General features: G+C 57.5%; 106 protein-coding genes, 1 tRNA gene and 2 pseudogenes (1 of these 109 cut by a window edge). 58 read left to right on the forward strand and 51 right to left on the reverse strand.

What is annotated here, in order from left to right:
- The 8 genes from K3758_RS05200 to K3758_RS05235 all read left to right on the forward strand — a co-directional run.
- A protein-coding gene (locus tag K3758_RS05200; RefSeq protein ID WP_093926270.1) for a tripartite tricarboxylate transporter substrate binding protein crosses the window boundary here: on the forward strand, positions 1-191 show its 3' portion. It extends 817 nt beyond the left edge of the window; 191 of the gene's 1008 nt are visible here — the last part of the coding sequence; its start codon lies beyond the left edge, outside the window; its stop codon occupies positions 189-191.
- Between the two features lie 69 nt (positions 192-260).
- Complete coding sequence (locus tag K3758_RS05205; RefSeq protein ID WP_259948257.1) at positions 261-1031, forward strand: hypothetical protein; 771 nt, start codon at positions 261-263, stop codon at positions 1029-1031.
- Entirely contained in the window at positions 1031-2536 is a 1506-nt protein-coding gene (locus K3758_RS05210; protein ID WP_259948258.1) for a tripartite tricarboxylate transporter permease, read from the forward strand. Before K3758_RS05205 ends, K3758_RS05210 begins: the two co-directional genes overlap by 1 nt.
- A complete protein-coding gene (locus K3758_RS05215; RefSeq protein WP_259948259.1) occupies positions 2536-2826 on the forward strand; it encodes a putative quinol monooxygenase in 291 nt (96 codons plus the stop codon). Before K3758_RS05210 ends, K3758_RS05215 begins: the two co-directional genes overlap by 1 nt.
- The gene (locus tag K3758_RS05220; protein ID WP_259948262.1) at positions 2823-3617 is read left to right on the forward strand and encodes an N-acyl homoserine lactonase family protein; all 795 of its coding nucleotides are present in this window, start codon (positions 2823-2825) and stop codon (positions 3615-3617) included. Before K3758_RS05215 ends, K3758_RS05220 begins: the two co-directional genes overlap by 4 nt.
- Positions 3618-3655: 38 nt before the next feature.
- Positions 3656-4594 (forward strand): aldo/keto reductase, encoded by a 939-nt coding sequence (locus tag K3758_RS05225; protein WP_259948265.1) that lies wholly within the window; start codon positions 3656-3658, stop codon positions 4592-4594.
- A 113-nt stretch (positions 4595-4707) separates the two neighbouring features.
- Complete coding sequence (locus K3758_RS05230) at positions 4708-5385, forward strand: TrkA family potassium uptake protein (RefSeq protein WP_259948267.1); 678 nt, start codon at positions 4708-4710, stop codon at positions 5383-5385.
- 50 nt (positions 5386-5435) lie between these two features.
- Positions 5436-6731: a TrkH family potassium uptake protein gene (locus K3758_RS05235; protein ID WP_259948269.1), complete on the forward strand. Its 1296-nt coding sequence runs from the start codon at positions 5436-5438 to the stop codon at positions 6729-6731.
- A gap of 175 nt (positions 6732-6906) precedes the next feature.
- On the opposite strand, the pseudogene K3758_RS05240 reads toward K3758_RS05235, so the two are convergent.
- From K3758_RS05240 to K3758_RS05250, 3 genes and pseudogenes are all read right to left on the reverse strand, one after another.
- Positions 6907-7024 (reverse strand): annotated as a pseudogene (locus K3758_RS05240) (ATP-binding protein); the annotation flags it as partial.
- Between the two features lie 428 nt (positions 7025-7452).
- Entirely contained in the window at positions 7453-8322 is an 870-nt protein-coding gene (locus K3758_RS05245) for a CoA ester lyase (RefSeq protein ID WP_259948272.1), read from the reverse strand.
- A 1-nt stretch (position 8323) separates the two neighbouring features.
- The gene (locus K3758_RS05250; RefSeq protein ID WP_259948274.1) at positions 8324-9583 is read right to left on the reverse strand and encodes a CaiB/BaiF CoA-transferase family protein; all 1260 of its coding nucleotides are present in this window, start codon (positions 9581-9583) and stop codon (positions 8324-8326) included.
- A gap of 43 nt (positions 9584-9626) precedes the next feature.
- Here K3758_RS05250 and K3758_RS05255 point away from each other — a divergent pair, with 43 nt between their 5' ends.
- The 6 genes from K3758_RS05255 (at position 9627) to K3758_RS05280 (ending at position 15919) form a co-directional block, all read left to right on the forward strand.
- Positions 9627-10574 (forward strand): LysR substrate-binding domain-containing protein, encoded by a 948-nt coding sequence (locus K3758_RS05255; protein ID WP_259948277.1) that lies wholly within the window; start codon positions 9627-9629, stop codon positions 10572-10574.
- Between the two features lie 98 nt (positions 10575-10672).
- Entirely contained in the window at positions 10673-11650 is a 978-nt protein-coding gene (locus K3758_RS05260; protein ID WP_259948278.1) for a TRAP transporter substrate-binding protein, read from the forward strand.
- A gap of 68 nt (positions 11651-11718) precedes the next feature.
- A complete protein-coding gene (locus K3758_RS05265) occupies positions 11719-12252 on the forward strand; it encodes a TRAP transporter small permease (protein ID WP_259948279.1) in 534 nt (177 codons plus the stop codon).
- Positions 12249-13532 carry a TRAP transporter large permease gene (locus K3758_RS05270; protein WP_259948280.1) on the forward strand — a complete coding sequence of 428 codons (1284 nt, stop codon included), beginning with the start codon at positions 12249-12251 and terminating at the stop codon, positions 13530-13532. Before K3758_RS05265 ends, K3758_RS05270 begins: the two co-directional genes overlap by 4 nt.
- Before the next feature lie 67 nt (positions 13533-13599).
- Entirely contained in the window at positions 13600-14568 is a 969-nt protein-coding gene (locus K3758_RS05275; RefSeq protein ID WP_259948281.1) for a D-2-hydroxyacid dehydrogenase, read from the forward strand.
- Between the two features lies 1 nt (position 14569).
- The gene (locus K3758_RS05280) at positions 14570-15919 is read left to right on the forward strand and encodes a glycerate kinase (RefSeq protein ID WP_259948283.1); all 1350 of its coding nucleotides are present in this window, start codon (positions 14570-14572) and stop codon (positions 15917-15919) included.
- A 108-nt stretch (positions 15920-16027) separates the two neighbouring features.
- On the opposite strand, the gene K3758_RS05285 is transcribed toward K3758_RS05280, so the two are convergent.
- Positions 16028-16813 carry an N-acyl homoserine lactonase family protein gene (locus K3758_RS05285; RefSeq protein ID WP_259948285.1) on the reverse strand — a complete coding sequence of 262 codons (786 nt, stop codon included), beginning with the start codon at positions 16811-16813 and terminating at the stop codon, positions 16028-16030.
- An 81-nt stretch (positions 16814-16894) separates the two neighbouring features.
- Here K3758_RS05285 and K3758_RS05290 point away from each other — a divergent pair, with 81 nt between their 5' ends.
- From K3758_RS05290 to K3758_RS05305, 4 genes are all read left to right on the forward strand, one after another.
- Positions 16895-17797: an NAD(P)-dependent oxidoreductase gene (locus K3758_RS05290; protein WP_259948297.1), complete on the forward strand. Its 903-nt coding sequence runs from the start codon at positions 16895-16897 to the stop codon at positions 17795-17797.
- A 110-nt stretch (positions 17798-17907) separates the two neighbouring features.
- Positions 17908-18945 carry a TRAP transporter substrate-binding protein DctP gene (dctP, locus tag K3758_RS05295; protein WP_259948299.1) on the forward strand — a complete coding sequence of 346 codons (1038 nt, stop codon included), beginning with the start codon at positions 17908-17910 and terminating at the stop codon, positions 18943-18945.
- Between the two features lie 67 nt (positions 18946-19012).
- Complete coding sequence (locus K3758_RS05300) at positions 19013-19492, forward strand: TRAP transporter small permease (RefSeq protein ID WP_259948302.1); 480 nt, start codon at positions 19013-19015, stop codon at positions 19490-19492.
- Positions 19492-20799, forward strand: coding sequence for a TRAP transporter large permease (locus K3758_RS05305; protein ID WP_259948304.1), 1308 nt, complete (start codon positions 19492-19494; stop codon positions 20797-20799). Before K3758_RS05300 ends, K3758_RS05305 begins: the two co-directional genes overlap by 1 nt.
- A gap of 5 nt (positions 20800-20804) precedes the next feature.
- Here the strand turns inward: K3758_RS05305 and K3758_RS05310 are convergent, their stop codons facing one another.
- Positions 20805-21464: a GntR family transcriptional regulator gene (locus K3758_RS05310; protein WP_259948306.1), complete on the reverse strand. Its 660-nt coding sequence runs from the start codon at positions 21462-21464 to the stop codon at positions 20805-20807.
- 128 nt (positions 21465-21592) lie between these two features.
- On the opposite strand from K3758_RS05310, the gene K3758_RS05315 reads away from it, so the two are divergent.
- The 3 genes from K3758_RS05315 (at position 21593) to K3758_RS05325 (ending at position 25034) form a co-directional block, all read left to right on the forward strand.
- Positions 21593-22000 carry a carboxymuconolactone decarboxylase family protein gene (locus K3758_RS05315; RefSeq protein ID WP_259948309.1) on the forward strand — a complete coding sequence of 136 codons (408 nt, stop codon included), beginning with the start codon at positions 21593-21595 and terminating at the stop codon, positions 21998-22000.
- Position 22001: 1 nt separating this feature from the next.
- Complete coding sequence (locus tag K3758_RS05320; protein ID WP_259948312.1) at positions 22002-23243, forward strand: alpha/beta fold hydrolase; 1242 nt, start codon at positions 22002-22004, stop codon at positions 23241-23243.
- A gap of 321 nt (positions 23244-23564) precedes the next feature.
- On the forward strand, positions 23565-25034 hold the full coding sequence (locus K3758_RS05325) for an NAD-dependent succinate-semialdehyde dehydrogenase (RefSeq protein ID WP_259948315.1): 1470 nt from the start codon (positions 23565-23567) through the stop codon (positions 25032-25034).
- A gap of 128 nt (positions 25035-25162) precedes the next feature.
- Here K3758_RS05325 and rhaI read toward each other — a convergent pair whose 3' ends face one another.
- Together rhaI and K3758_RS05335 are read right to left on the reverse strand one after the other, a co-directional pair.
- Positions 25163-26437 (reverse strand): L-rhamnose catabolism isomerase, encoded by a 1275-nt coding sequence (gene rhaI / locus K3758_RS05330; protein WP_259948326.1) that lies wholly within the window; start codon positions 26435-26437, stop codon positions 25163-25165.
- 87 nt (positions 26438-26524) lie between these two features.
- Positions 26525-28621, reverse strand: coding sequence for a bifunctional rhamnulose-1-phosphate aldolase/short-chain dehydrogenase (locus tag K3758_RS05335; protein WP_259948329.1), 2097 nt, complete (start codon positions 28619-28621; stop codon positions 26525-26527).
- Between the two features lie 193 nt (positions 28622-28814).
- Between K3758_RS05335 and K3758_RS05340 the strand changes: the two genes are divergently transcribed.
- The 8 genes from K3758_RS05340 (at position 28815) to K3758_RS05375 (ending at position 37078) form a co-directional block, all read left to right on the forward strand.
- Positions 28815-29615 (forward strand): DeoR/GlpR family DNA-binding transcription regulator, encoded by an 801-nt coding sequence (locus K3758_RS05340; protein ID WP_259948330.1) that lies wholly within the window; start codon positions 28815-28817, stop codon positions 29613-29615.
- A gap of 51 nt (positions 29616-29666) precedes the next feature.
- Entirely contained in the window at positions 29667-30659 is a 993-nt protein-coding gene (gene rhaS, locus K3758_RS05345; RefSeq protein WP_259948333.1) for a rhamnose ABC transporter substrate-binding protein, read from the forward strand.
- Positions 30660-30750: 91 nt separating this feature from the next.
- A complete protein-coding gene (locus K3758_RS05350) occupies positions 30751-32277 on the forward strand; it encodes a sugar ABC transporter ATP-binding protein (RefSeq protein ID WP_259949976.1) in 1527 nt (508 codons plus the stop codon).
- Positions 32274-33251 (forward strand): ABC transporter permease, encoded by a 978-nt coding sequence (locus tag K3758_RS05355; protein ID WP_259948336.1) that lies wholly within the window; start codon positions 32274-32276, stop codon positions 33249-33251. The genes K3758_RS05350 and K3758_RS05355 overlap by 4 nt, the downstream gene beginning before the upstream one ends.
- The gene (locus K3758_RS05360; RefSeq protein ID WP_259948339.1) at positions 33248-34252 is read left to right on the forward strand and encodes an ABC transporter permease; all 1005 of its coding nucleotides are present in this window, start codon (positions 33248-33250) and stop codon (positions 34250-34252) included. Before K3758_RS05355 ends, K3758_RS05360 begins: the two co-directional genes overlap by 4 nt.
- Positions 34252-34566 carry an L-rhamnose mutarotase gene (locus K3758_RS05365; protein ID WP_259949980.1) on the forward strand — a complete coding sequence of 105 codons (315 nt, stop codon included), beginning with the start codon at positions 34252-34254 and terminating at the stop codon, positions 34564-34566. The genes K3758_RS05360 and K3758_RS05365 overlap by 1 nt, the downstream gene beginning before the upstream one ends.
- Complete coding sequence (locus K3758_RS05370; protein ID WP_259948342.1) at positions 34563-35942, forward strand: FGGY-family carbohydrate kinase; 1380 nt, start codon at positions 34563-34565, stop codon at positions 35940-35942. Before K3758_RS05365 ends, K3758_RS05370 begins: the two co-directional genes overlap by 4 nt.
- Positions 35933-37078, forward strand: a complete 1146-nt coding sequence (locus tag K3758_RS05375) for an alpha-hydroxy acid oxidase (protein ID WP_259948356.1) — start codon at positions 35933-35935, stop codon at positions 37076-37078. Before K3758_RS05370 ends, K3758_RS05375 begins: the two co-directional genes overlap by 10 nt.
- Positions 37079-37504: 426 nt before the next feature.
- Here K3758_RS05375 and K3758_RS05380 read toward each other — a convergent pair whose 3' ends face one another.
- Positions 37505-37678: a hypothetical protein gene (locus tag K3758_RS05380; RefSeq protein ID WP_259950147.1), complete on the reverse strand. Its 174-nt coding sequence runs from the start codon at positions 37676-37678 to the stop codon at positions 37505-37507.
- Between the two features lie 398 nt (positions 37679-38076).
- Between K3758_RS05380 and K3758_RS05385 the strand changes: the two genes are divergently transcribed.
- The gene (locus K3758_RS05385) at positions 38077-38487 is read left to right on the forward strand and encodes a helix-turn-helix transcriptional regulator (protein WP_259948359.1); all 411 of its coding nucleotides are present in this window, start codon (positions 38077-38079) and stop codon (positions 38485-38487) included.
- A 20-nt stretch (positions 38488-38507) separates the two neighbouring features.
- Positions 38508-39542 carry a site-specific integrase gene (locus K3758_RS05390; protein WP_259948362.1) on the forward strand — a complete coding sequence of 345 codons (1035 nt, stop codon included), beginning with the start codon at positions 38508-38510 and terminating at the stop codon, positions 39540-39542.
- A gap of 175 nt (positions 39543-39717) precedes the next feature.
- Here the strand turns inward: K3758_RS05390 and K3758_RS05395 are convergent, their stop codons facing one another.
- The gene (locus K3758_RS05395; RefSeq protein ID WP_259948365.1) at positions 39718-41133 is read right to left on the reverse strand and encodes an AAA family ATPase; all 1416 of its coding nucleotides are present in this window, start codon (positions 41131-41133) and stop codon (positions 39718-39720) included.
- A gap of 58 nt (positions 41134-41191) precedes the next feature.
- Complete coding sequence (locus K3758_RS05400; RefSeq protein ID WP_259948368.1) at positions 41192-41734, reverse strand: hypothetical protein; 543 nt, start codon at positions 41732-41734, stop codon at positions 41192-41194.
- A 292-nt stretch (positions 41735-42026) separates the two neighbouring features.
- Here K3758_RS05400 and K3758_RS05405 point away from each other — a divergent pair, with 292 nt between their 5' ends.
- The 6 genes from K3758_RS05405 (at position 42027) to K3758_RS05430 (ending at position 43929) form a co-directional block, all read left to right on the forward strand.
- On the forward strand, positions 42027-42260 hold the full coding sequence (locus tag K3758_RS05405) for a peptidoglycan-binding protein (protein ID WP_259948370.1): 234 nt from the start codon (positions 42027-42029) through the stop codon (positions 42258-42260).
- A 377-nt stretch (positions 42261-42637) separates the two neighbouring features.
- Entirely contained in the window at positions 42638-42805 is a 168-nt protein-coding gene (locus K3758_RS05410; protein WP_259948371.1) for a hypothetical protein, read from the forward strand.
- 153 nt (positions 42806-42958) lie between these two features.
- Positions 42959-43156 (forward strand): hypothetical protein, encoded by a 198-nt coding sequence (locus K3758_RS05415; protein ID WP_259948374.1) that lies wholly within the window; start codon positions 42959-42961, stop codon positions 43154-43156.
- Positions 43153-43356, forward strand: coding sequence for a hypothetical protein (locus tag K3758_RS05420; protein WP_259948376.1), 204 nt, complete (start codon positions 43153-43155; stop codon positions 43354-43356). Before K3758_RS05415 ends, K3758_RS05420 begins: the two co-directional genes overlap by 4 nt.
- Positions 43353-43670 carry a hypothetical protein gene (locus tag K3758_RS05425; RefSeq protein WP_259948378.1) on the forward strand — a complete coding sequence of 106 codons (318 nt, stop codon included), beginning with the start codon at positions 43353-43355 and terminating at the stop codon, positions 43668-43670. The genes K3758_RS05420 and K3758_RS05425 overlap by 4 nt, the downstream gene beginning before the upstream one ends.
- Before the next feature lie 37 nt (positions 43671-43707).
- Positions 43708-43929, forward strand: a complete 222-nt coding sequence (locus K3758_RS05430; RefSeq protein WP_259948389.1) for a hypothetical protein — start codon at positions 43708-43710, stop codon at positions 43927-43929.
- Here the strand turns inward: K3758_RS05430 and K3758_RS05435 are convergent.
- Both K3758_RS05435 and K3758_RS05440 read right to left on the reverse strand, forming a co-directional pair.
- Entirely contained in the window at positions 43923-45173 is a 1251-nt protein-coding gene (locus K3758_RS05435; RefSeq protein ID WP_259948391.1) for an AAA family ATPase, read from the reverse strand. The genes K3758_RS05430 and K3758_RS05435 overlap by 7 nt on opposite strands.
- Positions 45170-45295: a hypothetical protein gene (locus K3758_RS05440; RefSeq protein WP_259948393.1), complete on the reverse strand. Its 126-nt coding sequence runs from the start codon at positions 45293-45295 to the stop codon at positions 45170-45172. The genes K3758_RS05435 and K3758_RS05440 overlap by 4 nt, the downstream gene beginning before the upstream one ends.
- 933 nt (positions 45296-46228) lie before the next feature.
- Between K3758_RS05440 and K3758_RS05445 the strand changes: the two genes are divergently transcribed.
- Positions 46229-47815, forward strand: a complete 1587-nt coding sequence (locus tag K3758_RS05445) for a gamma-glutamyltransferase family protein (RefSeq protein WP_259948395.1) — start codon at positions 46229-46231, stop codon at positions 47813-47815.
- A gap of 71 nt (positions 47816-47886) precedes the next feature.
- Here K3758_RS05445 and K3758_RS05450 read toward each other — a convergent pair whose 3' ends face one another.
- Positions 47887-48276: a DoxX family protein gene (locus tag K3758_RS05450; RefSeq protein ID WP_259948397.1), complete on the reverse strand. Its 390-nt coding sequence runs from the start codon at positions 48274-48276 to the stop codon at positions 47887-47889.
- A 275-nt stretch (positions 48277-48551) separates the two neighbouring features.
- Here K3758_RS05450 and K3758_RS05455 point away from each other — a divergent pair.
- Positions 48552-48626 (forward strand) — tRNA-Asn (locus tag K3758_RS05455).
- A 342-nt stretch (positions 48627-48968) separates the two neighbouring features.
- Here K3758_RS05455 and K3758_RS05460 read toward each other — a convergent pair.
- From K3758_RS05460 to K3758_RS05470, 3 genes are all read right to left on the reverse strand, one after another.
- Positions 48969-49487: a hypothetical protein gene (locus tag K3758_RS05460; protein ID WP_259948400.1), complete on the reverse strand. Its 519-nt coding sequence runs from the start codon at positions 49485-49487 to the stop codon at positions 48969-48971.
- 247 nt (positions 49488-49734) lie between these two features.
- A complete protein-coding gene (locus K3758_RS05465) occupies positions 49735-49947 on the reverse strand; it encodes a hypothetical protein (RefSeq protein ID WP_259948402.1) in 213 nt (70 codons plus the stop codon).
- A gap of 346 nt (positions 49948-50293) precedes the next feature.
- Entirely contained in the window at positions 50294-51406 is a 1113-nt protein-coding gene (locus tag K3758_RS05470; RefSeq protein ID WP_259948404.1) for a hypothetical protein, read from the reverse strand.
- Positions 51407-51768: 362 nt separating this feature from the next.
- Between K3758_RS05470 and K3758_RS05475 the strand changes: the two genes are divergently transcribed.
- Positions 51769-53409, forward strand: coding sequence for a hypothetical protein (locus tag K3758_RS05475; protein WP_259948405.1), 1641 nt, complete (start codon positions 51769-51771; stop codon positions 53407-53409).
- Between the two features lie 168 nt (positions 53410-53577).
- On the opposite strand, the gene K3758_RS05480 is transcribed toward K3758_RS05475, so the two are convergent.
- From K3758_RS05480 to K3758_RS05500, 5 genes are all read right to left on the reverse strand, one after another.
- A complete protein-coding gene (locus tag K3758_RS05480; protein WP_259948408.1) occupies positions 53578-54828 on the reverse strand; it encodes a hypothetical protein in 1251 nt (416 codons plus the stop codon).
- Positions 54829-54982: 154 nt separating this feature from the next.
- Positions 54983-55204, reverse strand: a complete 222-nt coding sequence (locus K3758_RS05485) for a hypothetical protein (protein WP_259948412.1) — start codon at positions 55202-55204, stop codon at positions 54983-54985.
- 133 nt (positions 55205-55337) lie between these two features.
- Complete coding sequence (locus tag K3758_RS05490) at positions 55338-55553, reverse strand: AlpA family transcriptional regulator (RefSeq protein WP_259948414.1); 216 nt, start codon at positions 55551-55553, stop codon at positions 55338-55340.
- A 178-nt stretch (positions 55554-55731) separates the two neighbouring features.
- On the reverse strand, positions 55732-56532 hold the full coding sequence (locus K3758_RS05495; protein ID WP_259948416.1) for a hypothetical protein: 801 nt from the start codon (positions 56530-56532) through the stop codon (positions 55732-55734).
- 107 nt (positions 56533-56639) lie between these two features.
- On the reverse strand, positions 56640-57827 hold the full coding sequence (locus K3758_RS05500) for a site-specific integrase (protein ID WP_259948418.1): 1188 nt from the start codon (positions 57825-57827) through the stop codon (positions 56640-56642).
- A gap of 386 nt (positions 57828-58213) precedes the next feature.
- Between K3758_RS05500 and K3758_RS05505 the strand changes: the two genes are divergently transcribed.
- Entirely contained in the window at positions 58214-60448 is a 2235-nt protein-coding gene (locus K3758_RS05505; RefSeq protein ID WP_259948421.1) for a hypothetical protein, read from the forward strand.
- 796 nt (positions 60449-61244) lie between these two features.
- Here the strand turns inward: K3758_RS05505 and K3758_RS05510 are convergent.
- From K3758_RS05510 to K3758_RS05545, 8 genes are all read right to left on the reverse strand, one after another.
- Entirely contained in the window at positions 61245-61628 is a 384-nt protein-coding gene (locus K3758_RS05510) for a hypothetical protein (RefSeq protein WP_259948423.1), read from the reverse strand.
- 427 nt (positions 61629-62055) lie between these two features.
- Positions 62056-63384, reverse strand: coding sequence for a hypothetical protein (locus K3758_RS05515; protein WP_259948426.1), 1329 nt, complete (start codon positions 63382-63384; stop codon positions 62056-62058).
- Between the two features lie 38 nt (positions 63385-63422).
- Positions 63423-65519 carry a site-specific integrase gene (locus K3758_RS05520; protein ID WP_259948440.1) on the reverse strand — a complete coding sequence of 699 codons (2097 nt, stop codon included), beginning with the start codon at positions 65517-65519 and terminating at the stop codon, positions 63423-63425.
- A 1608-nt stretch (positions 65520-67127) separates the two neighbouring features.
- The gene (locus tag K3758_RS05525) at positions 67128-69161 is read right to left on the reverse strand and encodes a 3'-5' exonuclease (protein ID WP_259948443.1); all 2034 of its coding nucleotides are present in this window, start codon (positions 69159-69161) and stop codon (positions 67128-67130) included.
- Complete coding sequence (locus tag K3758_RS05530) at positions 69116-69433, reverse strand: DUF4357 domain-containing protein (RefSeq protein ID WP_259948445.1); 318 nt, start codon at positions 69431-69433, stop codon at positions 69116-69118. Before K3758_RS05530 ends, K3758_RS05525 begins: the two co-directional genes overlap by 46 nt.
- On the reverse strand, positions 69426-72314 hold the full coding sequence (locus K3758_RS05535) for a site-specific DNA-methyltransferase (RefSeq protein ID WP_259948447.1): 2889 nt from the start codon (positions 72312-72314) through the stop codon (positions 69426-69428). Before K3758_RS05535 ends, K3758_RS05530 begins: the two co-directional genes overlap by 8 nt.
- A complete protein-coding gene (locus tag K3758_RS05540; RefSeq protein ID WP_259948450.1) occupies positions 72311-73240 on the reverse strand; it encodes a DUF4268 domain-containing protein in 930 nt (309 codons plus the stop codon). The genes K3758_RS05535 and K3758_RS05540 overlap by 4 nt, the downstream gene beginning before the upstream one ends.
- Positions 73237-76245, reverse strand: coding sequence for a BPTD_3080 family restriction endonuclease (locus tag K3758_RS05545; protein WP_259948458.1), 3009 nt, complete (start codon positions 76243-76245; stop codon positions 73237-73239). Before K3758_RS05545 ends, K3758_RS05540 begins: the two co-directional genes overlap by 4 nt.
- A gap of 483 nt (positions 76246-76728) precedes the next feature.
- Here K3758_RS05545 and K3758_RS05550 point away from each other — a divergent pair, with 483 nt between their 5' ends.
- From K3758_RS05550 to K3758_RS05565, 4 genes are all read left to right on the forward strand, one after another.
- Positions 76729-77688 (forward strand): DGQHR domain-containing protein, encoded by a 960-nt coding sequence (locus tag K3758_RS05550; protein ID WP_259948464.1) that lies wholly within the window; start codon positions 76729-76731, stop codon positions 77686-77688.
- A 35-nt stretch (positions 77689-77723) separates the two neighbouring features.
- The gene (locus tag K3758_RS05555; RefSeq protein WP_259948465.1) at positions 77724-78635 is read left to right on the forward strand and encodes a hypothetical protein; all 912 of its coding nucleotides are present in this window, start codon (positions 77724-77726) and stop codon (positions 78633-78635) included.
- Between the two features lie 274 nt (positions 78636-78909).
- Positions 78910-81690 carry an AAA family ATPase gene (locus K3758_RS05560; RefSeq protein ID WP_259948468.1) on the forward strand — a complete coding sequence of 927 codons (2781 nt, stop codon included), beginning with the start codon at positions 78910-78912 and terminating at the stop codon, positions 81688-81690.
- 11 nt (positions 81691-81701) lie between these two features.
- Complete coding sequence (locus tag K3758_RS05565) at positions 81702-82997, forward strand: McrC family protein (RefSeq protein ID WP_259948471.1); 1296 nt, start codon at positions 81702-81704, stop codon at positions 82995-82997.
- A 593-nt stretch (positions 82998-83590) separates the two neighbouring features.
- On the opposite strand, the gene K3758_RS05570 is transcribed toward K3758_RS05565, so the two are convergent.
- From K3758_RS05570 to K3758_RS05590, 5 genes and pseudogenes are all read right to left on the reverse strand, one after another.
- The gene (locus K3758_RS05570) at positions 83591-85102 is read right to left on the reverse strand and encodes an aldehyde dehydrogenase (NADP(+)) (RefSeq protein WP_259948472.1); all 1512 of its coding nucleotides are present in this window, start codon (positions 85100-85102) and stop codon (positions 83591-83593) included.
- Entirely contained in the window at positions 85099-86106 is a 1008-nt protein-coding gene (locus tag K3758_RS05575) for a 4-hydroxythreonine-4-phosphate dehydrogenase PdxA (protein ID WP_259948473.1), read from the reverse strand. The genes K3758_RS05570 and K3758_RS05575 overlap by 4 nt, the downstream gene beginning before the upstream one ends.
- 2 nt (positions 86107-86108) lie before the next feature.
- Positions 86109-86840 carry a GntR family transcriptional regulator gene (locus tag K3758_RS05580; protein ID WP_259948474.1) on the reverse strand — a complete coding sequence of 244 codons (732 nt, stop codon included), beginning with the start codon at positions 86838-86840 and terminating at the stop codon, positions 86109-86111.
- A 1-nt stretch (position 86841) separates the two neighbouring features.
- Complete coding sequence (locus tag K3758_RS05585; RefSeq protein ID WP_259948476.1) at positions 86842-87753, reverse strand: dihydrodipicolinate synthase family protein; 912 nt, start codon at positions 87751-87753, stop codon at positions 86842-86844.
- A pseudogene (locus K3758_RS05590) lies at positions 87750-88924 on the reverse strand (L-rhamnonate dehydratase). The gene K3758_RS05585 and the pseudogene K3758_RS05590 overlap by 4 nt, the downstream one beginning before the upstream one ends.
- A 245-nt stretch (positions 88925-89169) precedes the next feature.
- Here K3758_RS05590 and K3758_RS05595 point away from each other — a divergent pair.
- From K3758_RS05595 to K3758_RS05630, 8 genes are all read left to right on the forward strand, one after another.
- Positions 89170-90150 (forward strand): TRAP transporter substrate-binding protein, encoded by a 981-nt coding sequence (locus K3758_RS05595; protein ID WP_259948478.1) that lies wholly within the window; start codon positions 89170-89172, stop codon positions 90148-90150.
- A gap of 88 nt (positions 90151-90238) precedes the next feature.
- The gene (locus K3758_RS05600) at positions 90239-90754 is read left to right on the forward strand and encodes a TRAP transporter small permease (protein WP_259948479.1); all 516 of its coding nucleotides are present in this window, start codon (positions 90239-90241) and stop codon (positions 90752-90754) included.
- A gap of 13 nt (positions 90755-90767) precedes the next feature.
- Complete coding sequence (locus K3758_RS05605; protein WP_259948489.1) at positions 90768-91271, forward strand: TRAP transporter large permease subunit; 504 nt, start codon at positions 90768-90770, stop codon at positions 91269-91271.
- Positions 91268-92047, forward strand: a complete 780-nt coding sequence (locus tag K3758_RS05610; RefSeq protein WP_259948490.1) for a TRAP transporter large permease — start codon at positions 91268-91270, stop codon at positions 92045-92047. Before K3758_RS05605 ends, K3758_RS05610 begins: the two co-directional genes overlap by 4 nt.
- 406 nt (positions 92048-92453) lie before the next feature.
- The gene (locus K3758_RS05615) at positions 92454-93515 is read left to right on the forward strand and encodes an extracellular solute-binding protein (protein ID WP_259948493.1); all 1062 of its coding nucleotides are present in this window, start codon (positions 92454-92456) and stop codon (positions 93513-93515) included.
- 61 nt (positions 93516-93576) lie between these two features.
- A complete protein-coding gene (locus K3758_RS05620; RefSeq protein WP_259948496.1) occupies positions 93577-94662 on the forward strand; it encodes an ABC transporter ATP-binding protein in 1086 nt (361 codons plus the stop codon).
- On the forward strand, positions 94662-95519 hold the full coding sequence (locus K3758_RS05625) for an ABC transporter permease (protein ID WP_259948497.1): 858 nt from the start codon (positions 94662-94664) through the stop codon (positions 95517-95519). Before K3758_RS05620 ends, K3758_RS05625 begins: the two co-directional genes overlap by 1 nt.
- A 4-nt stretch (positions 95520-95523) precedes the next feature.
- Positions 95524-96375, forward strand: coding sequence for an ABC transporter permease (locus tag K3758_RS05630; protein ID WP_259948498.1), 852 nt, complete (start codon positions 95524-95526; stop codon positions 96373-96375).
- A gap of 37 nt (positions 96376-96412) precedes the next feature.
- Here K3758_RS05630 and K3758_RS05635 read toward each other — a convergent pair whose 3' ends face one another.
- The 5 genes from K3758_RS05635 to K3758_RS05655 all read right to left on the reverse strand — a co-directional run bounded on the left by K3758_RS05635 (position 96413) and on the right by K3758_RS05655 (position 102304).
- Positions 96413-96979: a poly-gamma-glutamate hydrolase family protein gene (locus K3758_RS05635; RefSeq protein ID WP_259948501.1), complete on the reverse strand. Its 567-nt coding sequence runs from the start codon at positions 96977-96979 to the stop codon at positions 96413-96415.
- 42 nt (positions 96980-97021) lie between these two features.
- Positions 97022-97957 carry a class II glutamine amidotransferase gene (locus tag K3758_RS05640; RefSeq protein ID WP_259948504.1) on the reverse strand — a complete coding sequence of 312 codons (936 nt, stop codon included), beginning with the start codon at positions 97955-97957 and terminating at the stop codon, positions 97022-97024.
- A gap of 240 nt (positions 97958-98197) precedes the next feature.
- Positions 98198-98485 carry an SH3 domain-containing protein gene (locus K3758_RS05645; protein WP_259948507.1) on the reverse strand — a complete coding sequence of 96 codons (288 nt, stop codon included), beginning with the start codon at positions 98483-98485 and terminating at the stop codon, positions 98198-98200.
- 61 nt (positions 98486-98546) lie between these two features.
- Positions 98547-100946, reverse strand: coding sequence for a PAS domain S-box protein (locus K3758_RS05650; protein ID WP_259948523.1), 2400 nt, complete (start codon positions 100944-100946; stop codon positions 98547-98549).
- A gap of 209 nt (positions 100947-101155) precedes the next feature.
- Positions 101156-102304, reverse strand: a complete 1149-nt coding sequence (locus K3758_RS05655; RefSeq protein WP_259948525.1) for an alpha-D-ribose 1-methylphosphonate 5-triphosphate diphosphatase — start codon at positions 102302-102304, stop codon at positions 101156-101158.
- 47 nt (positions 102305-102351) lie between these two features.
- On the opposite strand from K3758_RS05655, the gene K3758_RS05660 reads away from it, so the two are divergent.
- Positions 102352-103029: a DUF1045 domain-containing protein gene (locus tag K3758_RS05660; protein ID WP_259948527.1), complete on the forward strand. Its 678-nt coding sequence runs from the start codon at positions 102352-102354 to the stop codon at positions 103027-103029.
- Here K3758_RS05660 and phnN read toward each other — a convergent pair.
- The 7 genes from phnN to phnG form a co-directional block, all read right to left on the reverse strand.
- Entirely contained in the window at positions 103005-103553 is a 549-nt protein-coding gene (gene phnN, locus K3758_RS05665; RefSeq protein ID WP_259948529.1) for a phosphonate metabolism protein/1,5-bisphosphokinase (PRPP-forming) PhnN, read from the reverse strand. The genes K3758_RS05660 and phnN overlap by 25 nt on opposite strands.
- A complete protein-coding gene (gene phnL, locus K3758_RS05670) occupies positions 103550-104233 on the reverse strand; it encodes a phosphonate C-P lyase system protein PhnL (RefSeq protein ID WP_259948532.1) in 684 nt (227 codons plus the stop codon). Before phnL ends, phnN begins: the two co-directional genes overlap by 4 nt.
- A 71-nt stretch (positions 104234-104304) precedes the next feature.
- Positions 104305-105075 (reverse strand): phosphonate C-P lyase system protein PhnK, encoded by a 771-nt coding sequence (phnK, locus tag K3758_RS05675; RefSeq protein WP_259948534.1) that lies wholly within the window; start codon positions 105073-105075, stop codon positions 104305-104307.
- Positions 105072-105941 (reverse strand): alpha-D-ribose 1-methylphosphonate 5-phosphate C-P-lyase PhnJ, encoded by an 870-nt coding sequence (locus K3758_RS05680; protein ID WP_259949982.1) that lies wholly within the window; start codon positions 105939-105941, stop codon positions 105072-105074. The genes phnK and K3758_RS05680 overlap by 4 nt, the downstream gene beginning before the upstream one ends.
- A gap of 47 nt (positions 105942-105988) precedes the next feature.
- Entirely contained in the window at positions 105989-107092 is a 1104-nt protein-coding gene (locus K3758_RS05685; protein WP_259948535.1) for a carbon-phosphorus lyase complex subunit PhnI, read from the reverse strand.
- Positions 107092-107652, reverse strand: coding sequence for a phosphonate C-P lyase system protein PhnH (gene phnH, locus K3758_RS05690; protein ID WP_259948537.1), 561 nt, complete (start codon positions 107650-107652; stop codon positions 107092-107094). Before phnH ends, K3758_RS05685 begins: the two co-directional genes overlap by 1 nt.
- A complete protein-coding gene (gene phnG / locus K3758_RS05695) occupies positions 107652-108110 on the reverse strand; it encodes a phosphonate C-P lyase system protein PhnG (RefSeq protein WP_259948540.1) in 459 nt (152 codons plus the stop codon). The genes phnH and phnG overlap by 1 nt, the downstream gene beginning before the upstream one ends.
- 101 nt (positions 108111-108211) lie before the next feature.
- Here phnG and phnF point away from each other — a divergent pair, with 101 nt between their 5' ends.
- The gene (gene phnF / locus K3758_RS05700) at positions 108212-108925 is read left to right on the forward strand and encodes a phosphonate metabolism transcriptional regulator PhnF (protein ID WP_259948543.1); all 714 of its coding nucleotides are present in this window, start codon (positions 108212-108214) and stop codon (positions 108923-108925) included.
- Here the strand turns inward: phnF and K3758_RS05705 are convergent.
- From K3758_RS05705 to phnC, 5 genes are all read right to left on the reverse strand, one after another.
- On the reverse strand, positions 108922-109536 hold the full coding sequence (locus K3758_RS05705; protein ID WP_259948544.1) for a chloramphenicol acetyltransferase: 615 nt from the start codon (positions 109534-109536) through the stop codon (positions 108922-108924). The genes phnF and K3758_RS05705 overlap by 4 nt on opposite strands.
- Positions 109536-110771 carry a phosphonate ABC transporter, permease protein PhnE gene (gene phnE / locus K3758_RS05710; protein ID WP_259949984.1) on the reverse strand — a complete coding sequence of 412 codons (1236 nt, stop codon included), beginning with the start codon at positions 110769-110771 and terminating at the stop codon, positions 109536-109538. The genes K3758_RS05705 and phnE (K3758_RS05710) overlap by 1 nt, the downstream gene beginning before the upstream one ends.
- Before the next feature lie 65 nt (positions 110772-110836).
- Entirely contained in the window at positions 110837-111715 is an 879-nt protein-coding gene (gene phnE / locus K3758_RS05715; RefSeq protein ID WP_259948546.1) for a phosphonate ABC transporter, permease protein PhnE, read from the reverse strand.
- A 73-nt stretch (positions 111716-111788) separates the two neighbouring features.
- Positions 111789-112697 (reverse strand): phosphonate ABC transporter substrate-binding protein, encoded by a 909-nt coding sequence (phnD, locus tag K3758_RS05720; protein ID WP_259948547.1) that lies wholly within the window; start codon positions 112695-112697, stop codon positions 111789-111791.
- 45 nt (positions 112698-112742) lie between these two features.
- Entirely contained in the window at positions 112743-113537 is a 795-nt protein-coding gene (phnC, locus tag K3758_RS05725) for a phosphonate ABC transporter ATP-binding protein (protein ID WP_120350549.1), read from the reverse strand.
- A 434-nt stretch (positions 113538-113971) separates the two neighbouring features.
- On the opposite strand from phnC, the gene K3758_RS05730 reads away from it, so the two are divergent.
- Genes K3758_RS05730 through K3758_RS05740 form a run of 3 tightly spaced genes read left to right on the forward strand, consistent with a single transcriptional unit; the run spans position 113972 to position 115313 of the window.
- Positions 113972-114226 carry a hypothetical protein gene (locus K3758_RS05730; RefSeq protein ID WP_067935896.1) on the forward strand — a complete coding sequence of 85 codons (255 nt, stop codon included), beginning with the start codon at positions 113972-113974 and terminating at the stop codon, positions 114224-114226.
- Positions 114223-114984 (forward strand): ChaN family lipoprotein, encoded by a 762-nt coding sequence (locus tag K3758_RS05735; RefSeq protein ID WP_259948557.1) that lies wholly within the window; start codon positions 114223-114225, stop codon positions 114982-114984. The genes K3758_RS05730 and K3758_RS05735 overlap by 4 nt, the downstream gene beginning before the upstream one ends.
- Before the next feature lie 11 nt (positions 114985-114995).
- Positions 114996-115313 (forward strand): antibiotic biosynthesis monooxygenase, encoded by a 318-nt coding sequence (locus K3758_RS05740; RefSeq protein WP_259948560.1) that lies wholly within the window; start codon positions 114996-114998, stop codon positions 115311-115313.
- The last annotated feature ends 30 nt before the right edge of the window (positions 115314-115343 follow it).

Consider the following 115343-nt stretch of genomic DNA (forward strand, 5'->3'; position numbering starts at 1 on the left):
CATTCGATAAGGCGATGGCGTCAGATACAGTGGCTGAGTGGGCAGCGGCGAACTACTACGATATCGGTGGCCAGTCCGGCGATGAAGCGCAGGCAATTTTCTCTAAGCTGGAAAGTACCTTTGCCTATACGCTGAAAGAACTCGGTTCGACCACTGTCGACCCGGAAAGCCTTGGCATTGAAAAGCCTTAACAATCACTGAAAACAAGATGGATCGGGGCGCGCATCTGCGCCCCGTTTCGCCGATTGAGGGGGAGCAAGATGGGTATCGAAAAGCTGCAGGCAGAACTGGACAAAGATCTAGAGATGCTGCGTGCACGCGATTTCTGGGGCGCTCTTGCGCTGATCTGCTGTGCGGTTTTCTTTCTCTGGCGCACAAGTTTCATTCCCTTTCTGGGAGAGAACCGCGCCGGGGTGAGCGGGGCAGAGTGGTATAACTCCGCTGCCATCGTTCCTTTTGGCATCTGGTTTGCAATGCTCCTACTGGGATTGGTGTTGCTACGCATCGCGATCAAGGCGGGGGGTGCAAAACGGGCATTTTCCGCCGTGGGCCTTGGCTGGGACCGCCAAGAGGCCATCCGCATCGGTTCAATCGCGGTGATCATGGGCATGTTCATTTTTGCTCTCGTTCCGCGTGTGGATTTCATCCTTGCCAGTGGTCTTGTGATTACTGCGCTGATTTACGGATTTCACGCGGGTCGGGTCGAGCGGATGCTGCAGTCGGCAGTTTCCGTGATTTTGCCCGGGATTTACGCACTCTTCATGCACTTTCCGCAGGCAGAGTGGAACAAACCTCATGATGACGATTGGCTGGTGATGGCCGCATGGGTGCTGCTGACCCTCTGGATGTTTGCACATGATCGCAGCCGTATCGCGCGGGCGACACCTTGGGTTGCGGTGCTGACCCCGCTGATACTTGTGACCGCCATGGCCTTTGGATTTCGGCAAAACGTGCCAAACCGGGGCGGGCTGCTGTTTTCACAGATTGAGTATCACTACTACGTCACCCTTCGGCCGCTTTGGAGAGACTGATGGAATTTTTCCTGTCGCAACTGCAAGGGTTCGGAGGGGCTTTTTCTGCCCTCGTCACGGATCCAATTACCTATCCCTATATTATCATCTCGGTTTTCTTGGGCATTGTCTTTGGCGCATTGCCGGGACTGACGGCGACCTTGGCAGTTACGATCCTCACAGGCTTTTTCGGGAATAAGATTCCGCTCGATTATGCGCTGATTGCCCTGTTGGGCGCCTATGTCGGCGCAATCTACGGCGGGTCTTACCCTTCGATCCTGCTTAATATTCCTGGCACGGCAGCCAGCGCGGCCACGGCGATGGATGGCCATCCACTTGCTAAACAGGGGCGCGGGGCCGAGGCCCTGGGCCTGACCACCACGGGAAGCTTCGTCGGCACGCTCATCGGGACGGCTGCTCTATTGGTCTTTGTTTGGGCGCTTTTGCTGATCTCTCAATCCATCGCCAGTCCTGAAAAGGCCTTGCTTGCGCTCTTCGGGATCTTGCTGTCCGGGACGCTCATGTCCGAAGACCTTGTCGTTAAGGGCTGGATCGCGGGGCTTGCGGGTTTGGCGATGGCGATGGTTGGGCTTGACCCGCTGTTGAGCGAGCCGCGCTACACCTTTGGCTGGTCGTATCTGATGTCTGGCTTTCAGGTCGTACCGGTGCTTATGGGGGCCTTCGCAATCCCTCAAATCATCGAGGGCCTCCGCCAAGTTGATCCGGGCAAAGTCATCGCGCTTAAGGGGCGTATCTTGCCCAACCTTGCAGCCGTGCGGCGGCATATGCCCACGATTGCACGTTCCGGCGTAATTGGCACCGGGGTGGGCGCTTTGCCTGGCGTGGGCGAGGATGTGGCCGGTTGGGTCAGCTACGGCGTTGGCAAGTCGGCCAGTCATGATGGCAAGAACTTTGGTAAAGGATCAATCGAAGGGCTGCTGTCGTCTGAGACGGCGAACAACGCCTGCATCGGGGGGGCGCTGATCCCCTTGCTGGTCTTGGGTATTCCAGGTTCGCCTCCTGCAGCGGCGCTGATGGGTGCGTTCAAGCTCAACAATATCATTCCTGGTCCGACGATTGACCCTTCGATCATCCTCCGGGTCTGCGCGATCATGGTGCTGGCGTCGCTTACCATGTTCATCATGGGCTTGTTCACAGCGCGCGTATTCATCCAAATCCTGCGCCTGCCGCAGACCGTCTTCCTGCCTGTCGTACTTATCTTGACCACCATTGGTAGTTTCAGCGTGGGAGGCGGGATCAATGATCTCTATCTCATGCTCGGGGTAGGCGCGCTGGCCTACTTTATGAACCTGATGCGATATCCGATTGCGCCGCTGGTCATCGGCGTCATCCTGGGCGGGCTATTTGATGAAACCTTCCGCCGCTCTTTGCTCTTGAGCGATGGCGACCTGTCTGGCTTTTTCACGCGCCCAACCGCGGCGGTTCTGCTGGCGCTGAACGTGGCGCTGATTGCCGGGCAGATGCCCGTGGTCCGCCGGGCATTCGCAAAACTGAGGAAAAGATAATGTTTGCTATCTGCGTCACCTTTCGCATCAAAACCGATCAGATGGAGGCATTCATGCCCCTGATGCTCGAAAATGCTGCGGAATCCAAAAACCTTGAAGCAGGTTGCCATCGTTTTGATGTGCTTACAGATGCCGATAAGCCTGGGCAGGTGTTTCTCTATGAACTCTATACAGACAGCGCAGCTTTTGATGCCCATTGCGACAGTGCCCATTTCAAAGCGTTTAGTGCAGCCACGGCTGATATGGTGGCAGGTAAAGATATCACAAGCTGGAGCACTGTAGCATCATGAGCGAATGGGAGGTCCACGCGGTCAAATACGCAGATCGCAACGCGCGTGTAAGAGGCGATAGTTTCGTTTTTGATGACCGCCACGATGTGGCTCACCCGATGGACTATTTCATCTGGGTCTTGCGCCAAGGAGCGCGGGTGATCCTTGTAGATACGGGCTATGACGCGGCTGAGGCTGACGCGCGTGGCCGGCCGATCCGGCTTGATCCGCGCAGCGCCTTGGCCCCCTTGGGCATCGCTCCTGAAGCGGTCGAGACCGTTATCGTCACCCATCTTCATTATGACCACGCTGGCGGGCTGCATCTTTTCCCCAACGCGAAATTGCATATTCAAGCGGCTGAGATGGCCTACGCGACGGGGCCGTGTATGTGTCATGACACGCTACGGATGCCCTTTTCGGCAGGTCATATTTGCGAGACGGTGAAGCGGCTCTATTCCGGCAAGGTGATTTTCCATGACGGTGATGCCGAGGTCGCGGAGGGAGTAACGGTCCACCGCATCGGCGGGCATAGCCGAGGGCTGCAAGCGGTACGGGTGCTCACATCGGCGGGCTGGCTCGTACTCGCCTCTGATGCAGCACATTTTTATGAGAACTTCCAAAGCCGCAAGCCCTTTCCCATCGTGGTCGATATGCAGGACATGCTGGAAGGGTTCACAACGATTGAGCGGCTCGCCAGTCAGCCCGAGCTGATCGTTCCGGGACATGACCCATTGGTTATGTCGTCCTTCCCGCGTGACAAGGCTGATCACATTGTGCGGCTGGATCGCGGGCCGAACCTGCCGACGGTTTGACTAAGGAAGCCTAGCCTCCTGCCAACGAAAGTATGCTAATGAGCCGCATTCAAACCAAGAATGGAACCCCTATCTCACGCTTGGGATTTGGCGCCATGCAATTTGGTCGCACGGCGGATGCCCGCAGCGCGCAAGAGATGTTCGAGGCCTGCGTCGCGGCGGGGATCAATCACTTTGATACGGCTTATAGCTACAACGGTGGCGCGTCTGAGCATATGTTGGGGCAGATCTTAGGGGCGAGGGGGGATAATCTGATCATCGGGACCAAAGCACCGAATGACCGGCCCGCCACTGCGGACAACCTGCGCGCCGCCTTAGACGAAAGCCGCAAACGGTTGGGGATTGACGCGGTAGACATCTACTACTTGCACCGCTTCGACGCAGAGACGCCTTTTGAAGAGACATTTGGCACCCTGGCCGAGATGCAGTCGCAAGGCGCGATCCGCTACATCGGCGTGTCAAATTTTGCGGCTTGGCAGATCATGAAGGCGCAAGCGGTGTGTACGGTTATCGACACCCAGATTGATGCCTGCCAGCCGATGTATAACCTTGTGAAGCGGCAGGTAGAGGTAGAGATTCTCCCGGCCTGTGCGGACCAAAATATTTCTGTCTGTCCTTTCTCGCCCTTGGGGGGCGGCTTGCTTACTGGGAAATACACCAGCGGCGCCGAGGGTCGTTTGCAGGAGGACAAGGTCTATGCCACCCGCTATGGGCAGCCATGGATGCATGAGACCGCCCGTGATCTGGCAGCGCTTTCGCAGTGTATGGGGATTGCGCCAACAACGCTCGCCGTGGCTTGGGTGGCTCGGAATTCGGCGGTAACCTCAACACTCATTTCGGGCCGGAATGTGGAACAGCTGCAACCGTCGCTCAATGCGATGACTCTTGACCTGTCAGAGGGCATTTACGAGGAGATTGCGCAGCTTAGCCCCAAACCAACGCCCGCGACAGACCGGTCTGAGGAAACCTTACCGTGATCAGACGGTAAAGCTGAAGCGCCTTCACCGCGCGCGTAAATGTGAAATCTCGAAACGACCCTTTGATTGACATCATTCTGCGTTGCGGCAATGGTCCGGGACGGTCAGTTCGGATGGACAGCAACGTGACAAAAATCAAGAAGCGCACCTTCGGTGTCGTTGGTTTAGGCAATTTCGGAAGCTCTGTTGCGAAGGAATTGCAACGTTTCGGCAACCACGTCATTGGCATCGATATATCTGAAGCGCGTGTCGCTAACCTCGCAGATACGCTGTCTCAAGCCATGATTGTGGACGCCCGTGACGATGCAGCATTGCGTGATGCCGGGTTTGCTGACTGTGATACAGCCGTGGTGGCCATGGGGTCGGACTTAGAGGCCAGCATCCTATCGGCGATGAATCTCAAACTTGTGGGCGTTCAGGTCGTTTGGGCCAAGGCAACCACCAGAACCCACCACAGGATCCTGAAGAAGCTGGGCGTGGACAGAATCGTGCACCCCGAGGTCGAAATCGGCCAGCATATCGCGCAGATCCTGCACAATCCGCTTTTGCGGGACTATGTCAGCCTCGGCAACGGTTACCACGTGGTTAACTTTCGCATCCCCGAGAGCTTAGAGGGCAGGCGGCTAACCGAGTTGCCACATGGGAAAACCTATAATCTGCGCTGTATCGGTGTCATGCGGGGGAGCGAGTTCATCGGGCAGGATGGGGACGAATGCCAGTTGCAGCGCGATGATCTGCTCTTGTTGTTGGGCCAGCGCAAAGACCTGCACAGCTTTGCGGCCAGCCTCTGATAATGCACCTGTCGTTTCGGTCCCTTCTACGGCGGAAAAAGACCCTGCGAATGCCGCCGCCCGCGCTTTTGTCGTTCTACTATTTGGCCTTTATCGTTCTGGGGGCCATCCTGCTGTGGCTGCCGATTTCGCATCACGGTGACATCGGCCTGGGCGAGGCGCTTTTCACCTCGACCTCTGCGGTGACGGTCACCGGGCTGGTGCTTGCCGATACCGGGGCGGCCTTTACGGGATTTGGTCAAGCGGTCATCGCGGGTCTGATTCAGCTTGGTGGCCTTGGCCTGATGACGTTTGCGGTGCTGTTACTGGGCGCGCTTGGTATCCCTATTGGCATGCCGCAGCGGTTGATCCTGCGCGAGGATCTGAACCAAACATCACTGTCGAACCTGTCTTATATTGCCCGTATGATCCTAATTATCGCGGTTGCTTGCGAGGCGGTGGGGGCCGCGCTCTTGGCCCTGGTCTTTGTGCCTGAATTCGGCTGGGCCGGGCTGTGGGAGGCGATCTTTCACTCGATTTCAGCCTTTAACAATGCCGGGTTTGCCCTGCATCCCGACAGCCTGTCGAAATGGGTGGGGAACCCGATCATCAATCTGGTGATCCCTGCGCTTTTCATCCTTGGCGGGCTCGGGTTTATCGTTGTGGGCGATGTGTACCGCACGCGGGATTGGCGCAAACTGACCCTACATTCCAAGCTGATGCTGGTTGGCACGGCGCTGCTGATCACTTGGGGCAGTGTCATGTTTGGGCTGCTGGAATGGGGCAACCCTGAAACGCTCGGCCCCTTGAGTGTCATTGAGAAACTATGGGCAAGTTGGTTTCAAGGCACCACGCCGCGGACCGCCGGTTTCAACACTATCAACACCGGCGAGATGCATGACAGCACCTCTTTGCTGACAATGACGCTGATGCTGGTGGGGGGCGGCAGCACTTCGACGGCGGGCGGGATCAAGGTGACCACGCTCTTTGTCCTGCTGCTTGCCACGATCGCATTCTTTCGGCGTCAGACGACATTGCACGCCTTTGGTCGGTCCTTGGGGCTGGATGAGGTGATGAAAGTCTTGGCTCTCACCACGATCTCCATGCTGCTGGTCCTGACGGGGGTTTTCATCATGACAATCAACCACGACGGCCAGTTCACCGATATTGCCTTTGAGGTTACATCCGCTTTCGGAACGGTCGGCCTGTCGCGCGGTATTACGGCGGAGTTAGATGGCATCGGGCGCTTTATCCTCATGTTGATCATGTTCGTCGGGCGGGTCGGGCCCTTGGCAATCGGTTTTTTCCTCGCCACACGCAGCGTTCCTAAGGTGAAATATCCCTCAGGGCAGATTTATTTGGGGTGAGGGAAGGAAATTTGTCGGCCCGCCCCAGGCGACGCTTGGACCTTGCGGGACGATGCCGACGTTCGGTTCTGACCCGGTCTCGATCGATGCTCCAATGTGCTAGCGTGACTGTAGTTCTTACGTGTCGGCTCTGCCGAACATAGGTCGTTTGGTATCCATGCCTTAGTCCAACCCCTGCTGGTGGTCAGAGCTGATCTGCGTTCGTAGCGTTGTGAGATCAGTTCGAACAACAGCTCCGGACTGGTTCTACCCAGTGGCACAAAACTCAGTTCGTCGATGACCAGTAGTTTGACATTTTCGACCTCGGAACCGAGTTTTTCAGTTGGCCGTATTTCCAAGCCGAGATCGGAACTTGGACGTGGTTTTGCGACCTCTCCAGGCCTTGGCAGAAAGGCGCAGTCGAGAACACAAACCGCCGCCTTCGAAGGTGATTGCCCTGCAGGCGAGACCTCCAACAATGCACAGACCACGATATTGAGGTGATTTGGATCACCTCAATAACATGCCGCGCAAGTGCTTTGGATGGAAGACACCGGCCAAGGTCTTCCGCGAAAAGATTTTCTAGGAATGCGATGACACTCCTACCTTGATCCCAACAGGAGCCGCAGTTCAAGTATCGCTCACACTAGGGCAATCTGCCTATCTGCGTGAGCTCGACGGCAATCTGATCGAAGCCGATGTTTGCGAGTAAACGTCTGATAACCGAGCGAAGTGCGTCAGGCTAGATCTCTGGCGCAAGCTGGCCACATCGGACTAGAAGTTTGCGCGCCCGCGCGACGATCGGTGCGTCGACCATTCTGCCCGCCAGCGTGAATGGGCGCCCCTTATTGTCGCGATCTCCTTGCACGACGGCGCGAGCCTCAGCGATCTGGGCATCGGAAGGCCTGAAGATCGCGTCGATCGCCCCAAGTTGCTTCGGGTGAATGGCCACGACAGCGTCAAAACCCATACGCTTTCCGGCCTCAAGCTGGCGCTTATAGCTTTCCATGTCGGTAATCTCGGCGATTGAGCCGGGCGAACCGATGGCCATCAACCCGCCGCTGCGAGCGGCCGTGATCAGGGATTGGGCATGGGCGGTCATGACTTCAGGGGTCGACACAGCGCCCAATTCCAACGCCAGGTCCTCTGGGCCCAGCATCAGGGCAGCGTGGCGGTCCGGGCGGGTCTGAGCAATGCGCGGCATACTGAGCAGTCCCAGGCTAGACTCGATCTGCGATACGATTACCTGCGGCCCGCTTGGTGAAAGCGCGTCCAGGATTTCAGCCACGATGCGCACGTCGGATTCGCGTTCGACCTTGGGGACCATAATGGCGTCAGCCCCGGCTGCGACAGCGGCCTCGAGATCCGGGAAGAGAAGCATCCAAGGTTTGTTGATCCGCACCCAGATATGCCCGATGCCAGCTCGCAGCCGGGCGATGTCAGCAGCTAACCCTAACCGGGCGCGCTCCTTTTCCTGCGGCGGGATCGCATCTTCCAGATCAACAATCACGGCTGGAACCCTCTTGGCAGAGGCGCTGTCTAGCAGTTTGGTGTTGCCCGCCGGGACGAATAAAGCCGACGTCATAGGGCTTAGCCGCAGGGCTGCACGCATGTCACACCTCCTCCTCAAGGTCTGTCGGAAGGGCGAGGATACCATCTTGCACCAGCCCCGCGATTTCGTCGGCGCTACACCCGAAGTCTTTCAGAAGATCAGGGCCGTCTGCCCCGAGACTGGGCCCGATATGGGTGATCGCGCCGGGGGTACGGGACATGCGCGGCGATACGGCATGCATCGGGAAGTCTGTTGATCCGGGATCCGGGACCTCCTCGATCACTCCACGGCTGGTGATATAGGAATGTCCGTCAAGGTCTTTATAGGTAGCCACAATTCCGATCGTGACTTCAGCGGTCGAAAACAGGTCCATGATGTCGCTCCGGGTTCGGGTCCGGATAAAGTCGGCGACGATCTGGTCGCAATCATTCAGATTGCGGACCCGATCCGAATTGGTACGGAAGCGTGGGTCGTCGACCAGCTCGGGCCGCCCAATCGCCCGGAATACACGTTCAGCCATGGCTTGAGTGGAGGCAGAGAGAGCGACGAACCCCCCGTCCGACGTCTCATAGATGTTGCGGGGTGCCGAAAGTTCGGACAGCGATCCCATCCGGCCGGGTTCTCGCCCGCTAAGCCGCAAGTTTGCGATCTGCGGCCCGAGCGCCGCAAACATCGGTTCGAACAGGGAAAGGTCGACCACTTGACCGGTACCGTCACGATCTCGCGCGCGCAGGGCCATCAGCACCGCCGTCGCCCCAGACTGGCCCGCAATCATATCAGCGAGCGCAAGCGGAGGCAGGACCGGCGGTCGGTCTTCAAATCCGTTCATCGCCGCAAAACCCGACATGGCCTCGATCAGGCTGCCGAACCCAGGGCGGTCCCGCCAAATGCCGGTCTGGCCCCAGCCCGAAATCCGCACCACGACTAGGCCGGGATTGTTTTCCAGAAGCCTGTCCGGTGCAAGGCCCATCTTCTCAAGCGTACCGGGCCGGAAGTTTTCGACCAGCACGTCAGCCCCGTTGATCAGACGTTTTAGCACAACCATGCCATCGGGGTGCCGGAAGTCCAATGCAATGGATTTCTTGTTGCGGCAATAGGTCTTCCAGAAGGTCGAGACGCCTTCAACTTTCCAGTTTCTCAAATCATCCCCGCGACCGGGTTTCTCGACTTTGATCACCTCGGCGCCAAAATCGGCCAAGATATGGGTGACGATATTGCCGGACACAAGTCTGGATAGGTCGATCACTGTGATGCCGGCCAGCGGCGGCTGCGCGTTTGTTTGAGTCAAGTTGATCTCCTGTCGTTTTCGCCTTGATGTCACGAAACGTTCAATAAAGGCTTGATGCTTAGCATAAAGATTTCTTATGACTAACGTTGTGGATATCAAGAAACTCAGAACTTACGTCCTTGTTGCCGAGCTTGGATCGATCTCAGCTGCAGCCCGTGCGGCCAAACTGGCCCAACCTGCGGTTAGCCAACATCTGAAGGCACTTGAGGCCGAATTCGGCATGCGCCTCTTTGATCGGCGGCGACAGGGTGTCGTTCCGACCGAAGCAGGTCAGCGGCTGTGGGGGCATGCGACACAGATCCTGTCGCATTACGATCGCGCTCGCAGTGAAGTTCAGGAGCTGCAAGGCAGGGCGGTCGGTCCAGTGACGCTCGGCTTGCCCACCACGGTTGCGGCGACAGTCTCGGCTCCGTTATTGCGACGAATGGCTGTCAAACATCCCGAAGTACGCTTGCGGATCGTGGAATCAATGTCGGGGCATTTACGCGAATGGGTGGACAATGGTCGGGTTGACCTCGCGGTGTTGTTCGAGGCCCTAGACGCCCAACGCAGTGATGGTGAAATCCTCCTGCACGAGGGGCTTTCGCTGATCAGTTCGGCTTGTGATCCGCGCTTTGCGGACGTAGCTAGCCTGCCTGCGTCGGCGCTGTCGGGTTTGCCTCTGGTTCTACCCGGGCGGCCGCATTCACTGAGGGTGCTGATTGAACGCTTTGCCGCGCAAAACGATATCAGTCTCGATATTAGATTCGAACTGGATGCCACGATCGCAATGCGGCAGATGGTGGCTGAGGACCACGCCTATACCATACTGTCGCATCCTCCGGTTCATGCCGACGTCGTCATGGGAGCGCTGCGCTCTACCCCGATCGTCTCGCCACGGCTTGAGCGAAGACTGGTATTCTGCCGGTCTCCAGTACATCCCTTTTCAGAAGCGTTTCAGGCTGTACGGCGCGAGCTAGGGCAGGCGATCCAAGCCCTGCGTGAAACCCATGGCTGGGAGTCTTGGGTGATCAAATCCATCTAGGCATAAGAAATCCTTATGCCAGGTAGTCTTATTTGTCCTGTTTGCAAGGTATTCGTTCCGTGTTCCAGTACCGCTTAATGTTCAAGAGGGAGGACACCATGAACACGTTTAAAAGGATCAAGACTGGAATTCTTGCCAGTGGTCTGGCGCTGCTGGCACACAATGCAGTGGCCGATGAAATAAAGCTGGCACACGTTGGCAATCCAGGATCGCTTTACGATGTATCGGCGAACCATTTTGCTGAAGTCGTGAACGCTCGACTGCCCGAGGGCTGGAGCGTTGAGACTTACGGCGCAAGCCAGTTGGGCGATGATCAGGAGCTTCTGCAAAAGCTGCGCCTTGGTACCGTAGACTTGGCCTTGCCTAGTTCGGTGATGTCCTCGGTGGACGAACGCTTTGGTGTCTTCGAACTGCCTTATATCACCAAGAGTCGGGCGCATGTCGACGCACTCCGCGAAACGGTTCTGCCTGAAATCCTCGTGCCAGCTGCGAGCGACAAAGGTTACGAAGTGCTGTCCATGTGGGAGAGCGGATATCGCCATATGACTAACTCCAAGCGCCCGATTGCGTCGCCAGAAGACCTGGTAGGGATAAAAATTCGCATGTCGAAAAGCCCCTGGCGTGTCGCGGCTTTCGAATCCTACGGGGCCAACCCGACACCGATGGCGTTTTCCGAGGTTTTCGTTGCCTTGCAGACAGGCGTGGTGGACGGTCAAGAAAACCCGATCTCCATCATTTACGCGACCCGCTTCAACGAGGTGCAGAAATATCTGTCGCTTAGCGGCCACATTTATGCGCCGGTTTATTTGGTCGCGGGCAGTAGCTTGGGGAAGTTCCCGGAAGAGGTGCAGACGATCCTGCGCGAGGGCGCAGAGGAAACGTTGGCCTGGAATCTTGCCAAGTCCCAAGAGCTGGAAGCCGAGCAGCTGAAGCTGTTGCAGGACGCGGGGATGGAGGTCAACGAGGTTGATACCACTGGATTCGTCGAGGCGACACGCGCAGTTCAGAACGCATTCGCCGAGAATGTCGAGGGAGGCCGGGTGCTGATCGACGCGGTACGCGCTGCTGCCCCCTGAAGCAGTTCCGGAACATGCCAGCGCGGCGATACGGTCGCGCTGGTCGTATTTCAAGATTTGGGGGTCCCATGACATATCACGCCGTTACCGGCGGCGCACGGGCCATATCGGCCTTTGAACGCCGTTACGATCTTGTACTGAAATCCGTGTCGGGTTTGTTCACCTGCGCCATGCTAGTGGTCCTTCTACTCGGGGTCAGCAGCCGAAAGCTGGGTATTGGTCTTCAGTGGTATGACGAGGTTGCCACGATCCTGCTTGCTTGGCTGACCTACGTCGGGGCTGCTCTTGTCGCCCTGCACGGCAGCCATATCGGGATGGACAACTTGGTGGTCCGCGCTCGCGGGGCACTACGCACCGGGCTGATCGTCTTGCGGGCGGCCCTGATCTGCCTGTTTTTCATCGTCCTGGCCTGGCATGGCATCAGGGTGATGCAGGTGATGTCCGGGTTCAATTTGATCACGGTTCCCTGGATGCCCGTGGCCGTGGTGCAGGGGATCATTCCGCTTGGATCGGTGCTGTTCATCCTGTCCGAGACCCTTGCTACCCGCCGGCAGTTACTGGGGATGGGCCGCTACGAACCGAACGAAGGAACAATCGAATGACCGGTTTTCTGATGCTTGCGGTCATGATTGGGCTAACGCTCATCGGGCTGCCGATTGCGATTGCTCTGGCCCTGTCGGCCATGGGGACACTGTATGTCATGGGCGGCTGGTCCGACTTGAGCAGTACCGCAATGACCATGTATAGCGGTACCACCTCGTTTCCGCTGCTGGCGATCCCGATCTTCATCCTAGCTGGCGGGATCATGAACCAGACGAGCATCTCGCGCCGTCTGATCGATTTTGCCTCCTCGCTAGTCGGTTTTGTCCGCGGTGGGCTGGGTATGGTGAATGTCACGACCTCATTGTTCTTTGCCGAGATCAGCGGTTCGGCGGTGGCAGACGTGGCAGCGACAGGGTCTATCCTTGTGCCCGCAATGAAGCGCAAGGGTTATTCGGCAGCATTTGCCGCCGCCGTCACATCTTCATCGGCGTCGCTGGCGATCATCATCCCCCCATCGATCCCGATGATCCTTTACGCGGTCATGGCCAATACCTCGGTCGTGCAGATGTTCGTAGCGGGAGTCGTTCCGGGACTGCTGGGCGGGGGACTTATGATGTTGGTCTGCTACCTGCATGCGCGACGCAACAAGATGGGAACGGACGGCATCTTTGCCTGGGGCGAACTGGGTAGGGCCTTCCGCGAGGCCAGCTGGTCCCTTCTGTTGCCGGTCATCGTTTTGGGTGGCATCTTCGGCGGCATCGTAACGGCGACCGAAGGGGCGGCTATCGCGGTGCTGACGGCGCTGCTAGTCGCAGGAATTCTGTACCGCGAGTTGACACTTAGAGGTCTGGCCGCCGCGTTTATCGAGGCGGCCCAGCACACAGCGATCGTCATGCTGCTTGTTGCGGCCTCGGCTCTGGTTGGTACGGTATTAACCGAATTGCGCTATCCGCAACAATTGGCCTCAGCCATTCTCGAGATTACGCAAAATCCGATCCTGGTACTGGCGATGCTGAATGTTCTGCTGCTGATCCTGGGTCTGTTCCTGCATTCCTCTGCGGCCATTGTGCTCGTAGTGCCGATCGTGATGCCGATTGTGACGGCCGTGGGAATTGATCCGGTACACTTCGGTATCGTCGTGACGCTGAACATGGCAATCAGCCAGCAGACGCCGCCCGTTGCCAGCGTCCTCATCACGGCATGTTCTGTCGCGCGCGAGAATGTTTGGAACGTGGCGCGGGCGAACGTGCCCTTTGTGATCTTGCTGCTGGGACTGTTACTGCTCGTAACCTACGTGCCCTTCGTCAGCCTCGGCCTCGTAGAATACTTCTACCGCTGACGGTGCATCCCGGTCCAAGCCGAAATACCGACCCGGATCGGATCAATGCCCCAAAGAAAGGATCAGTATGTCGAACGAAAATCATATAGTGTTCCTCGACCGGGCGACCCTGCCCGAGGATATAGAACCGGACTTCTCGGCGGTCGCCGGCACCTATGTCGCGCACGACCGGACCGAGCCCCAACAGACCGCCGATAGGTTAAAAACTGCGACCATTGCGATCACCAACAAGGTGCGGATCGGCTCGGCCGAACTGGAGGCCGCGCCCGAACTGCGGCTGATCGTGGTAGCTGCTACGGGCACCGATTGTGTCGATGTGCCTGCATGCAGCCTGCGGGGGATCTCGGTTTGCAACGTGCGCGATTACGCGCAGGCCACGGTGCCCGAACATGTCTTTGCGCTTATCCTTGGGCTGCGTCGGTCGATCGGAGCCTACCACGGTTCGGTTCAGCGGGGGCGGTGGCAGGAAGCAGGCCAATTCTGCTATTTCGACTATCCTGTCGATAACCTCTCAGGGCAGGTTCTGGGGGTTATGGGTTCGGGCGCGCTTGGCTCTCGTGTGGCCGAATTGGGCCGGGCCTTCGGGATGGAGGTTCTGTTTGCTGGGCGCCGAGGCGATTTGGCACCGCAACACCCGAGGACACCTTTCCCCGAGGTGTTGCAGAGGGCGGACGTGATCTCGCTGCATCTTCCACTGACTTCGGATAGCCGCGGATTGCTGAGCGCTGGGGAATTCAACCAGATGGCGCGCAGGCCGATCGTAATCAATACTGCTCGGGGCCCGTTGATCGACGAGATCGCGCTGCTTGAGGCATTGAACACCGGTCAAGTCTCCGGTGCTGGTATCGACGTCGCCATGCCTGAGCCACCGCCTGAAGGGGGGGCGTTGATGCAAATCGCCCGGCATTCCCGCGCGATCGTGACTCCCCATGTTGCCTGGGCCGGACGGCAGGCGATACACACGCTTGCCGAACAGTTGCAGGCCATGGTGCTTGCTGGGATCGCGGGTAAACCCTTCAACTTGGTAGCTCCCTGATATGACGGATTTCCAAACCAATATCGCGCTTGAGCCAGAACTTGTGCCCAGCCTTGCCTTGGATCGCGCCTTGTTGCGGGCAATTTTCGACAAGGCTGTCGAAGCCGCCGATCCGATGCTTGTCATTCCCCGTACCCTGCCGCCGCGCCCGCTGGGTCGGGTCGTAGTAATCGGGGCCGGCAAAGCTTCGGCCCGCATGGCAGAAGCGGTCACCTCTGTTTGGGGGGGCTGCGAGGGCCTGATCCTGACGCGTGATGGCTATGCGAGACCTGCGCCGGGTATCCGTGTGATCGAAGCCGCACATCCTGTGCCGGACTTGCGGGGGCAGGCGGGGACCGAGGCGTTGTTCGACCTTTTGAAAACCTGCGAGCCCGGTGATTTTGTGCTGGCCTTGATATCGGGCGGCGGATCGGCCTTGTTGACAAAGCCTGCTGGGCGGATCTCGCTGTCGCAGGAACAGCAGATGACACGCGCCATGCTGGCATCTGGAGCGCCGATCAATGACATGAACATCATTCGCAAGCACCTTTCACTTGCCAAGGGCGGGGCACTGGCAGCAGCCTGTTCCGCGCCCATGCTGAGCCTGATCATCTCGGACGTTCCGGGTGATGACATGGCGGCCGTGGCTTGTGGTCCGACTGTCGGTGACTGCTCGACCGCTCAGGAGGCCCGCGCCCTTTTAGAGCTCTGGTCTATCCCCGTCACGCCCGAGATGGCTGCGGTGCTGGATGGTCCGCCGCTGACCTGCCGGCCTGGCGCCGATGCGCTGTCGCGGGTCGAGAACAGAATTGTCGCGGCGCCTTCACAATCGCTTCTGGCTGCCGCGGAATTGGCGCAGGCTGAGGGAATGTCGGTTCGCATCCTTGGAGACGCGCTGGAAGGCGAAGCCTGTGATCTGGCTCGCCACCACGCGCGGATGGCGCTGGACTTGCAGGCGGGGATGAGGCTGGGCGATGCGCCGCTGCTTCTGCTCTCGGGCGGAGAATGCACAGTTACGCATCGGGGCAAGGGGATTGGGGGGCCGAACGCAGAATACGCGCTGGCTCTTGCGGTCGCCTTGCAGGGACGTACGGGTGTCGCGGCGCTTGCCTGCGATACGGACGGCGTCGATGGAGCGGCGGATGCCGCGGGAGCGGTGGTAGACGCGCTGACCCTGCCCCGGGCGGTCGCACTGTCTGTTGATCCGGAAAGGGCGCTTTGGAATCATGATAGCCATAGTTTCTTCGCTGCGCTCGGCGATCAGGTCATTACAGGCCCGACGCTTACCAACGTGAACGACTTCCGCGCCATTCTTATTCGCCCTACCGACGGGTACTGCAACTTCCCGCAACACTCGCTCTGCAGCATCTGAGAGCGGTCTCTGACGCGTTCCGCCAGACCTTCGGTTTGGCGGAACGCGAGGCGGGTATGTCGGCCTATCCCCTCAATTCCCTGCTTAAATTAATGGGCAGAACGAGACTCAGCGCCCCATAGTCCTCGCCGGTCCAATTCGTACCGTCTCCTGCGTCCCCTCCAGTCTTGGCCAGTCGTGCAGAACCGCAGGATCATGACCAGGAACAATCACACCTTGATCCCCAGCAAGCTCTCGCAGGCGGCGGTAGCCGTCCAACACTTGCTCCTTGTCGGCGAAAGCGGGGAAAACCTCTGAGGTTTCGATAAAGCGCGCCAGGTGTGCGGCATCCGATGCTAGCACAACCCGCACAGCCGCATCCGCTACAACGACCTGTAAGCCGAGTGAATGACCGCCAATCAGATGAACGTCGAGACCGGGGTAGATCGTATAATCCCCCTCGTGAAAAACGATACGATCTGCGTAGACTAAGCGTACAGCATCCACCGTGCTTTCAACCGAAAAAGGGCGCCTCATCCCCACATCGCACATGCAGCGCCCTGTCGCGAAGGCCATTTCACGATCCTGAAGGTGAAAACGCGCATTTGCAAAGCGATCCAGATTACCTGCGTGATCATAGTGCAAATGAGTGATGACGACATCATCAATATCTTCGGGCGCCACGCCGATCTCGGCCAGCGCATCAACAGGGTGCCGCAACATTTTACGCCCGCGCGCCTGTCCTTCGACAGGTTCAAATCCCGTATCAACAAGCACGGTCCGCTTGCCGTTACGCAGGAGCCAAACAAAGTAATCCAATTGACCGATCTGGTCATGTGGATCCGCATCTAGTGCCAGCTCATGGGCACACAGATTGGCAGTACCGTATCGCAGGGCGAGAACTTCCCATGTCATTCGGACATCCTATTATTGTTAAACGTATGATTGTCTGATTGTATGAGTGTCGGTTTCAAAGGCGAAGTGCAAGAGGACGACATGACTGCAGAAAAAACAGACCTACCGAAGATCACCTTTCTTGGACTCGGACAAATGGGCCTCCCTATGGCCGCGAATTTGGTCTCGGCTGGCTATCGCGTACAAGGTTGCGACCTATCAGAAGAGGCACGCCTCCAAGCATCGAAAGCTGGAATATTTACAAGTGCAACGCCCGTAGAAGCAGCAAGCCACACTGATATTATCATCACGATTTTGCCGAATGGAGGGATCGTACGCGACGCCTTGCTCGGCGTAGATGGCGCGCTGGCTGCAAAAGCACCGCCTAGGCTTGTGATAGACATGAGCTCTTCCGCCCCAACAGATACCATTGCCCTCGGCTACTACCTAGAAGCGCGCGGCATCGTTCTGATGGACGCTCCTGTATCGGGAGGGCGCAAACGGGCGATAGATGGTAGTTTGACGATCATGGCTGGTGGCGCGGATGCAGTCATCACACAAGCCGAACCCGCCCTTTTGGCAATGGGCGAACGCGTGTTCCGATGCGGCGGTTTGGGTGCCGGGCATGCCATGAAGGCGATCAACAACTACGTTTCCGGCGCAGGTGCCGTAGCGGCAATGGAAGCGTTGGTTCTGGGGCAAAGCTTCGGGCTCGACCCGGAAAAGATGGTCGACATTCTTAATGTTTCGACGGGACGTAACAACACCACTGAAGCGAAGCTTCGCCAGTTTGTCTTGTCGGAAAGCTACGCATCAGGGTTCGGCTTAGGGCTGATGGCCAAGGATATCGGCATCGCTGCGGAATTGGCCGAGGCGCAAGGGGTCAAACTTCCAACGCTTCGAGCGATGGCTGCACTTTGGCGGAACGCAGCCGACACCCTCCAGGACGGATCTGATCATACCGAAATATTTCGTTATCTCACCCTCGCTCAGGATCGAGGTTAGAGATATTTTGACAGATTGTCTGATCATCTGTTGATTTCTAGAGGGATTTAGGTTTTTCTCGCGAGAGACAAAACTGACAGTTGGTTATCAAGTTTTTTGGGAGGAGCATCATGACCAAACTCGCATCGTTACTTATCGGAGCCTCGCTTGGCTTAGCGGCCGTTACAGGACCTGCCGTGGCTGAAATCGACAATCTATCGCTTCAACTCGGGTCGCCCTTTCCTGAAAATGTCTATCTGTCGGACATCGACCGCTTCGTTGCCGATGAACTTGCCAAACGGTCTGACGGAAAGATCGAAGTCGATCTGAACTTCTCCAATGCGCTTGGCAGCCCCTCAGAGATCATTCCGCTAATCGGCGCTAGTGCCGTAGGCCTTGGCGGTGTCGTCACGGGCTATCATGTTGGCGAGATGCCCTTCGCGGGCCTAACCAACGCTGTGCCTGCCACTTTTGAATCCGACACCGTTTTGGATATCACTGAAACTCTTTACACTGAGAACGAAACAGTTCTTGCAGAATTCGAGCGACTAAACCTCAAGCCGCTAGTTCTACGCCACCTGCCGCAATACACACTGCTTTGCACCGAACCTGTGCGCACAATGGCGGATCTGAAGGGTAAAAAGGTTCGCAGCTACGGCGCCTATATTCCGCAAATGCTCGAAGCGCTCGGCGCAACGCCGGTCAACCTCTCAATGCCCGAGATGTATGAATCACTCCAGCGCGGCGTTGTAGACTGCGTCTATTGGACCCGCTCACTCACCGTGCCGTTCAAACTGCACGAAGTGGCAAAATACATGTCCGATCTCGAATTGGGGGCGATCAATGCTGTGACGCTTTTTACCAGTGTCGACAACTGGAACTCCTGGTCGCCTGAAACTCAGGCCTTGTTCGACGAAATCGCACAAGAGGCCAAGGCAATGTCGGTACCGATGACACAGAAAGTAGAGGATGCAGCCCTCGAAGTCATGCGTGAAAACGGTGTCGAGATTGTCGAGTTCGAGGAGAAGGAAGCTGCGATGGCAGCCATTCCCGACATGCTTAACCTTTGGGTGCAGCAAGTTTCCGAGCGCTCGCCCAATCTGGCTGCATCTGCTCAGGAGACCGCCGATCAAGTACGTGAACTAATGAGTGGCGCGAACGACTCTTAAAGACACGCAGTACGGCCCCACGGCACAAGGGGCCGTACCGCCCCCCGTCAAAACTTCGGAGAAACCTTTGTCACTCATAAATACCATTCTAAGTGCCTTCGTAACCGGCTGCACCTTGGTGGCGGCGGCCCTGCTCGTAGGGATAGCCGCGTTGGGGTTTGCCGATGTCGTGGGCTACCAACTTTTTCAAAGCGGGGTGCCAGGCGCGCTCGAGCTTGCGTCAAAATCGCTTGGAGCGGCATTTTTTCTAGCATTGCCACTGGCGCAATACCGCCGAAGCCATGTTGCGGTCGATATTGTGTCTAATCTGATGCCGCGCATCATACAGCGAGCGTTTGGCATTTTTGGCCTCCTCGCCTCGCTTGGCGTTTTCGCCATCATCGGCTGGCAGGCGATCGACTTAGTCGAAAAAAGCTATCTCATGCAAGAAAGCGCGCAAGGAATTCTGCCGTTCGCTGTCTGGCCCTTCAAAGTCAGCGTTCTGGTCGGCACCGTAGGGTCGGCAGTAATTGCGCTGGCACAGATTTTTAATTGGAGCGAAATCTGATGGAGCCGCTTTCCCTCGGTGCTATGGCAATTCTCGTCGTAATGTTCCTCGTTACTGTACGGGTGCCCGTCGCAATTGCACTTTTCCTAGTGGCGTTTGGCGGTATGTGGATGTCTCGCGGCCTTCCCTTTGCACTTATCCAAGCCCAATTGGTGCCCTTCGCAACCGTTTCTACCTATACTTTTGTGGTGGTACCAATGTTCATCCTGATGGGCGCGATCATGTCGTCCTCGGGCGTGGTTAAAGAACTTTATCACTTCGCGCAGCTATCCCTCGCTAGATTTCGAGGCAGCCTATATCACGCCACAGTCGTCGGTTCGACGCTGTTTGCCGCCATTTCCGGCTCGACAATCGTCAACTCCGCCATGTTCACCAAGATCGCTATGCCCGAGATGATGGACCGCGACTATAACAAGGCGTTTGCCGCCGGCTGCATCGCAGGCGTTGGGACCCTCGCCGCACTGATCCCGCCATCACTGTCTTTCATCATTTTCGGTATCCTGACAGGAGAAAGCATCGGCCGGCTACTCGTGGCTGGTATTTTGCCAGGCATACTGACAGCGGCGCTCTTTATGACGGCCATCGCAGTCATGCTGCGCTGGAAGCCGCATTGGGCTCCGCATATTGAAGAAATCCCGCCGTTGCGCGAAAAACTTCGCGCGCTTAGGGCAATTTGGCCGGTTATGCTGCTGATTGTAATTGTGCTTGGCGGGATCTACTCTGGTATTATGCCACCCTCTGGGGCAGGCGCCGTCGGCGTCGTGGGCGCCATCGTGATCGCGCTCGCTCGGCGCAAGCTTTCAGCCCGGGATTTCGGAGAAAGCGTGGAGTCGACACTTGGACTGACAGCGGCGCTATTCTTCATCATTATCGGCGGCGCACTATTCTCCCGCTTTCTACTAACCTCCGGGTTCATCGGCGACGTTAACGATTTTATGGCAGCGAATGCTGTCACGCCCATGGCATTCCTCGGCATGATCATCGTGCTCTACCTTGTGCTTGGCATGTTCGTAGATCCGATCTCGATCATGGTGATGACATTGCCGTTCTTATTTCCGGTATCCCAAGCAATGGGGATCGACCCGATCTGGTTCGGCGTTGTCGTGGTCAAGCTCGTCGAGATTGCGGTGATATCGCCCCCTGTCGGCATGAATCTTTTTGCTGTGGTGAGCGCATCGGAAGGTCAGGTCGAAACCAAGGATGTGTTTGCTGGCATCCTACCCTTCATCGTTGCTGAAGTGATATGCTTGGTTCTCATCTTCGCCTTCCCGGCCATCGCGACGTTTTTGTCGGACAGCATGGGATGAGCGCGCTATTCAGCCATTTGCGCCAATGCTGCCCGCGATGCATTCTCAATATGGATGCGGCAGGCCGCTTCAGCGCGATCAGCGTCTCCGGCTCGGATCGCAGCAGCGATTTCACGGATTTCGAGGATGGAGTGGGGCAACCTATCGCTGCTGCTCATCGAAGTGAAGCGCAGCGCGCTTATTTGGTTATGCAAACTCGTCAGAAACTTCGTAACATAGGCGTTGCCACAGCGATCCATCAAGAGCGCGTAGAAGGCTGTTTTCGTCTCGACCATATCGGCACGCGATCCCGCATCGCAAGCAGCAACGAAAGCATCGATTGCAGCATCCAGCGCGTCAGCAAATTCAGGGGTCACTTGGCGCGCGCAAGAAGCGCCGGCAAAGGCCTCCAACATGCCGCGCACCGCATAGAGCTGGGCGGCATTTTCAGGCGTTACCTGCGTGACAGATGGTCCTTTATGCGGTGTGTTTTCGATCAAACCCTCCGCCTCCAATTGCCTGAGGGCCTCGCGCACCGACGTGCGACCAACGCCAAGGGTTTCGCAAAGTTCGCGCTCAATCAAACGCTGGCCAGGCTTAAACGTCCCCCCCGCGATTGCGTCTCTAATTTTGTCCTCGACCAGCCCGCGCAGTGTCGCGTGCCGTTTTTCGACCAGCATGTCCATTTTGCCTACCCTGTAAAAGTATTCGGATGTGCCGGGCGTCGTGGAATGCCGCACCGGCCAAATTGTCAGATTGTCGCATAATATAATATGCGGCCAAGCTCAGTGTCTCAACCTAAAAGGAGTTCTACATGAATGCTTCATCCAAACCCGACCTGTCAAAAGTCTCAGAAAGCTTCCGAAAGGGCCTGCAAACCCGTCGCGAAGTCCTGGGTGATGCCTATGTAGACCAGTCGGTCAACAATGCGACCGAGTACAATTTCCCCATGCAAGAGTTGGTCACAGAATACTGCTGGGATACAATCTGGAACCGCCCAGGCCTCGACCGACGTGCGCGTTCTATTCTAAACCTCGGCATGATCGCCGCACTGGGGCGTAAAGACGAACTAAAATTGCATGTTCGCGGCGCCCTGCGCAACGGGATCACCAAAGAGGAACTACGAGAGATCTTCATGCAAATCACAATCTACTGTGGTGTGCCCGCCGGGATCGATAGCTTTCGTACTGCGCAAGAAGTTATGCGCGAATTCGATGACTAAAATGAACCTTAGTGACGTATTTCGCGGCCGCATAGAAACGGCCGCGTGTGACCCTGAGCTACGTCGAAACAGTCCGCACCTCGATGTACGAGTAAGGTTCGACCTGCCAGACGATCCGGTAACGGTGCATGTCGTCGACGGCAGGATCGCACTGGCTGATGGTGAAACGCCTGAGATTGTTGTGTCCGGGCAAGCGAAAAGTTGGAGCGCGCTTGTGGCGCATCCGCAACCGCCACTACACAATAGCTTTACTGCATTACAGATCGCCAACCCCTCGTTCGAAGTCTCAGGGAATACAGAAACAATCGCCCGGGCGCGGGCCGCCCTGGACCGCTTGGTGGAATGTCTCGCGTCCGTCCCGGCCGCGCAAGCGCCGCCTATTAAAACAGATCATCAGCAAATTACCGGACGCTACGCTCGGCTGACTACGTCGCAGGGGGCATGCCAGATGTTCTATGAAGTTGCGGGAACAGGCGATGTGCCGCTGGTTTTCCTGCATACCGCGGGCGCCGATGCACGACAATACCTCGAACAGATGGCCGATACCGAGCTCGCCCGTCGCTTTACCCTCTTTGCTCCGGATATGCCTTTTCACGGCCGATCGATGCCGCCTGATGGCTGGGACGGTGGACCATATCACCTTACAGCGGGCATTTACCGCGATTGGATCACTGCGTTTATTGAAGATGTTGTCGGCAGCCCGGCGGTTTTAGTCGGGGGATCAATGGGGGCGGCAATAGCTCTGGTCATGGCTGCGAAGAAGCCCGAGATCACCCGCGCTGTCATCGCACTCGAGCCCCCCTACCGCTCTAAGGGTCGGCGGAATCCCTATCAAGATCATGTCGGCGTCCATGCCGGCCTGCACAACAGCGCATTCACCCGGGGCTTGATGAGCCCCACAAGCCCGCTGCACCGACGTCGCTTAGCAAGCTGGATCTACACGCAGGGCGCACCAGGCATATATCGCGGGGACCTTGCCTTCTACAGCGAAGAATTCGATGGGGGCGAGATTGGCCCTCAGATTGACGCCGCTCGCACGCCCGTTGCACTTCTGTCCGGCACTTACGATTTCTCAGCAACCCCGGAAGATGGAGCCCGTTTGGCGAAAGATATCCCCGGCGCGCTGCATCTTGTCATGAACGGCCTCGGGCATTTCCCCGCAACGGAACACCCTGAACTGTTCCGCCCATTCCTGATGCAGGCACTGAATCATGTGACAGAAAATAATGATGTTTTTCAATAGCTTAACGCACCCCTCCTGGACATCCTCGATCTCATCTGCGAATTAAATTCGCGGGTGAGGTTCCACATGCCAAAAAGAATAAGTGTGCGCGGTCATAGCTTTATAGCTGCACCTAAAATTTGCACCCTGCAGACCAAAACTTGAGATGGCCAATAGCAATCGAGACCAGCCCATTCGCAAGGTCCCAATACAACTAAATTTTGGCTCCTACGGCAATATATTCCAACTTCTTGCCCTCGGAGCCGTCACCAACGCAGCGATTGCCGGAAAGCTCTTCAATTTCGAAGCTTCTATCGGCGCAATAAAAGAAGAACACACACGATGGAGCGCCTGATGCCATTAAATCTGAGTGATCCCAGCCTTTTGGAAACCCGCGCCAATGTGGACGGGCGTTGGATTGAAGGGCCAACCAAATTCGGGGTTGTCGATCCCGCGACGGGAAATACCATTGCACAGGTCGCCGACTTTGACGCAGCAGCGACGGCGCGAGCGATCGACGCGGCCTATGCCGCGGGGCCCGCATGGGCTGCAATGACCGGCAAAGAACGCGCTATCATTCTGCGAAAGTGGAATGACTTAATTGTTAAGCACGCGGACGATCTAGCCACCATTCTGACCGCCGAGAATGGCAAACCTTGGTCTGAGGCCCGCAGCGAAATTCTCTATGGCGCGTCCTTCATCGAGTGGTTCGCCGAAGAAGCCAAACGAATTTACGGCGATATCATTCCGGGCCATCAACGTGACAAGCGCATCATGGTGTTGAAGCAGCCGGTAGGCGTCGTGGGATCGATCACCCCGTGGAATTTCCCTAATGCCATGATAGCGCGCAAGGTCGCCCCGGCACTGGCTGCGGGCTGTACTTTTGTGGCCCGCCCCGCCGAGCAAACCCCACTGTCCGCACTTGCCATGGCGGTGCTTGGCGAACGCGCGGGCATTCCGGCTGGAGTATTTAACGTTGTCCCCTCCACCGATGCAGCGGGTGTAGGCCAAGAACTCTGTGCCAACCAGAAGGTGGGCAAGATCACCTTCACTGGATCGACGAACGTGGGCAAGATTCTGATGAAGCAGGCAGCCGGGACGATCAAGAAATTGTCGCTGGAGCTTGGCGGTAATGCGCCTTTCATTGTCTTTGACGATGCGGACATCGACGCGGCGGTCGAAGGCGCGATGATCGCCAAGTTCCGCAATAACGGTCAGACTTGTGTCTGTGCTAATCGGATCTACGTCCAATCAGACGTCTATGATGCCTTTGTAAAGAAGTTGACGGCCAAGGCCCAAGACCTCCGCGTCGGTAATGGTTTTAACCAAGGCACTACCATGGGGCCGTTGATAAACGAAGCTGCTGTCATCAAGGTCGAGGCGCATATCGCCGATGCAATAGCCAAAGGCGCTACAATTATGACTGGGGGCAACCGCTTGGATGCAGTCGGTACCTTCTTCACACCTACGGTGCTGCGGGATGTCACACCAAGAATGTTAGTCTGCCGTGACGAGACCTTTGGTCCATTGGCCGCACTGGTCCGGTTCGAAGACGAAGCTGAAGTCGTTGACATGGCAAATGACAGTGAGTTCGGGCTCGCATCTTACTTTTATGCCAATGACTTGTCGCGCGTCTGGCGCGTGGCCGAGGCGCTTGAAAGCGGCATGGTCGGTGTAAACACTGGCTTAATCTCAACCGAAGTGGCCCCTTTCGGCGGCATCAAACAATCGGGCCTTGGCCGGGAAGGATCTAAATACGGGATCGAAGATTTCCTCGAACTCAAGGCTGTCTGTATTGGAGGAATACCTTGAGCCAATCAGGCCCCGAGGCTACGCGCAGAGCTTCAAGCAAACTTCGCCTATCGAGGTGAGAGCCCTTGCCATTTCGAAAAAAAATGGAAATGGAGGTTTCCGCGTAAGTCATTATAGTTCAGAGCCTGTCAGACAATCCCGCCGCCCGCGCTGGAGACCTTGGGCCGGTCGGCTGCGACCTTTGCGCGATACCCGGACGCGCGGTATGTAATTACCGGATCAATGGCCGCGCTGGTTTCAAATCGTGCCATTTGCAGAATAGGCTCAATATCCGTACGGAAAGCCGCGCGTAGGGTGGCAGAGGCCATGAGCGCGTCGTTTTGGTCCTGATAATCCGCAAGTGCGGCGCGATCCACGAGGCTTGCCTGCACAAAAGCGCGCTGGATTTCGACCGCCGAAATCATCAGGCTCTCGATCGGATCAGTCACGTTGTGGCTCTGGTCGATCATATGGGACAGATCAAGGCCCGGCGTACCTTCGGCGTCGACCAGTTCATTCCAGATGAGGAACAACCGGTAGGGTTCAATGGTCCCGCTGTCGAGATCATCGTCGCCGTATTTCGAATCGTTGAAATGAAAACCCCCGAGCTTGCCTGCGTGGATTAGCCGTGAGACGATCATCTCGATATTCACATTCGGTGCGTGGTGGCCGAGATCTACGAGGCACTTCGCCTTTTCCCCCAGTTCCTGCGCGGTCAAAAGCGAAGTGCCCCAGTCCTGAACCACTGTCGAATAGAACGCCGGTTCATATATTTTGTGTTCAGAAAAGATCGACCAATCTTCCGGCAGGCCTTTATAGATATCTTTCATGGAGGTCAGGTAGCGCTCGAACTGGCGGCCCATATGGGTTTGGCCGGGAAAGTTCGCACCATCTCCGATCCATACCGTGAGAGCCCTTGAACCGATGCTTTGACCGATTTCGATGCATTCGAGGTTGTGTTCGACTGCCTGCGCACGGGTTGCCGCGTCAACATGGCTAAGTGAACCGAATTTATACGACTGGACCTGATTTGGCTGGTCTTGGAAAGTGTTCGAGTTCATCGCGTCAAAGCTCAGCCCATGCTCCTCGGCTTTGCCCAAAAGATCAGCAGGCGCGGCCTTGTCCCATGGAATATGGAGCGACACGGAGGCTGCGGCTCCCGTCAACTTATGGATCACACCACAATCGTCGAGCTTGTCGAAAATGTCGCGTGGCTCGCCCTCGCCAGGGAACCTAGCAAAGCGCGTGCCACCGGTCCCCGTACCCCAACTCGGCACAGCTACCGAAAAGCCTTTTGCGCGGTCTTTGAGGGCGTCAATATCGATTCCATCGCGGGACAATTTTTCGCCCAAAGCGTCGTAGTCACTTTTCAGGTCTGTGTAGCGCGTCGCGTTCTGTGCTTCGATGATGGTGGTATTGATCATGATTTTCTCCGATGAAAACCGCGCGCCCGGCCCTCTTTTTAAAGCGGGCGCGCAGATTGGACCGTGGGGTGATGTCTTTGCCCTTGCTCAGCGGGTAAAGGCCTGCACGTTGCCAGCGTCGACGTTTACGATGTTGCCGGTCGATTTTGCCGATTGTTCCGAAGCGAAGAAATAAGCCGCTTCCGCGATGTCTTCGGGTAGAACTGAACGTTTGAGCATGGAGCGCTGACGATACATTTCCTCCAGCCCCTCTTTGTCAGTGCCGTAAGTGTCTGCACGCTGTTCCAGCCAATCGCCTTCCCAGATCTTAGACCCACGCAGCACCGCGTCGGGATTTACCACGTTCACACGAATGCCCGCTTCGGCCCCTTCCAGCGCAAGACAACGCGCGAGGTGGATTTCAGAGGCCTTTGCCGTGCAATAGGCTGAGGCATTCGGACTGGCAGCGAGCCCGTTCTTTGACGCCACGAATACGATGGAGCCGCCGATGCCCTGCCTGCGCATCACCTTAAATGCCTCGCGAGAAACGAGGAAATAGCCCGTGGACAGGATGTCCATGTTCTTGTTCCACAGTTCAAGCGTCGTGTCCTCGACCGCTGCCGAGGAAGCTATGCCCGCATTCGACACGAGAATGTCGATCCCGCCGAACTCTACCGCGCTATAGGCAAAGGAATCGGCCACTGCGCCCTCATCGGTGACATTCATCACGATTGAGCGCACAACATCCGCGCCGTATTGCTTGGCGAAGCCGGAGCGGACCTCGTCTAGGGCTGCCTCGTTGATATCCGCCAAAAGGACACAGGCGCCCTCCTGCAGGTAACGCGCCGCCGTGGCAGCGCCGATCCCGCCTGCGCCGCCGGTGACAAGCGCTACACGACCTGCGAGAGATTTCGGTTTTGGCATACGCTGAAGCTTGGCTTCCTCAAGCAGCCAATATTCGATGTCAAAGGCTTCCTGTTCCGGCAAGCCGCAATATTCAGACACGGCGGAAGACCCGCGCATTACGTTGATCGCATTAACGTAGAACTCGCCCGAGATACGCGCAGTAGCGCGATCTTTGGCAAAGGTGATCATGCCGACACCCGGCACTAGATAAACAACCGCATTCGGATCACGAAGCGCAGGTGAATCGTTATGTTTGCAGCGCTCGTAGTAAGCCGCGTAGTCTTCGCGGTAAGCGGCGATCTGGGCGCCGAGACCGGCAAGAACCTCGTCAAGGTTGCTTTTGGCAGGATCAAAGTCCACCACTAACGGTCGAATTTTGGTCCGCAAGAAATGGTCGGGGCAGGAGGTGCCAAGAGCTGCGAGATCGCGCATGTCCTTGGCGTTAACGAATTCGAGTACGGCTTCGGAATCGTCAAAATTGCCGACCATATGTTGCGTGCCGGAGACAAATCCCCGGATCGCGGGCATGAGTTTCGCAGCCACGTCGCGGCGGGCTTCGCGGTCGAGACTTTCATGGACCGGACCGCCGAAAGCCTGCACATCCGCTGTCTTCTCTTCGAAATAGGCAATGGCCTTGTTGATGATCTCAAGCGTCAGCTCGTAACAGGCCTTCGCATCATCATCCCATGTAAAGAGACCGTGGGATTCAAGCACGACACCTTTGGCCTCCGGGTTCTCACGGCAGAAATTTTCAAGCCACAAACCCAACTCGTAGCCCGGCTTTTTCCAAGGCAGCCAACCGATGTCGTTGCCAAAGATCTCTTGAGTTAGGGCTTTGGAATCTTTCGCCGCCGCAATGGCGATGATCGCATCTGGGTGCATGTGGTCGACGTGTTTTTTTGGCACATAGGCGTGCAAAGGTGTGTCGATCGAGGCCGCGCGGGGGTTTAAGTTGAAGGTGCAATGCGGCAGGTAGCCGACCATTTCATCCTCAAATTCGACGCCGCGATATTTACCTTTGAGCGCACGGAGCTTGTCCATGTAAAGAGTTGCAAACCCGTCCATCTTGATCGAGCCGACATCACCGCCAGAGCCCTTGACCCAGAGCACTTCGGCCTTTTCACCCGTTAGGGGATCGTCCTCCATGACCTTGGCTGAGGTGTTGCCGCCGCCGTAGTTGGTAACGCGCTTGTCGGATCCCAATAGGTTCGAGCGATACAAAAGTTTTTCAGGTTCGGTCATAGCTTGCGCTTTGGCATCATCCCAAAGCGAAGTGAGCCGCGTAGACGCGGATGTCATGGTGATCTCCTCCCGATCATCAGGTAGTGGATAGTCTCTTATTGACCCAAACCTGCGCGGCGACTGCCTCATTGTCAATCATAAATAGTCATTATCGATCACATACGATCTTATAGTCACTATAAATGACATTTTATGATTGACATTGATTGATCGGGGCGCCACGGTTTAACCCTAGGGAGGAACTTAACAGATGCACGAGAGAGAGCGCCACGGAGTCATTCTGTCTGCCGTACAAGAGCGTCCGGTCGCGTCCGTTGTCGAGCTTTGCGGTCTGACTGGCGCGTCTGAGGCCACGATCCGTCGCGATATCGCTGCATTGCACGTCGCTAAGAAGCTGCGCCGTGTGCGGGGCGGGGCAGAGGCCATCGCGCCCAATCCTTTTCCCGGCCTTGCGGGGCGCCCTTTTGCCGTGAATGAAACGCGCAACATCAAGCAGAAGCAAGCAATTGCGCGCGCCGCGGTCGACCTGGTCGAAGAGGGGGAGCCGATCATCATCAACGGCGGCACGACGACGTTTCAGATGGTGCATCCGCTCGCAACGCGGCGCTGTCAGGTGTTCACCAACTCTTTCCCAATTGCCGAGCATCTTTTGAAAACGTCAAAGAACTCGGTGCTGATTTCCGGGGGCGTGATTTACCGCGAACAAAATATCGTGCTGTCGCCCTTCGACAATGACGTGACCCGAAACTTCTACGCGCGACGCATGTTTATGGGCGCGCAAGGCGTCGCGCCACTGGGAGTCATGGAGGCCGATCCCTTGCTGATTCAGGCCGAACAAAAGCTCATTGGCCAAGCGGACGAACTCGTCCTTTTGGTCGATTCAACGAAATTCAAACACCGATCGAGCCTCGTGCTCTGCGCGCTCGACCGGATCGACGTAATGATCACTGATGAGGGGATCGGGGATCGGGAGGCCGCCATGATTGAAGCGGCTGACATCAAACTCATCGTCGCGCCGTCCAGCGCGGCGCGGGAGGATGTGGCGTCCTGACTAGGAGATGTGGCGCCAAGATTAACCAAGAGACTTAGGGAGGACTCTATAATGAAAAAACTTACAAAACTTCTGACGACCGCTGCAATCTCCACGGGCCTGTTCGCGGGGGGCGCGTCCGCCGAAGACACGCGGATCGCGCTTGTCGTGAAAGCCCTCGGCATCGGCTTTTTCGAGGCGGCAGCAAAAGGTGCCGAAGAGGCCGCTTCGGAACTTGGGGATGTTGAGATCATCTACACCGGCCCAACGGACACCACCGCCGAAGGCCAGATCGAAGTTATCAACTCGCTGATCGCACAAAATGTCGATGCTATTGCAGTGTCCGCCAACGATACCGATGCGCTCGTGCCGACCCTAAAGAAAGCGATGCAGCGCGGGATCACTGTCATCTCCTGGGATTCCGGCGTGGCCGAAGAGGGCCGCCAGATGCACCTCAACCCCTCATCCAACCCGCTCATCGGCAATATGATCATCAAAATGGCTGCCGATGAAATGCCCGATGGTGGTGAAGTTGCTGTGCTCTCCGCAACCACGACCTCAACGAACCAGAACATTTGGATCGACGAGATGAACAAGGTGATGGGCGACTATCCGGGCCTCGAGGTGGTCGCGACCGTCTACGGTGACGACCTTGCTGACAAATCCTACCGCGAGGCCACCGGTCTCATGCAGTCTTACCCTAATCTTGATGCGATCATTGCGCCGACTTCTGTCGGTATTGTAGCTGCTGCCCAAGCTGTGGTCGATGCCGGTAAAGTGGGCGAGGTCAACGTAACGGGTCTTGGTCTTCCGTCCGAGATGGCCGGCGCGATTGAAAGCGGTGCATCCAAATCGTTTGCGATCTGGAATCCGATTGATCTTGGGTATTCGGCAGCGATGATCGCCTATCACCTGTCGAAAGGAGACGCGGTGGCCGAGCCGGGCGCCAATATCCCGATGGGCCGCATGGGCGAAGTGACGCTCGACGAGACGAACTCCGGAGCGATGGCCGATCCGTTCGTCTATGACGAGTCCAACATCGCAGACTTCAAAGACATCTTCTAACTCTTCGAAGACGTTCTTTGCGGGCGGCGCTTTACAAACCATAGCGTCGCCCATTTCAGCCTTCCAACAGACAAAAGCCAGTGGGGTAGCCATGGGCAATGCACAGACACATGCCGCGCCGGTTCTCGCGCTTGATGGCATCTCAAAGATATTTCCAGGCGTCAAAGCGCTCGATGACATCACGCTTGAGCTTTATGCGGGGCAGGTAACGGCGTTGATCGGTGAAAACGGGGCGGGCAAATCGACCGTGGTGAAAACGCTCACTGGTATTTATCAGCCAGATGGCGGGCGCGTTCTCTTGGATGGAAGCGAGATCCATTTTGCCACCGCGCAGGATGCCTCCGCCGCTGGCGTGACTGCGATTCACCAGGAAACCGTGCTCTTCGACGAAATGTCTGTCGCGGAGAACATTTTTCTTGGTCACGCGCCGAGAGGTCGCCTTGGTCTCATTGACCGTCCGGCCATGCAAGTAAAAGCGCAAGATATTCTTGACGGCATCGGCGCGCAGATCGACGCAGGCGTTCGTCTCAAAGACCTTGGTATCGCGTCACGCCACCTCGTTGCGATCGCCCGGGCCCTCTCTGTCGAAGCCCGCGTTGTGATAATGGATGAACCAACTGCCGCACTCGGCCGAAAAGAGATTGAAGAACTCTATGAGCTTGTCGGAAAGCTTAAAGCGCAGGGCAAGGCCATCCTGTTCATCTCTCATAAGTTCGACGAAATTTTCCGCATCGCCGATCGCTACACCGTGTTCCGTGACGGTCAGTTTATAGGCGCGGGCGATATGGCGAATATCACGGAAGCAGACCTTGTGAAGATGATGGTCGGGCGCTCTGTCGATCAGATTTTCCCCAAACGTGCCGCTGAGATTGGTGAAGATGTCCTCACCGTCGCGGGCTACAGCCACCCGACCGAGTTCGAAGACATCCATTTCAATCTGCGGCGTGGCGAAATTCTCGGATTTTACGGCCTTGTAGGTGCGGGCCGATCGGAATTTATGCAGAGCCTGATTGGCGTGACACGGCCCTCGAAAGGCGCAATCCGCTTGAACGACAAAGTTCGGGTGATCCGCTCTCCTGCCGATGCGATCGATGCGGGGATCGTCTATGTCCCCGAAGATCGCGGCAAACAGGGGGCGATCCTCGACATGCCGATTTTCCAGAATATCACCTTGCCGTCCCTACCTCGCCTGTCGAAAAACGGCTTCACCCAGATGGCCGAAGAATTCGCGCTGGCGCGTCAATATACCGAACGGCTCGATCTACGCGCGGCCTCGCTGGACACCACGGTAGGAAGCCTTTCTGGCGGGAACCAGCAAAAGGTGGTCATCGCTAAATGGCTGGCCACGCAGCCGACTGTCATCATCCTCGACGAGCCAACCAAAGGCATCGACATCGGGTCCAAGGCCGCCGTGCATGATTTCATGTCTGAACTCGCGTCCGAAGGGCTTTCTGTCATTATGGTCAGTTCAGAAATTCCCGAAATCCTTGGCATGTCAGACCGTGTGATCGTCATGCGTGAAGGTCGGGTCGTGGCCGAGCTGGAAGGCGAAGATCTTACTCCCGAAACCCTCGTCCGCCACGCGGCGGGTATCTCACGTAAAGGAGAGGCGGCATGACTTTGTTGAAATCCCGTGAGGCGATCCTTGTTGGTGCGATACTGCTTCTGCTGGTCCTTGTCGCAAGCCGTTTCCCCGGGTTCATCACCCCTTCTAACCTTGTGACCGTGTTTACGGACACCGCTCCTCTGATCATTCTCGCGCTCGGGCAGATGGTTGTGATCCTGACTCGCGCCATTGACCTGTCGGTGGCGGCAAACCTCGCGCTAACCGGTATGGTCTGCGCGTTGATCAACATGGCATTCCCCGGTGTGCCGGTAGTGGTTTTGGTCGCGCTTGCGCTAGGGCTTGGCGCAGTCATGGGCGCTGTAAATGGTGTTCTGGTCTGGAAACTGTCGATCCCGCCGATTGTCGTGACGCTGGGCACTATGACAATTTTCCGCGGCATCATTTTTCTTTTGACCAACGGAAGCTGGGTGAATTCTCACCAGATGAGCGCCGCGTTCAAAGCTTTGCCGCGCGAGAGCATTATCGGTGTGCCGGTCCTGGGATGGATCGCCGTGATCGTGACTTTGATCCTTGGCGTCGTGATGAGCAGGACCACATTGGGCCGCGCCTTTTTCGCGGTGGGGGGCAACCCGCATGCAGCGGTTTATACCGGCATCAATGTTGGCCGGACACAGTTCCTCGCTTTCGTGATTTCGGGCATGCTCGCCGGTCTCGCCGGGTATCTCTGGGTGGCGCGCTACGCGGTTGCCTATGTGGATATCGCTGGCGGTTTCGAGCTGGATGTCGTTGCCGCCTGTGTGATTGGCGGCGTGTCCATCGCGGGTGGCGTGGCCACAGTCGGGGGCGCGCTTCTGGGCGCGCTGTTTCTTGGGGTCATTAAGAATGCGCTGCCCGTAGTTGACGTCTCGCCCTTCTGGCAACTCGCCATTTCCGGGGCCGCGATCATCATTGCTGTGACCTTCAATTCGCGCGCCGGTCGCTCGAAAGGCCGCGTCATCCTTAAATCAGCGGAACATGCACAATGAGCTTTGCAAAGACACAACCGCAACCGACCCGTCATATCCCCGACCGGCTCAACACATCGCTGGCGCGCACCCTAAGAAGTTGGGAAAGCCTTTTACTGTTAGTGGCGATCGGAATTTTCATCCTCAATAGCTTTGCCTCGCCCTACTTCCTGAACGCGTGGAACCTATCAGATGCGACGTTCAACTTTACCGAAAAGGCGATGATCGCTTTTGCGATGGCGCTTTTGATCATCGCGGGCGAGATTGACCTGTCGGTGGCGTCCATCATAGCGCTTTCGTCTACGGCGATGGGGGTGGTGATGCAGGCGGGACTTGGCGCGCCCGCGATTGTTGCAACGGGTCTCGTGACCGGCCTGCTTTGCGGCGCATTTAACGGGGTTCTGGTCACACGCTTGGGGCTTCCGTCCATTGTCGTGACCATCGGGACCATGAGCTTGTTTCGCGGTATCAGCTATATCGTGTTGGGCGATGGCGCGTTCCGTGGCTACCCGGCGGACTTTGCGTTTTTCGGGCAAGGCTATGTCTTCTGGGTGATTACGGTGGAAATGGTGATCTTCGCGATCCTTGCCGTGATCTACGGCATGGTACTGCATAAAACCAACTTTGGCCGCGCGGTCTATGCCATCGGCAACAATGCTACCGCCGCGACCTTTTCCGGCATTCGCGTTGAGCGAGTGAAATTGATTCTGTTTCTGCTTACAGGATTGATGTCGGGTTTGGCGTCCGTATGTCTGACCTCACGTTTGGGGTCGACACGGCCGTCCATCGCGTCAGGCATGGAACTGGAGGTCGTTACCATGGTGGTTCTCGGCGGGGTCAGTATTCTCGGGGGGGCAGGAACGATCCCCGGTGTCGTAATTGCGGCCTTTGTCATGGGGCTGGTGACCTTCGGACTTGGCCTGTTGAATGTGCCCGGAATTGTGATGTCCATCGTGGTCGGCGCGCTCTTGATCGGAGTGATCGCCTTGCCCCGAATCTACCAGAACCTGCGGAGGAAATGATGGAGAAATACGCCTTCCGAATGGTCCTGAACGAAGGGTGTCTGGATGAGTACCGCAAACGCCATGACGAGATCTGGCCTGAGTTAATCAAGCTGCTCCAAGACGCGGGTGTGGAAGATTATTCTATCCATTACGATCCCGAAACGCGGCATCTTTTCGGGGTGCTTTGGCGGCGCGACGATCATGGCATGGGGGCGCTGCCGGACAATCCGGTAATGAAACGCTGGTGGGCGCATATGGCGGACATCATGGAGACCCACGCCAACAACCGCCCGAAAGACCAGCCGCTTGAAACCGTGTTCCATTTGCCATGACCACACCCCGTCATATCGCCGTTCTCGATGTCGGAAAGACTAACGTCAAGCTCGCGCTCGTCGATGGTGACAGTCTCTCGGAAATCGCGGTCTTCACCCGCCCGAACACCGTTTTGAAGGGACCTCCTTGGCCGCATTTCGATCTTGAGGGACATTGGGAATTCTTCCTAAACCATCTCGCGAAGCTTCATAAAAGCCAGGGGATTGACGCCATTTCCGTGACCACCCATGGTGCCGCAGCAGTCCTGCTTGATGCGGCGGGCGATCTCGCCGCGCCGATGCTCGACTATGAGTACGATGGGCTGGACACATTGGCCGCACACTATGACGCACTTCGTCCGCCGTTCTCCGAAACCGGTTCACCGCGTCTTGGCATGGGGCTTAACCTCGGCGCGCAGCTTTACTGGCAATTCCGGACCGATCCGACCCTTAAGGACCGCGTCGCCCATGTGCTTACCTATCCGCAATACTGGGGTTTTCGCCTGACTGGACAAATGGCAACGGATGTCACTTCTTTGGGTTGTCACACTGACCTCTGGAACCCGTGGGCGGGTCAGTTCTCCTCTCTCGTTGCGCGGCTTGGCCTCGCGGACAGCCTTCCTCTAGCGCATCCCTCGGGTGATGTGCTGGGGACAGTAACCTCGGACATCGTTGCGCGCACCGGCCTGTCGCAGGATACGCCAGTGGTTTGCGGCATCCATGATTCCAACGCTTCTCTTCTGCCGCATGTCTTGGGTCGTATTGGGGCGTTTTCCGTTGTGTCTACCGGCACGTGGGTGGTGGTTATGTCCGTCGGGGGGCAGGCAACCTCGCTCGACCCGGGCCGCGATACGCTTGTGAATGTCAATGCTCTTGGACAGGCCGTGCCCTCGGCCCGGTTCATGGGGGGGCGGGAATATGAGATCATCCGCGCTGGCGCTGATACGCGTGTAACCGATGCAGATCGCGCGTTGGTACTTGCTGACGAGATCATGCTTTTGCCTGCGGTCGAGCCGGGATCAGGACCGTTCAGGGGGCGCGCAGCCACTTGGACAAAAGAACCGCAGGGGCAGGGGCAGCGCATGGCCGTGCTCGGGTTCTATCTCGCACTCATGACCAAGACCTGTCTTGATCTCGTCGGCGCGGACGGTCCGGTGATCGTCGAAGGCCCTTTCGCCGGCAACCGGGAATATCTCGACATGCTTGCTTCACTGCACAGAGGAGGGGTCGAGATTGCGGTATCCACAACCGGCACCTCCGTCGGCGCCGCCATGTTGTTCGCCGAGGATTCTGTTCCGCCACACACCCGTCAGGTTGCGCCTGCGCAAAGCCCGTTGCTTGCGCATTACGCTGCGGCCTGGCGCGCCAGAGTTGAACAGGAGGTGACATGCGCCTAACCGATTGTCACAACGTCCAAGACTTCCGCAGCTTGGCTCAGCGCCGTCTTCCTAGCCCGATCTTCAATTACATTGACGGTGGTGCGGATGACGAAGTTACCATGCGCAGGAATACGAAAGCCTTCGAGAGCGTTGATCTCGTGCCTAACGTGCTGCGCGGTGTGACCGATGTCGATCTCTCGACCGAAATCATGGGGCAGAAGCTCGATCTTCCGGTTTATCTGTCGCCGACCGCGCTACAGCGCTTGTTCCATCACGAAGGCGAACATGCCACAGCGGCAGCGGCGGCAAAATTCGGGACGATGTTCGGGGTTTCGTCTCTGGGCACGGTCTCAACGGCCGAACTGGCGGCGAAACACGAGACGCCGCAGGTCTACCAATTCTATTTCCATAAAGATCGCGGTCTCAATTCTGTAATGATGCAGAAGGCAAAAGAGAGCGGCATCAATGTCATGATGCTCACCGTCGATAGCATTACTGGCGGAAACCGCGAACGTGACCTGCGTACGGGCTTTTCTATCCCATTTCGCCTAACCTTGGGCGGTTTGATCCAGTTTGCGATCAAACCAATGTGGGGAATCAACTATCTTACCCATGAGAAGTTCAGCCTGCCGCAGCTCGACGCCCACATCGACATGAAGGGCGATACGCTTTCCATCGGACGCTATTTTACAGATATGCTCGACCCGTCGATGAACTGGGACGATGTTGAACACATGGTCAGCGAGTGGGGCGGGCCGTTCTGCCTCAAAGGCGTTATGAGCGTAGAGGATGCAAAGAAGGCCGCCGAGATTGGGTGTCAGGGCATCGTGCTTTCGAACCACGGCGGTAGACAGTTGGACGGATCACGGACAGCTTTCGATCAGCTTGACGAGATCGTTCAAGCGGTCGGCGAAAAGATCGACGTGATGGTTGATGGTGGATTCCAGCGCGGAACTCATGTTCTCAAGGCGCTGGCGATTGGTGCGAAAGCAGTAGGTCTGGGCCGTGCTTATCTCTACGCGCTTGCGGCAGCAGGTCAGCCGGGGATCGAGCGCATGCTAGCCCAGCTCACCGCCGAAATTACCCGCGACATGCGCCTTATGGGCGTGACACGGGTCGCTGATCTCAAGCTAGATATGCTCCGGTTTTGGTAAGGGCGGGATCGCGGGACATTGCGGCAAGACTGGCTCGGCGAATGTTCGGTTGCGACTCATTGTATCTTAAATCCTACCGCATTCTGTGCTCGACACGAAGACCCCCTTGTCCAATGATGCGATGTCGCGCAAGCTTCCATTGTAACAATACAATCTTACTGCTAGGCAAGCAGCTGATATAGTCGTGCCGGCGGGACCAGCTCCCCCTGGAGTGCCTGCCGCAGCCAATCCGAAAGCTGATGCCCCCCCCAAACCATGCTGTCGCGCGACATCCGCCACCCGGACGCCCGGCTGAAAACTCTCGCCACAATCCGGGATTTTACATCATCCGGCCACCGCCGATATCCACGTGTGTCCGCGGCACAACCTCAATGAAGCGGTCAAACCCATTCCCGCCATCCGCCATCACCATCTCCTTCTGAATGCTCAGAGAGAAACTCGCCTCTCAATCAGCGTGGCGGAACCGTGGAAATCAATGGGACGGGGACGGCGCTTACACTTCTCCTGCGGCACCACCACATTGATCTCAACCAACGGGTCCTTTTTTGCGTCAAGGCTCCCATAGCGATCGGAAGGATCAAAGAAACTCATCTTCGTCATTGCCATCTCCTTTGTGCCAGTTCTTCCCATCATGGGAGTGAGAACAATTTTTTGAGGTGCCCATACGCAGCTTGTAGAGACCGGATCGGGATTCTCAACTCAAAGACGGTCAGAAACTCTCGGATGGGAGCTGACGAAAGACCTACACGCTAGACGATATGCAAAGGCTTTCGCGCGCGTCTTATGAGATGGGCTTCAATTTTAATACATACAGCGAGCGCATCGCGGAAGCTATGGACAGTCAATCTGTAATTATGCCGATCTGGTGTGTCATCATTCCGTCAAATCCGGTTGCAGTATTCGATTATAGGAGGGGGTGTGCTGACGTGTATTGCTTGATTTTGTCTGCTTTCGTGTTAATGATGTGAAATAAGATATCACACTCAGGGGATAAGACCATGGAAGTTGTCGAGACAGACGAGATGCCAATTTTCGCGCAGAACCTCCAACGAATACTAGAGGAGCGCAACTTGCAGCAATCCGAAGTCGCCGAGGCCTCAGGGCTCAAGCGAGACGCCTTCGGGAGATATTACCATGGCAAGACCCCGCCGCCCGCGAAAAAGCTGATCGCGATCGCCCGGGCGCTCAAGGTCAAGCCATCCGATATCAACCCTGACGCCACCGGGCTGGATGATGTCGAGATGACAGAGATCGAGGGAGATCCGATCTATCAGATGACGCCAGCGATGAGTCGGCGGGCGGGCTATCTTATGCTCCGCATCAACACAGAACTCCCGGCCGGGATGGCCGTGCGCATCGTCGAAGAGATCGAGCGCCAGCTCCAGACAGAGACCAAAGGGGCAGGGTGAGAGAAAAGGAATAAGGCTGGATGAGTAAGGTCAAAGAACGAAATATCTACATTTTGAAAGTTCCGGGACGGGACGCTTGGCATATCAGAGACGGCAAGCGCCGCATCTCAACTGGAGAAATGTCTCGTGGTGCCGCAACTCGTAAGATGATGAAATACATCGAAGAGGTCAGCGGGTCAGCTTCCGGATCTGAACTGGAGACCATCGGCGATGTCATCGATCACTGGATCGAGGTCAAAAAACCCGGGATGCTGATCAATGGCATGTGGGACAAGAAATGGAAGTTTGTCATCGGCACAATCAAGCGCCACGCCGAAGACGTTCAGCTCTCCGCGGCCGGCTATAAGTGGTCCAAGACATACGCAGCAGCACGCCGTGCAGAAGGCGTCAAGGGGCCCACGATCCGCCAGGAGCTGAGCACCATCAAAGCCGCATGGAAGCTTTCTGTGGACCATGAGATGCTCACCCTGCCGCCCAAGGCTTTCGATCTTCCAGATGCCTCAGCGCCGCGCGAGCGATGGCTGACAAGAGAAGAGGCCGCCAGCCTGGTTGAGGCCAGTATCGCTCCGCATATCCGTCTGTTCATCGAGCTGGCCCTGGCCACCGCAGGCCGGCATGGCGCCATCCTGGAACTGCAATGGCATCAGATCCATTTCGACAAGGCTCAGATCGATCTGCGCGTGTCGCCTGATGAAGATGAAGATGTGAGAGTAAGGCGCAAGAAGAGGGCTATGGTTCCGGTCTCGGATCGCATTGTTGAGATCCTCAGAGAGGTCCGTGAGAACACCGCGGGTGATCATGTGATCGAATATCACGGCAAACCTCTCAAGAGCGTCTGGAAGGGCGTAAAAATGACAGTCAAGCGCGCCGGGCTACCTGACAATGTGACGCCGCACATCCTGCGCCATACGGCCGCCACATGGATGTGCCAAGCGGGTGTGGACCTTTGGCAGGTGGCGGGTTTTATGGGTCATTCATCGACAAAACAGGTCGAGCTCACATACGGCCATCACTGCCCGGATCACATGATAGAGGCACGCGAAGCCCTCACATAAGCTGAAAAGATCAGCGCCTGATCGTTTTGTGATGTCGTTTAATAATAGGGAACAGCTAAATGCTGTATATAACCGATCATGGATTTCGTCCATGATGGTTAAACGATCATCAAAAAAATTACATCAGGATAAACAAAAGTGCGCCCTCCTCGGACGCCCTTTTTCTCATTTTAGATCAGAATGGCACTTCAATGTCCTGCTCATCTTTCGCCACTTCAGGGGTCTCCGCAGGCTTGCTGAGGATCGCATGCAAATCGGCATCTGCGCTCTTCTGCTTCTTGACCGTCTTGCCATCATCGATCAGGCCGTTCTTGAAATCCTCCACGCTCGGCGCGCCTGCATTGAAGGGAAGCTTGTAGTTCTTGTTGCCCTTAATCTCGCGCATCCTCTTCTCATGCTCATGCTGGTTCGCGTAGTCACCCTCAGGCACATCCCAGACGCCGCCCGTGCCTGTCCGGCCCGTGGTGCAGCGCACGATGATGTTCTCAGCTTCTAGTCCCTCCAAGACATTCGAGATAAGACCATCCTCAATGTTATCGGGGAAGAACTCGGCCAGGGCGGCGCGGCTCAGAGTTTCCACAGATGTCGCCGATTTCTGGGAGATCGCGAAGGGGCGGCGGATCTGCGCGGCCAGCTTGATATAGTTCGGCAGATTATTGTGCAGGACACCGCGGATGGCTGTGTTCGCCTCTTTCTGGACCTTGATCAGCGGCTTGCCTGTGCCGTCAATCGCTACAAAATTGCGGTGCTCATGTGAGCGCAGAACAGGGAAGATGCTGCCACTCAGCTCACAGCCCGGGACATTGGTCTTCACCGCGGCCATCATGGGCGCATCTTTCTCGGCGGCGTTCAGGTTCGTATAGGCATTCTGTGAGGCGAAGAGCATCACGATGGCATGGCGCGCGGCATCAATCAGAGAGCCAGACCCTTTGAGCAATGAGAGCATCTCGCCTGGCGCGCTCTTTGGTGAAACCTTGTCTTGCCCACCCTTGTTGAGGTGAGCCGTCATGACAACTGCCGCCCCAGAGTTCCTTGCCAGTTTGCGCAACTCCGACATTGTCGCATAGGCCACATTGCTCGAGTTGTAATCAGCGCGGCTCAAAGAGGACAGCGTGTCCATTGCAACGAAGTCCGGCTTGTACTCGATCAGATCCTTCCACAGCGAGCGACCGGAATCCGTCAGGGTTCCATCTTCGCTTGAAAAGAGAGGCTCAGGATTTTCCCGGGTGTCGTTGAACTCTTCCCAGCTGACGATCTTCAGATTACCTGAGCGCTGACCTGTAGTGGCCTCCTCCATGTTTTTCAGCTCATACCGGATCTTGCGGCCAAGACCATCGCCGGCCTCTTCACCGAAGATCAGAACAACCCGGAGCGGGCGGTCGTGCTGGCGCGCGCCGAACATCTCAAATTTACCGGTCGCCGATGCACCGATGGCGGCCTTCAAGATTGAGGTTGTCTTACCGCTGCCGCCGGCAACGCCGAAGAGCGTTGGGACGCCCATCGGGATGAGGTGCCCGTCGATATACTCCTGCGGTTTGATATCCCGCGTGATCTTATCGATGTTCAGGCATGCGCTATTCAGGAAGTCCATGTTGTGTCTCTTTTCTTTTTTCGTGTAGTGCGTAGGGGAGGGAGGACTAACCGTAAGGTCAGACCCTGTTGATCGGAGTGATGATGGGTTCCAGGCCATTGGAAAGGTCCCACTCTTCAGTAAGAAGCTGTGCATCGCCGACGGGATCATTACTGAACAAGGACACGCCCGCCTGGATCATGCATGCCTCTGAATGATGTTTTGCGGCATCCAGGGAGAGCACCAAGATCGCCAGGGCGCGCTTGGAATAGGGTGCAACCCGACCACTGCGGAATGTCTTTCGGATCTCATCTGAGCGCCTCATAAGGGATGCGCGCAAATGGTGGAAAGCTGCGGTGAGCATGGATGCATCAGCCGAACCGGGCTCGATCACCTCAAGTCGCCACTGACCATCTGTCAGGGCATACTCGATCAGCGACGCCGTGCCCGCAGTGAAGAGCATCAACTCTGCGAAATCGATTGCGCCGGTGTTGGAACCGGAGATTGGCGTGTGCGAGAAGCCGACCGAGCGATTGATCGTGCCTTCCTCAATAACGCGACGCGTGAGGCTTTGCACATCTTCGATGACCTGAGCTGCGATGAGCCCCTCTACATCTCGCACGCGATTAAGTGCTGTGATTGAGCGCCGCTTTGGGGGGTTGCTCGTCGAAAAGATCCTTCATGTTTCTGCTCCTGCTGGATTGACCTCTTGATATGACCAATATCCCGCAAAATTGGAAAAACCCGAAACTAATAATATTTCATTATGTCCCGTTTTGATCGGGAGGATTCGTGACAAGACCAATTAAATAACAATTAATTATGTATTCGATGTAGCGATAAATCTCTCGTTATTCTGGTCGGTAAGTCGTTTTCAGGCGATATGATGTATGATGTGGAAAAGCGGAGGCTGCATGACAAACGAACAAATCCTCAAATTCGCAAAACAGTACCCCGGACGCATCGATGGACGTATCGGACCCAAGACCCGTGCCGGCATTAGTGAGGTCCTGAAAAACCATCCAGAAACAAAGGGTTGGAATATCGATCGGCGCCGTATTGCTGCTGCTCAAGTGATGCTTGATGAGCATGGATATGAGCCTGGCGCTATTGATGGCTTTGATGGCCACAACACTGAAAGCGCTTGACTTGCATACGACCGGCAGCACCGTGCTGGCGCACCTCTGGTGATCGATCGCAGTGCCACTGGCACCCTTCAAGGGAGCTGGCCTCGGCAGGATGATCTTGAGCGTTTTTACGGACCCGCTGGCGGTTCTGAGGCAACTGTTGGAAAAGTGACTTTACCAATCCTATTCAGGCTCGCCTGGAATCCTTCACAAACTATTTCGCGCTTTTCCTGTCATGAGAAGGTTGCCGGTCCTCTGACTGCGATCTTCGAGGAGGCTGTGGAGCATTACGGCGAGGATGAGTTCCGCCGTCTGCGCCTCGACCGGTTCGGTGGGTGTTTCAATGATCGCAATATGCGGGCGGCTCTAAGAAGTCGACGCACGCTTATGGCATCGCTGTGGATTTGGATCCGATCAACAATCAACTGCGCTGGACATCGCGCCGGGCAAAGTTCGCCAAGCCTGAATATGAGGCCTTCTGGCAGATCGTTGAGCGTCATGGTGGCGTGAGCCTGGGTCGCGAAAAAGATTTCGACTGGATGCATTTCCAGTTCGCCCGGGTGTGAAGCGTTGATGAATGTGCTGCGCTCCAGCTGTCAGAGCCTTTCTCGCACTCTTTGTGTGTCTCAGCCTGGGCGTGACCGTCAAGACGCTCCTCACTCTGTTCTCGACGCCCAGCGTCTGCGTGCAAGTCCCTCAATCCATGATCGGATCAGCTGATGAAGTTCTCCCCCTTCGCCTATTTAGCCCTGGCATTTCTTCTTTCACTCTGCCTGACCATTGCCCTCGCCGTGATGATCGTCAGAAGTGATCGCGCTGCGATGTATCGTCATGACGAGCTTAAGGGCGGCATGGTCAACATTTTCCGCAATCAGCACATGCTCTCGCAGACCTGTAAGCCGGGGATCGAACTGTGACCGAGCCGCGCGCCAAGACATACAAGAGAGAACTCGCCACAGCCCTCCTAGCCTTTGTGTGTGGCCTAGCCGTCGCCGCGGTTGGCGGCCCCTCTGTGCCTGCCATGGAGGCGCTGCGCATCATGATCGCGCCTGTCTTCCTCTTCGCTGCCGGTGCTTTTGGCCTTGATGAAATGTCCAAGAATATGAGGCCGAAATGATCTTCGCTATTCTGAACGCAATTGGCGGCCGCGCGATGGCTTGGCTCCTTGTTCTTGCCGTTGGTGCTGGGGCGACATTTTGGACCACAAATTTGTGGGGCAGAATGCAGGACGCGAAGATCCAGATCGAGACCCTCGAGGCTGAAAGAGATGCCGCGCGTCAGGCGGCTGATGATGTTGCCAAGCGCGCAGAGCAAGCCCTGGAAGCCGCAAAGCGGGCCGCTGAGGCGCTGCAGGGCAGGCTGGAGAGGCTGAGCCAGGCGCCGCGCGATGAGTGGCTTGAGAAGCCCTTGCCGCCTGAATTTTGGGAATAGTGAAAGAGAAGAAATGGGCAGGATGAGGAGGGTTAAGATGAGGCTGATGATGCTCGCGATGGCGGCAGCTGTGGCCGGCTGTGCCAAAGAGGTCGAGGAGGTCTATTCGCCGCCGCGGGTGACTGTGAAGTGCCCGGACCCCGAGGCGCGCAAGAAGATCGGCCCTGGCTCCAATGTCTATGACATCGGCCGCGCGCACGCCTATGCCATTGATGGCTGGACGCGATGCTACGACGCAGCCCGGATCAACGCTCAGTGAATAAAGTGGCTCTCTTCTGAGGGGGCTAAGCGATCGATGATCCGGATGATGTGCCGCAAACTGAACCCCGGCGTGCTGTGAGTATCGAGAATAAAGCTACGCACAGCACGGAGCATCTCCGGATCATCAGGGCATAGGACCTCAGTCGCCTCCAGATAATCCTCGAGCGATAAGCCTGGCACCTCGATCACCTCAAGCCGCGTCAGGAATGGCGCTGGTAACATATCGATGTCATTGCCGGTCATCATCCAGTTGATCCGCGACATATCACAGACCAAGCCAGAGGCCGGGCAGCGGAAGGCCTTAGCGGATGAGGGTTCCAACATTGGAAAGAGCGCTGAGATCATCGATGTGTTGAGCCCGTTCGCGGTATTCACCCCGCCCATCGCTTTCTCGACTTCGTTGATCGTGATCACCGGGTTGGCGATACCATGCTCAGCGATGAGCCGCAGGGGCTCGCCGATCTGCCGAGTCGAGAAGCCGGATTCCACACCGGTCACGCGGAAAGACGCAGAGCCCGCGCCGGCGTCCATTTCAAGATTTGGGCATCCTGTCTCTTCAGCGATAATCGATGCCAGCTCAGACTTACCGGTGCCACCTGGGCCCCAAATCATCATCGGTGGCGCCGAGTATCCGATCACGCCCGCCGCAGCCCGTCCGCGCGCGTGTCGCCAGATCCGCTCTGTCACATGGCGCAGCCAGGGCGCACGCGAATGAACGCGGGCGAAGACCTCATCGACCTGATGCGTGGAGCGCGGGCCAGCCAGGGACAGGGGGCCCGCGCCACCGGTTAGGAAGTTCTTCAGGTCTTTATCTTTGTCGATCGGCAGGGGCCCGGGATGACCTCTTCTCACGCGATCCTCTGCGCGCTTGGAGAGAATATCCTGAACAGTCTTTGAGATGCGCAGGAACTTCTCGACAGTCGTGCAGAACATATCGATGGTGCCATCCATCGTCATCGGCAGAGAGATCGAGCTGGAGTGCCCGCGGATTTGCAGCGTTGCCGCGGCAAGCGCCACCTCATCAAACTCACAGAAATCACGATCCACAACATGAGGGGCTGTGATGTCCTCATCTTCAATGATGACCAGATCATCCAAGCACAGGTCATGCTGAGCAACAATGCCGCGCACGATCTTGAGCCGTGCCCGATGCATGCGCCGACACTCATCTTTGAGTTCGGCCTCATACATCTTTGAGCGGTCGCCCGGAATGGTGAAGACGGTCAGCTTGTCGTCCATCATTGACCACCAAGAGCCGACGCGAGGTTTAGCGCGATCTCGACAAGGTCGCCGCCGAGAACAAGCAGGTTGGCCGTAATAATGGCGGATGTCGTCTGCAGCTGCTGCACATGATAATGGGGCATCTGAAACTCTCCTCTCTATTCATTCACATCTATCAGGCCCCGGTCTTATGTCAATTTATTTCCTACGATAATCATACGAATTTCATAGGGAGTGGTCACGAGTACATTTGAACGCATAAAAAAGACCCCGGATCGCGAAGACCCGGGGCAAGGTAACATGGACGAACTCAGATGCGGATCGTTTCTCTTCCGATCAGCTTCTGATAAGCCTTAATAACATACACATGCGCAAATCGCCGCGGTGTCAAACGAAATCATACAATTTATCACGGCGACCTCCCCTGCTAAGGGAGTAGGCCCGGAAGGGTCTCGAGGGTTCGAATCCCTTCGTCTCCGCCACCCAGACCAAACCTGTGGCACTGCGCCCTGCGTGGGCCATCTCTCCCCAATTCCACCCAACGTACCCCCGCTTTGCGAATTCGTTACATTCGCGCGGCACGGTTTTGGCAGCCCTCCGCCTTATTCTCGGCAGATTTTTAGGCGAGCATTCTCACCATCCGGGGGGACCAAATCCTAGGCGGTTGCAGTGGCGCGATGCCCTGTCGCCATGCGAAAGGGAGGTTCCAGATGTTGGTTAACGTTAGAGACTGGTCTCGTATCCTGCACAATTGCATCTTTTCCGATGCCGACCAGTCGCTTTGTGCAAGGGCATGGCAATATCGAGAGGCGAGCCGTCTTTGGGCCCTCTGGGTCGTGGTTTTCACCCCCTCTCATTGCGAACGAAGTTTCCGTCACCATCGCAAAATACTGCGGCTCAAGGCGCGCAGGTCGCAAGGGAACCGCGGTTGGCGCGACAGCAATCGGCCCTCTCTCTGACCTCGGAATTATTCTGCTGAGCAGTTGCATGCAGATGCATTCAGGTTCACTTTGCCGGCAACGCCACAGGCGGCCGGTTTGACCGCGCCGCTGGCCTTACCCAAGCAAAGGACAGCTATGCTCCGTCACGATCCCATCTACCCGTCCCACCGATCCCCCGTGGTTGCCGACAATGTCGTCGCGACCTCTCAGCCACTGGCCACGCAGGCCGGGCTTTTGATGATGCAGCAGGGGGGCAATGCGGTGGATGCGGCGATCGCCACCGCCGCGGCGCTGACGGTGGTGGAGCCGACGGGCAATGGGCTGGGGTCTGACGCCTTCTGTATCCTGTGGGATGGCGAGAAACTGCACGGGCTCAACGCCTCGGGTCGGGCGCCTGCGGCATGGTCGCCCGAGCGGTTTCCGGATGGCATGGTCGAACATGGTTGGGACAGCGTGACCGTGCCGGGCGCGGTCAGTGCTTGGGTTGAATTGATGGAGAAGTTCGGCAAGCTTGATCTGGTGACCGTGCTGGCCCCGGCGATCCGCTATGCCGAAGAAGGCTTCCTCGTTTCGCCCACCATCGCGACGCTTTGGGCGCGCGGGGCCGAGGTTTTGGGCAAGCAGCCGGGCTTTGCCGAGACATTTCTGCCCGAGGGCCGCGCCCCGCGCGCGGGCGAGCGGTTCCGCAACCCCGGCGCCGCACGCACCCTGCGTCTGATCGCCGAAACCAATGGCCGCGCCTTTTACGAAGGCGAGATCGCCGAAGAGATCGTGGCCCATGCCAAAGCCAATGGCGGCGCGATGAGCATGGACGATCTGGCCGCCAACAAGCCCGAATGGTGCGGCACGATCAGCCAAAGCTTCGACGATGTGGATCTGCATGAGATTCCGCCAAACGGGCAGGGGATCGCCGCGCTCATGGCGCTTGGTATTCTGGAGCATAGCGACATTCGCACCCACGGGGCTGACGACCTGATGGCGGTGCATTTGCAGATCGAAGCCTGTAAGCTCGCCTATAGCGATCTGCATGCCTATGTGGCGGACCGGACGGCCATGACAGAGGTCGACGAAAAGGCGCTGCTTGATCCGGCGTACCTCAAATCTCGCGCGGCGCTGATCTCAGCCGACAAGGCGCAAGATTTCGGCGCGGGTGCGCCGAAACAGGGCGGCACGGTCTTGATGAGCACGGCGGATGCCTCGGGCATGATGGTTAGCTTTATCCAGTCGAACTACGCGGGCTTCGGCTCGGGCGTGGTGGTGCCGGGGACGGGGGTCTCGATGCAGAACCGTGGCTTTGGGTTCACCACCGAGGCGGGGCATCAGAATATCGTGGCGGGTGGCAAGCGGCCTTTCCACACGATCATCCCCGGTTTCGTGATGAAGCACGGCCAGCCCTTGATGGCCTATGGCATGATGGGCGGCCCGATTCAGGCGCAGGGCCATATGCAACTGCTGCTGCGCACGCAGCTTTGGGAGCAGGACGTTCAGGTCGCCGCCGATGCGCCGCGCTGGCGGATCCTATCGGGGCTGGAGGTGGCTTGCGAACCGGCGATGGCGCCTGATCTTTTGCAAGGGCTGCGCGATCTGGGCCATGTCGTCCATGTCGAAGCGCCTGACAATGCTTTCGGTTTTGGCGGGGCACAATTGGTGCAGCGCTTGCCCGAAGGCGGCTATTCCGCCGGGTCCGATCCCCGCAAAGACGGGCAGGCGGCGGGATTCTAAACCGCAGGGTATCTGCCCTCAGTAGGATTGGCATGGCCCGGTATCGGGCCATGCCATTTTATTTTGAACGCTCAGCCCTGAGCGCGTTTCGCATCAACCGACCATGGCCCCGGACCGGCAGCCGCAAGGTAGAGGAAGCCGAAGCTGTAAAGCGCGGCCAGTTCACCGCCATTCAGCATCGGGAAAAACCCCTGCGGCATATGTGCGATGAAATAGGCCGCAGCCATCAGACCGCTGAGGATAAAGGCCGACAGTCGCGAGAACAGGCCGATCACCAGCAAGACGCCGAAGATCAGTTCAATCACGCCCGCGATGCCACCTAAGGAGGCGATCGACACGCCGCTCATCTGGCTGGTCGGGAAGCCGAGAATTTTGCTCGTGCCATGTTGCAGGATCAACAGGCCCGACATGATGCGAAAAAGCGATAGTATCTGCGGCCGATATGGGGAGAGGAAGGTCATGATTTTCCCTTTCAGGACTTTGGGTTGTGCTCACCGGGCCAGTATCAATCCCAGTCCGCGCGACCCGTCCAGCCTCAAGCGCGGGGGAGGGGGATATGTCACGTACCTGTGATTTAGGCGCGCCCGAAACCGCGGGCGACAGAGGTTAATTTCAAGCAGAGGCAAATAATCGAAAAAAAATCGCTACAAAGGCCCAATTGCACTTGCGCACCCCGGACTGCCCGCGTTAAAGAGCCGCTGTCCGAAGGCGTTGCCCGAAAGACAGACATAGGCATTCCGGCGTAGCTCAGCGGTAGAGCAGTTGACTGTTAATCAATTGGTCGTAGGTTCGATCCCTACCGCCGGAGCCAATTTTCCCTATAATTTCAATCGCTTAGAGGATTTGCATTAGCACATCATCGGGCAATTGGAATTTGCGGAAGCATAGCGGAAGCAGCGCGCCCAAAAAACGTTGTGTTGATTTTTCACAACAGTCAATGAATCGTAAGGGTGAACAGAAAGCGACCAGCAAGAGGTTGTAAAAGCCTGAGACAAGCCCGGCCTACTTAAGATGTGTGCTTTGAGACCCAGACTCTTGTTATCCGCATTGTAGCATCACCGTACCAAAACCACGGTTGCACCGTTGCTCGCAGACCTAACCGGTCATCCATGGTCACCGCCGGTTTCGCAACGCAGCTTCACCGAAGCGGCCATTACCTGGGATGGCCGAAGACTGGTGTCACCTTTTCAATACGATATCTCTTCCTGAATTCGTGGAGCACCATTTCGAGCGTCGCCTCAAATGTGCTCTGATCAAACATCATCGTCTTCTTTGCTTCGTGAAGGTACCGCCAGTCGATAAATGCATCCTTGTGCTGGGTGAGAATGTCACGAATACCATAGTCGACGAATAGGGGGCTGGGGTGTTGTGGGTTCACTGATTGTTTGAATTCCTGATCAAGCTTCTGCTGGCTTTCTGGCAGCAAGGCATCAAACAGCTTTGTTAGGTCATGAGATTTGAGTACATTTGGATCGTCGTGATCGAAAACAAACCATGCCTTGAGCGCCAATTCCATTGAAAGGGCCAACAGCATTGGCTCCACGCCGATATGTTCGCGGTCTGCGCAGTCTTCAATCTCCCCATAGCTTTGGTCGGGAAAGCTCCTTGTCTTCCTCAGAACCGCCGTTGCGGCGTCTCCGATTCGAATAGCGGTCGATAAACGAGCGCTCATATCTAGTCCTCTTGCTTGCCTGTACTCAGACTGGAGGCCGAGGGGTTGTCATGCACGGCGACAATCTGCAAGGTTCCATGATGGCCCAAAGCCGCCGTTCGCGTCGCGCAATATATTCCGGAACAGCTTCCGAAAAGCGGACACTCGTAGCCGCGATAGACGCACGAAAAGAGCATGGTGATCGTGCTACACATACCCCGCTTAAAAGATTTGGGCGTCGAGCGAACGCACGCTTGTTGCCATACGCTTACTTGTCGCGATTAACGTTGTCTTTCTTTGAGGGATCGGGATTATCTCTAGCGTATTCACGTCCTTTGATTTTCACGACATGCGCATCTGGGTGCTCGCCTCTTTTGATCTCAGCCACAATGTTGCGCCGTGGAACATCTTTTCTGCCCCCAACATCATAATGTTCATTTCTCCCGCCTGGGCCGTCGCCTTTTCCTTTTATCTTAGTCATCTTGCCTTCCTCATTGATCAACCTTGAACCGAAGATAACAGCCGAGACGCGGGGGGCGTCAAATGCTCTGTCACCAATGATTCCCATAAGAAGATTAGCACGATTTGTCCCTAGAGTCTCGGAAGGCACAACATGTGGGAATAAGCGCCCCCCCAACCAAAAGCACTATCGGCCCTTAACCGACCTTGATGGTGTTTGCAGCGAATGACGACTTCGAGCCCAAATTCACTTTGTTGGTCGTGTTAGACTTAGCAGTCGCGATATGGGCGCGCCGGTTGCGAACGGCCCTCACCGGACATTTGATCCAAGCGCAGCGGATGACCGAAGGCAGCCCCAAACCGGGCGCTTATTGTGGTGGGTCAAAGACCAGTGGAAATTCCGGCTCGCCTAGCAAGCTAACGAAGTCGTCCGTGTCCTGAAGATAGCGAAAACCCCAAGGGCTAAGGGTCAAAAGACCATCTGTCTTGGCATCATGCTCTCGAACATCCCATAAATTCCGGACTTCGATGTCTTTGACAAGCTCGGCAAACCTATCCTGACTGAGACCGACTTCAGCCGGATCAAAACCATGATCGGCAAACCCTATGTCAACGGGATCGCTAGCGCCATTCTCCCAAAATATGGCCAGAACGCGGCCACCAAGGTACTTGTTGATAGCCTCCTGTGCCAAATACTCGGGTGATGTCACAGGACCAGGCGAAGAGCAGCAAATAGTGAATGCGCCAGTTTCAGGATCGTAACCTACTGTGGTCGGCATTGGTGGGTTCGCACTGAAACGGCCAATGATCTCGCGCGGTGGATGAAAAGACTGAATGGCCGACCGGCGCAACTCTTGAAGCGTTTGAAAGAAAGCTACACCAATCCCCACCAAGTCTGACACTTCTCCGTAGTCCAGGCGTGTTGCATACCCTCCATTTCTTTTGCGCAGGCGGAGACCATCGTTCCACAGGACGTAATCGGCATGGCAGACGCCGTTGCGCACATCGTCGCGAAAAACATTCTCAAAAGCCAGTGATAGCCTCGTCATTCCAATCTTGTGCGCATGCGCCGCGAGGTCTCGAAACGTGGCGTTAGCGTTGGGGCCGATAATACGTTTCGGATTTTGCCTTACACGAACCAGGTCTTGAAAAGGCCAAAGGTTGTACGGCGCGCTTTCAACAATACCCATCATGTTCTTTAGAGTTTCGTAGACGCCACCGGCCTCAGATAGCTGGCTATAGAGCAACAGAATTATTCGCATGTCTGCAAGGGAATCCACACGCCCCGTTGCCAGTCGTTCAGACAACTCTTCAAACACCTGCTCAGCCGTGATTGTGGTTGACCACCCGGCATCCTGCGCGCCCCTGAACTCACCGCTAAGCGCACCGGCAAAATCTAGTTCACTCATTCGACGAACGAACTTGAACAAAAGCCCAAGCTGACGGGCAGTGTCATTGATAACGGCGGTAAAGTCACTCATTGTGCTATGCTGCTCTTTGCTTCTCAAAAATGTACAAAAGGATATCGTGAGGCACAAAAATCACCTCGAATAGGCGCTTCTTGGCCTGGGGCAGTTCAACATTCCTCGCGAGTTCTCTTCAACTTTGGCGTGCGATTAATCGAGGTTCAATGACCTTGCAACTTTGCGGTGTCTGCTGTCTGCCGAACTGTCAGTGTCCAGGGAACGGCCCAGAGCGGTCTTTCGTGCCCGGCGCAGCCGATGGCCGCTCCACAGGCAGAGGCAGACGATCCACATCAAACGGTTGTCGCAGGAATCTGACCCAATCTTGAAAGTTTTCGGATTGCATGCAACGCTAGCCTTCACAGATGGGAGAACGGGCGTTGGATGAAGAACCCGACTTTGAACGTGATTTTAATATTGGTTTTCCGGCACCTCTCGATCCGCATATAGCAAGTGTATGGTTGGATACCGACGTCAATCGTTACTCCGAAGGATACCCTCTGAAATTGAGTGCATCGTTCGGGCTGGAATTCGTGACGCTAGGAGATGGAGATTTAAAGATCCCCGTAGAAATGTCGCTCCGCAAGGCCGCCATTTCAATAAGCTTTAGAGGCTGCATAGTTGGGGCAATACAAGACGACACTCCTGACCAATATCGACTCTCGACTCGGTTTTCCCATGGGAAAGCACGCGAGCTAAGTGGTGGGCTTGATGGTGGGGTTGATCGCAATGGCCCTAGCGGCAAGGTCGGAGGGAAAGGAACTGTCTCATCCAAAAAATCTGAGGCGTATGATGAAAGCCTTGATAGCGGAAAACGATGGCGTCGCACGACAGAACATTCACTGGAACTCGCGATGGAAAACGGCTCGCTTTCTCGGGAGGTAATCTCAGGGCATCCGATGTGGTTTGTGAAACCGCACCACAAAGTGGAGAAGGTCCAAGTCGTTGCTGTACTCTCCGCAAGAGCCGATTGGATACATTTTGGAAAGGTGGATACTGAAGAAGTATCCGGGAAAAGTGCAAAAAAATTTCTAGGCTGGTGGCGGCGCGCAACGAAGCGCGACAAGGAACTATACCGGCTCTTATTAAGCAAGCTTGCTGAGAAGGGCCTCCAATCGTCGGAGAGCCGAGATGCCACGCTTGCGATATATCCACACGCTCTTCGCCGATATGATCCTTCTGCATTAAATGTGGTTCCGGCCATTCCACCGTCAGGCGTTCGTGAGATCCCTGTTGATACCACCCCTCTTATTGATTTTACGGAGGCTACGCCGGAAGTTCAGATCGATATTTTGAACGCTTACAAAGTTCCTATGGGAGCCATGAACCGAATTCTAGTGAAGGCCAAGGAGAGGCCAGCACCGCAACGAGGAATGTTCAACGCTGGCAGTGCGCCTCCGACCGCATTGAATGCCCTGAAGACGTGTGTGGAAGCCAGGGATGGACGTCTCTCCAAGGATGAATGGGATATTCTCAACCATAACCGTAGCCGCCACGACTTAGTCGCTTTGAATCTTATTGCTGTAGACGGAGATATGGTGATTTCACTTGTACCCGATGGTGTCGATCCGGAGGATGCGCTTAGATACGAGGCAAGAAAAGCACCAATGCTTCAAAAGACGCGTGAGGTACTGCTCGAAAACCCTAATGCCAAGGGAATCGAGATTGGGGAAATAGTTGGACGCACTTTTAATCGGCGTTACGATTCAGACAAATCAAAGCTGCGGGTTGGGAATGCCTTGAGAAGATGGGCGTTTTGGCTAGAAGAGGGTTTGATTGATCCACAGAATTCTGACGGCCTCGCTCGCTTAAGAGCGTCAGCAAGAAGTGAGCAACCTGGGGTCGGTGCGCCGACCGCCGCTACACCTGAGAATTTGGCGCTTGCACAAGAAGCGCTGGATAGGGGAGAGCGAGCGGAAGATATAGCCAAACGTATCGGAGTGTCGCGTGCCGGATTCTATGGCTGGGCATCTCGCGGATTGCTAAGTTTGCCAAGTAAACGCAAACCCAAAGACAAATAAATGCTGCAGAAAAACGGGCTGGCAGCGTTGCACGTTGTTTCAATGAAGTCGTTCACTTTCTTCTTATAGTTGGCGCTGAACGGAAACCAATGGTTTAATCTCTAAAGTCCGCTTCTGCAGCTTCGCTGCCGTTCGTCCGAGACGCAGCGAATGTCCGCAATCCGCCCTTTATATCTCAATTGGCCCAACAAACCGATAACGATCCTTAGCACTTTGCAGCTTCTTGGCCGTGTCCTCTGGTTCAGCCTGCGCCATGTCTTTTAGCCCCTTGAGGGTCGTGTCCAAGAACTCTGGCAGGTCCTCACCCTCAACGCCATGTAAAGCCGCCAAAGTGATGTGAGACCCAAACACCTGCCGCATGATCATGCTGATGTGGGTTTCTTTGTGAACTTCCTTCATCGGATTGGGGTCAGCGCCGCTGCGCATCTCGGTTAGATCATCGTTCATTTCTGCGACCACCGTTTCCCAGATCAGATGATTGGGCCAACGGCTTCGATTGGGATCACCGTTGGGGGCGGTGTAGCGGACAACCTCACCTGTGTGCCGGACGAGATCACCAAAGAGGTCGAACAACTGCCCCCACGTCCGGATGCCCCATGTATCTTTTAGGTAATCTTTGCCAGCCCTGAACTCGATCCGCCACACGCGGCTGTTGGCGGGATCGGCGGCGTCTATATATGTTATATAGGGGGCGGGCTCCTCTATATAGGATAATATAGAGGAACTGGGGCCAGCATGAATTTCCCTACGTACCGTATCGTACTGTAGCAGCGGCAACCCTTGCCTGCGTAACGTATCGTTCCAGATGGCCCACCAATGTGTTTTGGATCGTGCAATCACCTCGGCGCGTTTGTCGTATACGATGACCTGGCGGTTGGGCATCTTCCCTAGCGTGACAGATGTGGTCCGTCCCGGTTTCCCGTTCACTGATCTTTCGTTATCGGTGATATGGTCCCGTCTGCCGGTGCCGCTGTGCATCACAAAATGATCCGGCTGCAAAGTGAAGTCAGGAGCAAAAACGTCAACGCAGAAATCTACGCGGGCGATGCTGACGTCTTCGGGATGGAACCGGATGCCCCACGCGGCCAGAGTGTCCTCTACATGGGCCTTGGCGCGGCCCAGACCATTGAGGGCCAGAAACCGCGAGCCAATGCTTATACGGATGCCCCAAGGGTCTTTGGGGTGCGGGCGTTTGAATGCCCATGACGCGCCGTCTGCCCCGCCGTCCAACAGGAACTGGTAGCCTGCGCCGCCATGGTGCTTGAGGTGGAACTCAACGTCGCGATAGGTGCAAAGCACGGGGGCATTGTCCGTCTTGGCGCGTGACTGTTCGCTTTCCAGATGCGCCAAAAACTCTGGGGGCAAAGCAGCCTTGATTGATAGGGCAATCGTATCAAAACCCTTATGCAATATGGTCATGTCGGGAATGGTGGATGTATTTCCAGAGGGGGGTGCTACTACCACCCCCCTTTGCCCGTCATCGGTGCATCGGTTGGGTTTGTCTTTGTGCGAATTGGTGCCTCCGGCGGGGCAGCTTAGGTTTTGGGGCCGAATGGGGCTTTGTTCGGGCGCATTATTTGTTCGCATTGGCTTGCCTCGCGATCCAGTTTTCCGCGCGTTCTGCGGACTTGGCGACATTCAACAGATCGGCGTGACCATAGCTGGCAGTGCTTTGCCATTGGCCCTCGCTGTTCTTGTAAGAGCGTGAAAGATCAACGGAGTAGAAGCCGTCGTTAGCCCAGATGGTGGCCGTGATAAGCCCAAGTCGAAACTTGTAGGCGGGTGATTTTGTCATGATGAATTCCTTTCGGATATGTTGAAGACAGGCAAAGAAAAGGCGCGAGGTCGCGAAACCCCGCGCCTGTTTGAAAGCCTTTCGGCCCCAAAATCCTCTCAGGTGCTGCCAAGCCCTGAGAGGCAAAACTGAATTAGATGGTTTGGCTGGTATTGCTGACCGTGCGGGCCGCAATCCACTTGTCCAGATCGGTGCGGCGGTAGCGGACTGAGCGGGATGAGACTTTTACAAAGTCTGGTCCACCGCCACGATGCCGCCAATTTTGCAAGGCGCGGACAGAGTAGCAAAGAATGGACGCGGCTTCGCGTTCATTTACGAGAGTGGATTTGTCTGTTTCGTCGATGTGCATTCGGGGACCTCACGTTGGTTGCGTTGCTTGATGTGAGGACAAGGTACGTAGGCGCTGGATGGTAAAAAACGAAAATCGGCACCACTAAAACAAGAAAGTTGGCGAAAATAAAACATAATGAATCCAATATGTTATATTAAATAGAAATCGAAGTTCCTAAAATGGAAAGTTTTCTAGCCTAAGATTTTGGGCGGCCCCGTTGACGCCAGCTATCTGGCGCATAAGCTCTCCACAGATCAGAGAAAGTAGTCTTGCCATTCGGGGAAAAGGTCTTTTGAAAAAGGTGTTCACCATCGTCCTTGTTCGGCTTTTGGGGGCTGACGGTAATCCAGTTCAGAAACCAATCACGCATATCCGCGAACTGTTCAGGACCCTCGCGCTTGGCTAATCGGACCTCGATATCGAGAGGGCCGTTATGCCAATCATCGAAAGCCTTCCGCTCTACGAAGCCTGTAGCGCGCCTTATGCTGCTGAGGTCGGACGGCGCATAGATCAAGGATTGTGCAAAACTTACGCGAAAGGTGGAGTGACGCGCCCATTCGTCCCAATTAACCTGCATACCCGTCCCAAAAATCAAAGCCAGTTCACCACGACTGAACGCCCTCACAAGGCGTCGCTGAACACTAGCACCACGCTCAAAACCTGCTTGGTTCTGTTCGGGACCACGCAACGCCTCGCTCAACTGATCGCGTTTTGTCCTAGCAGCAGCCGAAGCCGTTTCAGCGGACTTTATGTCCTTCTGGTGCGATAGGTATTCTGCGTCAGATGCATTTTCGGGATAATGCATACGCAGGAATTTTGCATGGCCCAGTTGTTGGTCAAATTCTCGCGCAGCGTTCTTCTGCTGTTGGCGCAAGGCAGATAGATCAGACTCTGGTCCGTATGTGGTTTCATATCCTGTCCAGAGGTCGCCATACATTGCGCGACCAGTGCGCCAATGCACTTCACTCAATACATAAAATAGACGGTGGTCCCACATCGCGCGATCCTCAAAACATGCCGCCTAACGGTGACCTGAGTTTTACTCGAAGGTACTTAAACCGCCTTCTGCCTTGAGAATCCACAGCTTCCGCCGTGGATGGCGTGTTAGCTCACTACGCGCAGCTTGGTTTGTTGCATAACCGGTCGCTTCATAGCGCCCGCCAAGCGACTGGCAACCGATCCTGCGGCTTTCTGTACCGCCTCATCTGCAAAGTGAGAATATCGCAACGTCGTCTGCAAGTTTTTGTGGCCCATGATCTCCTTCAATAGGAATGGATCAATGCCGCTCATAACCGCAACGCTGGCGTAAGTATGTCGCAGGTCATGCATACGCACATCAGCTATCCCAGCTTTCGCTTTGATCCGCCGCCATGGTTTTTGAAGGTTGATCAGGTGGCCTTCGTCGCTTTCTCCTAAGATTACATATGGATTACCGGCCACACGCGGCAGCGACATAATCACTTCATAGGCTTCGTGCGGGAGCGGAATGCGCCGCCGTCCCGTCTTACTGTCGGGCAATTCTAAATGGCGGGCGGTCACATAGTCCCAGCGCAGCGTCAGAATCTCTCCTAAGCGGCAACCTGTCAGGAGTAGGAGGTATATCGCCGAAACTGCGTAAGGCGTTTCCTGCCCCGTTTCCAGCGCCTCAGCAAGGACGTTCCCGAGCCTTGCTTGCTCTTCATCTGACAAGTAGCGCTTTTTCTCTTCCTCTTTGAATTTCTTAATCCGCCGCGCAGGGTTCGCACCGTCTTTTCGCATGCCCCAGTCTTCTGCCAGATTGAACATCTTAGACAGGATGCTAACCGCGCGGTTTGCCATATATGGCCTGTCATGCATGCCATGATGAAATGCCACAATTTCTGCGCGGGTGATATCAACGATCTTGCGCGGCCCTAGTTTGGGTTTGATGCAGGTTCGAATAACAATCTCATAGCCCTTGCGGGTTGACGGCTTGCAGTGGTGTTCAGCGTACTCGGACAGAAACCGGTCACACAATGCTGCCATAGACGGCGCGCGCAAATGCTCCTGACGATCCTCAGAAGGGTTGCCGCCTTTCGCAACCTCCCCTAAGAGCTTGCGCGCTTCGTTGCGTGCTTCCTCAGCGGTCAGCACGCCATGCTGCCCAATTGAGCGCCGCCTAGTTCTCCCAGCCGCCCGGTATTGAACGAGGTATGATTTGCGGCCTGACCCGAACACACGCACACCAAATCCAGCTAGTTCTTCATCCCAGACCAGATAGTCAGCGTCGCGGACCTCCAGCGCTTCGACCGATCTTTTTGTCAGCTTCGACATTGATTAAACCTCTTCAGTTTGCTCGCTCCTCACTCCATTTACGGAAGCACTACGGAAGCACTGAGCAGCGAATTATGGCGTTGAAGATGATTCATGAGCGCACAGGTCGTCAATAATAAACGTTCATTATCAACTATTTATGCCAGTTGAGCGTATCTTGGAGAATTCGGGCGAAATGCCCCTGACGCGGCTGTTAATCAATTGGTCGTAGGTTCGATCCCTACCGCCGGAGCCAATTTCCCCTAAGTGGTTGATTTTATTGGCAAGGCCTCGACCAGAGTCGGAGCCACCTGTGCACGTGCACAAACTGGTGCACAGATGCGTGCCCAAACTGGTCCACACCTTCGATTCTTGGATGCCCTGAAACCGTTTCGGAGCTTCCGGCTATGACCAGAGTCGCACATATTCCCTACCTTGAAAAACGTCCCTCAGGCTTCTTCTTTAGACGCCGCTTTCCCAAAGCCTACTTAGGGATAAAGAACCCTGGTCCAACTTCTGCACTCTGTCTGTCGTTGCGAACCGATGTCCTCTCCGAAGCGACATGTCTTGTCCGCGCGCTGACCGCGCTCACGGACCTGGCCGTCGCGCTGACGACGGAGAGACCAGTGGATCATTTGAGTTCTGAGCACGTGACGTTGCTGACTGAGCTGGCGCGCTTTCAAATTGCAGCCCATGAGGCTGTGCGCGCTTCTGCAGAACCGCGCTCGGAAGAAACTGCAAACTTCGCGGCAAAAGCTGAGCACGCCATTCAAGACATGCTGCGCCGCGCCCTGGCCCTCGGGGATCGGACACCAGTCATTGAACCTCTGCGGGAGGCGGCCCAGCGCATGGGGGTATCGCTGGATGAAACCAGCACTGGCTGGCGCCAGCTGGCCTTCGAAGCTCTGCGGGTGATGATGGACGTATCACGTGAGCGCGAACGGCGTGAGGTTGGAACTTACGAAGCACCGACACCGGTCTTCCGCTCGGTGATGGCGAGCCGCTCTGCCACCGACACTGCCGAACCGCGGGCACTCTCAGTGCAATCGGCAGTACCTGCCTTTGCGATCCCAGCCGTCAACGCTTTTCCTACAGCTCCTACAGCTCCGAAGATCATGCCGTCCGTCACGGCCTCGGTCGAGCCCGTCGTGGTCTCCTCATCGCAAGACAAGAGTGAAACACCGATACGCCCGCCAGCGATCCAAGACACTGGGCCGAGCCCGCAAAGGCCCTCCAGCCCCGAGGCGCCGCCCTCCAACGACGCGTCCTTGGGTGATGAAACCGCATTCCGGATCAAATTGCGTCCGCCACGTCTCGAGAACATCGACCTGCGTGACCTCTCGCCCGAAACGCAGGCGGTTCTGAAGAACAAACCGCGCGGGATCAGCCTCCTTGAGGGAATACAGCTCATGAAAGAACTCAAACTCGCCGGGTACGGTGAAGACTTTTCTGTCGAACAGACTGGAGATGAAGGCGCGGGCAAAAAGTGGAAGTCCAACAGTGGCAGCAAAGCGAATGTTTGCGAAAAGTTCTGGGTAGAGTTTGTCGGCGATGTCCCGTTTGAGGATGCAGATCGGGATGCCATACGTGACGCCATGAAAATTCTTCCGCAACTGCCCTACCAACACTCAAAGGGCACCGACAAATTTGTGGCGAAGAATGGTTTCAGGGTCCTCGTTGAGGAGCTCGACGCTGAAGAGGAACACGCGGAAAAACAGGCTTTGAAAGCCTTAGGCAATGGTCCTGACGTGACCGAAGCAGACCGTGAAAAAGCGCGCCTCGACGCCCGGATCCCGCGGCTGCGCGCAGAAACCCGCGCCAAACACCACGGCTACATCAAGTCTGTCGGAAAAATGCTTTATGACCTCCAGCTGATTGATCAGAACCCATTTGAGATCTGTAGCGTTCCTAACAAGCTTAAAGCCAAGTGGAAAAAGAACGAAGAGAAACGCAAGCGCGTGTGCTGGGACGACCGAATCTACACCCTTTTGGAATCGCCAGCTTTTCAGGGCCCCTTCGAGGATCCAGGCGAACCCCTCTATTGGATTCCGCTTCTCGCTCGTTTTATGGGCCTGCGTGAAGAAGAGGCCTGTCAGCTCGGTCCCGATGACTTTGGCACCGACCGGGGCATTGCTTATCTCGACGTGAAGGTTCTCGATGCAAACAACGTCAAGACCTTGGAATCGCAGCGTCGTCTTCCGGTGCATCCAGTTCTGATTGAATTGGGACTTCTTCACCTTGTTGAGTTCCGCCGACGTGCCGGCAAGCATCGCCTGTTCATAAATTTGACCCGGGGCAAGACCAAGGGGACATACTCGGAGAACTTTACGAAGAACTGGGGCTACTATCGAAAGAAACACGGCTGCTACTGGGAGGGCCTCGACCTGCATGCCTTGCGAACCTCATTCAATAGCGACCTGATGAACGAAGATAAATCCGATGCCATACGTTGCATGCTGATGGGGCATGAGCCCGCAGATGAGGGGGCAAGATCCTACGCGCAGGGGGTAAAGCTCTCCACCTTGTATCACCGCATCTGCAATATTGACGTTGATGTCTCAATGATTGCCCGTCCTTTCGGCGACCCCACAAGTGCAGCACAGCGAGGAAAAGTCGTCGGCATCCGAAGCGTAGCGACCTGATCTCTTCAGCAGGGAGCGACCACTCAGGCAGCTCCCTGGCGACTGGACGGCTTGAAACCCAGACCGGGCAGTCCGAGAGCCCTTGGCAGATACCTTTCTCGGAAGGTCACATCAATCAGCTCGAGTTACAGACAAAATAATTTTTTGTCTGTAACTCGAACATTAAAATGCTTGTGCAGGATATCCGTGTCCGGGTTGGACCTCGATCTACTGTTTGGAAGTCATAATGAAAGGGCAGGTGACATCCCGGAAGCATTGGCAACAGATGTCGCCGGTTACAGCACCCGAGGCCGCCTCCGAGGGCATACCGCGTCCGCAGCAGCCATACGCGCCTCGATCACCTCCAACATATGTCGCACGCGGCGTAGGCGGTCGCACCATATCTGAATGCGTTCGCCCCTCTCTGTGAGAATAGGCATAACGACAACGTCTCCCATATCCCCCGCCTCTGGGTCAATTGATCCGGAAAAAGCGTTGTAATGACCCACTGTCTCGCCTTCAGTTTCACTCTCCAGAAACGCAATGATCGGTTTCAATGCCGAGGCGGCTTGGCGGAGATCAATATCCCCGCTCACACTTGCTGCCCAGCCTGCCAATCTGAGCCGATCGTGGGCGCTTGCCGCAAGGTCCGCAGAGGTTATCCGTTCCCCAGCTGTTTTGAGCTCGAAGAGAGCTTTCGCGCAAAGTCTCTCGAGGGGCATTTCCAGAAAGTTTTTATGCATGACCATTTTCTCCGGTCTTCGCGCAGCACCATGCTACGCTTCAAGCTCCCCGGCAGGGATCGCCGGGGATTAGGTCATGCGCGCTTTGTCAGCATATTGCCCATATCGATTGGTCCCCGATCGGGGCCAGTTCTCTGCAGTAGACTTTCGAGCTGGACGGCCATCTGGTCGATGGCCTCCAGATCATGATCGTTCAGGCACTCAGGCCGACGCTCGTCTGCCTTTGCCAAGGTCAGCAGCTCCTGGAAGCGCTTGAACTCAGATCGCATAGGACGCGTCAGCCTTTGCGCCTGCGCAACATCACAAAACAGCTGAAGGCAATTTCGATGGGCCCGCGGTCCGCCCGCTGCCGCGACCGCGCCAAGCAGCGAATGCCCATTCTCTTGGACGAACCTCTTTATCGCAGCGATAGGGTCCTCTTCCCCGCTGTAATCAGGGGTGTCGATCATTGGTAACATATGATGCTCCTTGTCGCGCTGTCGTTCGTGACAGCAGCTTCAAGCACCCAGATCGTCTCCTTTCATGAACGGGTGTTCTGTCTCTGTCCTGCGTTCCGGTAGCAGCGGAGGTGTTCCTCGCCAGTCAGAGAGTTTCATTCTATCGGAGCGCCATATTCTCTTTCGGCCGCGCTCTCGTCAGCAAGAGCGCGGCCGAAAGAGAATATGGCGAATGTCGTGTTGAATTTTGTGTTTTAGTTATCAGCGAGATGGGTGAAAAATTGAACCTGTTCGTCTCTCGCAGCGGCAGTTGACGGAAGTTAAAGAAACACACAGAAAATGTTTAGAAAGGGGCTGTTTCATCCCGTGCGGATGATGTTGCCCCGTTCTAAACACGCCACGGAAACAACGGAAAACAAGGCATTAGACGGCAACTGGCGGCACTGCTTCAGAGGATCAATTCCGCAGTGACCTTGCGGCGTTTCTCGATGAAATCATCGAACTCACGGGCAGCCCACAATCCTTCTGAATGATCATAGTGACGGAGGGTAACGGCTTCGTCCACGTGTCTAAGCAAGGTCTTGGAGGCATATGCTCCGCCGGCAAGGACCTCTGACGCTTCGGTCGCCACGTTGTCACGCAGCCGGTGGATCGGGATGCGCACGCCGAACTCGTGCTCTGTGATATCCCCGGTCAGTCGACCAAGATGAGCCGATGTGATCGCACCGGGCTTTCCATGAACTGATGGGAATAGGTGAAGACCATCGTCGAAGATAGGTCGAAAATCCGTACGATACGCATGCAGGGCTTCTGCAAGCCCCGGGTTCTCGAAGATGACATCATAGCCTTCCTGCGCTTTTCGTGCTTCTGGATACTTCAGGGCTTCCCCAGGCAGATCAATGTGGATGTGTGACCCGTCGATCAATTTCAGTGTCCTATCGAACTCAAGCCGGGTCAGCGCACGAGCACGCTCCGGCAGCGCGGCCCCGACCGCGAAGATGAGCCCGTTTCGGAAGATCTTCGCAGCTTCCAGGCCGCGCATTGGGCGCGCGTTGGCCTCTGCCATCAGGCGAAACCCGAACCCGTAAAGTGCGCTCGCGCCAATGAGCTGGCTGCCGGTCTTTGTGGAGGGGCCTTCCACCCTTGACCGTTCCCGCCATTCTGCGACAACAAACTCACAGGCTTTGGATCGAAAACGCCCGCGTGTCGCCACCGAAAGACCAGCAGTGACCCTCTGCAGGTAATCTGCCGCCGTTCCCGTGGTGGTCGACTGACCACCGCCATCCGGCCTGATGAGATGACAGCCGTAGACGTGGAGCGAGGTGGCCGTTGGAAGAATGTTCTGCCGCCGAGACGCGCAGTATGCGGCCCAGCGGCCGAGCGCAGCGAGAACCGACTTGGTGTAATCGGCACTCCAGATCGTCCGGCCGAGAACAGCATGTCCCGTCTTCGAGATGGCAATTTGCTCAAGCAACGGAGCTCGCCACTCGATCGGTAGGGAGCCGGCCAAACGCTCCGCGGTTTGCCAAGGGCACGTATTCTGGGCCTTTGGCGAGACCCGTGCGTCCCTCAGGACGCGCGCGAAATGCGCGGTCCTTTCGGCCCCCCAGATCTTGGCTGCTATCATTTGCAGGTAGGCGAACTCCGCCAAAGCTGGGGCGCCGACCTCATCGACACGTTCCGCCAAGTGGGCAGACAATGCCTTACGCGTCGGAATTTCGTCCAGCGGCGATGCCGCGCGCAACCTACGCAAGAGTGCAAGGTGAGTGTTCATCATGTCTTGTCCGGAATTTGTAGGTGTCTCTGGACGGCCGCTCACGCGGCCGTCTTCGTCTTGGTGTTGAGGTAGGTCTGCCAGCCATCCATGACCAGCGTCTCATCAAGCTCTGCATAGTAATCCACGGTCGTCTGCAGGCTCTTGTGACCAAGCAGGCGCTGGACGCGCGGCAGGTTGTCCATGCTTTCCTTGAGCCAGATCCAGCCGACGAGGTGCCGGTAAAGATGTGGGTTGATCTGCACGCCGACCTGACGGTGGAGCATTCGTGTGACGCGTCCCAGTATTCCCCGATAGGGTGCATTAAGCTCGAATTTGACGCCTTGCTGACGCGGAAATAGGTACGGGTTTTCCTCGTCGTCAGGGTGCAGGAGGATCGGGCGGATCTGGTCGATATAGGTCCGCATCAGCCGGCTGGCGCGTTCACCCAGGCGAACGACGTAATCCGCACCGCCCTTTTTCCGCCCCTTCACTTCTGGCGCAGGGATCGAAAGAACGGCCTTGCCATCTTGAAACGCAATCCAATCGAGCTGCGCTTCGATGACATTCGAGCTTCGCGGCGCCCGCGTGAGTAGGATGTCATGGGCCAGCACGGCCGCGATGTCGCGGGCCAATTCGAGGTTGATTACGTTGAGGCGATCTGGGAGTATTCCGGTCTTCTTTCTCGCGGCTTTTCGCAGCCTATCGATCTCGGTGTTGATCCCGCTCATCACGGTGCCGGACAGGTCGATCGTCGACTGGATCCGTGACTCAGTAAACTTCCGCAGTTTAGCTTTGTTCTTTGGCGCAATACCGCGGCGACCAGTCTCGTAAAATTGGATCAAACTTTTGATGTCATCAACTTCCGGATCTGAACCGCCCGCGTAGCCGATGGCGATCTTTCTCATCGCCTTGAGCACCGAAACAAGGTAGCCCGTATCCTTCCGCCCCCCATTCGCTTTGGACAGAGCTTTGGCCGCCTCCGTCAGGTATTCATAGTCGACCAGCTCGCGCAGGCTGGTCACGACGATGTCGTGCGATCCAGCCAGCGCCTTGGCCAATGAAATCACGTAGCCACGGCGAGTTGCGATGGTCTTCTTTGACCAACGCGCATTCATTGTGAGGAAGCCATATTCCCGCATCTTGGCTTCGCGGCGCTCGATCCGCTCTTTCTTGTCGGCCTGGCCGCGATGCTTTGATTTTGCCGCAATGCTATTGCGCAAGCGGGCCTTTTTTTCGCAAACTGGCTTGGCTTCCTCCCGATCCAATTCAGCCAGGAAGGCCTCATAGGTCGAACCGTCACGGGATGCATCCCCGGACGCCCAGGGGGCCAGGCAGGTGTCGTACTCGTTTAGGAGATCTTTCAGTTCTCCTGTGGCCACGCCGAACTTGTCGCGGCGATCAGAAAACGGCGATGCTGCGGCCACGAAGCCGAAATGCGATGTCGAAAGGTCAGTTTGCATATGACGAAGTAGCGTGACCACGTTCCTTACATGCTTCCGGCACTTTGCCTCGGTCACGACCCCTGTCTCGAGCCGGTAAGCGTAGTAGTCTGCCAGTGTTTCGCTGGCGATCTGCTCAGGCAGAATGCCGTGATCGAACAAATATACGAAGAACGGGCCTGCCTTCAGCCGACAGTCCGTCGGAATATCGGAGTCTTTCACGGCTGCGTACGCATTAGCCCAGATGCCCCCGATATCTGCGACACCACGTGGGCGATTCCGCCGGTTATACCGATCGATTGCCGCGAGCATGTCGCAATTGTACGTGGAGCGGCTGGTTGGTGAGAGGCCGAGACTTTCTGCATTGTGCTGTTCGAAGAAGTCGATCACATCGTGTCGGCAGACGCGCTTGTTTCCGTACCAATTTGCCTTCGCCATAATGCTGTGGACCCGGCTCGCCCGAGTCTTCTCTCCGGACATTCTGAGCTTCTCGATTAGTTCATACCATGTCATTGGCTTTGAATGGGTCTCAGCGGTCAGAAGGTCCCGACCGATCGCCTCTGAAAGCGCCGCCAGCGTACTGTGGCGCGGCTTGAGCCCCTCGATTGACAAGATGTCGGCAATCGCCTTGGCGTTGAGCCCGGCACGCAACGACAGGGCACGCTTAGATTCACCAGTTTCAGTGAGGTGTGCGCGAATTTCATCACGAAATGACATGGTCTTATCCTCCTGTAGATAGCGACCGTCACTCTTCGTCGAGCTCGAGATCTGGCCTTCCGTCATCAGAAGGCCAGGATCGATGCTCGAAAATGAGGACGTCTTCTTCGGTGGCGAACCAGCGGCGACCCAGCTTCCGGGCTGGCAGTTTTACCCGCCCACCCGCAGTAGGGCAGCCCTTTCGGATCCAATTCGTAATGCAATGCGGCGTGCAGCTAAATCTCGAGGCAAGCTCTTCTGTGGTATATAATTTTCTTTTCATTTCCCGTTTCTCCTCTTCCGGCAAGAGCGGAAATAGGGAAACGGGATCGGCATCCAAAATACCGGTTTGAGAATTTTGGAGTTCAGTCGAAAAAAGGTTCGAGCGAGAAGCCCCCGCTTGAACCAAGCATCTTCAGCACCATAGGAAAGCTGTCCGATTTTTGCTCGGTAGAAGGTATAGCAATCGCCTTCATGAACCTTCCGCAGATTCACGCAATGTCTCTCCAAGGCTCCGTAGCATACTGAGCCTCTCATGCGAGGAGGAAGGTCGTTGCGGTTTCACAGTGTAAACATCGCGCCCTGGCTCCAGCTCGACCGTGCAGCCAAGTCGCTGTAGGAGTTTCGCCGCATTATCCGCGATCTTTTTCCGCCGGCATCGATCGCCGTTTGTTCCTGAAACGGAAATGAATGCTAAACGATCCGGCGGACCGTAATGTGACTGCGCGGATAGTCTCAAAGTCGGCAGATCTGGATTAGCAAGCCGTAATGCAACCTCCGCCCACCCCAGGTATCTGCTCCGTTTGTCAAAAGTGTTCAATTCGCCCTCCTGATCGCTATCAAATAGAAGATTGGCTCGATCTCTCAGAGACGAAGGAAAAATTTGTGAATGTCTGTCGGAGCCATACTGCAAGTATCAACAAAATTCAGAAACCAATGGGTTTTTGGACCCGTTAGATTGGTTAAAAACTGAGCTAAGCGGGTGTGTTTCAGAGCGCGGGGAAATTGCGACATGGAGCGGGGATTTTGCGGCATAACGGGGGGGAATTGCGACATAGTGGGGGGATTTTGCGACATAGCGGGGGGAAGTTGCGACATACCCCCTCACATTGCATTGTTAATAAAAGGAAATTCCGCCTCTGAATTAAGGAATTAGAGAATCCCCTGAAAGAGCCGCTGCGCGGCAGTTTTGCTGGTGATTTGGAGAGGCTTCTTTCAAGCCGTTCGAGATCGTCAGGTTATTTTCATCGTGGCGGGGAAAAAGATTTTTTTGTCGGCGCGGAAAGATCCATATGATTCTTGTGTCAGGTGCACTTGCCGCTAAGCAACTCCCTGTCGGTGCGATTTACTGCGGCGCGCAGCAGTCGGTCTGTAACGGCAGCGAGGGTTTAGGGCGGTGACACGGGTCGAACACGTGCGACCTCATGAAAACGCATTGCGCTGGGTTTCCCTGGCGCAGTGCAGCTGTCGACACCCGGGTTCGGCGGCATCCCCACGCCATCTTCGGATGACCGTGAAACGGACTTCCTGCTGCGGCGCGCAGTAGTAAGAAGTTCGAGGAGCGGTCATCTGAAGTTGGTAACGGGACAAGCGATAACAGTCTGCAAAGACAAACCGCTGATCGCCAAGCTAAGACGCTTCCTGGTCAGCAAGATCAGAAAGGAACTCCGAAACCGGTGCTACGCCGGACATCCACAAAAAATCCCTTGCGCGGGTTGCGGCAACGTAAAGCAGGTGACGCTCTGTAGTCATGATTTCATCAAGATGACCCTCGTCTCTCGCAGCGAGCAGACGCTTTTCGTCGGGAATGACGTTGTGTGAAAGACGAGGAATGGCGACCGCCCTAAATTCCGCTCCCTTGGCATCGTGCATTGTCGTCACCCATGTGTTGAGCATTGAAAATTCTGCCATTTGATCCTCGGAGCGAACCAGAATAGCGATCTCTTCGCGTGTTAAACCTGTTTTCAACAGGCTCTCTACCCATGCTTTAAGCTCAGCGAATTCCTCTTCAAGATTATTGAAGACCCTGATGGCCGGTGCAGGCCCATCAAAGACAGACGTTACGCCCAAGCGGTTTTCCTCCGCGCCATCGGCCTCGATCAGTGTCTCTGGTAGCAAGGTATCGCTCCGCTTTCGGATTTGGTGCGAGGTCCGGTAATTTACCTTCAAGCTGCGGGATCTGCCACGTACGTCTACGCGAGCAGCCGACCAAGGGAAGGGCGCGCGAAAAATTCTCTGACCGATATCACCGGCAAAGAAAAGGCCGTTTGGCTCGCCCGCACACTTGGCACCAAGCAACATCAATTCGGGCACAGAGATATCTTGCGCTTCGTCAACAATGGAATGTGTGAACGGCCACGGCCCACTTTCCCGAAGTGCATGCGCGCAAGCGGCTTCGGTCGTCAGGTTCTCTCGCCGCAGCCTTTCGCGGACTTGTTCGAAAACCTGCCAGAGCGCATCTCTGTGAGCTGCTGCCATTCGTTGCTTTCGGCCTAACCTTGGTAAATCGCGGTATGTATCCGCGTCCGAAACATTCCACGCATCCACAATCAACGTCCACTCATCGAAGAGGAAGTCCGGATCGGATGACAGCCCTGAGTGGGCCGCTGCGTCCTCGAGAAAATGGCGCAAGGTCGTCTCATCGACGATTTCGATCGGGCCAAATTGATCTGCGTGCAGTCGTTGGATAACCGTCCCGAGGTCTTCTACAAAGATCCGGGTACGTTTGTCTTGCCGGGCGATCAAGGGCAGTTTGCGACGTAGCAGGTCGGCAAGTCTGCGATTAAATGTTGTGAGCAGCACCCGTGCATTTGGATCCGACGCCAAGCGCACGGCGCGGTGCAGGGCCACGATTGTTTTGCCGGTGCCCGCGGATCCGATCACGCGGGCAGGGCCATAGAAATTTCGCTCTACGAACTCGCGCTGTGCAGGATGAAGGAAGACCGTCCATTTCTCCCAAGGCTCATCGAGGGCTTGCTTAAGCTCTTCGACATCCTCCACCACGCGGAAACGGCGAAGCGCGTCCGGATGCGCCCATGGGTCTTCTCCTGCGGCCACAACCGGCGCAGGCAGCGGTCTCTCACCGGTGGCCGCGGCCAGGATTGCGTCACCGGCCTCGGAGGGGAGGCGCACAGCAATATCGACGACCGTGTCTACGGTAGCATCGCGTATGGTATCGAGCCAATCTTCGGGCACGCCCCATGAGAGTAGCGTATCATCTGTTTCATCGGCAAAGATGCGCGGCAAGCGGACGGCTTCTTCGACGATCCGCTGGACAACAACATCCTCAATAGTCTCTCGGGACTCAACGATTTGGACGGCGCCAGTACGGGGGTGGTTCTCAATTCGCCGAGTCTCGGCCCAGCGGTAAGCGTCGTCATGGTGCCCAACCCAGGCGAGCAAGGTATCACCCTTGTTCTTATGGATCACCATTCGGATGTCGCGGTTTACCCTTGCGGTCCAGAAATTAGGATCACGTGCGCGATCGACGCGGTGCATGGAAAAGCCGGGAAGGCTCGGATCCATCTGGAAATCGAAAGCAGATTGCTTGACCGCCTTCTGTTCCTGCGGGTGAAGCTTGTCGAGGGCATCGTAAAAGGTGTCGGCGATACGGTGGGTCATTTGGAGGCTGTAATTGTTTTGCCAGTGTGAGGATATCGCCATTGGTTCGAACCGTTGGCGTTGCCGTCAATGATTACACCGGCAGCCTCCGCTCGGGAGCTAAACACATGATCTTTACTGAAGCGTAGACGATCATCCCCGTGTTCAACCAAAATACCAAATCTTTTTAACTCCTTAGAAAGGTCCCCTTCGCGCTTCTCCAAAGGAGTTCCAGGTGCCATCACCGTGGAACCTGCGTGAACCAGAAACCCGCCGCCAGGGAGATCTTCTCCTATGGCGTGCGCGGTCTGCTTCTCAATGTAGAACTTACCCATTTTCATGGACTCCCAACACCTTCATCACTTCATCCCCAAGGTGGTTAATCACCTTAACTGCCACACGCCCCGATTTTGGTCGTGCAAACGGCCGCGAAACGGTGCGTTTAAGTGAATCCCAAGCCTCTTCGTCGATTTCCCCCTTCAGCGTTGTTTTCAACTGCTTGTAAGGAATCTCCGCGCCGGGAAAATAGGCGTGGCGGACGAAGAAGCTTTCCTCGTTATAGTCCGTGTCGATGAACCAGCAGGCAATTTCGTCGGGCTCGCTCGATACCACTTCGCCTGTTGCAGGTTTGAAGATATCGACGCCAAGCAATTCGATGCGTAACTTATCGCCTTCTTCCTTCACCATGATGTCCGGCTCGCCGAACACCACGAATAGGTTGCCGCCGCCGGCGCGCAGGTCGTCAGCCATGTGGAGATCCGGGTTCATCCGAGCCTGCAGGATCGGCAAGCGGCCCAGTTTTCGCGTCTCTGCCGTATGGGCGTCGTAGTTGAAGGCACAAGTGATCAGAATGTCGAAGCCTGCATCCACGGCCTCACGTGCAGCGGCTATGAGGTCAGCGCGTTGCAAGGTGCCGTATTCGGGACCGATCAGGATGCCCGCCTTACGTTCGGTGTCGCCCTCCATGTAGCGCCCCTCGGCGGCGAGCCATTCGCCGGGCCATGGGGTGAGCGATGTGAAGCTGATCCGGTCGGCTTTGTCGGCCTGTTGCACGCCGGCCTTCTTTAGGTTTTCAAGGATCGCGGTGCGGTAGTTGTCGGCCTCCTGAGCGCCGGGGCTGCGTTTGCCTTGTGCGACATCATGCTCCTCGATAATCTCGCCATGCTCGTTGACCGCCTGGGTGCGGTGGGGCGAAAGACTTTCGACGGTGAAGGGCCCGGCGACGCGGACGCGTTTCTTGTCCTCATAGGGCTTGTCATAGAGGAATTCATGATCCGCCTTAGCAGCGATCGAGGCATCGATTTCTGTCTGTCTTTCGATGCGCGCGGTCCAGAAATCGGCGAGTGCGGTCTTGGCGGATTCGGGCCAGCCCGCGGGGGCCTCGCGCGGGACTTCCCATTCCATGAAGCCGTTTGCAGGGGCCGCCTCGCCGCTGGGCAAGGTAACCTCACCCTCGGCGGTGAAGTCGATCTTTTCGCCTTTGCGCCCGCCAGTCTCGACCGTAAAGGGCATGGGGGTGCTCTTAAGAGCAGCGTTGAGCGCCGTCCGGGCGGCGTCAACGGCGGGTTGCTTGTTGGCCCAGATCTCGTCGATCTCGGTGTTGTTGGCGATGGATTTGAGAGTGATATGCGGCACGCGTTGGTAGACGAAGCCGTGGCGGATGTCGTTGTAGGTGGTGGCGGTTGCGGGGCTTCGCCGCGTGAGCTCGGCCTCCTTCTTTTGCCCGGCCTCGCTGTCCTTGAGCAGATACCAGGGGTATTTCGCACCCATGATCCGCGCGCGGGCGAGTGCCAGGGCCACGCGGGAGGTGTCGATGGTGATCCAGCGCCGGCCCCATTGCTCGGCCACATGGGCAGTGGTGCCGGAGCCGCAGGTTGGGTCGAGCACGAGATCGCCGGGGTCGGTGGTCATGAGGAGGCAGCGCTCGACGACTTTCGTCGAGGTTTCCACGACATAGCGCTTGTCTGATGCGAAACCTGCTACAACCGTGTCGGTCCAACTGTTCGTATGAGCGAAGACACCAAAATCATCAATGAAGCGAGCATAGTAAAGCTTCGTGCCAGTCGTTACGATGCGATCTGCTTTCAAGAGACGACCGACGCCGATTTCACCTGTCTTCCAGTAGCCCTTCCCTGGGCGAATACGCATCCCCGCGTACGGGATTGGAAAGTCTCCGGGTGGTTTCGGGCTCGTCAAGTTATCTACACGGTAGATTTTCAACCCATCGTCGATTTCCCCAGGCCTTTGCTTTTCTACACGAGTCATCGACCGCCGAGTTCCGTCTGGCTCTTGAATTCTGGTATATGCGGAGGCACCTTCGCCGCCAACAGATTTGACAATATAGGGTTGGCGATACTTCAGTTGCCCTTTGCTTTTTGCAGACCAGAGGATGTAGTCTGAAACACCTGCAAGATATTCGGCTGTTTGCCCACTCGTTTTCGAAAACGAAATTTGGCTGACAAAATTCTCCTCCCCGAACACCTCATCCATCAGCGCCCGCACCCGGTGGACGTTCTCATCTCCTATCTGGACGAAGCAGGAGCCGCTCTCGGTCAGGAGTTCCCGCGCCACCACCAGACGGTCGCGCAGGTATTGCAAGTAAGTGTGAATGCCGTCGCGCCAGGTGTCGCGGAATGCCTTCACCTGCTCGGGCTCGCGGGTCAAATGAGCCAGCTTGCCATCCGTCACATCTCGAGATTTCGTGGACCACTGGAAGTTGGAGTTGAACTTGATTCCATAGGGCGGGTCAATATAGATCGCCTGCACCTGACCTTTCAGCCCCTCACGCTCGGTCAGGCTGGCCATGACCTGCAGCCCGTCTCCGAGGATCATCCGGTTCGACCACTTGCGGTGGTGACGGTAGAATTCGATCTCGGCCTCGCGGTCTTCCTCGCTCAGCCCAAAGTGATCAAAAAGGTCGACGCCACTGCCTTCGCCATTGCGTTTGCCCCCGGCGCGGAGGTCTTCAATAATCGCCTTGGGATGGACCTGCTCCTGAAGATAGATCGGCGGCGCATCCACGGTTAGCGCTTCTTGGTCGATATCCTTGCCGCGCCAGATCAGTTGCGGGTCAAGGTCCGGGTTGCGGGTCTCATAGGCTGCCTTGAGGGGGGCGGCATCCGCCGGGTCCATCATGGGGGCGAGTTCGGGCGTAGGAATGTTCACGCGCGCATCGTCGTGGGTGATCGGCTCGATGGGGGTGGTCTTGTCGGTCATTGGTTCAGTTCCAGTACATCAGAAATGGCAGCGACATAGGCTTTCCGACGCTCTTCCATCCATTCAATCATTTCGTTCCAATTGCTTTCATCAAGGTAAGATTTAGGAAGTCTCTCCCCCATGACATGACCATTGGGATCTGCGTTGTATTTTGAGGAGCCGAGCCTCGCTACGAGTGTGCCAGCATGTGCCGAAAGGTGACGCTCGGCTGAATTTTTTCTGTCGCCCCATCCGCCGCGGACATATATGCCTGCCGTCTTTTCACCGATCCATATCGATATCTGGATGTCACCGTCGGCCAGCTTCGTATAACTGTTCCAACCGCGCTGGACTTTAATACCTTCCAACCCGGATGCTGGATGCTGTTCCAGATATCGGGTCCAAAATGCTGTCCTCGTATCACTATTTGCATCACGCCCTGAAGTGGCCTCACGCCGTTTCTGGGTCAATGCGCGCGACCAGCCATCAGGTTTTTCGACGACTTCAAAAATTGGTGCGAACGGGCTGTTCCCGATCCTAACTACTCTCGCTTTAACTGCGAAAAAGGAGAAACCATCCGAAGTGTGCTCGTTAAGCCAGCGGATTGCTGAAAGATGCGGTTCGCGGAAGGCAGGGGCAATCCAAACAACCGTTTGTGCTTCAAGACCAGCGAGATAGGTCATGATTTGGCCCAGGTGCGTATGGTCGGTCTTCTCAAGTTGGTTCTCGATCAGGACGACGCTATCATCCATTGGGTTTCGAGCGAGGATATCTGCGGAAAAGGTTTCGACAGCGACTTCTGTTCCTGTCAATTCCAATGGCATGCCGATGCTTTCGGCTAAGTGATCGATATTCTCTGCGAGCCAAGGCGTGAACTGAAGTGCTTCATGCTTCCAAGCTTCGCGCAAAGGTAAATCTTCGAGTCGGCCGAATTGAATGTCGGTCATGCTGTAACCTTGCCCAGCATGCCTTCAATGGCCTTGTCCAGCGCTGGTCCGAAGTCATGAACTTCGCTTAGTTCGGCAAACCCCCAATGACCATAGGTGCCAAGCCTATTTATGGCGGGAATCCACTTGCCTCGCATGGTTTCGGCTTTCAGCATCGCGTCATGCCCGCGGTACCCTTTTACTTCGATCAGCAGCGTTGCCAGCTCGGGCGTATTTAACCGGATCAGAAAGTCCGGTCGATAGTGGCGCGGCTCTCCTTCGACAAGGTAGGGTACGTCCAATCCGAGATTGTGGTTCTTGGCATAGGAGAGAACCTTTGGGTGTTCTTCAATGGAGGTAGCCAGTTTGTCTTCCCAGTCACTGTCTGTGATGATCCAATTAAGATGGCTCTTATTGGGGTGTGGCTGATAGCGCGTCGCCTTTGAGGTGTTGAAGTTGACACCAAGGGTGGTTCCCGTCGGGTTGTAGGGATCAAGAACCGCGCGCAGAATGCTGTCGCCGCCTGGTTTATCGATCAGGGCACCGAAGATCATATCGCAGACCTCATCGGCGATCTCGCGGTAGAGAAGCTGAGCAGGGACGGTCCCACCTGTGCAGCGCAGGTGCTCTTCGGAAAGCCATTGGTTGACGATGCGCTTGGCCGCAGGGATCAAGTGCATGCGCGGCTTCTGGTTCGCATCCCGAAGTTTCTCAAAAACCATGTGTTTAGCCACATGATAGGCGATAGTGGATTGGCGGGTCGTGCGAAGGTGCTCCAAAGTAAGCTTTTCGCTCTCGCCAACGATCCCTTGCATTGTGACTTCGGCGGCCGAGGTTTTTTCCGGAGTGAGCACATAGGGCTCCATCTCAGAAAAATCGACGTCGAGCCGGTCCGATGGCAAGTCTGCGACATAGCCCGTCACTCGGGGGAAGGTGATCTCCAGATGGTCTCGTTGAGGCGAGATGGCGCGTACATTGATGACATCGCGGGGCTGCTGTGGGGGAGCGACCCGAGGCTGATCTGAGAAATTTAGTCCATCTATCCCCATGATGTCTGCATATTCGGTTTGGAATAGGCCCGTTTCAGGATCGGCATCATAGGACAGTCGGCGGAGGGCGCGGCCGATGACCTGTTCACAGATTAATTGAGTGCCGAACGCCCGCAGCCCGAGAATGTGGGTGACATTGTTGGCGTCCCAGCCTTCGGTAAGCATAGAGACTGACACAACACAGCGGACCTGTTCGCCTAAACGCCCTTTCTTGCCGACGGTGTTCATCACCTCACGGAGAATGTCAGCATCTGTTAATTCGTCTGCTTTGTCTCGTTCAGCCTGCTCCCGGCGGAAAGCTTCGATCTCCTCTGCGTGAGCATGGCGGAACGATTTGTCCACATCGCCACCAGCCTCCAACGTGGCACTGTCGATCAATACGCTTCGGGGCCGTGGCAAGCGATCACCATCGGACGAGAAGTTCGAAAACAAATCGCATTTGCCCGGAATGGTCTCAATCGTGCCGTCGGTGTTCTCGCGCTCATAGCCAGCCATATAATCGCGCAAGAGTTCCGAATTAGTCGTATTGTTACAGACGACGATAAACACTGGTGGAATGCCCACTCCTTCGGCTTCCCACAGTTTGAATGTTTTCTCGTAGTGTCCATAGAGCGCATCAATCGCAGTCTTCAGCGGGATCGGTAGACTTTGCGGGTCAGGTTTTGCGCCGCGGGATTTCTTCGGCATCTTCTTCCCGATAGCATCCCATAGCTTGCGGTAAAGCGGCTCAGGTTCTCCTGGTAAATTGTCGGCGACGGGAACACGCGGTAGTTTCACGATCCCACATTCGATCGCATCCATCAGCGAAAAATCGGAAATAACCCATGGGAACAACGTGCCTTCGATCCAGCCAGATCCGGAAAGAAAAAACGGTGTCGCGGAAAGGTCGTAGACGATTTGAACGCCCAGCTTGCGTTTTGCCGCTTCGATCCCCGAAATCCATAGGCGTGCGGCTTCGGCGTTCTCTTCCGCTTCCTTGCGGGCATCCCCCGTCAATTTCGGGCCATCGGCGTTCGGGCGTTCACGATAGCAATGGTGCGCTTCGTCATTGATCACGTTTATGCGGCCAAGGCCCATGAGTTCCGGCATGACCCGCTGAAGCATCTGACCTTCGGTTTCTAACGTGGTCAAAGCGTCACCATGCCCCTCAAGGGCAGAACGCGTTCCTTTAGCGAGCCGTATCCGTTCACGCAGTTTGAAGGCATGGTAGTTTGTCAGAACAATCTTTGCGCGCTGCATATCCTGCATAAGGTCGTCCGGGACGAGATTCAGCTTTTTGTAATAGCTGTCGGCATCGTTTGGCAGGAGCACCCGCAGCCGATCCCGGATCGTGATGCCTGGTGTGACGATGAGAAAACCGCGCGAAAAGGTTTTAGAATTAGGACTTCTGACGGAATTGAGCGTCTGCCACGCGATCAGCATCGCCATCACAGTGGTCTTGCCCGCTCCGGTGGCCAGTTTCATGGCGACCCGGAAAAGATCTGGGTTCGCTTCTACATTCGCAGCCTCCAGTCTACGTCTGACGCGACGGCCTCGTTCACCTGTTCTGGGAGCAACTTCGGTCATCCAGATTGCCGTCTCGACCGCCTCCAACTGGCAAAAGAAAGGTCGAATGACCTGGGTCTCGTCACTCTGAATAGCACGCCAATGCTGAAGCAAGCGCTGGGTGATCGGAGAGACTTGCCAGTCGTTCGGGTTGGGAAGCTGACGCCAGGCATCGACTTGAGACCTCATTTCATTGACGAACTCGGTCACGTTATAGGTCATGTCCTGACCTTCGAGCCCGGCGGAACTCAAATCCATCTCTGATTGGTTGGCGCCCTTGACGCTTTTGGGCTTAGGCATGGCAGAGATGAGGTCCGACCGCCGCCTTTTCTCGATTATCGTATCGGTGGGACGCCCGTCTTCATCCAACTCCCAATGCTTTTCGGGAATGCGGTACGGCGAGTTTAGAATGGGCTGTTCAAAAAATGTCATCAAATGCTCTAAAAGTTATCTTAGGGCACTTAAGCAAAGCGATGCCGACAACGCAACGGCTTCGAGGATAGGTGCTTCACCAGGAACCGCAAAGCGCTCGGATTCAAAATTGGAGAATCGATGCACATCAACAGAACGAACCCAACGAGCTCCATCGAAAGCCCGAGGAAGATAACAAAATCGAGCAGACTGCTGAATATCTATTCTTGTGAGCCGAGATGTATAGGGGGAGGCGCTGCAGGGAGAGAATTGGGAGTAGGGGGGCATTTCAATGCAGTAACCAAAAGGGACATCTGAGCCGCTGATTTGATTGACGCAGGGGCAAGCGACACTGCGCCGGTGTTCCATAATACTGACAATTGAATTAGCTATCTGAAGTTTACTAAGCCCATCCTGAAAATAATGGTGTAGACAGCTTGCGTCCTTGTATGAAAACAACCAACAATAAGTGAAATGTTTCATAGCGCCGAAAGGGTAAAGACTATGGCTCGAGAAAGCTATGCTGCGGTACTGCTGACACAAGGGGAACATCGGTTCTACCAACTTGCAATGCCCAGTGATATTCTGGGAAGCTGTACATTCGTATCAACGAGGGATGATGACCCGGAGAACGGATTCCAGCGGCTCCTCGACGTGAAGAGAGCAAAGGAAATTTCTGCTTATATAGACTCTGGGCACGGAACCATCCCGACATCTGTGATCTTGTCAGCACAGGAAGCTTGCGGTCTTGAGTATGAATCCCGAAATAAGACCGTAAGCTTTGAGATTAGCCCTAATTCGTTTTTGATCCTTGACGGTCAGCATCGGACATATGGGTTCAAACTTGCCGAAACCAAGATTCGAGTGCCTGTCATAATCTATGACGGTCTAAGCCGACAAGATGAATCACGTTTGTTCATTGATATTAACTCTAAGCAACGGGGGGTTCCCTCAGAACTATTGCTCGATATTAAGAAGCAAGCAGATTATGAAAATACCGAAGAACAGCTGTTCAGAGATGTTTTTGATAGAATGGGTGTAGACCCGAGCAGTCCGCTTTTTGGTCGGCTTACGCCGTCAAAGCGAGCAAAAAACAAAATCTCAAGAGTTACCTTCAATGCGGCCCTAAAAAGCATTTATCCAGCGCTTACTTCTCGTAGTTCAGCTGATATTCAAGCAATCCTTTCCGAGTATCTTGCAAGTGTCCGAGATCAGATAATTCGAAATGGTGGCGACGAAGATATAATTCTAAACAGTGTTACTTTTCGTGCAATTGTCGCATTTTTCATTCAGGCAGCCCGTAGAGTTAAGGATCGCTTCGGTCCGGAGTATACAGTTGAGAATTTTGATACAGTGCTGGCGCCCCTTTTCGACAGTATTCAAATTGGAAAGCTCTCCGGAACCTCACAAGCGAAGATACTCGATTACCTCGATAAGCACTTTAAGGGTGAGTTCCAACTTTGAAGCGTGAAGATGTAGATCTATTAAGGCCACTATGGATGCCTAAAAGCTTGTCTTACGACGAAGATTGTAAGCAGACGGTGAAGCTGTGGCTAAGTGACGGTAACTATTACGTGAATAACTGTCCCCCAGAACTTTCGCTGTTCTGCCAAATTACTGAAGAGATTAAGAAAAGCATGTCGCTGGATGCATTTCGCTTTGCGGCTCATTCTGCTCAAACTGTCTTTGAGCTTGAGCAAACCGGCGCATATCCTAAGCTTACTTCGTGGAGGGTCATTCAAACCTATTATGCGGCTTACTTTGCTGCGCATGCAATATTGCGGTTTTTCGGAAGGTCATTTTCTCATCTTGAAAATGGGCATGTGAATTTCCTAAAGGTAAGGTGCAATAGTGAGGCTGGATATCTCCCAAATCTTCCTTCAACCTACTACCTTATTGTATTCTCTCCGGAGGGGCAGGCCCTATCTTTCACGAAGTGTTCGGAAAGTCATAAAGACCTTTGGAAGTCTTTCAATGATTTGATTAGGGAGATTTCAACGATCTCACTCACCCTTAGGGCGTCGGAAGATCGGCGACAGGCTCTTTCATTGATTTTTTCCAATCTTTCCGATTCATTGTGTCAACGTGGTCAATTTCAATCAGGGAATTGGCTATCTGTGGTAAGAAATGAGGTGAATTACAAGTCGTCGCATGGCGTCTGGTTCCCATTCTCAAAAGCGACGCCATCGTTTAGCGATCTTATGGCAAAAGTTAAAGACTGGAGAAAGGGTTCAACTGATCTCGGAAACCCAAACTATATCAGAAATGAACTTGAACGATTCTTTGTCACGGCCTTTTCAGTTATAGATCTTGGTCTTTCACTTGCTCAAGACTATCAGGAAATCGTAGAGAAATCCGGGCGCAGGTCGTCCGATTTTTCACGCCTACTCAAGATTAGTGCAGCCGCTTAGATGTTTTCTGCACACTGGAAGAACACCACATAGGCTACCGAAAACCCATGGACTCTTCCAACGACAAACTATTTCTGGCGCGGAGTGCAACGTTTTGAACAAGGAATGCAACGTATCTTACTTGAGGTGATTGAGCGTCAAGTTTGTCCTTTTCGCCAAGCTTTACCGTTTGGCGAAGTAATTAGATGACTGCGGTGAAATCTGAACGCTGAGTCGGGTATCCTTTGAGCGCTAAAGCGATTTATGAGATGAATTTGATGCGAGAATTTGAAGTATGATTGATTTTGGTTCATTCCGTGCTTGGCTTCGAAACGGAAATCAGTCGGCCAGTTCTGTGGATGCGAGAGTCAGTAACTTGCGTCGGGTTGAGCAGTTTTATGGCGACTTGGACAAAGCGCTTGATGTTGAGGGGCGGGAAAGAGTGCTTTCTCAATTCGCCTATAGCGTGGACGATGAAAGGCAAGGCCTTCCAAATCCTGCGCCGGTCCCGATTGATGGGAATTTGCGGACTGGGCTTGCCACACTAAGGCAAGCAATTGGTCTCTACGACGATTTTCGACAACGCAAGAGTATTATACCCAGCAGGTCTAACCAAAGTGCTTGGCTGAGCAGGGTAACTCGAGCCGAAATCCTGGCGGTGATGGACGACATCGACCGGGAAGGGGATAAGGAATTTTTGCGACGCACAGGCTTTTCGAAGCCGCAGCAATGGACAACACGTCCTGACACCGATGGAGAGAAAAGCCAGCCGCGTCTCTATCCATGTAAGGCCACGGTTGCAGCAGCGATCACCAAGCTCAAGGGTGGTCCCACTCTGAAGGCATCGCAATATTTTGGCGGATATGGGGAGGCAGAGTCGCGGCAGAAGCTGAGTGAACTCGGTTTCGAGGTTGTTGAATCGTCGGGGCGTGAATTCACAAGAGATGCTATCGAAGCGGCCATGCAGGCATTTGATGAGTCCCAGAAGACCGGTGCGTATTCTGGAATTTTTGAGGCTTTTGGCACCCCCAGCAGCTACTGGACGTGTTCCACTCTTGACCGCCAACATGGGCGTTATCCAACGAAACCCATCGTGGGATTTATAACTAATCGTACCAAGCTCAATGGCGGCTGGAACCCTGGCAGCGCAGCCGCTTTGTTGCATAACGCAGGCTATCTGATTGTGGATGCGAGCAATTCTCTGTGCGACGTCCCCGACCACCGCCATCTTGCCCGTGGAGCAGATCGAATTCGATCTGTGGCGAAGAACTATTTCATTGAGCCCGCGCGGGAACGGGGCCAGATTGAGATAACAATCCGAGCTCGTGAAATTGCCGAGACCTTAGGGCTATCCGATGATTTTCCCAATATATGTCAGGCGTTAGGTGGTAAGAAATTCAAGGCTATGATTGATGCTGTTGATATTCAGGCAACGGAGCCCAATCCCAGTAGCACAACGGCCTTCACTTATCAGCTGGCCGCACAGTCTGACGAACCAGATGCGCGACCATCTTTTGCCTCCGGAGGTAAAAATACTATGACCCCGACCAACCTAATTCTCCACGGACCTCCGGGGACAGGAAAAACCTATCAGACGGCATCTGAAGCGTTGCGGCTCTGCGGTGAAGACGTGCCGGATAACCGCGCGGAGATCATGGCGGCATACAACCGTTTGCGTGCAGAGAATAGGATCGAGTTCGTAACTTTCCATCAGTCGACGTCCTATGAGGATTTCGTCGAAGGTCGTCAGCCAACGACGGAAGGTTCCGACGAAGGGTCGGGAACCGGATTCAGGCTTGAAACAGTCCCCGGAATCTTTCGGCGGATAGCAAGAAGAGCTGAAGGTGCTACGGCTCTTCCATCTGGTGAGAGGGCGATCACCCTTGAGGGTCGTCAGGCGTTCAAGATGTCTATTGGCCGGGCTGGTGACCCTGCAGACGGGCATCTCTTCACAACGGCAATCGAAGAAGGCTGTATGCTTATCGGGTGGGAGAACATCGATTTTGGGGATGATAAGTTCTCGGATCCATCTGAGATTCTTGAGGCTTGCCGTGAACGAGGGACACGTGAAGGGGAGCCCAACCTGCAATCTGGGCGGGTCAATCAGGTGCACATTTTCCGCAACCAAGTTCAAGTCGGCGATATCATTATCGTTTCTAAAGGGAATAGCCGGTTTCGCGCGATCGGTGAGGTCACCGGAGAATATGAATACGCCCCTGAAGATGGCGTTCGCTATTCTCATCGCCGTGCAGTGAACTGGCTTTGGGTTGACGAGGACGGTCTTCCTGTATCGGAGATCAATGACAAGACTTTCTCGATGAGTTCCATATACAAGCTCTCTGCAGACCGGCTGAAACTCTCGGCACTCGAACGTTTTATGAATAGCGGTGAGGAGCACGAGGGTGATCGAGGCGAATCTTTACCCTTCGTGCTGATCATCGACGAAATCAACCGTGCCAACATCTCTAAGGTGTTCGGAGAGTTAATTACTCTTATCGAACCAGACAAAAGACTTGGTATGCCGAATGCGCTGACCGTGCGTTTGCCTTACTCGGGGGAAGAATTCGGCGTACCGGCAAACTTGCATATCCTTGGCACAATGAACACTGCCGATCGTTCGATTGCCCTACTGGATACCGCATTACGGCGCAGATTTGAGTTCAGGGAGATGCTGCCCCAACCACAGATTAAGGCGATGCGCGACGCGGGTAATCGCTGCGGCTTAGATCTTCCTGGGATTCTGACAGTTCTAAATGAACGGATTGAGTACCTATATGACCGAGAACATCAGATCGGACACGCTTACTTCGTGAGCTGCACGACCCGTGAAGAAGTGGACGCTGTCATGCGGTACAAAGCTATTCCGCTTTTGGCAGAGTATTTCTTTGAGGACTGGAGCAAGGTGGCTGCCGTGCTGGGGGATGATACTTCGGACGAGGGGCCTCTGCGCGGCGGCTTCATGAATCGTGATCTCCTACGGGCGCCCCCTGGTATGGCGGATGGCGATGATATGCTACGGTTTCGTTGGTCGTTGCGGGAAGGTGCCTTCGCTTACGACGGTCTTATTGCCGGATGATACGGCGTAGTTTGCGAGAATGGGAACTGATTGCTTACGGCAATTGCGAACACACCATCCCTGAGGATCATGCATCCAGCCTTGTGAAGGTCGCCAAAACCTCTTTGTTTGCCGGGGCAGGGGGCGAAGGGGTGTTGGAGCATCGCCGAAAGCACCTGCGGGCACGGGGTGTTGTTGGCGTTATTGCCGCTCCCGGGTGCCAACTTGAGATCTTACCTAAGATTGACGCTATGGGCGAGAATGGCGTTTCGGACGAAACACTGCGCCGCCGCCTGGTACATATGTTGGCGGTGGCGCGAGACATTCGAATAGACGCTCAAAACTCCACAAGCCTTGGTTGGCAACGTGACACACTTCTCGAGATCTTGATCCGATTGTTTTGCCGCAAAATGATGGAAGCCGTGCGCCAAGGCATCCCGCGGCGATACATAGATCACGAAGACGATCTTTCTGCTCTTCGAGGACGGCTCGACATGACGCGGCAGTTTTCGACACTTGCCGCTCAGCCTCAGAAGCTCGCCTGCCGCTTTGACGAGCTTTCGCCAGATATCGCTTTGAATCAGGTTATGAAGGCCACGATTACTAAACTGGTACGGTTTTCTACTTCCGCAGATAATCAAAGAAGTCTGAGAGAACTGTCATTCGCCTACGCAGATATCACGGATGTGCCGCCAAATGCCCTCCGATGGGAGATGATTACGCTGGATCGGACCAATAAGCGTTGGCGGGAGCTCCTCTCGCTTGCTCAGTTGCTTCTTGGGAGCAAGTACCAGACGACAAGTACGGGCCAGTCAGGGGGGCATGCGCTTCTGTTCGAGATGAACACCCTATTCGAAGAATACATTCTGCGGGTTCTCAAGCGCGCGCTGACTGGCACCGGCCGTAAGGTTACCAGCCAAGGAGGGCACAAAAGTTGTCTGTTTGAAGACGGGACAGGGCGATTTCGTACGCGTCCTGACATCATCGTTAAAGAGGGCAGCGATGTTGTGCTGATCATTGACACAAAGTGGAAACGAATGACGCCGAGGATCGATGACCCAAAACAGGGCGTAAGTCAGTCCGATGTGTATCAGCTGATGGCATATAGCCAGCTTTATCAATGTAATCGGGTTATGCTGCTCTACCCCCATCACCAAGGTCTGCCAAGCGAGCCAATCTGCAAGCCGTACGACATCGCATCGCCAACGGGGACGGATCGCCTATTTGTTTCGACCGTCGACGTAGGCGGGGGGCATTCATCCGTTGCTGCCGCGTTGGTCGCAACTGTGCAAAAGAGTCTTGAGCGCTCTTACGAAATGACGGGCTGACAGTGCATGCATACCTGGCGAACACTTAGATCGGTGAGTTGCGCGGCAAAATTCGGCTGGCGTGTACTGATCGCCACTTAAATAGGTACTTGAAGTGAGGCGCGAAGTACGGCACGTTTTCGGGCACATCCCGGAGTCGGATAAGGATCACTGTGCAGTCGCGCACAAATTATCCAGTAAAATCAATGGTATTGGTTTGTGCGGTGAGCCCCCTACCGCCGGAGCCAAATCTTCTACTTATTAAAGATTTTCGAGCTAAGCCCCCTTCCGGGGGCTTTCGTCGTTTGGGCTTGGGGCGACATTTGGGGCGGCCCGAATTTACTTGCGATCGACCTTTTGCAGTGCTCCCGCGCGTCGGTCATTCCAACAACGCCTTGCGTGAGGTCGCCCGACCGCAAGCTGTCCCCCAGATTTCTGTAAGGTAAAAAAAGTGGGGTGCCGGCCAGCCCAGCGATCAGATCGACCAAGCGGTGTGAGGTTCGCTTGGTTCAGAAAACGCCGATAGCGCCAATGCCATCGAACCAGCAGGCAATGCCGCACGCCTCAAGAGTTCATAAGCGATGTGGCCCGCCCAATCTGGGCGAGCCTCTTGATTAGAAGCCTTCGGGCAAAAGGCCTGCTGGGATGTTCTGATAGCACACTGGGCGCAGGAAACGCCGGATCGACAGGGTGCCGACCGAGGTTGCTCCGAAGTTGGTCGAGGCCGGGTAGGGCCCGCCGTGAACCATGCTGTCGGCCACTTCGACGCCGGTGGGGAAGCCGTTGACCAGCAGGCGCCCGGCTTTGCGTTCGATGATTGGCATCAGATGCCGTGCAGTCTCAGTATCCGCGTCGTCCATTTGCAGCGTGATCGTAAGCTGGCCTTCCAGCCCTTTCGCAAGGCTTTCCATCTCTTCGATTGAGCTGGTCCGAACGACGAGGCCAAGCGGGCCAAAGACCTCTTCCCCAAGCTCGTGATCCTGCAAATAGGCCGCGCTATCGGTCTCATAGAGGTTCGGCAGGGCGTTGCGGCCTTCGCTTTCGGTGGACAGGCGCGGCTGCACGGCATTGCGCCGATCAAACCGGGCCTTGCCGTCGCGGTACGCCTGCGCGATCCCGTCTGTCAGCATCACCTGAGCGGGTGCGTCTTGCAGGGCTGCGGTCGCGGCTTCGACAAAACTATCGCCTTCCGCGCCTTTCGGCACAACTGCGATGCCGGGGTTGGTGCAGAACTGGCCCGCGCCCATCGTCAGCGACCCGGCCCAGCCTTCGCCAAGGGCTTGGCCGCGCGCTTTACACGCCTCGGGCAACACGAACATGGGATTGACCGAGCCGAGTTCGCCGAAAAACGGGATCGGCTCGGGCCGGGCGGCGCAAAGGTCGAATAATGCGCGGCCCCCGCCAAGCGAGCCGGTGAAGCCCACGGCTTTGATAAGCGGATGCTGCACCAGTGCTTGGCCGACCGTGCGGTTGCCGCCTTGGATCAAGGAAAAGACACCTTTTGGCATGTCGCATTTTTCAATCGCGGCATGCACGGCCTCGGCCACGATCTCGCCCGTGCCGGGGTGGGCGGAGTGCCCTTTTACGACGACCGGACATCCTGCGGCCAGCGCCGCGGCGGTGTCGCCCCCGGCGGTGGAAAAGGCCAGCGGGAAGTTCGACGCGCCGAAGACGGCAACAGGGCCAATCGGGCGCTGGACCATGCGCAGCTCCGGGCGGGGCAGGGGCTGCCGGTCGGGCAGGGCTGGATCGACCCGCGTATCAAGGTAGTCGCCCTTTAGAATATGATCGGCAAAAAGCCTCAGCTGCCCCGTGGTGCGCCCGCGTTCACCGTTCAGCCGCGCTTCGGGCAGGCCGGTTTCGCGCGTGCCGATATCGGTGATCGCCTCGGCGCGGGCTTCGATTTCGTCGGCGATGGTGTTGAGGAATGCGGCCCGTGCTTCGCGGGTGCTATAGCCGTAGGACCAGAACGCAGCCTCTGCCGCTTCGCAGGCCTGATCGACGAGCGCCGTTGTCCCGACGCTGAAATCATGCGCCGGACCGCTGGCGGGTTCGGAAGCAAAGGTCTGCTCTGCGCCGACCCATGTGCCGGCGATCAGATGTTTACCATGCGGGGTGAAGCTCATGCTGCTGTCTCCTTTTGCGAATTGCGGACCATCTTGCAGACGATCTCAAATGCGGCGCGGGTGGCCCCGACATCGGCATTGCCTTGGCCTGCGATGTCAAATGCCGTGCCATGCGCCGGGGTGGTGACGGGCACCGGCAGCCCGCCTTGAACGGTCACGCCGCGGTCAAACCCCAGCAATTTAAGGGCGATCTGGCCTTGGTCGTGATACATCGTGACCACGGCGTCGATCTCGCCTCTCGTGACCTTGAGAAAGACGGTGTCTGAGGGCAGGGGGCCGGTGACAGCCATCTGACCGCCTGCCATGTGACGCACCGCGGGTTCGATCACGTCGATCTCCTCCCGGCCAAAGTTGCCGCCGTCCCCGGCATGGGGGTTGAGCGCTGCAACGGCGATGCGGGGCCGCGCGTGACCGGCTTGCCGCAGGGTGCGGTCGATCAGGCGGGTGGCTTCTTGGATGCGGTCGGGGGTGATCGCGTTGGCCACGTCCCGCAGGGCGATATGGCTGGTGACCCGGCTGGTCCACATATCGTCGAGTGTGTTGAGTTCGGAAATATAGTTGGTCACGCCCAGCTTCTCGGCGATGTAATGCAACTCATCGGAATGCCCGATCCCAGCCATATGCATCGAAGCCTTGTTGAACGGGGCGAAGACAATCGCGTCGATCACCCCCTCCTGGACAAAGGCGAGCGCTTGGTCGAGGACCCGTAGCGTTGACCGGCCCGAGGCTTCGGTGCTTTGGCCAATGACGACATCCTCGGTCGCGATGGTTTCCATCTCATGCAGGGCGATTGGCGCATGCGCCGTCCAATCCTGTGCCGCCGCATCCACCGCCGTCATTGTGTGGTCGCACCCGGCTTGGCGCTGCCCCATCTCAAAGACGTGACGGTCGCCGATCAGCAGGATCTGCGCCTGATCGCAGCAGTCATCGGCCAGCAGCCGGGCGACAAGTTCCGGCCCGATGCCGCTGGGGTCACCGGGGATAACACCAATTCTTGGGGTCATGTTCACTCCGTTTCTGTATTGTGGTCCTTGGCTTTGCCGTCTTCTTGCAAAGCGTTTTTGGTATTGGTGACGGCCGAGGCGAGGTGATGACGCAGCGCCTCGGATGTGGCTTTGGCGTCGCGCCGCGACAGGGCGTCGACGATGGCGCGGTGCTCGGCCAAGGTTTGGCCGCGGCCCGAGCGACGTTGCGAGGATTGAAACCGCGCCCGCCACAGCCGCGCATTGAACTTGAGATGCGTATCGATCAGCGGGGCGTTGCGGCTTGCCTGCACAATCGCTTCGTGCATCTGCATATCGAGGCGAAAGGATTCCAGCGGGGAAAGGGTGCTGTCTCCGGCCTCAATCTGGCGTTGATACTCGGCCACTTGAGCGATCTCGGCATCTGTGATGCAGGCGCAGGCCAACTCCCCGGCCAAGGCTTCGAGTGCCCCCATGACGATCAGGTTCTGTTCGATCTCATCCAGCCGGGGGTTGACGACCTGCGGGCGACGGGTGACCGAATATTCGATCAAGCCGTCCTGTTCGAGAATGGTCAGCGCACGGGTCAGGGGGGTGCGGCTGATGCCCAAGGCAGCGGCCAGATCACGCTCCGAGATATGCGCCCCGGCGGGCAGTTTCTCTAGCAAGATCAACTCGCGCAGCTTGTCGGCGGCGACCTCTACCAATGTGGCGCGGGGCCGCGCGAGGGCAAGCTCGCCCGTGTCGAGGTCCGTGATGTCGGTCTTCTTGCTCATGTCATTTTCCCCAGCTCAGCACCACCGGCTCAAGCGGCCGGATCAAGCGGAGTAGGGACTCTCGTGTCTGAGGATGCAATGGGGCAATCGGGTGACGACAGAATTCCGACCGGATCACGCCGCCTTCGACCATCGCCGCCTTGGCCGAGCGGAAGCCGCATTGACGGTTTTCATGGTTCACCGCAGGCAAGACGCGGGCATAGGCATCGGTCGCAGCCCGAAGATCGCCAGCCGCGAAATGGTCGATCACCGGCTTGATCTGGTCGGGAATCATGGCGCTGGTCATGGCGCCGGTGGCCCCGGCTTCGAGATCGGCGAGCAGCGTGATCGCCTCTTCGCCGTCGAAGGGGCCTTCGATGGCATCGCCACCTGCCGCGATCAGGTCACGCAGCTTGGTTGCGGCCTGCGGGCATTCGATCTTGAACAGGCGCACCTCTTCGATCTCGCGCGCCATGCGCACCAGCAGGGGGACCGGCAGGTCCACCCCCGAAAGCGGCGCGTCTTGCACCATGATCGGGATGCCGACTTTGCCCACTTGGGCAAACTGCTCAAAGCTTTGCTCTGCGGAACCCTTCAGCAATGCGCCATGGTACGGGGGCATCATCATGACCATCGCGGCACCGTGGTCTTTGGCGTGCTGCGCGCGGGCCACCGCGATTTGGGTCGCGTAGTGGCTGATGGTGACGATGACGGGCAGCCGCCCCGCCATATGCTTGAGCGAGACCTCGGTCAAAAGGCGGCGTTCCTCATCGGTGATCAGGAACTGTTCAGAGAAGTTGGCGAGGATGCAGATGCCATCGCTGCCCTGATCGACCATACAGTCGATCACACGTTTCATGCCCTCATAGTCGACCGTGCCGTCATCGTTGAACGGGGTAGGGGCGACGGGCCAGATGCCGGAGTATTTGGTCATTCTGTGATCTCGAAATTGGAAAGATGTTTGTCGGAAATGGTGATGCCGAGGCCGGGTTTGTCGTCGTCGAGCTGCAAGAACCCGTCCTGCGCCTCGGGGTCGCCTTCGAAGATGTAGTAGAACAGCTCATTACCGACCTCGACATCGAAGACCGGGAAGTATTCGGACATCGGACAGTTAATATTGGCCATGGTCAGGTGATAGTTATGCATCTGCCCGGCATGTGGGATGACCGGGATCTGCGCCGCCTCGGCGATGGCGTTGATCTTTTGCGCCGCCGTGATGCCGCCAACGCGGTTGGTATCATATTGCAGCACGCTGACCGCGCGGCGGTTGATCAGTTCGGCGCAACCGATCACGCTGTATTCATGTTCGCCGCCTGAGATTGGGACGATCCCCATGGCGTTCAACTCGGCATAGCCTGCCACATCGTCGCGATCACCGGTTCTTCGAGCCAGCGCGGCTCGTATTTCGCCAGTTTGGGCAGCATCCGCTTGGCATAGTCGAGGTTCCAACCCATGTAGCATTCGAGCATCAGGTCTTTGTCGTAGCCGATCACTTCGCGCAACGCTTCGACCCGTTTGAGGTTCTCGCGCATGCCTGCCATGCCGTCCTTCGGGCCAAAGCCAAACCGTGTTTTAAAGCCGGTGTAGCCGTGCTGCATCGCCTCTTCCGCTTCGGCTTGCATGCTTTCGACAGAACCCGCGTAAAGTTTGGAATAGTAGACCGGGATTTTCTCTTTGGTGCGCCCGCCCAAGAGTTTGAACACGGGTTTGTCGACCAGTTTGCCCATCAGATCCCAGATCGCGATGTCGACGGCCGAGATCGCGGTCATCCCGACCCCCTTGCGGCCCCAAGCGTGGCTGCGGCGGTACATTTTCTCCCACAGATAGGCGTAGTCGAAGGGGTCTTCGCCAACGACCAGCGGGGCGAACCATTCGTCGATCGCCTGTTTCACCAGCGTCGGGGCCAAGGCCGCATTGCCGATGCCGATCGTACCGTCTTCGGTCTCAATCTCGCAGGTCAGCCATTGGTGAAAACGAAAACTCGCCATGGCATCGCCCTTAATCCAAAGGGCATCTGACGCATTGGTGCAGAAATTCCCCGAGGGGGGCACGGTCGGCCCTTTCCAGTTCCAGACACGGGTGCGGACGGATTTAATCTTAGTCATCAGGGCCTCTCTTTTTTCGCTGTTTCTCGTTCTGCCGGACACTTCCGAAGACGAATCATGTTGACATCACTCTTAGCATCATATTGGAGTTTTGGAATGCCAAAATGCTAAAGCGCCCAAATTAGGGAGGGGAAGGAATGAAAAATGAACGACTGCACAAGCTGCCGCGCGTTCGTGGCTCATTTCCCGATAGGCAAAGGTGCAATGGATGCGGCAGAACTTTCTTAACCAACGGAGGAGATACGATGAAAACCCTTACAAAGAGCCTGAGCGCCAGCCTGGCCGCTGCGACCTTTGCACTTGTGACACCCGTGGCCGCGGACACCTATGTGGTGGCCGTGGGTGCGGCGTCGAACAGCCTGCAGGGCAAAAGCGCCGCACGCTTTGCCGAACAACTGCAAGAGCAACTGGGCGACGCCCACACGGTGGAATTCTATGCCGATGCACAGCTCGGCAACGAAAAGGAACTGATGCAGAAGCTGCGTCTGGGCACCGTGGATTTCACGCTGATCTCTTCCATCATGACCAACGTTGCGCCCGAATTTGCGCTATTTGACATGCCTTTTTTGGTACAGGATCGCGCGCACCTAAAAGCAATCGACGCCGAGATCGTGCAGCCCGACTTGGCCCCACTGGCGCGCAAGGCCGGGCTTGAAGTGCTCTCTACTTGGGAAAACGGTTTCCGTCAGATCACCAACAACGCCCGCCCCATCAACACCCCCAGCGATTTGGACGGGCTCAAGATCCGCACGCCGTCTTCTGAATGGCGGGTTTCGATGTTCAAAGAATGGGGCGCAAACCCGACGCCGATGTCTTTCTCTGAAGTGTTCGTCGCCCTTCAGACCGGCACAATGGACGGGCAGGAAAACCCGCTGACCAATATCGTCGGCGCGAATTTCCAAGAGGTGCAGGGCTACCTCAGCCTGACTGGCCACGTCTATTCACCTACCTATCTGACCACCGGGGCCGAAACTTGGTCGAAACTTCCCGATGAGGTCAAAACCGCCGCGACCGAAGTTGCCGCATCCGTTCAGGACTGGTCGCTGGACCAAGGCGAAACCGCCGACGGTGAACTGGTCGAGAAGGTCCGCGCAGCGGGGGGAGAGGTCAATGAGGCCGACAAGGCCGCCTTTATCGAAGCCTCCGCGCCGATCTACGCTGCCTTCTCCAGCCAAGTGCCGGGGGGCGACGCGCTCGTCTCGCGCGCGCAAGAACTGGCCAAGTAAACGCAGCTTCGCCCCGGTTGGCATGGGCTGGCCGGGGCCACTCAGAACAGGAGACAAGCATGGTCGCTAAGATCGAGCGTTTACTTCTTTGGCAATCGAAACGGTTTGCCTCGCGCTGTTGGTGACACTGGCGGGAGCGGTCGTTTATTCGACCACCATGCGTTACCTCGGTGCATCGCCCGCATGGTACGATGAGATTGCCAGCGTCCTGCTGGCTTGGCTCACCTATTTCGGCGCCGCCTATGCGGTGTTCATGCGCCAACACATGGGCTTTTCGGGCATCGTCATCGCCTTGCCGAAATCTGCGGCCATCGTGCTGACTTTATTTTCCGAGCTGCTCGTCATCATTTATTTCTCCGTCACAGCCTATTACGGCAATGCCGTCTTGGCGGTGGCGAAATGGGATTCACTGCTGTCTCTGCGCTGGATGACTTTGGACATCGTGCAATCGGTGATCCCGATCGCTTCGGTCTTGATGATCATCGGCACCCTCTTGACCCTGCCGCGCGCCCTGCGCTTGGCCGCGCAAGGGATTGATCCCGAACATGCAGAATCGACAAAGCCATTGCCGAGGCCGAGGCCGAAACCGCCACGCTCGACCTAAAGGACACCGCCAAATGATCCTCCTTTACACCACCATTGCCCTGATCACCCTGATCTTGATCAATGTGCCCATCGCCGTCGCGATCGGGGTGACCTCTATGGCGGGCTTTCTGCTGACTTCCGGGCCAGACGCCTTCTATGACATGGTGATCAAGCTCTATTCCGGCTCGACCTCCTTTCCGCTGATTGCCATTCCGTTGTTCATTCTGGCGGGCAATCTGATGAACACCTCCGGCATCTCGCTGCGGCTGATCAATTTTGTCACCGCGCTGATCGGCTTTATCCGCGGCGGGCTTGGTATGGTAAACATCGGCGTCTCGATGGTCTTTGCCGAGATCTCTGGCTCGGCTGTGGCCGATGTGGCCGCGACCGGCACCGTCCTGATCCCCGAGATGAAGCGGCGCGGCTATTCACGGACACTGGCGGCGGCGATTACATCCTCTTCGGCATCGCTTGCCATCATCATCCCGCCCTCGATCCCAATGATCCTCTACGGGCCATTGCCGAAACCTCGGTGATCAAGCTTTTTGTCGCGGGGGTCGTGCCCGGCCTTTTGGGGGCCTTTCTTTTGATGACGGTGACCTATGTGCTGGCCGTCCGCTATGACCTACCGCGTGCCGAGAGCTTTGATCTGGGCCATGTGGGCCGGACCTTCAAAGAGGCGTTCTGGGCCTTGACCATGCCGGTCATCATCCTTGGCGGTATCTTTTCAGGTTTGGTCACCGCCACCGAAGGCGCGGGGCTTGCGGTTATGGCGGCCTTGGTGATCGGGCTATTCATCTACCGTGATCTGGATGTGTCCCGGCTCCGCAAGACCATGCTCGAAGGCGTCAGCCAGACCGGCGTGGTGATGCTGCTGGTGTCCACCTCCGCCGCCTTGGGGTTGTTCCTGACCCAAGCGCAGGTGCCGCAAACCTTGGCGGCCCAGATTACCGATGTCACCACGAACCCGCTGATCGTTCTGGCACTGTTGAACCTGCTCTTGCTGGTCTTGGGGATGTTCTTGCATGGGGCCGCCGCGATCATCTTGGTCGTGCCGGTGGTGATGCCGCTGGTCAATGCGGTGGGGATTGATCCGATCCACTTCGGTATCATGGTAACGCTGAACCTTGCGATCGGTCAGCAGACCCCGCCTGTGGCATCAGTGCTTATCACCTCCTGCTCCATCGCCCGCGCGGGCATCTGGGAAACGTCTCGCACCAACTTGCCGTTCATCGCCGTGTTGGCGTTTGTCCTGCTCTTGGTGACCTATGTGCCCGAAGTCTCCCTCGCGCTGACGCACTACCTTGATTGAGCAAGATCAATGCATTCTCGGGTGGGTCATCCTGCCCGAGACTGCATGCGGCTTGCTGAGACTACGACGGTTTTCGCCTCCCGGCGCGGCCATTATCCCCGCGGTGATTGCCCGCGTATGGAAAAGGGTTTTGCCCAGTTGCAGCACCCGGCTTCGACCCCCAGCAAGGCTGTTTTGCGATCTGGCCGCTGTGGCGTTCGTGTAAACAAGGCCGCCGTAGCTGCGGGCCCACGGCGCGCCTAGGCCCGCAGCAACCCTGCCAAAACAAACGGCATTTTCCGCCTCTGTCACAAATGTTTTGCATTGTCAGGCCACAAGGGGCCGCAATGCGTTGAAGTATAAATTGACCAAATGGTCTAACGCGCGCATTCTGCCGACAATTAGTACACTAGAAAGAGGATTTCCCATGACACGAACCATTCTGCTGGCCGGCACCATGCTGGCGGGTCTCGCCTCCGTGGCCCAAGCCGACACACTGCGTCTTCTGACATGGGGCGGCTACGCACCTGAGGACGTGGTCGCGAAATTCGAAGAAGAGACCGGCCATACCGTCGAAGTCACGAAATCCAACAACGAAGAGATGATCGCCAAGCTGCGCGCCACGGGCGGCGGTGGTTTCGACCTCGCTCAGCCGTCGCAAGACCGCATCATGGGCCCCCAGATGGAATTCGGCATCTACAAGCCGATCGATGTCTCCAAGCTGAACAAAGAACTGTTCATCACCTCCATGCTCGACTCGACCATGGCGAACACCACCGTGAACGGTGATGTCTACGGCGTGCCGCATGTCTGGGGCACCTCCGGTCTGGTGATGAACACCGCCGAAGCGGGCGAGACGGTGAAAGATTACACCGACCTCTGCGCGCCGGAAGTGGCGGGTAAGGTCTCCTACCGTCTGAAACGTCCGACGCTGATCGGTTTCGCCTTCGCCATGGGCGAAGACCCCTTTGCCGCCTATGGCGACGAAGCCAAATACGCCGAGATCATGGGCAAAGTCGAAGCCAAGCTGATCGAATGCAAAGAGAACGTCAAAACCTACTGGGGCGGCGGTGATGAGCTGATGAACCTGCTGCGCTCGGGCGAAGTGACCGCGTCGATGGCATGGGACACCGGCGGTTGGAAGCTGAACGACGACAACGCTGATCTGACCTTCGTGGCCCCGACCTCGGGTGCGTTGGGCTGGATCGACACCTTCGTTCTGCCCGCCAAAGGGCAGGCCGACGATGTGGCCTATGAATGGATCAACTTTGTCATGCAGCCCGAAGTCGCGGCGATGATTACCGCAGCGGCGGGCAACTTCACGGCCTCTGCTGGCGCGGATGAGTTTGCCGAAGACAGCCTGAAAGCCAAGTACCAGGCCAGCTTCCCACAAGAAGCGATCGACAACATCAAATGGTATCCGCCGGTGCCTGCCGGTCTGGAAACGATCGAAGGCGAAGTGCTGGACCGCGTCCAAGCTGCCAACTGATAACTGACCCTACGAGCGGCACCCTCACGCTGAGGGTGTCGCTCCTTTATACGGAATTCACATGACCCCAGATCTGGAATGCGTCGACCTCGTGAAGCGGTTCGGCGATACCACCGCTGTTAACAACGTCTCCTTCACGGTGCCGCCGGGCAGTTTCTTCTCCATCCTCGGGCCTTCGGGCTGCGGCAAGACGACGATCATGCGGATGATCGCGGGGTTTCTTGACCCGACCTCGGGTGACATTCGGATCAAGGGCGGATCGGTGCTCGATACGCCGCCGAACAAGCGGCCCGTGAACATGGTGTTCCAACATCTGGCGCTTTTCCCGATGATGACGATTGCCGAGAATATCGGCTACGGGCTGCGCCGCCGGGGGATGGCGAAGGGAGAGATCGCGCACAAGGTTGATGAGGCGCTCGACCGGATCGGCCTGCCGGGGATCGGCGCGCGCAAGACGGATGAGCTGTCGGGCGGTCAGAAACAACGGGTCGCCATCGCGCGCTGCATGGTGTTGGAGCCTGACGTGCTGCTGCTGGATGAGCCGCTGGGGGCGCTGGACCTCAAGCTGCGCGAACATATGAAGGTTGAGCTTAAATCGCTGCAAGCCGCCTTTGATACGACATTCGTCTATATCACCCACGACCAGTCCGAAGCCCTCGTGATGTCCGACCAAATCGCCGTGATGAGCAATGGCCAGTTTGAACAGGTCGGCAAGGGGCAAGACCTCTACTACCGCCCCGAGACGCCCTTCGTCGCGGGCTTCATCGGAGAATCCAACCGCTGGAAGGGCCGGATTGAGCGGGTTGAGAGCGGCACCCTGCAACTTCGCACAGACAGCGGACTGGCGATGCGGGCCACGGGCGCGGGCCTTGCCCAAGGCGCACGCGCCGAGATTTTCGTGCGGCCTGAATCCATCCGGCTGGCCGCCAGCGCAGATGCGCTGTCGGGCTTTGACAATCAACTGACGGGCACGGTGACGAGCCTGCTATTCAACGGCGCGGCCTCGCGCGTGTTGGTGCAGGATGACGTAGGTGAAACGCTTGAAGTCACGCTGCCGCAATCGGGAGAATTCTCAAACTTGAAACGTGGCGACGCGGTGCATATCGGCTGGGGCGCGGGGCAGGCGACCTGCTTTGGGGCCGCCTGATGCGCAGCCAATCCCGCATTACATTCTACCTGCTGCTGACGCCTCTGGTGCTGTGGCTGGGTCTGCTCATCATCATCCCGCATATCGACATGCTGCTGATTTCGCTGCGCGAACGCATCAGCTTTGGCGTCTATGAAACAAGTCTTGCGCAATATGAAAAGGCGCTGACCGAACCACTGTATCTACGCACCTTCTGGCGCACGGCGGTGATGTCGGTTCTGGCAACCGCGCTGACGCTGCTGATCGCCTTCCCGGTGTCTTATTACATCGCCAAGATGGCCAAGGGGCGGTTGCAACAGGTGTTGTTCCTGCTCTGCCTGATCCCGTTTTACGTCTCCGAACTGGTGCGCACCTTCGGCTGGATGATCCTGCTGCGCGAGACCGGTCTCGTTTCGAACCTGTTGCAATGGGTGGGGCTGGCGGACCGTCCGGTGGAGCTGCTTTACACCGATGCCACGATGATGGTCGGGCTGGTCTATACCTCTATGCTTTTCATGGTGGTGCCGCTTGTCACCACGCTGGAAAGCCTCGACGAAAGTGTGATCGAAGCAGGCTATGATCTGGGCGGAAGCGGGCTTTCGGTCTTGCGAGAGATCATCATCCCCCACGCCATGCCCGGCATTGTCTCGGGCTGTATCGTGGTCTTCATGCTGAGCTTGGGCAACTACCTGACGCCGACGATGCTGGGCGGCAAGGATAGCCTGTGGTTCACCGAAATGATCTATAACCAGTTCATCGTGCGCTCCAATTGGGAGCTTGGCGCCGCCTTTGGCTTTATGCTTCTGGTGCTGTCTTCGGTGATCGTCTGGGGGATGCTGTGGCTCACGGGCCGGACCCTCAAGGAAACGATGGGGTGATCCAATGATCCCGACAATCCCGCAATCGCGCAGCTTTCGCATCCTCTATGGTGGCTATGTGGCGCTGTTCTTTCTCTATCTGGCTCTGCCGTTGACCGTGGTGGCGGTATTCGCCTTCAACGACAGCCAGTTCCCCTCCCTTCCGTGGGAGGGGTTCACGTGGAATTGGTTCTTTGGCGCGGAGCGTCCGCAGATCGGCGTCTTTCACGAACGCGGCATTCTGCGGTCGGTGGGCACATCGGCATTCGTGGCGCTTTGCGTGGCGATCATGTCGGTCTGCGTGGGCACGACCAACGCCTTTTTGTTCAACCGCTATGAGTTTCGCGGCAAGGGGTTGCTCTATGTGCTGATGCTGCTGCCGCTGGTGATCCCCGGCATCGTTTTGGGCATCTCGGTTCTGGTGTTCTCATCCACGCTGGCCAATGGCGTTTGGGACATGGCGAAGGTCGACATTCAGGCGCTGCGCCCCGGTCTGCTATTGGTGATCTTGGGGCAGTTCAGCTTTATCACCACCATCGCCACGCTGGTGATCTCGGCCCGCTTGCAGAAGTTTGACCGCACGCTGGAAGAGGCGGCGCTGAACCTTGGCGCGGATCGTTTGACGGCTGTGCGCACGATCACGCTGCCGTTCCTTGCACCTGCGATGATTGGCGCGGTCGTAGTGGCGTTTCTCATGAGCTTTGAGAACTTCAACACCACGCTGATGCTGGTGGGTTCTGATGCGCCGCTGACCATCGCCATGTTCGATCGATTGAAAGAAGGCTCAACCCCGCTGTTGAATGCCGTGTCGCTGCTGTTGATGCTGGGCTCGTCGCTTCTGGCGCTGATGGTGATCTTGTTTCAAAAACGGAGCTAAGACCTCGGCAGGCCCGTGCTGGGCCTGCCGCCTTTGGTTAAAGCGCCCCGCGCACCGCCAGACAAAACCTCGCTAACATATCCGCATCCTCGACGAGGCTACGCCGCAGCGTCCGGGGCAGTTCAAGCTGCACCCCCTCGCCAGAGCGGGTGCGGTTGCAGATGTTCGTCTCATGCACGCCGGGCAGGGTAGTGTTGGGCGCCGCGTCAAACCCCGCGTCGCGAAGGGCCACGCCGATGGCATCGCGTAGCGCCTCGGCGCGCCCACCAAGCCAGACCGTTTCGGTGCCATCATCCTTGCGCCCATGGATCGCCACGGCCAGCGTCGCCCTCGCCACAAGCTCCAACGCCTGCGGCTCGTCGAAGCGGTGCGAGGTGATGTGGAAATCCCCATGCGCCCCGGCCTTCAGCGCCTCGAACAGATAGTAGGAATAGTCGCTTCCTGCGATGGCCTCGGCGATCAGGCTGGTCTCAGGCTCAATCGTGCCGCCGTGGGGCGCCAGAATGACCACCGCGCTGCCCCGATCCTCGGCGCGTATGCGGTAATCGAGATCCGCTGTCATCTCGGCAGAGAGGTCGGCGAAATTGTCGAAACGATCTGTCATGGACTGGCTCCTATCAGTTGGGGGCAGGGGCGGGGGCGGCGCTTAAACGTCGAGCTTGCGGACCGTCTTGCTGATCCGCCCGTCTTTCCGCTCCAGAAGGACAATCTCACCGAATTCGATTTTCAACCACTCGTCCCCGTCTTCGGTCAGCGGCTCTGACGCGAGTATGGCCGAGGTGGCCTCCCCCTCGGGGCAGGGGTCGATGTCATAAGAATTCGCATGGTCCTCAAAATTCGCGCCGGTAAGGAGGTAGATCGGCTCAAGCAGCATCGAAAGGGGCAGGTCCTCCTCCCGCAGCTTTTTCCAATCGCCCGTCACATCGGTTTCGCCCTCATGGCCGCAGCCAAAGTTCACGCCGATGATCCGTTCCGAACTGACAAGCGCAATCTTGAGTTTGGTTAGCGCCGCAAGATCGAGGTCGCGCGCAGCTTTGCAAATCACCTTCAGCAGTTTTTCAAACCCGCGCTGCACATCGTCATCGCTGTCGCCTTCCAGCAATGACAGCAGCAGCACATAGAGAAATTCCGTATCCGTCGTGCCGCGCATCTGGGTGAGGTATTGATCTTTGCAATGGGGTAGGAGCTCACGTTGCAACTGCCGCCAATGGGGCAGGGCACCGTTCTGCGCGATGATCCACGGGGTATGGTTAAAGGAAAACGGGTGGCAGTTTTCATCGGCCTGCACGACGCTGGCGTCATAAGAGGCCGCGCGGATATGCGACAGCATCGTATGGGCCTGCAGGCTGGGGATCAGGGTCTTGGCATTGTCGTCGTGAAAGGCCGCTTTGGGCCGGTGATAAAGCAGCGGCGCGTCGGGTTTCAGCAGATGCGCGCTCCAGGCGGCAAAGCCCCAACCGGCCAGTTGCAGGCTGGGGTGAAGTTCCGGATCAAGGCTCTGGTTCAGCAGGCTGTTCTCAGGCGCAAGGAGCAGTGACTCGATTGGCAGTTCAGGTCCGATATAGGCGAGGAAGCGGCACATGGTTTTCCTTACTCTTGAGATATTTCAGCGGTTTCACGAAGGGTGTGAAGGGCTGAGATAGAGCGGTGCACGCGGAAATCGACAGGGGGGCCGAACAGGGGGGGCGACAGGGGGCTTGCAGGGGGCGAATGCCCCACCCTGTCGACGACAGGCGCCGCCAACTGGGCTGGGGCGCGGTGGCTTGACCAAAGAGCGCCGCGGGCGGCATCAGATGCGCGCCACCCGCAGTCTGACCTATGATCAAACGTCAGAGATATAGTCCGCCGAGACATAGCCCTGCACCTCTGGCGCATCGGCCAAGGACACCCGGCACCAAAGCTGGCCAATCTCGGTCACGCAATCGCGGCGGTTCAAGATGGTGCCATCGGGCAGCCCCATGATGACCCCGAAATCAAGCCCGGGCCCAGACCGCAGCTTCAAAAGCTCATCCGGTCCGGTGCGGTGGACCATCACCTGATCGGCGGCGATGCCCGCACAACCTGCGGCGAAAATAAGGGTGGAAACGGCTGCGAATGTGGTCCTGCGCATGATCTGCCTCTCTTTTGTTTTCTCACGTCATAGATCGAAAACGGGGCTGATCCTAGCCGCCTTATCCCGTAGGCTCTTTGCACTGCTCCAAGGCGCGTTTCAAAGAATGCTCGTCATAGGGTTTCATCAAGCTGACATAGCGCGAGGGCTCGGTCTCGCCTTCGGCATATTCTCGCGGATCGGCCCCAGAGGCGATGATAACCGCGATCTCGGGGCGTAGTTGCGTGACGTGCTGCACCAGATCCATGCCAGAGCCGTCGGGCAGGCCGAGATCGGTGAACATGATGTCGAACCGCTCGGCCTCAAGGCTGCGTTCGGCGGCGGCGACGCTGTCGGCTTCGGTCACGGCATAGCCCAGATCGGCAAGCATATCCGCGGTCGCCATGCAGATCAGCGCGTCGTCTTCGACCAGCAAAACCTTGAGCGCGTCATCGGGGGCGCTGTGCGCGTCTTCCTGCGCCAAGTGGGCGGCATCGGTGCCGGATTGGCGAGAGAGAATCTCATGAATTTTCAGGGCCAGCCGCTCGCGGGTGTAGGGTTTGCTCAGCAGATCGACCCCTTCGTCAAGCCGCCCGGCGTGGACAATCGCGTTCTGAGTATAGCCCGAGGTAAAGAGCACGCCGACATTCGGCAGATGCGCCTTGGTCTCGCGGGCAAGCTCGGGGCTGCGGATTTTGCCGGGCATGACCACATCGGTAAAGAGCAGATTGATCTGCACACCGCTTTTGACAATCGCCAGCGCGCTATCGGCGTTCTCGGCGGTCAGCACGCCATAGCCAAGATCGCGCAGCTGATCGACGGCGGTCTCGCGCACGGCGGCGTCGTCTTCGACCACGAGGATCACCTCACCGCTGCCCGTGGGCGTTTCGGTTGCGGCAGGCAACGGGGCGCTTTCTTCCTGGCGCTGCGTGCGTGGCAGATAGACCCGCACGGTCGTGCCTTGGCTCTCTTCGCTGTAGAGTTTGATATGACCGCCAGACTGTTTGATGAAGCCGTAAACCATGCTGAGGCCAAGCCCCGTGCCTTCGCCCGTGTCTTTGGTGGTGAAGAAAGGGTCAAAGACCTTTTCCATAATCTCGGGCGGGATGCCTGCGCCGGTATCGGTGATCGCCAGCATGACATATTGGCCGGGGACCACATTCGGGTGGCTTTGGGCATAGGCATCGTCAAGTGCGGCGTTGCCCACTTCGATTGTCAGCTTGCCATGGTGGGCCATCGCGTCGCGCGCGTTGATCGCAAGGTTCAGGATCACGTTTTCCAACTGCGCCGGATCGACAAGACAGTTCCACAGCCCGCCCGAGATCACCGTCTCGACCTCGATCCCTTCGCCAAGGGTGCGGCGCAACATGTCGTCCATGCCCCGCACCAATCGGCCAAGGTTCTGCGGCTTCGGCTCCAAGGGTTGCTGCCGCCCAAAGGCGAGCAGTTGCGCGGTCAGCTTTGCGCCGCGCGACACCCCCGCCATGGCGTTGTCGACAAACCGCCGCTTGGCGTCGCCCTCGGCCAGTTCCTTTGACAAAAGCTGAAGGTTGCTGCCCACCACCTGAAGCAGGTTGTTGAAGTCATGCGCAATGCCGCCAGTGAGTTGGCCCACGGCTTCCATCTTTTGCGCCTGTACCAACTGCGCCTCAAGCCGGTCCCGCTCGGCCATGGCCTCTTCGACCTTGGTTTTCAGCGCGTTGTTGAACTCAATCTCGGCGTTGCGTGCGCGCAGTTCTTCGCGCAGGTCGCGGGCCTCGATCACGGTGCCCACGGTTTTGCCGGTCTCATCCTTCATCGGCGAGGCGGTGAAGCCCACGGGGTAGAAACTGCCGTCCTTATGGACAAAGGTTTCCTCACCCTGCGTCTGGTGGTTTTCCGGAAAAGCGCGGTCGATGGCGCAGTCTTCGATGGGAAAATGCCGCCCGTCGGGGTGGGTGTGGTGGATCACGTCATGCAGCGGTCTGTTGACGGTTTCCTCGAATTTATAGCCGGTCAACTCTTCGGCTGCGCGGTTCATAAAGACGCATTGCTGTTTGTCGTCCATCATGAAGATGGCCATCGTGGTATTGCTCAGGATCGCGTCCAGCCGGGCCGAGACTTTGGTCAGCGCCGCGTTGGTCTCTTTCTGTTTGGTGATGTCCTGAATGGCCGCATAAAGGACCTTTTCGCCCTCGGTTGAGATCAGCTGCAAATGGGTCAGAACGCAATACCGCGAGCCGTCCTTGCGCTGGTGGACCGTCTCATATTCAAGCGTTGTCGTCTCGCCGTTGATCAGCGGCTCAACGAGGTCCAGAAACGCCTCGCGCGTCAGTTCGGGCTTGATGTCCCACGCCGCCATGCCGCGCAGCTCTTCCATCGAATAGCCAAGGTTTTCCCGCGCGCCGCGATTGGCGAGGGTGAAGGTAAAGTCTTCGACTGAAAACAGGTAAACTTCGCTTGCCGCGTCTTCGACGATCTGCCCAAGGCGATCGCTCGCCAATCTCAATGCTTCTTGCACCATTTTCCTCAAGCTTGTCGGTCGCTGGACCCGGCTAAATTCGACCTGCAAGTTGCAGGGTATATGTAACCTAGTCTTATGAAGCGGCAAGACGAGCGCAAAAAGCGCATTCTTTCAAGGGGCGGGTTTTCGCGCAGAAAAACGCGGGCCAGCACCCGCCAAGATTGGCGGATGCCGGAGAGGATGAGAGGCTACGCGACGCGGTGGCCCATGGCATAGACCGACCGCAGGATCGGCGCGTCTTTCATCACCTCGAACAGGATCAGATCGGCCCGCGCGCCCAAGGCAATCTCGCCCCGGTCGGTCAGGCCTACGTGATGCGCGGGCGTGCGGGTGACGGTCGCCAGCCCCCGCGCCATATCGCCCCATAGATTGCCCAGTTGCACCGCCCCCAACAGCAGGGCCGCGGGGACATAGTCAGACGACAGAATATCGAGCAGGTCCAGTTCCGCCAATTCCTTTGCCGCCACATTGCCCGAATGCGACCCGCCGCGCACGAGGTTCGGCGCGCCCATGATCGTTGCGATGTCTTGGGCGTGGCAGGCCTCTGCCGCCGCGCGGGTGGTGGGGAATTCAGCCAAGCGCACGCCGTGGGCGTGGCTGGTCGCGACCTGTTCTGCCGTGGTGTCATCGTGGCTCGCCAGCGCCGCGCCATAGTGCTTGGCTGCCGCCACCGCCGCCGCCTCATGTTTCGCGCCCAGCCGGTCTTGCAGCCCATGCAGGAAGGTGACGTAATCGCCGAAATCCTCCCGCGGCAGGCCGTTCTTGCCGCAGACGTAATCCTCGAACTTTTGCACGTCGCGGAATTGCCGCTGGCCGGGGGTGTGATCCATCAGGCTGACGATGCCGACCTTGTCGTCGGGGCCAAACTCGGCCAGTTCCTCCTCCAGCGTTTCGGAACAGATCTCGGCGCGCAGGTGGATATGGTGGCTGATCGCCAGCGCCCCGCTGTCGCGCATCATCAGGATCTCATCGGCCATGTCGCGGGCGTATTTTCCGTAACGTTTGCGCCCTTCGTCCGAGAGGATCGATCCCACCCGGATCGCGTCGAAGACGGTGGTGATCCCGGTGCCCGCCAGTTCGCGGTCATGGGCGATGATTGCGGCACGGTGCGGCCAGTCGACCTTGGGCCGCGGCTTCATATGGCGTTCAAGGTTGTCGGTATGCAGTTCCACCAGACCGGGGGCGAGGTAGCGGCCTTCGCAATCGACCGCCCCCTGTGGCACGGCGGTGCCTTCGGCGATATCGGCGATCACCCCGTCGCGCAGCACCACGCTGCCGGGGATCACCGCATCGGGCAGGATGATTTTGGCATTGGCGAGAATGGTTTCTTTTGTCATGTGAACGTCACGCTTGTTGCGCATCCATGGATGCAGGGAGAAGATGAATGAAGTTCGACCGCTACGCGATCTATTACACGCCGCAGGGCGCATTGGCCGAGGCCGGCGCCGCTTGGCTTGGCTGGGATGTGGCACGCGGGCAGGCCGTGGCGCATCCGGAAGTGGCCGGGCTGGACGTGGCCGCCCTGACCGAAACGCCGCGCAAATACGGGCTGCATGCGACGATCAAGCCGCCTTTCGTTTTGGCCGAGGGGGCTACGGCTGACGGCCTGCAATCCGCGTTCGAGACATTGTGCACGCAGCTTGCCCCCGTCACGCTGGACTGTCTGGCCCTGACCCCGCTGGGCCGCTTTCTGGCGCTGACGCCTGAGGGGGACACCGCTGCGCTCAACGCCATGGCCGCCGAGGTGGTGCGCGGGCTCGATGCCTTCCGCGCGCCCCCGGCAGAGGCGGATTTGGCCCGCCGCCGTCAAGCCAACCTGACCCCGGCGCAAGAGGCGAACCTGACGAAATGGGGCTATCCTTACGTGATGGAGGTGTTTCGCTTTCACATCACCCTGACCGGCAAGCTCTCGAAAAGTGATCTGCCACAGGTGACCGCGGCGCTGGCCCCCTATATCGCGCCGCATCTGCCACAGCCCTTTGTGCTGAGCAGCCTGACGCTGGTGGGGCAGGCCGAAGACGGTATGTTCCACGAGGTTCACCGCGCCGCCCTCTCGGGATAAAGCGCCGCCGACGCCTGTGCCACGGTCTGCTTGAGCGGGCCGGAGTTATCAATCTCGATCGCCGCGATATGGTCGGGCAGGGCGCGGTCGGCCCGGGCCAGCCGTGCGGTGATTTCCGCTTCGGTTTCGCGCCCACGGCCCCGCAGCCGGTCCGCCAATACGTCGGGCGAAGCGGTCAGCGATAGCACTTCGAACCGCGCAAACCGCAGCTTTGCCTCGGTCAGCATGCTGCGAGAGAGGTTCGCCAGCACGTCGCGCCCTTCGGCTAGGGCCGTCTCCACCGCGATGGGGATGCCATAGCGCAACCCATGCGCAGCCCAACTCAGGGCAAAGGCGCCATCTGCCTCCAACCGCAGGAACGCGGCCTCATCGATCCCGTCAAAGTCTTCGCCCCCCGCAGCACTCGGGCGGGTGATGGCGCGGCGGGCGAGGAACAAATCGGGCTGTGCCTTGGCCAGCGCCGCCATCACGCTGTCCTTGCCCACACCTGACGGGCCGACCACCGCGATAAAACGCCCGCTCATGCGGCCAGTCCGGGGGTGAAACGGGTGACATCCACCTCGCGGTCGCAGATTTGGTCGCGGGCGGCCTCGTCATGGAAGATGCCCAAGATCGCCGTGCCGCGCGCTTTGGCTTCTTCGATCAGCGCCAGCACCGTGGCGCGGTTGGTGGCATCAAGGCTCGCTGTCGGCTCATCCAGCAGCAAAACGGGGTAAGGATGCGCAAAGCCGCGCGCGATGTTCACCCTCTGCTGCTCCCCGCCCGAGAAGGTCGTGGGGCTAAGCTGCCAAAGCCGCTCGGGGATGTTGAGCTGCGCCAGCAACTCTCCGGCCCGCGCCCGTGCATCGGCTTCGCTGTTGCCCACCGCGCGGAGCGGTTCGGCCACCACGTCAAGCGTCGCCACCCGTGGCACCACCCGCAAAAACTGGCTGACATAGCCCAGCACGTTGCGGCGCAGGTCCAATATCTCACGCGGGGCGGCGCGGGCGACATCCAGATCGCCCACCATGACCCGGCCCGAAGCGGTCAGATAATTGCCATAGATCATCCGCATCAGCGTTGATTTCCCGGCCCCCGAGGCCCCGGTCAGCGCCACGCATTCGCCGCGCGCCACGGTCAAGTCACCGCCGCGCATCACCGGGATCACCGCCGCACCTTGGTTGTGCAGGGTGAAGGATTTGCTCACATTTTCCACGCGTATCATGGGTTCAGCCTTGTTTAACCTATTGTTAACGTTTGTCATTTGTTTCGCGTGCGAAACATTTCCCTGCACGGTCAAACCTGTAGCACGCTAGAGACCAAAAGCTGCGTATAGCCATGCTGCGGGTCATCCAAGACCTGATCCGTCAGCCCGGTTTCCACCAAATGGCCGTCCTTCATCACCATCAGCCGGTCCGCCAGCAACCGCACCACCGCCAGATCATGGGTCACGATGATGGCGCTCAGCCCCATCTCGCGCACAAGCCCGCGCAAGAGGTCGAGCAGCCGCGCCTGAACGCTCACATCCAGCCCGCCGGTGGGTTCGTCCATGAACACCAGTCGCGGCCCGGTCACGAGGTTGCGGGCAATCTGCAAACGCTGCTGCATCCCGCCCGAGAAGGCGGAAGGCCGGTCATCGATCCGATCTTCGTTGATCTCCACTCGGCCCAGCCAATCGGTGGCGCTGGCGCGGATGTCGCCGTAATGCCGTGCGCCCACGGCCATCAGCCGCTCGCCCACATTGCCGCCTGCGCTCACATTCATGCGCAGTCCGTCGCGGGCGTGTTGGTGCACAAAGGCCCAATCGGTGCGCGACAGCATCCGGCGCTCCGGCTCGCTCATCGTCACCGTGTCGCGCAGGCCATCGGCGCGGGTGTCAAAACGCACAGCCCCACGATCCGGCGTCAGATGCCCCGCCAGCGTGTTCAGCAGCGTCGACTTGCCGGAGCCACTTTCGCCGACGATGCCCATCACCTCACCGGGGTAGAGGTCAAAGCTGACATCGGTGCAGCCAATCCGCGCGCCGTAGAATTTCGCGATGTTTTCAACTTGCAACAAGGGGGTCATGCCATGCCCTCCAACACGGGGGCCGCTTCCGCGCCGCGATGCCCAGCCGCCTGACGGGCTGCGCAGTAATCGGTGTCAGAACACATGAACAAACGCCCGCCCTCGTCATCGACGATCAACTCATCCAAATAGCTGTCCTCGGCCCCGCAAAGGCCGCAGGGGTGATCCGCTTTGCTAGCCTCAAAGGGGTAGTCCTCAAAATCCAGCGACACGACCTGCGTATAGGGCGGCAGCGCATAGATCCGCTGTTCGCGCCCCGCGCCGAAGAGTTGGATCGCGGCCATTTCCAGTTTTGGATTGTCGAATTTCGGGATCGGCGACGGGTCCATGACATAGCGCCCCTCGACCTTGACCGGATAGGCATAGGCCGTGGCAATCGCGCCGTGTTGGGCGATGTCTTCGTAGAGCTTTACATGCATCAGCCCGTATTCCTCCAGCTCGTGCATCTTGCGGGTCTCGACTTCCGAAGGTTCAAGAAAGCGCAGCGGTTCGGGGATCGGCACCTGATAGACCAGCACCTGATCCTCGCGCAGCGCCGCTTCGGGGATGCGGTGGCGGGTTTGGATGACGCTGGCCTCGGTCGTGGCTTCGGTCACCGCGACGCATGCGGTCTTTTGGAAAAAGCGGCGGATCGAGACGGCGTTGGTCGTGTCGTCCGCGCCTTGGTCGATTACCTTAAAAGTATCCTCGGGCGTCAGCACCGCGGCAGAGACCTGCACCCCGCCGGTGCCCCAGCCGTAAGGCATCGGCATCTCGCGGCTGGCAAAGGGCACCTGATAGCCCGGGATCGCCAGCCCTTTCAGGATCGCGCGGCGGATCATTCGCTTGGTCTGCTCGTCCAGATAGGCAAAATTGTAGTCGTTCATGCCCCGGTCCTCATGCCTGTCTTGGTCACTCTGTGTCATGGCGGGGCTCATTCCGCGGCCTCCCGTGGTGCGTCTTGGGCCGCGGCTGTCGCCTCGCGGCGCAGTTTGCGAATCAGTTCGAGTTCGGATTGGAAATCGACGTAATGGGGCAGTTTGATATGCTCCAAGAACCCTGTCGCTTGGATGTTGTCGGCGTGATAGAGCACGAATTCCGCATCCTGCGCAGGCGCGCCGAGGTTGTCTTCGCCCAACTCCTCCCAACGCAATGCCCTGTCCACCAGCGCCATGGAGATCGCCTTGCGCTCGGACATGCCAAAGACCAGCCCATAGCCACGGGTGAACTGCGGCGGCTCGGTCTTAGAGCCTGCAAATTGGTTCACCGTTTCGCATTCGGTCAGCTCGACCTCGCCGATCTCAATGGCGAAGCCGAGTTCGGGAATGTCCATTTCGACCGCGACTTTGCCGATGCGCAGTTCCGCGACGAAAGCGTGGTTGCGCGCATAGCCGCGTTGCGTGGAGTAGGCCATGCCGAGGACGAAGCCTTCGTCGCCGCGGGTCAGCGCTTGCAGGCGCAGGTCGCGGGGGGCGGGGAGTTCCAAAGGCTCGCGCGTCAGGTCGCGCGGCGGGGTCTGACTGTCCGCATCGCGCTGCATCAGCCCTTCGCGGTCGAGGAATTCCATGATGTGCGGCGTCTCCGCGGGCGGTTCGGCCTCGGGCGCTTCGGGGGCCGGGGGCACCTCACCATCGGCGGCGAGTTTGAAATCCAGCAGCCGGTGCGTGTAGTCGAAGGTCGGCCCCAAGACCTGCCCGCCCGGCGCATCCTTGAAGGTGGCCGAGACGCGGCGGTCGCAGGCCATGGTGCCAGTCTCCATCGGGCGCGAGGCACCGAAACGCGGCAGGGTGGTGCGATAGGCGCGGATCAAGAACACCGCTTCGATCAGATCGCCCCGCGCCTGTTTGATCGCCAGCGCGGCGAGGTCAGGGTCATAGAGCGAGCCTTCTGCCATTACCCGGTTCACCGCCAGCGTCATCTGCTGGCGAATTTGCGCAACGCTCAGTTCCGGCACGCTTGCATCGCCGCGCCGCTCTTCGGCAAGCCATGCGTGGGCGTTGTCAATCGCCCGCTCGCCGCCTTTTACCGCTACATACATCAGGACACCTTTGTGCTTCGGGGCAGCGCCGCCAATCGGTCGCCGCAGGTGAAAATGAAATCCAAACCACGCGGGAAGAGCGTCGCGTTTTGCTGAAAGGCCGCGCGGTCGGGCAGCGACAGCGCTGCGCTTTCTTTGATGCCGGGGCCGGAGAGGGTTGCGCCCTCGGCGCTCAGATCATCAACCTCGACGATCAGCGTGGCAGAGCGGTCGGGATAGGCGGCGGTCCCGAGGGGGAAGTCGCTGAGGGGCAGTTCGTCCCAAGTGCCCAAGGCGAAAAGCGCCGCACTGGCCGGGGCGAAGGGCGCACCGGTGTGAAAGGTGATCCAGTCGCGCAATTCGGGCCGGTCGAAGCCGGGAGCAAGGTAGAGCGGCGCCTCGGGGTCGCAGAGTGTCAGCAGGACGACCCCGGCGGCAGTGGAGAGGCCCGCGGGCGGTTCGGCCCCGGTCACGCTGTTGATCTCACCCGGTTTGGCCATGGCGTTCATCACCGCGCGAAAGGCAAAAGCGGCGTCTTTGGGCGCGTCGCGAAACCCGCCTGTCAGCGATAGGGTCTGCATCAGTCTTCTCCTCGGACCATGGTGAAAAAGTCGACCTTGGTGGCGGCGGCCTTGGCGGCACGGCTGGCGCGGCGCTGGCTTTCGATCTCGGCCAGCGGGTCGAGCAGTTTGGCGCGGACCTCATCCGCCGCACCGCTTTGCATCAGCGCGTCGGTAAGGGCCGCTTGCAGCGCCTTGTCGCGACTGCGGCCTTGGACATAGGCGTGGCCGTCAGGGCCTTCCGCCAGCCGCACCGAGCAGCGCGTGACCGACATTTCGCCCATGTTAAAGGCATCGCCCACGGCGCCCATCCGGCCCCGCAGCATGACGCCGCCGATCTCTGGCGCGCGGAGCAGGTCATGGACTGGGACCGCGCCGTAGCGCGCCCAGAGCCGGGCCAGATCAGCGGCCTCGGCCCGCGCGAGCAGGCCCATCCAAGCCTGCCGATCGCGGGTCTTTTCTTTGGTTTCAACCGTCATCTAGACACCTTGTGCATTTGTCTAATTTACTATACAACTAGACAAGTATTAGCCGCTGGCCTCCCGCTGGCGCAAGCTTGGATATGTGAAACTTCTGCGACATGGCCCGTACTGCGATTTGGAAAACCATCACCGCCACGCTGACCCATGACATCGCCACGGGGAAATACGCCCCCGGCGACCGGCTCCCGACCGAGGCGCAATTGGCGGTGCGTTTCGGGGTCAACCGCCATACGGTGCGTCGCGCGATCAGTGACATGAACGAGAGCGGGCTGACCTACAGCCGCCGGGGGGCGGGGGTCTTCGTGGCGCAGCGCCCCACGGATTATCCCATCGGCAAACGGGTGCGTTTTCATCAGAACCTTGCGGCGGCGGGGCGGGTGCCGGCCAAGGAGATTTTGACGTTGGAGAGTCGCGCGGCCTCGGCCCATGAGGCCGCGCAGTTGGGGCTGGATGGGGAGGCGCTCGTGCATGTCTATGAAGGGCTGTCGCTGGCCGATGAGCAGCCCATCGCTATCTTCCGCAGCATCTTCCCCGCCGTGCGGTTTCCCGATCTGTTGGAAGCGCTTGAGGCCAGTCGTTCCGTCACCACGGCCTTGGCGCAGGGCGGGGTGGCGGATTACACCCGCGCCTCGACCCGGCTGACGGCGAAGCTGGCCAATGCCACGCAGGCGCTGCATTTGCGGCTGTCCGAAGGCGCGCCGATCTTGCGCTCTGCCGGGATCAACGTGGACCCCGGGGGCGAGCCGGTGGAATACGGGGTGACGTGGTTCGCGGGTGATCGGGTGACGCTGACCCTCAACCCCGGCGACTAGGCGTATTTTTCCAAAAACGCTTCGGCGGGCAGGGTCTGGAAATCCTTGAGCGATGCTTGCAGCCGGTCATGGGGCCAATCCCACCACGCCAATTCCTCCATCCGCGCGGCGATGCTTTCGGAAAAGCGGCAGCGCAGCGGTTTGGCGGGGATGCCTGCGACGATCATATAGGGGGCGACATCGCGGGTGACGATGGCCCCGCCCGCCACCACCGCGCCGTGCCCGATGGTCACCTCGGGCCGGACCTGCGCGCCGTGGCCCAGCCATGTGTCATGACCGATTACCGTGCGGCGGCTGCGGCGGAGGGCGAACCAATCGGCGTCATCCTCGGCCCCGTCGAAGTAGTCTCCGGCGCGGTAGTGGAAGTGGTGCAGGCTGGCCTTTTCCATCGGGTGATCCGTGGCCCCGATGCGCACGCTGGCGGCGATATTGCTGAACTTGCCGACTTGGGTGTTGGCGATGTCGCACCAGCGGTCGCAATAGGAGTAATCCCCGATTTCGGAATGGGCGAGGCGCGTGGCGCGCCCGATCTCGACATAGCGCCCGAACTGCGTGTCGGTCACTTCGCAGTCCGGGTGGAGGAAGGGCGCGTCGGCTTTGAGACGCGCCATCAGTGGCCCGCCTCATTGCCCGCGATCAACTTGCGGCGCAGCCAGCCCGAGAAGCTGTCCATCGCGATAACCATCAGGATGATGAGCACGATGTAATAGCTCACCTCCTCCCAATCCTTTTGAGTGATGATGGCCTGAGTTAGCAGCAGGCCGATGCCGCCGCCGGTGATCGCGCCGATGATGGTGGCAGAGCGGGTGTTGGACTCCAGATAGTAGAGCACTTGGCTGAGCAGGACCGGGGTGATCTGGGGGATCACGCCGAAGCGGTAGCGCTGAACGGGGGCGGCCCCGGTGGAGGCGATGCCTTCGATCTGTTTGTCGTCCACATTCTCCAGCGCCTCGGAGAAGATTTTGCCGAAGGTGCCGGTGTCTGTCAGCAGGATTGCGAGCGAGCCGGTCAGCGGGCCGGGGCCAAAGGCACGGGAGAGAACGATGGTCCAGATCAGCCCGTCGACCCCGCGCAGGAAGTCGAATAACCGTCGCGCGGCGAAGCGCAGACCGCCCAGAGGGGTGAAGTTCTTGGCCGCGAGGAACCCCAGCGGCAGGGCAATCATCGCCGCGCCAAAGGTGCCGAGGAAAGCCATGAGAATGGTCTCAACCAGCGCCCAAGCGACATCGCCATGACGCCACATTTTGTTGGTCCAGAAGTCCTGCCAGATCGCGCCGTATTCACCGCTGCGCAGCAGTTCCAGCGGGGACATGCCGTGATAGGGGCTGTCGAGCGTGAAGAAGAACAGCTCCCACCCGTTGAAATAGCGGAACACTTCGGCCCGGTTGCGGGTGATCGTCAGACGGCCTGCATCCGTGGTCACGGCAAGGCGGTTTTTGGAGGCGTTGATCCACTCGGGCAGGGGGCCGTCGGGCAGGGTGGCATTGACGCCGCTGCGCCCCGGCGTGGCGGTGATCAGCCCGTAGCCCGGCACGTCATAGCGCACTTCCGGCCCCAGATCGACGGTATGGCCGTTGCCCAGTTCCACGCGTGTCGTCTCGCCCAAGGTGACCCAATCGGGGGCGGTGCCCGGCGCATAGCGGCCTTTGCGCTCGCCCTCGATGGCGATCTCCATCTCGCCGTTGCGGTTGTCGCGGGCGACATGGGTTTTGTAGCTGTAGCTATCGGCGACCAGCGTCTTCATGTTCGAGACATTAATCCGATCGCCCAGCCCCGCCACGTCGAAAGCAAAGAAGACATAGGTGAGGTAGAGAAGGATCAGCACCGGCGCGGCGAGGCTTGCCATCCGTTTGCGGCGGAAGCTGCGGCTGGCGGTCTGCTGGGCGGGGAGGGTGGAAGCGGTAAGGTCGGTCACAGGATGGCTCCCTTGTCCTTATAGGCGCGGCCATGGGTCAGCCGGTCGCGGAAATGGCTTGAGACTTGGTCAACGAGGATGATGGTGCCGAAGAGCAGCAGAAAGATCGCCGCCGCTTCGTCGAATTTGCCCTGACCCCAAGACATCGTGTTGCGCAGGTCATAGCCGATGCCGCCTGCGCCGACGAAGCCGAGGATGGCGGAGGCGCGGATGTTGATCTCAAACCGCAGCAGCGCGTAGGAGAGGTAGTTGGGCGCGACCTGCGGCACGACGCCCAAGACCATGCGTTGCAGCCAACTAGCGCCGACAGAGGCAAGGCCGTCGACGGGCTTGAGAGAGGCGTTCTCGTTCACCTCAGAGAAGAGCTTGCCAAGCGCGCCCACGGTGTGCAGCGCGATGGCGATCATCGCGGGCACCGGGCCACCGCCGAGCAGGAAGATCAGCACGAGGGCGACGACAATCTCGGGCACCGCGCGCAGCACATCCAACAGACGGCGCAGCGGGCCGACGAGCCATGGCGCGGGGGCAAGGCCACGGGTGGCCAGAAGGGCGGCGAAGAAGGCAAAGAGCGCGCCGATCAGCGTCGCGGCCCCGGCGATGTTCACCGTCTCGATGAGGGAGGGGAGGTATTTCACGAAATAGCCGGGCAGCAGATGGACGCGCTCCCAAGCCTCGCCCAGCACATCGGCGGGGAAGTCAAAGACATTGGGCAGCCCGTTCCAGAACCCGCCAGCGTTGCGGGCATTGGCGGTGCCGAAACCGCCGATCAGCAGGGCCACGAAAACGACCAACAGGATCATATTCATCACCCGCTTTTGTCGGGTATGGGCAAGGTAATCCGCCGTGATCTGCGGCGCGGTATTGGTCTGGTGCATCTGTCGTCCCCCTATGACGACAGGCCCCGACAATCGTTGCCGGGACCTGCCAGATGTCTTTTGTCCCTTAGGATCAGTTGGATTTCGCCTTGCGCGCTTCGACGATCGAGACATAGGCGTCATGGGCAATCGGATCGAAGCCAAGGCTTTCGCCCGCGGCCACGCCGTAAGCGCAGTCGGCGTCCATCTCGTGCAGCTCATCCACCAGTGCGGTCATGGTCGATTTGACCTCTTCAGGCAGGTCTTTGCGCAGCACAACCGGGCCTTCGGGGATCGGCTTGGAGCGCCAGATTTCCACCAGATCGTTCATGTCGACGAGGCCCGCGTCCACCGCCTTGCGCAGCGCGCCGGAGTTGTAGCCGTCTTCCCAGTTGCCCTGTCCGTCGGCCCATGTCACGCCGCCCGCCACATCACCATTGTTGACCGCGACGATGGTCTGCTCGTGACCGCCGGTGAATTTCACTTCGCCGAAGTAGTCACCAGATTCCATGGTGGCACCGGTCGTCTGGGGGATTTCGATGGAAGGGATCAGGTAGCCGGAAGTGGAGTTCGGATCGCCAAAGCCAAAGACCTTGCCCTGCATGTCTTCAAGCGTGTTGATGCCCGCATCTTTGCGCGCGAAGCCGATGGAGTGGTAGCCGTAGGAGCCATCAAGGTTGATCTTGACCAGCACCGGCTCAACCGCTTCGGGGTCTTGCAGGTGAACGGCGGCATAGGCCGAGGCACCCAGCCATGCCATGTCGAGCGTGCCGCCCAGCAGACCTTGGATCACGCCGTTATAGTCGGCAGGGGCAAAGAGTTTGGCCGGAACGCCGAGGCGCTCTTCGGTGTAGCCGCGCAGACATTCGTAGGAGTTCATCCGGTCCTGCGCGTTTTCCCCGCCAAGGATGCCGATGCGAAATTCGGTGACATCTGCGGATTGAGCCAGTGCAGCGCCGGTCAGGGCCGTGGTTGCCAGTGCGGCGGCGATGAGCTTCTTCATTTTGTCGTCTCCAGTTTGAAAATATGCCCCTTGGGGCGGGTCGTGTCAGGCTGGCACCTTGTCCAGCGTTTCGATCTCGGTTGAGGTGGCGGCTTCGGAAAAGCTGCTGTCTGCGCCGTAGATTTCGCGGGCCATGCTGGTGGTCAGCTGCTCGGGCGTGCCGTCAAATACGATCTTGCCGTCGCGCATTCCCACCACGCGGTCGCAGTAGCGGCGCGCGGTATCCAGCGTGTGAAGGTTGGCGATGACCATACGGCCGTCTTCCTCGTGAATGCGACGCAGCGATTGCATCACCACCTGCGCGTTCATCGGGTCGAGGCTGGCGATGGGCTCATCGGCCAGAATGATCTGCGGGTCTTGCATCAGGGCGCGGGCGATGGCGACGCGCTGTTGCTGCCCGCCGGAAAGCGCCTCGGCCCGTTTGGGCGCGTGCTGTGCGATGCCCAGCCGGTCGAGGATTTCGATGGCGCGGGTGATGTCGGCATCGGGGTAGAGGTTGAAGATGCTGCTCAGCGTCGAGCGGCGGTTGAGTGTGCCGTGCAGCACGTTCGACACCACATCCATCCGCGGGACGAGGTTGAACTGCTGAAAGATCATCGCACATTCCGCCTGCCAGCCACGCCGGGCCGCCCCGCGCAGGGCGGTCACATCGCGCCCTTGAAACAAGATTTGCCCAGAGGAGGCATCGGTCAGCCGGTTCAGCATCCGCAGCAGCGTGGATTTCCCCGCGCCGGAGCGTCCGATGATTCCGATCATCTGCGGCTTGTCGACCTGCAGATTGGCGCGTGCCACCGCTGTGTTCGCGCCGAATGTTTTGGTCAGTTCAGAAATGACGAGCATAAGTCCCCCGGGGTTTGCGGGGCGAGCTATCGCAGCGGTGAATGTCACGAATGTTTAAGTTTGACGAAGCTTTTGTAACGCGCGGTTTTTTCGGGAACGGCTGTCTAGGGGCAGGCGTTTGTGCTTGTTTTATAGGCGGTGGAACGGCGAGGCTGCCCAACCGCGGGGCAGTACGCAGGCTGGGGAATGTGCGGCGCAAGAGCCAGCCAACCTCAATAAAACAAGGGCCAGTCAAATAGAGCTTGCGGAACAAAGCCCCCGGATTAATGCTTTCTCTTACAGGGCGGTTCGGATAGGGCCGCATCGGGTCTGACCGCGCAGCCCCGCGCGGCGGACGGTAATATCTTTGGCCGGATCACCGGTCGCGCAGCGCCACCCCGCCGCGCCCCCTTCGGTGATACAGGCCCCCGACAAGCATCTAAAGGAGCGCGTTTATGGACGCCCAGATTATCGCATTTTTGATTCTGTTGCCGATCACATTGGTTTTTGTCTACGCAGGCATCCACGAGTTCCGGCGCTACAAAAGCGAGGGCAAGGCGAACTATGGGCTGGTTTTCGATGAAGAAAGCGGCACCACCCATGTCAGCGGCATCGCCGAAGACGAAGACCCCTTCGACCCCGACGATTTTGACCCCAACGACTATAACGATCCCGAAGTGAAAACCGACACGGATGAGCGCAAATCGTGAGCGGTAAGACCCGCTGCGCCGCCTTGCTGCTCTGGCTCGCGCTGCCCGCGGGCGCCGAGCCCCTCGCCGAGATCGTGATTTTGGGGGAGGTACATGACAACTCCCATGCCCATTCCGAACAGGCCGCCGCGCTGGAGACGCTGCGCCCCACTGCCGTCGTGTTCGAGATGCTCACCGCCGCGCAGGGGGCAAAGGCCGATGCCGATCGCAGCCAGATCGCGCAGGCTTGGGCGGCAAGCGGTTGGCAGGATTTCGACATCTACGCGCCGATCTTCGATGCTTTGGGCGAAGCCCGGATCATCGGTGCCGCCGCCCCCCGCGAGGCGGTGCGCAGTGTGTATCTTGAGGGCGCAGCCGCTCTTTTCGGGCCGGAAGCGGCGCGCTTTGGCCTTGATCAACCGCTGCCCGACGAGCAGCAATCGGCCCGCATCGAGGTGCAGTTCGCCGCCCATTGCCGGGCCATGCCGCGCGACATGATGGGCGGCATGGTCGCCGTGCAACGCTACCGCGACGCCACATTCGCGCACGCGGCGCTCGAAGCGCTCGAGACCTACGGCCCGCCCGTGGCCGTGATTACCGGCAACGGCCATGCCCGCACCGATTGGGGCATTCCCGCGCTGATCGCGCAAGCGGCCCCCGAGGTCACGACCCATGCCATCGGCTTTGTTGAAAAACAGACAGAGATGCCATTTGACGAGACCCGCCTGATCCCGCCCGCCAAGCGCGAAGACCCCTGTAGCGCCCTGACCAAGAATTAAAGGACCCGCCCATGTACCTTGCCATGAACCGTTTCACCGTACTGCCCGAGAATGCCGCCGCTTTCGAAGAGCTTTGGCTGAACCGTGAAAGCCATCTGAAAGAGACGGAGGGCTTCGTGTCCTTCCACATGCTCAAAGGGCCAGAGGAGGAGGGGACGATCCTCTATGCCTCGCACACCATTTGGGAAAGCGAAGCGCATTTTCGGGCATGGACCACCAGCGACGCCTTTCGCGCGGCGCATGCGCGGGCGGGGCAAACCCGCAAGCTGCACGAAGGCGCGCCGCGGTTCGAAGGCTTCCGTACCATTCAGCAAATCGAAGCAGTCTGACGCGGGGCAGGCCGGGCTTTTCTATACTTG

Source organism: Sulfitobacter sp. W002, from assembly GCF_025142135.1.
Lineage (GTDB): Bacteria > Pseudomonadota > Alphaproteobacteria > Rhodobacterales > Rhodobacteraceae > Sulfitobacter > Sulfitobacter profundi.

Excerpts from the sequence above, each read along its gene's own strand:
- K3758_RS05205 (WP_259948257.1), top strand. The coding sequence starts at position 261 with ATGGGTATCGAAAAGCTGCAGGCAGAACTGGACAAAGATCTAGAGATG.
- K3758_RS05210 (WP_259948258.1), top strand. The coding sequence starts at position 1,031 with ATGGAATTTTTCCTGTCGCAACTGCAAGGGTTCGGAGGGGCTTTTTCT.
- K3758_RS05215 (WP_259948259.1), top strand. The coding sequence starts at position 2,536 with ATGTTTGCTATCTGCGTCACCTTTCGCATCAAAACCGATCAGATGGAG.
- K3758_RS05220 (WP_259948262.1), top strand. The coding sequence starts at position 2,823 with ATGAGCGAATGGGAGGTCCACGCGGTCAAATACGCAGATCGCAACGCG.
- K3758_RS05225 (WP_259948265.1), top strand. The coding sequence starts at position 3,656 with ATGAGCCGCATTCAAACCAAGAATGGAACCCCTATCTCACGCTTGGGA.
- K3758_RS05230 (WP_259948267.1), top strand. The coding sequence starts at position 4,708 with ATGGACAGCAACGTGACAAAAATCAAGAAGCGCACCTTCGGTGTCGTT.
- K3758_RS05235 (WP_259948269.1), top strand. The coding sequence starts at position 5,436 with ATGCCGCCGCCCGCGCTTTTGTCGTTCTACTATTTGGCCTTTATCGTT.
- K3758_RS05245 (WP_259948272.1), bottom strand. The coding sequence starts at position 8,322 with ATGCGTGCAGCCCTGCGGCTAAGCCCTATGACGTCGGCTTTATTCGTC.
- K3758_RS05255 (WP_259948277.1), top strand. The coding sequence starts at position 9,627 with ATGACTAACGTTGTGGATATCAAGAAACTCAGAACTTACGTCCTTGTT.
- K3758_RS05260 (WP_259948278.1), top strand. The coding sequence starts at position 10,673 with ATGAACACGTTTAAAAGGATCAAGACTGGAATTCTTGCCAGTGGTCTG.
- K3758_RS05265 (WP_259948279.1), top strand. The coding sequence starts at position 11,719 with ATGACATATCACGCCGTTACCGGCGGCGCACGGGCCATATCGGCCTTT.
- K3758_RS05270 (WP_259948280.1), top strand. The coding sequence starts at position 12,249 with ATGACCGGTTTTCTGATGCTTGCGGTCATGATTGGGCTAACGCTCATC.
- K3758_RS05275 (WP_259948281.1), top strand. The coding sequence starts at position 13,600 with ATGTCGAACGAAAATCATATAGTGTTCCTCGACCGGGCGACCCTGCCC.
- K3758_RS05280 (WP_259948283.1), top strand. The coding sequence starts at position 14,570 with ATGACGGATTTCCAAACCAATATCGCGCTTGAGCCAGAACTTGTGCCC.
- K3758_RS05285 (WP_259948285.1), bottom strand. The coding sequence starts at position 16,813 with ATGACATGGGAAGTTCTCGCCCTGCGATACGGTACTGCCAATCTGTGT.
- K3758_RS05290 (WP_259948297.1), top strand. The coding sequence starts at position 16,895 with ATGACTGCAGAAAAAACAGACCTACCGAAGATCACCTTTCTTGGACTC.
- dctP (WP_259948299.1), top strand. The coding sequence starts at position 17,908 with ATGACCAAACTCGCATCGTTACTTATCGGAGCCTCGCTTGGCTTAGCG.
- K3758_RS05305 (WP_259948304.1), top strand. The coding sequence starts at position 19,492 with ATGGAGCCGCTTTCCCTCGGTGCTATGGCAATTCTCGTCGTAATGTTC.
- K3758_RS05310 (WP_259948306.1), bottom strand. The coding sequence starts at position 21,464 with ATGGACATGCTGGTCGAAAAACGGCACGCGACACTGCGCGGGCTGGTC.
- K3758_RS05315 (WP_259948309.1), top strand. The coding sequence starts at position 21,593 with ATGAATGCTTCATCCAAACCCGACCTGTCAAAAGTCTCAGAAAGCTTC.
- K3758_RS05320 (WP_259948312.1), top strand. The coding sequence starts at position 22,002 with ATGAACCTTAGTGACGTATTTCGCGGCCGCATAGAAACGGCCGCGTGT.
- K3758_RS05325 (WP_259948315.1), top strand. The coding sequence starts at position 23,565 with ATGGAGCGCCTGATGCCATTAAATCTGAGTGATCCCAGCCTTTTGGAA.
- rhaI (WP_259948326.1), bottom strand. The coding sequence starts at position 26,437 with ATGATCAATACCACCATCATCGAAGCACAGAACGCGACGCGCTACACA.
- K3758_RS05335 (WP_259948329.1), bottom strand. The coding sequence starts at position 28,621 with ATGACATCCGCGTCTACGCGGCTCACTTCGCTTTGGGATGATGCCAAA.
- K3758_RS05340 (WP_259948330.1), top strand. The coding sequence starts at position 28,815 with ATGCACGAGAGAGAGCGCCACGGAGTCATTCTGTCTGCCGTACAAGAG.
- rhaS (WP_259948333.1), top strand. The coding sequence starts at position 29,667 with ATGAAAAAACTTACAAAACTTCTGACGACCGCTGCAATCTCCACGGGC.
- K3758_RS05350 (WP_259949976.1), top strand. The coding sequence starts at position 30,751 with ATGGGCAATGCACAGACACATGCCGCGCCGGTTCTCGCGCTTGATGGC.
- K3758_RS05355 (WP_259948336.1), top strand. The coding sequence starts at position 32,274 with ATGACTTTGTTGAAATCCCGTGAGGCGATCCTTGTTGGTGCGATACTG.
- K3758_RS05360 (WP_259948339.1), top strand. The coding sequence starts at position 33,248 with ATGAGCTTTGCAAAGACACAACCGCAACCGACCCGTCATATCCCCGAC.
- K3758_RS05365 (WP_259949980.1), top strand. The coding sequence starts at position 34,252 with ATGGAGAAATACGCCTTCCGAATGGTCCTGAACGAAGGGTGTCTGGAT.
- K3758_RS05370 (WP_259948342.1), top strand. The coding sequence starts at position 34,563 with ATGACCACACCCCGTCATATCGCCGTTCTCGATGTCGGAAAGACTAAC.
- K3758_RS05375 (WP_259948356.1), top strand. The coding sequence starts at position 35,933 with ATGCGCCTAACCGATTGTCACAACGTCCAAGACTTCCGCAGCTTGGCT.
- K3758_RS05380 (WP_259950147.1), bottom strand. The coding sequence starts at position 37,678 with ATGACGAAGATGAGTTTCTTTGATCCTTCCGATCGCTATGGGAGCCTT.
- K3758_RS05385 (WP_259948359.1), top strand. The coding sequence starts at position 38,077 with ATGGAAGTTGTCGAGACAGACGAGATGCCAATTTTCGCGCAGAACCTC.
- K3758_RS05390 (WP_259948362.1), top strand. The coding sequence starts at position 38,508 with ATGAGTAAGGTCAAAGAACGAAATATCTACATTTTGAAAGTTCCGGGA.
- K3758_RS05395 (WP_259948365.1), bottom strand. The coding sequence starts at position 41,133 with ATGGACTTCCTGAATAGCGCATGCCTGAACATCGATAAGATCACGCGG.
- K3758_RS05405 (WP_259948370.1), top strand. The coding sequence starts at position 42,027 with ATGACAAACGAACAAATCCTCAAATTCGCAAAACAGTACCCCGGACGC.
- K3758_RS05415 (WP_259948374.1), top strand. The coding sequence starts at position 42,959 with ATGAAGTTCTCCCCCTTCGCCTATTTAGCCCTGGCATTTCTTCTTTCA.
- K3758_RS05425 (WP_259948378.1), top strand. The coding sequence starts at position 43,353 with ATGATCTTCGCTATTCTGAACGCAATTGGCGGCCGCGCGATGGCTTGG.
- K3758_RS05430 (WP_259948389.1), top strand. The coding sequence starts at position 43,708 with ATGAGGCTGATGATGCTCGCGATGGCGGCAGCTGTGGCCGGCTGTGCC.
- K3758_RS05435 (WP_259948391.1), bottom strand. The coding sequence starts at position 45,173 with ATGATGGACGACAAGCTGACCGTCTTCACCATTCCGGGCGACCGCTCA.
- K3758_RS05440 (WP_259948393.1), bottom strand. The coding sequence starts at position 45,295 with ATGCCCCATTATCATGTGCAGCAGCTGCAGACGACATCCGCCATTATT.
- K3758_RS05445 (WP_259948395.1), top strand. The coding sequence starts at position 46,229 with ATGCTCCGTCACGATCCCATCTACCCGTCCCACCGATCCCCCGTGGTT.
- K3758_RS05450 (WP_259948397.1), bottom strand. The coding sequence starts at position 48,276 with ATGACCTTCCTCTCCCCATATCGGCCGCAGATACTATCGCTTTTTCGC.
- K3758_RS05460 (WP_259948400.1), bottom strand. The coding sequence starts at position 49,487 with ATGAGCGCTCGTTTATCGACCGCTATTCGAATCGGAGACGCCGCAACG.
- K3758_RS05465 (WP_259948402.1), bottom strand. The coding sequence starts at position 49,947 with ATGACTAAGATAAAAGGAAAAGGCGACGGCCCAGGCGGGAGAAATGAA.
- K3758_RS05470 (WP_259948404.1), bottom strand. The coding sequence starts at position 51,406 with ATGAGTGACTTTACCGCCGTTATCAATGACACTGCCCGTCAGCTTGGG.
- K3758_RS05480 (WP_259948408.1), bottom strand. The coding sequence starts at position 54,828 with ATGACCATATTGCATAAGGGTTTTGATACGATTGCCCTATCAATCAAG.
- K3758_RS05485 (WP_259948412.1), bottom strand. The coding sequence starts at position 55,204 with ATGACAAAATCACCCGCCTACAAGTTTCGACTTGGGCTTATCACGGCC.
- K3758_RS05490 (WP_259948414.1), bottom strand. The coding sequence starts at position 55,553 with ATGCACATCGACGAAACAGACAAATCCACTCTCGTAAATGAACGCGAA.
- K3758_RS05495 (WP_259948416.1), bottom strand. The coding sequence starts at position 56,532 with ATGTGGGACCACCGTCTATTTTATGTATTGAGTGAAGTGCATTGGCGC.
- K3758_RS05500 (WP_259948418.1), bottom strand. The coding sequence starts at position 57,827 with ATGTCGAAGCTGACAAAAAGATCGGTCGAAGCGCTGGAGGTCCGCGAC.
- K3758_RS05505 (WP_259948421.1), top strand. The coding sequence starts at position 58,214 with ATGACCAGAGTCGCACATATTCCCTACCTTGAAAAACGTCCCTCAGGC.
- K3758_RS05510 (WP_259948423.1), bottom strand. The coding sequence starts at position 61,628 with ATGTTACCAATGATCGACACCCCTGATTACAGCGGGGAAGAGGACCCT.
- K3758_RS05515 (WP_259948426.1), bottom strand. The coding sequence starts at position 63,384 with ATGATGAACACTCACCTTGCACTCTTGCGTAGGTTGCGCGCGGCATCG.
- K3758_RS05520 (WP_259948440.1), bottom strand. The coding sequence starts at position 65,519 with ATGTCATTTCGTGATGAAATTCGCGCACACCTCACTGAAACTGGTGAA.
- K3758_RS05525 (WP_259948443.1), bottom strand. The coding sequence starts at position 69,161 with ATGGCGATATCCTCACACTGGCAAAACAATTACAGCCTCCAAATGACC.
- K3758_RS05530 (WP_259948445.1), bottom strand. The coding sequence starts at position 69,433 with ATGGGTAAGTTCTACATTGAGAAGCAGACCGCGCACGCCATAGGAGAA.
- K3758_RS05535 (WP_259948447.1), bottom strand. The coding sequence starts at position 72,314 with ATGACCGACAAGACCACCCCCATCGAGCCGATCACCCACGACGATGCG.
- K3758_RS05540 (WP_259948450.1), bottom strand. The coding sequence starts at position 73,240 with ATGACCGACATTCAATTCGGCCGACTCGAAGATTTACCTTTGCGCGAA.
- K3758_RS05545 (WP_259948458.1), bottom strand. The coding sequence starts at position 76,245 with ATGACATTTTTTGAACAGCCCATTCTAAACTCGCCGTACCGCATTCCC.
- K3758_RS05550 (WP_259948464.1), top strand. The coding sequence starts at position 76,729 with ATGGCTCGAGAAAGCTATGCTGCGGTACTGCTGACACAAGGGGAACAT.
- K3758_RS05555 (WP_259948465.1), top strand. The coding sequence starts at position 77,724 with ATGCCTAAAAGCTTGTCTTACGACGAAGATTGTAAGCAGACGGTGAAG.
- K3758_RS05560 (WP_259948468.1), top strand. The coding sequence starts at position 78,910 with ATGATTGATTTTGGTTCATTCCGTGCTTGGCTTCGAAACGGAAATCAG.
- K3758_RS05570 (WP_259948472.1), bottom strand. The coding sequence starts at position 85,102 with ATGAGCTTCACCCCGCATGGTAAACATCTGATCGCCGGCACATGGGTC.
- K3758_RS05575 (WP_259948473.1), bottom strand. The coding sequence starts at position 86,106 with ATGACCCCAAGAATTGGTGTTATCCCCGGTGACCCCAGCGGCATCGGG.
- K3758_RS05580 (WP_259948474.1), bottom strand. The coding sequence starts at position 86,840 with ATGAGCAAGAAGACCGACATCACGGACCTCGACACGGGCGAGCTTGCC.
- K3758_RS05585 (WP_259948476.1), bottom strand. The coding sequence starts at position 87,753 with ATGACCAAATACTCCGGCATCTGGCCCGTCGCCCCTACCCCGTTCAAC.
- K3758_RS05595 (WP_259948478.1), top strand. The coding sequence starts at position 89,170 with ATGAAAACCCTTACAAAGAGCCTGAGCGCCAGCCTGGCCGCTGCGACC.
- K3758_RS05605 (WP_259948489.1), top strand. The coding sequence starts at position 90,768 with ATGATCCTCCTTTACACCACCATTGCCCTGATCACCCTGATCTTGATC.
- K3758_RS05615 (WP_259948493.1), top strand. The coding sequence starts at position 92,454 with ATGACACGAACCATTCTGCTGGCCGGCACCATGCTGGCGGGTCTCGCC.
- K3758_RS05620 (WP_259948496.1), top strand. The coding sequence starts at position 93,577 with ATGACCCCAGATCTGGAATGCGTCGACCTCGTGAAGCGGTTCGGCGAT.
- K3758_RS05625 (WP_259948497.1), top strand. The coding sequence starts at position 94,662 with ATGCGCAGCCAATCCCGCATTACATTCTACCTGCTGCTGACGCCTCTG.
- K3758_RS05630 (WP_259948498.1), top strand. The coding sequence starts at position 95,524 with ATGATCCCGACAATCCCGCAATCGCGCAGCTTTCGCATCCTCTATGGT.
- K3758_RS05635 (WP_259948501.1), bottom strand. The coding sequence starts at position 96,979 with ATGACAGATCGTTTCGACAATTTCGCCGACCTCTCTGCCGAGATGACA.
- K3758_RS05640 (WP_259948504.1), bottom strand. The coding sequence starts at position 97,957 with ATGTGCCGCTTCCTCGCCTATATCGGACCTGAACTGCCAATCGAGTCA.
- K3758_RS05645 (WP_259948507.1), bottom strand. The coding sequence starts at position 98,485 with ATGCGCAGGACCACATTCGCAGCCGTTTCCACCCTTATTTTCGCCGCA.
- K3758_RS05655 (WP_259948525.1), bottom strand. The coding sequence starts at position 102,304 with ATGACAAAAGAAACCATTCTCGCCAATGCCAAAATCATCCTGCCCGAT.
- K3758_RS05660 (WP_259948527.1), top strand. The coding sequence starts at position 102,352 with ATGAAGTTCGACCGCTACGCGATCTATTACACGCCGCAGGGCGCATTG.
- phnN (WP_259948529.1), bottom strand. The coding sequence starts at position 103,553 with ATGAGCGGGCGTTTTATCGCGGTGGTCGGCCCGTCAGGTGTGGGCAAG.
- phnL (WP_259948532.1), bottom strand. The coding sequence starts at position 104,233 with ATGATACGCGTGGAAAATGTGAGCAAATCCTTCACCCTGCACAACCAA.
- phnK (WP_259948534.1), bottom strand. The coding sequence starts at position 105,075 with ATGACCCCCTTGTTGCAAGTTGAAAACATCGCGAAATTCTACGGCGCG.
- K3758_RS05680 (WP_259949982.1), bottom strand. The coding sequence starts at position 105,941 with ATGAACGACTACAATTTTGCCTATCTGGACGAGCAGACCAAGCGAATG.
- K3758_RS05685 (WP_259948535.1), bottom strand. The coding sequence starts at position 107,092 with ATGTATGTAGCGGTAAAAGGCGGCGAGCGGGCGATTGACAACGCCCAC.
- phnH (WP_259948537.1), bottom strand. The coding sequence starts at position 107,652 with ATGCAGACCCTATCGCTGACAGGCGGGTTTCGCGACGCGCCCAAAGAC.
- phnG (WP_259948540.1), bottom strand. The coding sequence starts at position 108,110 with ATGACGGTTGAAACCAAAGAAAAGACCCGCGATCGGCAGGCTTGGATG.
- phnF (WP_259948543.1), top strand. The coding sequence starts at position 108,212 with ATGGCCCGTACTGCGATTTGGAAAACCATCACCGCCACGCTGACCCAT.
- K3758_RS05705 (WP_259948544.1), bottom strand. The coding sequence starts at position 109,536 with ATGGCGCGTCTCAAAGCCGACGCGCCCTTCCTCCACCCGGACTGCGAA.
- phnE (WP_259949984.1), bottom strand. The coding sequence starts at position 110,771 with ATGGCAAGCCTCGCCGCGCCGGTGCTGATCCTTCTCTACCTCACCTAT.
- phnE (WP_259948546.1), bottom strand. The coding sequence starts at position 111,715 with ATGCACCAGACCAATACCGCGCCGCAGATCACGGCGGATTACCTTGCC.
- phnD (WP_259948547.1), bottom strand. The coding sequence starts at position 112,697 with ATGAAGAAGCTCATCGCCGCCGCACTGGCAACCACGGCCCTGACCGGC.
- phnC (WP_120350549.1), bottom strand. The coding sequence starts at position 113,537 with ATGCTCGTCATTTCTGAACTGACCAAAACATTCGGCGCGAACACAGCG.
- K3758_RS05730 (WP_067935896.1), top strand. The coding sequence starts at position 113,972 with ATGGACGCCCAGATTATCGCATTTTTGATTCTGTTGCCGATCACATTG.
- K3758_RS05740 (WP_259948560.1), top strand. The coding sequence starts at position 114,996 with ATGTACCTTGCCATGAACCGTTTCACCGTACTGCCCGAGAATGCCGCC.